The organism is Roseateles sp. P1_C1_2 (assembly GCF_056406535.1).
The window spans coordinates 1-92,143 of sequence record NZ_JBFUAB010000031.1 but is presented as its reverse complement, the minus strand read 5'-3'; the positions used below and the strand labels follow the sequence as shown (position 1 = coordinate 92,143).

Below are 92,143 nucleotides of genomic sequence, written 5' to 3'. Positions count from 1 at the left end.
GGCTCGGGCGGCGGCGCAGGCCGGGTCGCAAACCAGCCGGCTGCGCCGGCCACCGCGAGCCCGGCCAGGCCGAGGCCGGCGAACAGCGGCGTGCGGCTGCCGGCCGGTTTGGCGGCCGGTGCCGGCGCTGCGGCGGGCGCCTGGATCAGCGTCGCCATCTGGCCCGGCTTGGGCGCGTAGTGGCCGGCCAGGCCCAGGTCCTGGCGGAATTCGGCCATGGACTGGGTGCGCTGGTCGGGCAGCACCTGCAGCGCCCGGTCGACGGCCTTGACGAGGCGGTCGCTGTAGCGGCCCGGCGGGGCGGCCTGCGCGAGCGGCACGTAGTCGTCCTTGACCATGCGGCCGACGCTGGGTGGCGGCGTGCGGCCGGTGATGGCGCAGTAGACGACGGCGGCCAGCGCATAGACGTCGGTCCACGGCCCCTGCTTCATGCTGGGCACTTCGGCGTACTGCTCGATGGGGGCGTAGCCGGGCTTGAGGATGACGGTCAGCGCCTGCGTCATGTCGCCGATGACGCGGCGCGCGGCGCCGAAGTCCAGCAGCAGGGGCAGGCCGCTGCCGCCGATCAGGATGATGTTGTCGGGCGCGATGTCGCGGTGGTAGCAGCTCTCGCCGTGCAGCACCAGCAGCGCCTCGGTCAGCGGCGCCAGCATATTCATCAGCCAGTCTTCGCCGGGCGGCCCGGGCATTTCCTTGAGGGTGTCCTTCAGCGTCTTGCCCTCGATGAAGGGCATGACCATGAAGGCCGTGCCGTTGGCCTCCCAGAAGCGGTAGACCTTGACCAGGGCCGGGTGGTCGAACTGGGCCAGCAGCCGCGCCTCGTTGATGAAGCTCTTCAGGCCCATCTCGAAGGTGTCGCGGTGGCGCTCCGAGCGCACCCGCACCTGGGAGCTGTCGCCGCGCAGGGCCAGCGCGGCGGGCATGTATTCCTTCAAGGCCACCATGCGCTCCAGCGCGTGGTCGCGGGCCAGGTAGACGATGCCGAAGCCGCCCTCGCCCAGCACGCGGGTGACCTCGAACTCGGCCTGGCGGCTGCCGACGGGCAGGGCATTGCCCCCGTCCATGCGCTCGATGCGCGGCGGCGGCGGTACCGGCTCGGCGGCGGCGGGCGGGCCCGTCATGACCGTCGGCGCGTTTTCGAAAGGCGCGGGCGCAGCGGCGGCCGGGCCAGCGGTGCTGCTGGGCCGGATGATGGTCGCGTCGTTGTCTTCCGGGTCGCTGGAGGAGTTCATCGTGCAGGGGGGGCGTCCATGCGGGTGAGTGACGCCAGGCGCGATTCCGTTCCCGTCATGGGCGAACTGGCGCGCCACAGGGAACTAAGCGCTGCCCCGAGTTACTTACCGCCCGAACCCCTGCCTGCACCTTCTGCAAGCCTCTTTTCCGGACGCCCATGGACACGACCCCCTTTGATGAGCCGCTGGACCCCGCGCTGTCGCTCAGCGACCCGGCGTTGGCACCCTGGCTGGTGGGCGTCTCCGAAGACGACGTCTGCGGCCCGGACCTGGAATACGACAACGACTTCCTGGCCCTGACGCAAGCGGCCGCGGGCAAACCCGAAACCCAGTTCGCCGCGGCCGAGCCGCCGGACTGGCGCGCCGTGTTCAGCCAGGCCGAAGAACTCAACAGCCGCAGCCGTGACCTGCGCGTGGCCAATCTGTGGCTGCGCGCCCGCCTGCGCCTGGAGGGCTTCGCGACGCTGGCGCCAGGGCTGCGCCTCTTCGAGCAACTGCTGGTGCGCTGGTGGGACGAGCTCCACCCCCGCCCGGACGACGGCGACGCCTTCGCCCGCGTCAATGTGCTGGGCGAGCTGGCCAGCCTGGATGTCACCCTCGGCGACGTGCGCGCCAGCCTCGTGCTGAACGACCGCGCCATCGGCCAGATCAGCGTGCGCGACATCGAGATCGCGATGGGCGACCTGGTGCCGCGCGACGACGAGTCGGTGCCCTCGCGGGGCCAGATCGAAAGCATGCTGGCCGACGCGGTGGGCGACAACCCGCAGGTCAACACCCAGGCGACGGACGCCCTGGCCGCCCTGGACGCCCTGACCGAATGCCTGACGGCCCGCCTGGGCTACGGCGAGCTGCCCGACTTCGCACCGCTGCGCAGCATGCTGGACAGCGTGGCCGCCGTCTCGCCCAGCCCGGTCAGCATCGACGCCGACTCGGATGACCTGGCCGGCATGTTGAACGACCTGGGCATCGACGACAGCGCCGGCGGCGACGACTCGCCTGCCCCGGCCCGACGCGGTCGCGGCGGCGGCGGCGGTGGCATGGGCAGCATCGAGAGCCGCGCCGACGCCGTGCGCGCCATCGACCTCGTCTGCGCCTATCTGGAAAAGAACGAACCCACCAACCCGGCCGCGGATCTGCTGCGCCGTGCGCAACGTCTCATCGACCGCAACTTCCTGCAGCTCGTACGAGAGTTTGCCCCCGAGGCCGTTGGCGAAGTGGCCCGTATGCTGGGTGTTGACCCGGACAGCCTGCAGTAGTCGCATGAGAGGCCGCGATGTCGTCTGTATCAAGGCCCCTCCTTCAGTCTGTCGCGGCGCAACGCCTTTGAATCCCTGAATCCCGTCCGCAAGGAGCATTGAAATGAGCAAGAGCAGCCAGAAATTCATCGCCCGCAACCGGGCACCGCGGGTGCAGATCGAGTACGACGTGGAGCTCTATGGCGCCGAGAAGAAGGTGCAGCTGCCCTTCGTGATGGGCGTGATGGCCGACCTGTCCGGCAAGCCCGAGGATCCGCTGCCGCCGGTGTCGGACCGCAAGTTCCTCGAGATCGACGTCGACAACTTCGACTCGCGCATGAAGTCCATGAAGCCGCGCGTCGCATTCCAGGTCGAGAACACGCTGACCGGCGAGGGCAACCTGCCGGTGGACATCACCTTCGAGAGCATGGACGACTTCTCGCCGGCCGCCGTGGCGCGCAAGGTCGAAGGCCTGAACAAGCTGCTCGAGGCCCGCCAGCAGCTGTCCAACCTGATCACCTACATGGACGGCAAGAGCGGCGCCGGCGACCTGATCGCCAAGGTGCTGGCCGACCCGACGCTGCTGAAGACGCTGACCGACGCGCCCAAGTCGGAATAAGCCGCAGTCCCTCCCAAGACACTGAAACGACCGGAGTTTCAAACATGACCCAAGCGGAACAGTCAGCATCGGCCCTGGCGGGCGTGACCTTCGAAGGCAATGACTTCGCGGCACTGCTGAACAAGGAATTCAAGCCCAAGACCGAGGAAGCACGCGGCGCCGTCGCGCAGGCGGTGCAGACGCTGGCCCAGCAGGCGCTGTCCAACACGACGCTGCTCAGCGACGATGCCGTCAAGACCATCGAGGCCATGATCGCGGCCATCGACAGCAAGCTCACCGAGCAGGTCAACCTGATCATGCACCACGAGGACTTCCAGAAGCTGGAGTCCGCCTGGCGCGGCCTGCACTACCTCGTCAACAACACCGAGACCGACGAGCAGCTCAAGATCCGCGTGCTGAACGTGTCCAAGACGGACCTGGGCAAGACGCTGAAGCGCTACAAGGGCACGGCCTGGGACCAGTCGCCGCTGTTCAAGAAGCTCTACGAAGAGGAATACGGCCAGTTCGGCGGCGAGCCCTATGGCTGCCTGGTGGGCGACTACCACTTCGACCACACGCCGCCCGACGTCGAGCTGCTGGGCGAGCTGTCCAAGATCGCCGCTGCCGCCCACGCCCCCTTCGTGACTGGCGCGGCGCCCAGCGTCATGCAGATGGAAAGCTGGCAGGAACTCGCCAACCCGCGCGACCTGACCAAGATCTTCACGACGCCCGAATACGCCGCCTGGCGCTCGCTGCGTGAATCGGACGACGCCCGCTACCTGGCCCTGTGCATGCCGCGCTTCCTGTCGCGCGTGCCCTATGGCGCCAAAACCGCGCCGGTCGACGAATTCGCCTTCGAGGAAGACACCGAAGGCGCCGACCACAGCAAGTACACCTGGTCCAACGCCGCCTACGCGATGGCCGTCAACATCAACAGCTCGTTCAAGCAGTACGGCTGGTGCTCGCGCATCCGCGGCATCGAGTCGGGCGGCGCGGTGACGGGCCTGCCCACCCACACCTTCCCGACCGACGACGGCGGCGTGGACATGAAGTGCCCGACCGAGATCGCCATCTCGGATCGCCGCGAGGCCGAGCTGAGCAAGAACGGCTTCCTGTCGATGGTGCACCGCAAGAACAGCGACTTCGCCGCCTTCATCAGCGGCCAGTCGCTGCAAAAGCCCGCCGAGTACGACGACGCCGACGCGACCGCCAATGCCGCCCTGGCGGCCCGCCTGCCCTATCTGTTCGCCTGCAACCGTTTCGCCCACTACCTGAAGTGCATCGTGCGCGACAAGGTCGGCTCCTTCAAGTCGCGCGACGCGATGGAAGACTGGCTGAACAGCTGGATCCTGAACTACGTCGACGGCGACCCGATGAACTCGTCGGAAGAGACCAAGGCCATGCGCCCGCTCGCGGCCGCCCAGGTCGAGGTCTCGGAAGTGGAGGGCGCGCCGGGCTACTACCAGTCCAAGTTCTACCTGAAGCCGCACTACCAGCTCGAAGGCCTGACCGTGTCCCTGCGGCTGGTCTCCAAGCTGCCGTCCGAGAAGTCAGCCTAAGACAGTTGAGAGAACTCGCCGGCGCGGGAGCAGGACGGGTCATCTCTCATCACCACCAACAAACCCGCGCTTTGAACCCCTAAGGAGATATCAACATGGCAGTCAATGCATTCCTCACCTTCTTCGACAAGGCCGATGGCGAGTCCATCCAGAAGGGCAAGGAAAAGTGGATCGAGATCCAGGGCTGGGACTGGGAAGTCGAGGCCGAGACCAGCTGGACCAAGGGCGGCGGCGCCTCGGTCGGCAAGCCCAACCCCGGCAAGATGAACTGGGAACACTACTTCGACACCTCGTCGACGGTCATCATGGGCTATATCTGCACCGGCAAGGCCTTCCCCAAGGTCGAGCTGCAGATGATGAAGACCACGGGCTCGGCCACGCCCGAGACCTACTTCACGATGACGATGGAAGGCTGCTTCATCACCAAGGTGCAGATGAACGGCACCGAGGAAGGCTCCGTCCAGCAGAAGGTCGAAATGGTCTTCAAGACCGTCAAGATCGAATACAAGCCGCAGGACAACAAGTCCGGCAAGCTGGGCGCGCCCAAGACCTACAACTGGGACATCCCGGCCGGTACTGCTTCGCCGTCGGCTTAAACAGTTCTCCCCCACCGGCTTCGCCTCCATCGGGGGGCGCTGCCAGTGACCCGGCACAGCGCTTGCGCTGCGGTGAAGGCTCATATCGCTTGGCGATGTGATGCCGGAGCCCAAGCCGGTTCCAAGGCAGCCGCCGGGCCGGGCACTGCATGCCCAAAGCCCATTCGGTCTCGTCGTTGCAGCCCTCCTCTCACTGTTCATGAGCCGTTCCAACATCTTCATGCAACTCATCACCGCCGCAGGGCCGGTGGTGGGTGAAGGATTGCTCGAGGGCTGGGAAGGCTCGGTCGAGATCCTGGAGTTCGACTGGGGCATGCATGCCCTGAAGAGCACCAAGAAGAAGCCGACGACGCTCGCCGAGCGCGCCGCCGCCGCCGCCAGTGCGGCGGGTTCGTTGATCGGTCTGGGCAGCACGGTCACGATGAAGATGGAGCCGCTGAGCTTCAGGAAGCGGTTCGACGTCGGCTCATCGCTGATGCATTCCTGCCTGGACAACCACATCCCCGTGATCAGCGCATCGCTCACGCTGCTCAACATCAAGCAGCAGGGCCGGCTCATCCACCAGCCGGGTCTCGTGCTGGCGGCCACCAACGGCTACTTCGAAAGCTGCTCGCTGGAGATACGGGACGACGGCATCTCCAAGGAGGTGATCGAGAGCTGGGTGCTGAACTTCAAGAGCATCAAGCTCGCCTACATGAAGACGATGGGCAAGGACAACCTGCCCACGGCACCGTTCTTCTACACGGTCCCCTCCGGCGACCTCTAAAACCGACAGGCAAGACATGGGCGCCGACGCCGACATCTTCATGATCCTGCTGCGACCGACCCGCGTCCCGATCGTGGGCGAGTCCGTGTCCCACCTCTTCCAGGGCCAGGTGCTGATCGAGTCCATGAAATGGAATCTGCACAACGAGGAAGAGCGCAAGAACGCCGAAAAGGTGAGCAGCGCCTTCGAAGAGGCGAGAGAGCTGGCCGACACTCAAAAAAGCAGCGAGCTCAAGCGCAAGCATCTCAGTTCCGACTATGAGAAGGCGGATGACGCCGTCGACAAGGCCTACCTGAAGGCGTTGGACGCAGGCAAGGATCCCCACGAGGCTCACGCGGAATATGTCGGCCAACGCAAGAAGCTCTGGAAGGACTACGAGAAGTCGTTCGGAGCCATCGGCAAGAAGGCCGAAAAGAGCGCGGACCCGCCCTCCGAGGACGAGAAGCGCAGCGCGGCCTACGCCGCGGCGGATCGCAACCGCAATTTCGAGATCACCTTCACCAAGCGCATCGACCTCTCCAGCACGCAGATGCTGAACTCGATGAAGGCCGGCGACATCTTTCCGTCGGGCACCCTCACCATCCACAAGCGTTCGGCCACCGCGGCGGACGGCACCTCGCTGGTGTTCACCATCCAGAAGATCCGCCTGCTCGACTACAGGCTGGTGGTCTCGGTGTCGGACCTGATGACCGAGATGATGGAAGAGTGGACCTGCGAGTTCGGCGCGCTGGCCTATGTCTACAAGAATCCGCCCTCGCATTACTCGCACGGCAACGCAGTCCAGGGCGCGGCCAAGACGGCCTCGCAGGGCACCATGCGCGCCTTCACGATGAAGAACATCGGCTCGCCGATATGAAGCCCCTCGCCCGCCACGGCCACGCTGAACGCGGGCCATGCCAGTCGGTCTTGCAGACCGCGCTGCGGCATGGGCCGCAGCCCTTCGGCAGGCACATGCCGCCCGCTGGGCGCCATGTGTCCGGCCTCAGCCCCCGAGGGAACGGCGATGCTTGCGGCAGCGAGCCGCAAGCACATCGCCAGACGGGCCGGCTCGGGAGCGGCCCAGCGCACGGCCCGAAAGACGCCGCCGTGCCACGCCAGGAAGCTGGAATACCGATATGCCCCTGACCAACTACCGCGATGTCAGCACGTCCATGAGCGACGTGTCGGCCGGCTTCCAGTTCGAGTTCTTCTGCGAGAAGTGCGGCGAGGCCTCGCGTTCGGCCTTCAAGCCCTATCGCAAAGGCCAGATCACCGGCTGGCTGAGTCGCTTCGCCTTCATGTTCTACGACCTGAACAAGGCCAGCCGCGCCACCGGCGCCTTTGCCGAAGCGGGCGGCGGCAGTGCCAAGGCCGAGGCGCTGGAAGAAGCCCGGGCGGCTGCGGCGGCACTCTACGAGCGCTGCGAAGGCTGCCGCAAATGGGTGGGCCGCGAATGCTGGAACAGCAGCACGGGCAGTTGCCGTGACTGCGCGGCGAAGTCTGGCGCCGGTGCCGGCTCAAGCGCAGGCGGCTACGACGCGTCCAGCGGTGGCGGCTCGACCTGCCCCAACTGCCAGACGGCCAGCCAGGGCGGTCGCTTCTGCCACGAATGCGGCTTCGACATGGCCAGCACGCACAAGAGCTGCCCGGCCTGCGGCGTCACCCTCTCGCGCCAGGCGCGTTTTTGCACGGACTGCGGCCATGGCTTCTGACCTGACTCCCCAACAAGCCGCCGAAGAGGCGCTGCGCGCCGGTGACCCGCGTGCGGCCCTGGCCAAGCTGACCGAGGCGGTGCGCGCCAAGCCGGCCGACCCCAAGCTGCGCACCTTCATGTCCCAGCTGCTCAGCGTGCTGGGCCAGTGGGAGCGTGCCCACACCCAGCTCAATGTCGTCGCCGACATGGACGGTCTCGCCATCCCCATGCGCGAGACCGTCGGCCATGCCATCCGCTGCGAGCTGCTGCGGGCCGAGGTGTTTGCCGGCAAGCGCACGCCCGTCGTCTTCGGCCAGCCCGAGGCCTGGGTGGCCCAGCTGATCGAGTCCCTCAAGCAGCAGGGCGAAGGAAACGTCCAGCTCGCCGCCGACCTCGCCAGCAAGGCCTTCGAGGCCGCACCAACGAGCGCCGGCAGCATCGACGGCCAGCCCTTCGAGTGGCTGGCCGATGCGGATTCGCGCCTCGGCCCCGTGCTCGAGGTCTGCCTCAACGGTCACTACACCTGGGTGCCGTTCAAGCACCTGGCCAAGGTCCATTTCGATGCGCCCGAAGACCTGCGCGATTGCGTCTGGATGCCGGCGCAGCTGAGCTTCACCAACGGCGGCAACAGCGTCGCCCTGGTGCCGACGCGCTACCCCGGCTCCGAGAAGAGCGCCGACGGCCTCATCAACCTGGCGCGCAAGACGGAGTGGGCCCCGCTGCCGGGCGAGGACCGCTATGCCGGCCTCGGCCAGCGCGTGCTCACCAGCGACATCGGCGACCACGATTTGATGGCCATCCGCGAAATCACTTTCGACACCGGCGAGGCCGCGCCCACCGAGGCCAGCTGATGGCCGGGCTTGGCGCCCAGGACCGCCTCCAGCCTTCGCTGCTGGACCGGCTCACCGACAACGATCCCGGCACCAAGTCCGAGACCCTTGAAGCCCGCGTGCTCAACCGCCGCCAGCTGCGCGACGCGGTGCTGCGCGACCTGTCGTGGCTGTTCAATGCCGTCTGCGAAGAACCCGACCCGCGCTGGCACCCGGACCGCGAGCGCGTGGCGCTGTGGCAGAGCGTGCCCTACGCGCGTGACTCGGTGCTCAACTTCGGCATCCTGCCGCTGACGGGCCAGGCCTTCTCGGTGCACAACTTCCCCATCATCGAAGCCCAGGTGCGCCAGTCCATCATCCGCTTCGAGCCGCGCCTGGACCCGGCGACGGTCGAGGTCCGCATCGTCAACGACATGAGCACCGGCCTGCGCCCCACCAGCCTGCGCCTGACCATCAAGGGCCAGATGTGGAACCAGCCCGTGCCGCTGGAACTGGTGCTGAACGCCGATGTCGACGTCGACACCGGCCAGGCCGCAGTTCGGGACATGAGATGAGCCCCTCGCCCAGTCTCGGCCCGAATACGATCAGCTGAATGGACCCCCGCCTCCTCCGCTACTACAACCAGGAACTGCGCTATCTCCGCGAGATGGGCGGCGAATTCGCGCGCGAGTTCCCCAAGATCGCCGGCCGCCTGGGCATGGAAGGCCTGGAAGTGGCCGACCCCTATGTCGAGCGGCTGCTCGAAGGCGCCGCCTTCCTGGCCGCGCGCGTGCAGCTCAAGCAGGACGCCGAGTTCCCCCAGCTCGCCCAGCGCCTGCTGGACATGGTCAGCCCCAACCTCGGCGCGCCGCTGCCGTCCATGCTGGTGGCCCAGCTCACGCCGGGCAATGACCCCAACCTGATCGCCGGCTTCACGCTGCCGCGCGGCAGCGCGCTGATGGGGCCGCGCACGGCGCTGGGACCAACACGTTGCGAGTTCCGCACCGCCCAGCCCGTCACGCTGACGCCCATCAAGGTCGCCCAGGTCGAGTATTTCCTCAGCGCCACCGACATCCCGCTGAGCAGCCTGCCGCTGCGCGACCGTCCCAAGAGCGGCGTGCGGGTCAAGCTGGAACTGCCCGCCGGCATGCGTTTCGCGCAATTGCCGCTGAACAGCCTGCGCTTCTTCATGGGCGGGCTGCAGGACGTTGCACTCAAGCTGCACGAGCTGCTGACCTGCCGCTGCGTGGGCGTGCTGGCCAGCGCCGGCGGCACCGCATCGGCGCCACCGCAGCGTGTCTTCCTCGGACCCAACCATGTGCGGCCGGTCGGCCTCGCCGACGACGAAGCCATGCTGCCCGTCACGCTGCGCGGCCTGTCCGGCACGCGGCTGATGCAGGAGTACTTCGCCTTCCCGCAGCGCTTCCTGTTCGTCGACGTGGCCGGCCTGGCCCAGGCCTTCGCGCGCTGCCAGGGCAACAGCTTCGAGCTGGTCTTCCTGTTCGACCGGCATGACCCGTCCATGGAGGGCAGCGGCGAGCCGGCCAACTTCGCGCTCAACTGCGTGCCGGCGATCAACCTGTTCGATCGCCGCGCCGAACGCATCACGGTGGACGACACCAGCACCGCTTTCCAGGTCATCCCCGACCGGCTGGCGGGAACCGATTTCGAGGTCTTCGACGTCAGCGCGGTCACCGGCTTCTCCGGCGACACCGACGAGCTGAAATTCCTGCCGCTCTTCGACGTCCCGCATGCCGACCCGGCCGGCGCCGCCGGTTTCTTCAGTTGCCAGCGCGAGCCCCGTCTGACCAGCGAAAAAGGCAAGCGCGAGGGACCGCGCTCGGCCTATGTCGGCTCCGAGGTCTTCCTGTCGCTGGTGGACCTGCAGCGCGCGCCCTACCGCCGTGAACTGCGCCAGCTCAGCGCCCAGATCCGCTGCACCAACCGCGATTTGCCGCTGTTCATGCCCACCGGCGGCGGCGAGTCGGCGCTGACGCTGGAAACCCGCGCGCCCGTGCAGGGCATCAGCATCGTGGCCGGGCCGTCGCGCCCGATCAGCGCGGCGCGCGAAGGCGCACTGGCCTGGCGGCTGCTGTCGCTGCTGTCACTGAACTACCTGTCGCTGATGAACGAAGACCCCCAGCGCGGCGCCCTGGCCCTGCGTGAACTGGTGGGAGTGTTCGCGCAAGGCGCCGCGCCGGCGCTGCAGCGCCAGATCGAGGGCCTCCGCGACGTGCGCGTGATCCCCGTCGTGCGCCGCCACCCGGCGCCGGGGCCCATCGCCTTCGGCCGCGGCATGGAGGTTCAGATCACCGTGGACGAGCTCTCCTTCGAGGGCGGCAGCGCGGCCTTGCTCGGCTCGGTGCTGCACCACTATTTCAGCCGCCACGCGTCGATGAACAGCTTCGTCCAGACCTTGCTGGTGTCGCGCACGCGTGGCGACCTCAAGCGCTGGGCACCGCTGAGCGGCTCCCGGGCCCTGCTGTGAAACAAGCCGCCGACGCCGACGAAGCCGCCGCCCTGCTGCAGGCGCTGAAGGAGCGGCCCGGGCGTTTCGATCTCTTCCAGGCCCTGCGCCGCATCGAGGCGGCCCACGCCCACAAGCCGCGGCTGGGCGATGCGCTGCGCCCGGGGGACGAGGCCATCCGTTTCAGCGGCGAGCCGGCCCTGGACTTTCCGCCCGGGCCGATCTCCCGCCTCGAGGCCAACCCCCATGGGCCGCCACGCCTGGTGCAACGCGTCATCGGCCTGTTCGGCCCCAATGGCGCCCTGCCCACCCACCTGACCGAGTACGCGCGCGAGCGCCAGATGCACCACGGCGACCGCAGCTTCGCGGCCTTCGTCGACATGCTGCTGCATCGCTTCGGCCTGTTGTTCTACCGGTCCTGGGCGCGCGCCAACCCCGTCGTCAGCATGGACCGGGGCCGGGAAGCGCCCATCGTTCGCCATGTCGGCGCACTGATCGGCCTGGCCGAACCCTCGCAGCGCGAGCGCGACGCTTCGGGCGACTTCCCCAAGCTGTTCTTCGTCGGTCGGCTGGCACGCTCGGTGCGGGATGCCGACGGGCTGCAATCCTGGATCGCGCTGCGCTTCGGCGTGCCGGTGCAGGTGCAGCAATTCTGCGGCCACTGGATGGCGCTGGACCCCGACGAACGCACCCGGGTCGGCCGCCACGCCAGCCCCGGCATGGCACTGGGCCACGGCGCGATGCTGGGCAGCCGGGTCTGGGACGTGCAGCACAAGTTCCGCATCGTCATCGGCCCGCTGAAATGGCCTGACTTCGAGTCCTTCCTGCCCCAGGGCCAGCGGCTCGAAGCCCTGCAGGCCATGGTCAGGCAGTTCGTCGGCTTCGAGTTTGCGTGGGACGTGCAACTGCGGCTGAAGCCGGCCGAAGTGCCGGCCTGGCCCCTGGGCCGCCAGCCCGGCATCGGCAAACTGGGCCGCAGCGCCTGGCTCAACAGCCAACGGCCGCGGGCGCGGGCGGACCAGCTCATCATGAACGTCGAGAGCATCTGCCGCACCCCCTTGAAGCCTTCGCTGGCGCCGGCCCACCTCGATTGACACCTGGATTCCCTCAGGGGTGGAACTGAACGGCCTCGCCGTCCACCAAGCACTGAGGAGATCCTTATGACCGATATCAGCCGCCAAGCCCTGTTCGGAAAACTCAATCCGCTCGCCTACAAATCCATCGAAGGCGCCACCGTCTTCTGCAAGCTCAGGGGCAACCCTTATGTCGAGCTGGTGCACTGGATCACCCAGCTGCTGGAGAACAACGAATCCGACGTCAGCGCCATCGTGCGCCACTACGGGCTGGATGCCGCCGCGCTCGCGCGTGACGTGACGACGGCCCTGGACCGCCTGCCACGCGGCTCGACGGCCATCAGTGATTTCTCCGAGCACATCACCCACGCCATCCAGCAGGGCTGGGTCTATGCGACGCTGATGTATGGCGACGCCCAGGTGCGCAGCGGCCACCTGCTGCTGGCGCTGCTGTCCACGCGCACGCTGCGTGAAGCGCTGTTCGGCATCTCGCGCCAGTTCGAGAAGATCAAGCCCGACGACCTGGCCGACAAGCTGCAAAGCCTTATCGGCAAGACCGGCGAAGCCGGCCTGGGTGCCACCGACGGCAGCGCGCTGAACTCGGGCCAGCCCGGCTCGGCCGAGGGCGCGATGGCGCCGGCCGCCATGGGCCGCCAGGAAGCGCTGAAGAAATTCACCGTCGACCTGACCGAGAAGGCGCGCAAGGGCGAGATCGACCCGGTGACGGGCCGTGATGACGAGATCCGCCAGATCGTCGACATCCTGATGCGCCGCCGCCAGAACAACCCGCTGCTGACCGGCGAGGCCGGCGTCGGCAAGACGGCCGTCGTCGAAGGCTTTGCGCTGCGCCTGGCGCGCGGCGACGTGCCGCCGCCCATGCAGGGCGTCACGCTGCTGACGCTGGACATCGGCCTGCTGCAGGCGGGTGCGTCCATGAAGGGCGAGTTCGAGCAGCGCCTGCGCCAGGTCATCGACGAGGTGCAGCAAAGCCCCACGCCCATCATCCTGTTCATCGACGAGATCCACACGCTGGTGGGCGCTGGCGGTGCGGCTGGCACGGGCGACGCGGCCAACCTGCTCAAGCCGGCGCTTGCGCGCGGCAACCTGCGCACCGTGGGTGCCACGACCTGGGCCGAGTACAAGAAGTACATCGAGAAGGACCCGGCCCTGACCCGGCGCTTCCAGACCGTGCAGGTCGAGGAGCCCGACGAGAAGAAGGCCATCCTGATGCTTCGCGGCGTGGCCACGGTGCTGGAAAAGCACCACCAGGTCCAGCTGCTCGACGAAGCCATCGAGGCCGCCGTCAAGCTGTCGCACCGCTACATCCCGGCCCGCCAGCTGCCCGACAAGGCCGTCAGCCTGCTCGACACCGCCTGCGCCCGCGTCGCCGTCAGCCAGCATGCGATGCCGGCCGAGGTCGAGGACTGCAAGCGCCGCATCGAGTCGCTGGAGATCGAGCAGGGCATCATCGGCCGCGAGGCCCAGGTGGGCGTGCACATCGGCGACCGCGGCACCACGGTCGAGGAGTCGCTCGCCAAGGAACGCGCGCGGCTGGCCACACTGGAAGTGCGCTGGCAGCAGGAGAAGGACGTCGTCGCCAAGATCCTGGAGCTGCGCGCCAAGCTGCGTGGTGATGGGCAACCGGTCGACGAAGCCACCGCCGCGCCTGGCCGCGACGGCCTGCTGGCCGACATGCAAGCCGCCAAGGCCCAGCTCGCCGAGCTGCAGGGCGATCACCCGCTGATCCTGCCCTCGGTCGACGCCCAGGCCGTGGCCAGCGTCGTCGCCGACTGGACCGGCATCCCCGTCGGCCGCATGGTCAAGAACGAGCTGGAAGCCGTGCTGCGCCTGGGCGCCACGCTGGGCCAGCGCGTCATCGGCCAGCAGCACGGCCTGGACATGATCGCGCGCCGCATCCAGACCTCGCGTGCCAAGCTCGACAACCCCAACAAGCCCATCGGCGTCTTCATGCTGTGCGGCACCTCGGGCGTCGGCAAGACCGAAACGGCGCTGGCGCTGGCCGAGTCGCTCTACGGCGGCGAGCAGAACGTCATCACCATCAACATGAGCGAGTACCAGGAGTCGCACACCGTCTCCACGCTCAAGGGCGCACCTCCCGGCTATGTGGGCTACGGCGAGGGCGGCGTGCTGACCGAGGCCGTGCGCCGCCGGCCCTACAGCGTCGTGCTGCTGGACGAGGTCGAGAAGGCCCACTCCGACGTGCATGAACTCTTCTTCCAGGTCTTCGACAAGGGCTGGATGGAAGACGGCGAAGGCCGCATGATCGACTTCAAGAACACCATCATCCTGCTGACCAGCAACGTGGGTTCCGAGCTCATCATGAATATGTGCCGCGACCCCGAGCTGCTGCCCGACCCCGAGTCGCTGGCCAGCGCGATGACCGAGCCGCTGCAGAAGGTCTTCCCGCCCGCGCTGCTGGGCCGCATCGTCACCATCCCCTACTACCCGCTGAGCGACGAGATGCTGGCGCGCATCGTGCGCCTGCAGCTGGGCCGCATCGTCAAGCGCGTGGCCGAGAATCACCGCATCCCCTTCGAGTACAGCGACGCGGCGGTGGAGCTCATCGTCAAGCGCTGCAACAACGCCGAGTCGGGCGGCCGCATCATCGACGCCATCCTGACGAACACGGTGTTGCCCAAGGTGTCCATCGAGTACCTGTCGCGCACGGCTTCGGGCCAGCCGCTGCAGCGCGTCAGCCTGGGTGTGGCTGACGGCGACTTCAGCTATGCCTTCGACTGACACCACCATGCATGAGGAGTCGCGGGCATGAGCAATGCGTTGTCGATCAAGACGGAGCTCGACAAGGGCCTCGGTCCCCCGAAGTTCCTGGCGCTGAGCGTCGACGGCAGGGAACGCCTGAGCACCTTGCCGGAATACACCATCGAGGTGGTCGGCAACGCGTCCGTCCTCACCGGCCGTGAGTACATCGATCTGCACGACCTGATCGGCACGCTGGCCAAGGTCACGCTCGACGAGCTCGGCATCAAGCGCTACATCAACGGCCAGGTGATCCGGGCGATCCGCGGCGAGCGCCACGGGCGCTACGACGCCTACACCCTCGTGCTGCGGCCGTGGCTGTGGTTTGCCACCCGCGGCAAGAACTCGCGGGTGTTCCAGAAGAAGACGGTGAAGGTGATCGTCGACACGGTGCTCGAGCCCTACAAGGGCATCAGCAAATGGAAGCTGGAGGACAAGCTGCCGACGCTGGAGTACTGCGTGCAGTACGAGGAGAGCGATTTCGACTTCGTCAGCCGCCTCCTTGAGGATCACGGCATCTACTATTTCTTCGAGCACACCGAAGCCGCGCACACGCTCGTGCTGATCGACGACATGGGCAAGCACTACCCGCCTCCGACCGAGAGCGTGAAGAGCGTGGGCTGGTCCAACAAGTTCGATGGCCAGGACCGCATGACCCACTGGCATTCGCTGGAAGATGCTCGCGCGGCCAAGGCCATGGTGCGCGACTACGACTACCTGGCATCGGCCACCGAGATCGAGGCCAGCGCTTCGGGCTCCGCGGTCGCCAGCGGCGAGATTGGCGAGATCTATGAGTTCCCGGCCAAGGCGGTGTTCAACCAGGCCGTCGACGCCAGCGAGCCATCAGGAACGGCCGCCAAGGCCGCCGCCAAGCGGCTCATCGAGGCGGCGCAGTCGATGTACCAGCTGCATTCCGGCGAATGCAACGCCCACCACATGACTTGCGGCGCGATCTTCAAGCTCGAGGATGCGCCGCTGCCCAGCGACAACGCCGAGTACCTCATCGTGGCCTGCGAGTTCCATGCCGAATACGGTGACCACGAGGCCATCTCGGACCTCAAGGCCATCAAGGGCAATCGGGACGGCTTCGTCGGCAGCATCGAGGCGCTGAATGCCAAGTTCGGCTTGTTCCGGCCGCAACGCAGCACGCCGCGCCCGCGCATGTACGGGCCGCAGATCGCGACCGTGGTGGGCGCCTCCGGCRATGAGATCGACACCGACAAACACGGCCGCATCAAGATCCAGTTCCCCTGGGACCGCGAGGGCAAGAAGGACGCCAACAGCTCCTGCTGGGTGCGCGTGGCCACGCCCTGGGCGGGCAAGAAGATGGGCCTGTGGATGCTGCCGCGCGTCGGCCACGAGGTGGTGGTGAGCTTCATCGGCGGCGACCCGGACCGTCCCATCGTGACCGGCTCGGTGCACAACGACGCCAACCCGCCGCCCTACGATCTGCCCGACCATGCCGACGTGGCGACCTGGATCAGCCACTCCACCAAGGGCGGCGCCGCCGACGCACACAACGAATTGCGCTTCTGCGACGCCAAGGACAAGGAACATGTCTGGTTCCAGGCCCAGAAAGACAGCTACCGCCTCGTCAAGGGCGACACCTTCGACCACCTGGAGATGAACGAGACCAAGAAGGTCAAGCTCACGCGCAAGGAGGTCATCGGCGAGAACTGGTACGTCAACGTCACCAAGGACGTGATGCACGAGTTGGGCAAGGACCTGCACACCAAGGTGGCCGGTGACATCTTCACCACCGGCGGCGCCACCTGGCAGGTCATGCTGACCAAGGACTACGGCCTCAAGGTCGGTGCCGACGCCGGCATCGACGTCACCGGCAAGACCGCGCTCAAGTCCGGCGGCGACGTCAACGTGCAGAGCGACGGCAAGATCAATCTCAAGGCCACCGGCAACCTCGTCGGCGAAGCGACCGGCAAGGTGTCGCTCAAGTCCGCCGCCGACGTGCTGCTGGAAGGCCTCAACATCAAGGCCAAGGGCGGCACGGAAATCGTGCTGGAGGCCTCGATGGGCATCAAGATCGTCTGCGGCTCGTCCGTCATCACGCTGGGCCCGGCCGGCGTCACCATCGATGGCCCGCTGGTCAAGGTGAACTGCGGCGGCGGCGGCGGCTCGGCCGGCGCGGCGGAGTCGGCCGCAGCGGCTGAGCCCAAGGAAGTCGCCGAGGCCCTGTTCCAGGAGGAACTCCAGCCCGCCAAGGCCGAGGACTACGAGAAGCTGCTCGCCGATCCGCTGGTGCCCGCCAAGGAGGGGGTTGCCGTCGCGGCGACGCCCGAGGTCACCGCGCCCGACCTCTCAGCGGCCGAAGCCGCCAAGAAGGCCGCCGAAGCAGCCGCGCTGAAGGCTGCGAACGCCGCCGCCGCCAAGGCCGCCGCGCTGAAGGTGGCAGCCGCGGCCGCCCTCGCCGGCGCTGCCGCAGCGGCCGGTGCCGCGGCCGGCGGCATGGCCGCGACCGCGATCCAGAAGGAACTCGACGACCCCAACAACGAGTTCGGCCACGCCCTGGATTCGGTGACGGAAGTCCTCGACGAAGGGACCAGCCAGGTCAGCTCGGTGGACTCGCCCCTCGAGGGCGCGCTCGACGTGGCCCACCAGTGGGTGGAGGAAGAGCTTCCCGGCGTCGTTGAGGATTACGCGGCTCAGGGCCTGGACGCCGCCAAGAAGGGCATGGATGTGGTCAAGACTGCGTCCGAGAATCTCAAAGACAAGAGCGTCACGGGCATCACGGAAGTGGACCAGGCGATCGAAATTGGCAAAGCTATTTCCGACAAACTGGACGACCTCTGACTCGCATGAGCCCCGCACGGCTGCCCGCAGGGGCTCATTCCCGCTCGGCGGGCCAGCGCATGGCGCCTAGGGTCAGCCCATGAGCGCGGCCTTCAGCCTTGCCCAACTCGAAGCCTCCCTGTGGGCAGCGGACGGCGCGCGCGTGCATGCCGTCATCGACGGACGCGTGGTGCCCGACCTGCCGGCCCGGCTGGCGCAGGGCAAGGCCGACTGGGACTGCCTGCGTCGCGGCGCGCTGCCGGCCGCGCAGGCCGCCCAGGCCGCCTATATCGCCGAGCTGGCCCCCGACAGCGCGCTGCTGCGCTGGCTGATCGACGAAGCCACCACCGCTTTCACCGGCTGGGGCGTGCTGATGCGTTCCAACCGCCCGCTGCTGACCATGCGTGAACTCGCCCGCGACCTCGCCGAGGTGCGCCTGCCCAACGGCGACCGCCGGCCCTGGAGCTGGTGGGACCCGGAGCTGCTGGAGCTCTACCTGCCCAGTTGCAGCCACGACCAGCGCGACCGCGTCTTTGCGGCCGGCCAGTCGCTGGTGAGCATGACGCCCAAGGCCTGGGTCTGGTGGAGCCAGGCCGACGGCGTGCTGCAACGCGACGAACGCGCCGTCCAGCCGAACTGATGCCCTCATGCTGAACCTCACCGCACCGCAGCTGGAGTTGGTCGATCGCCTGCAGGCGACGCGCGACGCGGCCTCGCTCAACAAGGTGCTGGGCCAGGCCTGGCCGGCCGTGGCCGAGCGCCTGCAGGACCGCTGGCCCGCTTTCGTGGAGACCGCCCTGCAGCGCGCCGTGCAACTCGGCCTGAAGCAGGCCGCCGAGCAGGCGCGCTATGCCAGCCTGTGCTGCCTGTGGGGCGCGGGCTTCGAGACCAAGGCCGGCTTCGAATGGGCTGCGGCCATCTGCGCCGACACGGCGCTGGGCCCCACCCTCGTGCTGCACCAGCTCAGCCAGCGCTCGCGCGCGGAACTGGTGCGGCGCCACGCCAAGGCCGGTACGGCCACGCAAGCCCTCTCGCCCGCGGCCTTCGACCAGGCCGTCGCCGCGGTCGAAGCCGGCTTGGGCACCGTGCTGCTGGGGCGCTCCATCTATCTCGACCTGCCGCTGCCACCGATTCCCCAGGCCTGCGACCTCGGCAGCGTCAGCTTCGCCGTGCTGGAGCCCAAGCCGCTGCAGGCCTACAGCGCCGTGGAAGAGCGCTGGGAGCGCGTCGACCTGCCGCCCTGGGTGCCCAAGCCGCAGACGCTGACCGCGCCACCGCGGGAGCCGCTGCTGCTGCCGGTACTGAGCCGCGCCGTGGGCGCCGGCGCCAGCGCCCGGCTGCAGCTCGTCGTGCAGCAACTAGCGTCCTGCGGTGCCAAGCGGCATCCTGAGGTCGTGCATCACAGTGCGGCCGGCCGGCTGCAATGGCATGGGCCGGACACCGCCAAGCTGAGCCTCACGCTGCACGCCCCCGCGACGCCGCCGCCCGACCCCAAGCTCGGACCGGCCGGTATCGCCCACGGCGAGCCGCCGGATGTGCAGCACGTGGCCCTGGGCAGTTGCGGCATCCGCGACGCGGGCGCGCCGCTGGGCAGCCTGGACATCGGCCTGCAGGTGCATGCCGCCACCCAGCGCCTTTTGCAGATCCGCCATGGCGCCCTGGCGGCCCAGTCCTGGCCCGATGCCGAGCTGACGCTGGCGCCGCCCTCCAAGACCGTCTGCCGGCTGGAACTCGACGGCGAGGAGCAGCCGACGCCCGTCTGGCTCAGCGGCTGGAAGGCCCTGCAGCCACAGACGCGCTCGGGGCTGGAGAAGCTGTTCAATGCCTGGGCCCGCCAGATGGCCGACACCACCGGGAAACTGGAAGGTGAAGCCGCCCCCCTGGTCGGCAAGGCCGCCCTGACCTGGGGCTGGCAGCACGCCGAAGACAGCGAAGGCGGCCCCATCGTCATGCGCACGCAAGGCACGATCAACTTCGCCGCGCTGATGCTCGACCTGCGCCTCGCCGGTGACATCGAGTGGGCCGGCAGCCGCGCCCGCGTCGACCTGCGCGCCCAGGGCCAGACCGAATGGCGCATGGCGCTGGACCAGCGCGGCGGCGAGGCGGCGGAGGGCCAAGGCCTGGCAGACGCCAGATGCGTGTGGCGCCACCCTTTCGCGCTGAGCGTCGACGCGATCGCCACCGGCGACCCGGCCCTGCTGTCGGCCGGTGCGCTGGACGAATCGCTGCGCGGCGCCGTGGTCGGCGAATGCGGCCTGCGCGCGCGGCCCGATGGCCGCGGCCATCAATGGTTCTACCGCCTCGCGATCGAACCCGTGAACGTCATGCTGTTGCGCAACAACCCCCAGGGCGGCACGCAGCGCCAGCGCCGCGAGCTGATCCCCGCCCTGACCCTCGTCGACTGGAGTGCCGGCTGACATGAGGCCCCTCGTCCAAGAAATACTTGGCCGGTCTTGCAGACCGCGCTGCGGCTTGGGCCGCAGCTCTTCGGCAGGCACGCCGCGCCCACTGGGCGCACCGTGTCCGGCCTCAGCCCCCGCGGGGACGGCGATGCTTGCCGGGTCGACCGGCAAGCACATCGCCACAGGCGGGCCGGCTAGGGAACGGCCCGGCGCTCGGCCCGCAATACGGAGGACGCGTTGATGGACCGCCTGATGTGCCTGCATGTGCAGACCAGCGGCGAACCCGTCGAGGCGCTGGTCAATGGCGTGCCCGTGCTGAGCCTGCCGGCCGGTGCCGGCAGCCAGTCGGTCACCGTGCACGAATACCTGCAGAACGGCAGCAACCGCATCAGCCTCGCCGTCGCGCCCCCACCGGTCGCGCTGGCCGTCGCCGCGCCGAACGCGCCGGCCCAGCCGCGCCTGGCCTCGCGGGCGGCGCATGCGCGGGCCCGACTCGTGCTGCTGCGCCAGGGCAAGAGCCTGGCCGACGAAGCCGTGCGCGTGCTCGCCGAGGTGAACTGGGCGGTCGAGGAAGGCGCCAGCTTCGAGGCGCCCACTTTGCAGCACCAGGACCTGGAGCTGCCCGTCGCCTTCCCGCGCTGGCGCTGGCTGGACGCTCCCGTCCTCAACCCCAGCCCCCAGGACCGCCAGACCGTGCTCGCCACCTTGCAGCGCATCGCCTTCGACCTGTCGCGCGGCAACCCCGACAGCTTCCTCGCCGCCTGCCGGCTCAAGCTGGAGGAGGTGGACCAGGCCTACCAGCGCCCCGCCGGCCATGGCGCAGCCGCCTTGCGCGAGCAGGTGCAGGCGCTCTGGAAGGCCGGCGCGCTGGAAACGCTGCAGCCGCCCACCGTCGAGACGCTGCTGCCGCGCCTGGTGGCCGGCGGCCGGCTGCTGGAATGCCTGAACCCCATGGGTGCCCCGGTCCTGGGCAGCCAGAACGACGATGTGACGCTTGGCAACATCGCCTGGCCCTTGCGGCTGACCTTGATCGAGGGCAAGGTCTATGTCCTCAGATGACCGGCGCCCAACGCGCCTTCCTCACGCTCTCGGCCAACACCCGTTTTGCAGGGGTCGCGGCCCGGGCATGGCGCCCTGAGAATCAGTCACCATGATTCGCCTCAACGTCACCACCTTCAACGGCCTGCCCGTGAGCCAGCCGCTGTCCGCCCAGTTCGACGAACTCGGCGGCGACATCGGCCGCGCGGACACCAACCAGCTGGTGCTGCCCGACCCCGAGCGCACCATCTCGCGCGTGCATGCCCGTGTGCTCTACCGCGCCAGCAGCGGCTACGGCATCGTCGACCAGGGCAGCAACGCCATCAGCGTCAACGGCATTCAGCTCGGCAAGGGCCGCGAAGCCGCCATCAAGCCGGGCGACCACATCCAGATCGGCGGCTATGTGCTGATCGTCGAGGCCGGCAGCGCTACGGGCGCCGCGGCCGACCCCTTCGCCGACTTCTTCGGCATGGCGCCGGCGGCTGCGGCGACCCAGCCCGGCGTCCGCCGCGACGCGGGGGCCGCCGACCCGCTGGGCCTGTTCGGCGGCACGGTGCCAAAGCAGCCCGTCCCGCAGGCCCGGCCGGCACCGGCCTTCGCGCCACCGCCGCCCGCGGCGCCCGCAGCCATGGGCGGCATTCCCGCCGATTGGGACCCGTTCGCCGCCGCGCCACCGGCCAGGCAGGCCCAGGCCGCCCCATCTTCAGCCGGTGCACGCGCCCTCGGCCTGGACCTGGGCGCGGGCGCGCCGACACCGCTGATTCCCGACCTGCCCGCCAGTGGTGGCCGCGGCGGCGCGGCCGGCGATTCGCTGGACGCCCTCTTCGGCCTCGGCGCCCCGACGCCCGCCAGCAACAACCCGCTGGCCCAGTCCCTGCTCGGCGAGGCCGTGGCCCAGCCCAATATGGCCGGCCATGCCGACCCCTTGAAGGCCCTGGGCATGCTGCCCGCGGCAGCGGGCCAGGCCTTGCCGGACACGTCCTCGGAGCTGAACCGGCCCTTCATTCCGCCGAATGCGCCGGCCCCTTCTTCCTCATCCGCGACGACGACAGGGCAGCGCCCCCGCCCGCCTGCCGCTTCCATGGCGGCCCTGAACGCCCTCGACCCCTCCGGCACGCTGTCAGGGGCCGTCGTGTCCTGGAACGACAGCGCCGGCGAAGGCCGCACCATCATCCGTGCCGGCAAGAAGGCCGAGGCGCCGGAGCAGGTCACCATCGCGCCGCCGATGACCACGATCGCGGCTACGCCGGCACCGCTGATGCCGCCGCCACCGCCCCCGGTGGCGTCGCATGCGCCGGCGGCACCGGTCGCCAGCGCTGCTCCCGCCGTGCCGGCCGACCAGGCCGCCCTGCTGGCCGCCTTCCGCGAGGGCCTGGGCATTCCGACCCTACCGGCCAGCGGCCTGACGCCGGAGTTCATGCGCCTGCTGGGCCAGCTCGTGCACGAGTCGGCCCGCGGCACGGTGGACCTGCTGGTCGCCCGCGCCGCACTGAAGCGCGAGGTGCGTGCCGAGTCGACCATGATCGTCGCCAAGGAAAACAACCCGCTGAAGTTCTCGCCGACGGCCGAGGTCGCCCTGGGCCATCTGCTGGGCCCGTCGGTGCGCGGCTTCATCCCGCCGCAGCAGGCCATGCGCGATGCCTTCGACGACCTGCGCGCCCACCAGCTCGCCTTCCTGGCCGGCATGCGCGCGGCCCTCGAAGGCCTGCTGCAACGCTTCGACCCGGCCTCGCTGGAGTCGCGGCTGACGCAGAAGTCGGTGCTGTCCAGCCTGCTGCCAGCGGCGCGCAAGGCCCAGCTCTGGTCGGTGTTCCAGCAGGAGTACCAGCAGATCGCCGGCGAACTGTCGGACGACTTCCACCAGGTCTTCGGGCGCGAGTTCCTGCGCGCCTACGAAGCGCAGCTCGACGCGCTTCAAAACGAATCACGATAGAGAGGGCACTCGTGCAGATCGAGCTCGCATTGATGTCCGAACAGGGCGGCCGCGACTACAACGAGGACGCCTGCGGCCATTGGCATTCCGAGCGCTACCTCTGCTGCGTGCTGGCCGATGGCGCCGGTGGCCATGGCGGCGGCGACATCGCGTCCAAGCTCGCCGTCAGCCATGTGCTGCAGGGCTATGCCGGCCTGCCGGCCCACCACCCGCAGGCGCTGGAAGCCCTGCTCATCGACACCAACCGCGAGCTGCTCGCCCAGCGCACCGCCAACCCGCAGCTGCGCAATATGCATTCCACGGTGGTCGTGCTGTCCATCGACCTGCAGGAGCGCAATGCGCTGTGGGGGCACTGCGGCGATTCGCGCTTCTACGCCTTTCGCGACGGCCGCCTGGCCCAGCGCACGCGCGACCACAGCCTGGTGCAGTCCCTCATCGACGGTGGCCTGCTCGACGAGGCCGGCGCCCGCGTCCATCCCAAGCGCAGCGAGCTCTATTCGGCCCTCGGCACCCAGGGCGAAGACCTGCACATCAGCGTGTCGCCCCAGCCCTGGCCGCTGGTCGGCCGCGAGGCGCTGATGATGTGCACCGACGGCCTTTGGGAATGGATGACCGACGAGGAAATCGCCTCGGCCCTGTCCTTCGCGCCGGACCCTCAGGCCTGGCTGAACGACCTCGCCCAACGCGTGCGCCTGGCCGCGGCCGACAAGCCCAACCACGACAACTACACCGCCCTGGCCCTCTGGCTCGGGGCTGATTGAGGAGAAGCGTCATGCCTCAACATGTCTGCAAGGGTGCGCAGCTGATGTGCACCTTCGGCTCCAAGCCCAGCGCGCTGGAAGTGCTGCCGCTGAACAAGATGCAGACCAGCAGCCAGCCGGCGGCCAACATCATGGACAACAAGCCCATGGTGAACATCCAGCCCTTCGGCCCGTGCAAGAGCATGGCCAACCCGGCGGTCGCCTCCGCCACCRCCGCCGCCACGGCCGCGGCCCAGGGCGTGTTCACGCTGACGCCCATGCCCTGCGTGCCGGTCTTCCCCGCGCCCTGGGTGCCGGGCGCGCCGACGGTCATGCTGGCCAATATGCCGGTGCTGAACAACACCTCCAAGCTGATGTGCGCCTATGCCGGCGTCGTCAGCATCGTGTCGCCGGGGCAGGTGACCGAGATGGTGCCCTGAGCGCAGGCGTCGGGAACCGCCCCGCAATGTCGGTCACTCAGCGTCGGTCCAATTCCACCCATCGTTGAGGAGACTTTGAATGGCCGACCTGTCCATGCCCTACCCGCCCGAACTCACCAAGGCCCTGTGGGACCGCAACAAGGGCGTACTGGCCAAGCTCTTCGTCGGCAAGACCGACGTCGGCGCCGCGCTGGCGGCGGTGGAGCTGGAGTTCAAGCGCGGTGGCTATTCCGCCATCAAGCCGCACGACGGCGTGTTCGACCCGGTGGACTTCGCCGAATACAAGAAGGGCCTGCTCAGCGGCCTGACCAAGGCCGAGGCGGCCGTCAACAACAAGCTCGGCGCGCTGAAGATCATCGCCACCGCAGCGCACAGCGACTTCGCCAAGAGCAAGACGGTCCCGAAATCGGCCACCACCTACGTCAAGGGCATCCTGGACGCCATCACCGCCTTCAAGGTCGCCCTCGCGGCATTCCCTGACGACGTCAGCAAGGCGCTGGACAAGGACTTCCGCGAGCGCCTGCACAAGACCAAGGAATACGTCGCGACGATGGCCACGGCCAAGGCGGCGGCCGACCTCGCGGTCAAGATCATCAATATGGTCAAGACGGCCGAGGCCAATCCGACGGTGGCCAATGTGAACAAGGTCTTCGGCGCCGACGGCCCGCACCGCATGCTGACGACCAGCTTCAAGACCTGGGACCAGTTCGTGAAGGCCCAGTTCCCCAAGCTGGCCGCCAAGTTCTATGCGGGCAGCGCCATGTCGGACTACTTCACGCTGCCCCATCTGTCGGACATCGGCAATGAGACCAACAAGGCCGCGTCAGCCAAGCTGGAGGCCAAGGTCAAGGGCGGCGCCGACGAGAAGAAGGTCGTGACCCAGTTCCTGCTGGAATACAGCAAGTCGGTGCTGGAAGCGCAGAAGATGCTCAAGCACTTCGTCGAGATCGGCAAGGTGCTCGGCGGGGTTTAGCCCCTCGTCCGGTCTCGCCGCGCTGGACGCGGGCGCGCCCGACCGGTCCCCCGAGGGGACGGCGATGCATGCGGCGTCGAGCCGCATACACATCGCCACAGCGGGCCGGCTCGGTGAACTGGAGTCGGACACAAGCAGTCCCTGCGGACTGCTTGTGCCTACGGAAGGCCATGGGCCTCTGGCCCATGGCAGGCCCAGCGCTCGGCCCGAAACGCGATTTCCAGCCAGCCAGCACGAAAGCCGCCCTCGGGCGGTTTTGCTGCTTGCTCGCAGTCGGCTTACTTGCGCCCGATCTCCACGCGGCGGTTTTCGTCCGCCTTGGGCTTGGACGGGTTCTTGGGCTCGCTGGCGCCCACACCCTCGATGACCAGCAGCGCCGGGTCGGCCCCCTTGGCGACGAGGTAGTTGCGCACCGACTCGGCGCGCTTGATGGACAGGGCCTGGTTGGCCTGCGGGGTGCCGGAGGCATCGGCGTGGCCGATGACGCGCACCTTGCGCTCGCTGTTCTTCTTGGTCTTGAGCACGTCGGCGAAGACGTCCAGCTGCTTCTTCAGCGTGGTGGGCAGCTCGGCCGAGCCGACCTTGAAGGAGGTCGCCGGCAGCGAATACTTGATCGCGGGCTTGAAGCCCATGCACTTGAAGCCCGAAGCCTCCAGTTCCTTGCACTTGTCGTCAGGGAACAGGCCTTCGTTGATGGCATCGGCCGTGGGCACGGTCTTGCCAAGGTCCACGGCCTCGGCGGCCGATGCCGCTGGAGGCGGAATCTCGGGCGTCTGGGCCAACGCGGACACACTCAGGGTGAGACCGCACAAGGAAAGAACCAAGAGGGGGCGAAACTTCTTCATGACGGGCACTCGGTCGGCTGGCGGGATTGAGCCGCAGATTGTGTGACCGCCAGCGCCGATTGGTTCCCGATGGAGCGGGGAACCAAGCGTCGCCGCCAGTCACTCAGTGCCTGATCGCAGGCCGCCGTGGCTGCTTACCGTTGTTTTCTCTTGCTCCCTTGAGGCGATCCCATCCATGACCTGGCGTGACCGAGTGATCTGGACGGAGGGCATGTTCCTCCAGCCGCAGCACTTCCAGCAGCACGACCGCCACTGGGAGCACCAGTGGCGCCAGCGCCTGCAACAGGCCGTGGCCTATGCCTGGGGCTTCGCGGCCCTGAGCCTGGACGATGCCTCCCTGCCCCTGGGCAAGGTCGGCCTCGCCGCCGCCCAGGGCCTGCTGCCCGACGGCACGGCTTTTTCCGCCCCGGGGGGTGACGCCGCGCCCGCGGCCCTGGACATCCCGGCCGACGCCCGCAACGAGATCGTCGTGCTGGCCGTCACCCTGCAACGCCCCGGCGTCGTCGAGACCGACGCCGAAGGTGCCGCCGGCGCCATGGGGCCGCGCTTCATGGCCGCCGAGGTCAATGTCGGCGACAGCAATTCCCAGCTCGACCGCGACGCCGCCCTGCAGATCGGCCGCCTGAACCTGCGCCTGATGCTGCAGCGCGACGCCGGCGAGGGCTATGCGACGCTGGGCGTGGCCCGCGTCGTCGAGCGCCGCGCCGACAACCGCGTCGTGCTCGACCCCAGCTATGTACCGCCCCTGCTGCATGCGCCGGCCCACCCGGTGCTGGACGGCTATGTGCGCGAACTCTGCGGCCTGCTGAACCAGCGCGGCGAGGCCCTGGCCGCCCGCCTGGCCGCCCCCGGCCGTGGTGGCGTCGGCGAGATTTCCGATTTCCTGCTGCTGGAAGCCGTCAACCGCAGCCAGGCCCTGTTCAGCCACCTGCGCGCGGTGTCGGTGCTGCACCCGGAGCGGCTGTACAGCGAATGCCTGACGGTGGCCGGCGACCTCGCCACCTTCCGCGACAGCCGCCGCCCCGCGGCCTATGCCGACTATGTGCACGACGACCTGGCCGCCACGTTCAGGCCCGTCATCGACGACCTGCGCCAGTCGCTGTCCATGGTGATGGAGCAGACCGCCATCCCCATCGAGCTGCAGGACCGTGCCTACGGCGTGCGCGTCGCCCTCATCCCCGACGTCGGCCTGCAGCGCACGGCCACCTTCGTGCTGGCGGTGTCGGCGCAACTGCCCGGCGACGCCCTGCGCGCCCGCTTCCCCACCCAGGTCAAGATCGGCCCGGTCGAGCGCATCCGCGACCTCGTCAACCTGCAGCTGCCCGGCGTCACGCTGCGGCCACTGCCGGTCGCGCCGCGCCAGATCCCCTACCACGCCGGCCACAACTACTTCGAGCTGGAGACCCGCGGCAACGAGCTGTGGAAGCAGCTCGAAAGCTCGGGCGGCCTGGCCATGCACATCGCCGGCGAGTTCCCCGGCCTTGAGCTGGAGTTCTGGGCCATTCGTGCCTGACATCTTCTGATCGGCCCGCCCCATGAGCGATCCCAACAACGACGACCCCTTTGCCGCCTTCGGGCAGGACCGCACCGTCATCAAGCCCAGCGCGGGCCGGCCGGTCACGGGCCTGCATCAACCCCAGGCCCCGGCGCGGCCCGCCGCTCCGGGCGGCCAGGCGCCCGCCGGCATGCCCGCCGGCCCGGCCGGCCGGGAAGCGCCGATGGCCCTCGAAGCCCTCACCTCGGCCAGCATGAACCCGCTGGTGGCGGCCGCCATGCCGCTGCTGTCGGCTGCGCCCCGCGTGCGCCACAGCGCCCAGCACCCCAACCCCGCCGGGCTGAAGGACGCCCTGTCCGAAGGCATCCGCGCCTTCGAGGCCAAGGCCCGTGCCGAGGGCCTGCCCAACGAGCAGGTCATCGCCGGCCGCTACATCCTGTGCACCCTGCTCGATGAATCCGCCGCCAGCACGCCCTGGGGCGGCTCGGGCGCCTGGGCGGCGCAGAGCCTGCTCGTGCAGTTCCACAACGAATCCTGGGGTGGCGAGAAGGTCTTCGCGCTGATGGCCAAGCTGGCCGAGAACGTGCCGGCCAACCGCAACCTGCTGGAGCTGCTCTACGTCTGCCTGGCCTTCGGCTTCGAGGGCCGCTACCGCGTCGTCGATAACGGCCGCGCCCAGCTCGACGGCGTGCGCGCGCGCCTGGCGCAGATGCTGCGCCAGGGCAGCAACCCCGACCCGGCGCTGTCACCGCGCTGGCAGGGCGCCGAACCCGGCGAGGGCGGCCTGCGCCAGAAGCTGCCGCTGTGGGTGATCTGGGCTGCCATGGCCCTGCTGCTGCTGCTGGTCTACATCGGCCTGCGCTTCAGCATCAATGGCGCCTCGGACGCCGTCTTCGCATCGCTGCGCGGCTTCGACGTGAAGACCGCTGCCGTCGCCGCGCCAACACCGCCRCCCGCCGCGCCCCGCCTGGCCGGGCTGCTGGATCTCGACGTCAAGGCCGGCCTGGTGCAGGTCAATGACCTGGCCGACCGCTCCATCGTCATCATCAAGGGCGACGGCCTGTTCAACCCCGGCAGCGCCGAGGTGTCATCGGAACTGCGGCCGCTGGTGCTGCGCATTGGCGAGGCGCTGCAACGCATGAAGGGCCAGGTGCAGATCACCGGCCACACCGACAACCAGCCCATCCGCTCGCTGCGCTTCCCGTCCAACTGGCATCTGTCGCAGGCCCGCGCCGAGGCCTTCCGCAACCTGCTGGCCGAGCGAGTCGAGATCGGCCGATTGCGCGCCGAAGGCAAGGCCGACGCGGAAGCCGTGGCCGACAACGCCACCCCCGCCGGTCGTGCCAAGAACCGCCGAGTCGAAGTCACGCTGATGGTGCAGGACGGCCGCTGATCATGAAGAAATTCCTGTCCATCCTGTTCCACCCGATCACCCTCGGGATCTTCGGCCTGCTCGTCATCTCGGCCCTGGTCTGGTGGGTCGGCCCGCTGATCGCCTTTGGCGAGCACCGGCCGCTGGACACCAGCTTCGCGCGCTGGATCGCGCTGGCCGTCGTCTGGCTGCTGGGCGGCCTGCGCCTGGTCTGGACGCAGATGCGCCGGCGCCGCATCAATGCCGCCCTCGTCAAGGGCATGGGCGGCGGCCCCTCGGCCTCTGCCAAGGAAGAGGCGGTGCTGCAGGAGCGCTTCACGCAGGCCCTGACGTTGCTGAAGAAGGCACCGGGCACCAAGAAGGGCCTGTTCGGCGGCAACTCGCTCTATGACCTGCCCTGGTATGTCTTCGTTGGCGCGCCGGGCTCGGGCAAGACGACGGCGCTGCTGAATGCCGGCCTGAACTTCCCGCTGACGGAGAAGCTCGGCCAGGCCAGCGTGCGCGGCGTCGGCGGCACGCGCAACTGCGAATGGTGGTTCAGCGACGAGGCCGTCCTCATCGACACCGCCGGCCGCTACGCGACGCAGGACTCCGACAAGGAGACCGACGCGTCGGCCTGGAACACCTTCCTCGACCTGCTGCGCAAGGCCCGCCCGCGCCGCCCCATCAACGGCGTGCTGCTGACCATCAGCGTGCAGGACCTGCTGGCCCTGCCGCCCGAGCAGCGCAAGGAGCAGGCCTCGCGCATGCGCGGCCGCATGCAGGAGCTGCAGCAGCGCCTGGGCGTGCGCGCACCGGTCTATGTGATGGTCACCAAGTGCGACCTGCTGGCCGGCTTCAACGAGACCTTCGGCCCGATGGGCAAGGAGGACAGAGACCAGGTCTTCGGCTTCAGCTTCCCGGTGGCGATGGCGCCCGGCGAGGCCACGCTCGCCAATGTCGGCAGCGAGTTCGCGTCGCTGGAGAAGCGCCTGCGCGAGCGCCTCATCGAGCGCATGGAGGCCGAGAGCGACACGCTCAAGCGCGCCACCATCTTCGCCTTCCCGCAGCAGTTCGGCGGCCTCAAGGGCCTGCTCGGCGGCTACCTGGAAACCGTCTTCGGTGGCAGCGGTGCGCTGGATGAATCCCCGCGCCTGCGCGGCGTCTACTTCACCAGCGGCACGCAGGAAGGCACGCCCATCGACCGCGTGCTGGGCGCGCTGGCCCGCACCTTCGGCGTCGAGCGGCGCCTGACGCCACCGGCCGCCGCCAAGGGCCGCAGCTATTTCCTGAACCACCTGCTGCGCAAGGTCGTCTTCGTCGAACAAGGCCTGGTGGGCCAGAACGCCCAGGTCGAGCGCCGCAGTGCGCGCCTGCGCCTGGCCGGCCTGGTCACGCTGGGCCTCGTCACGCTGACGCTGCTCGTCGGCTGGGGTTTCAGCTACTTCGGCAACCAGCGCTACATCGCCGACATCGAGGCCAAGCTGCCGGCGCTGAAGGACACCATCACCGCCCTGCCGCCCACCAGCGGCAGCGACCCCTCCGCTCTGCCCGAAGCCCTGGCCGCCATCCGCGACGCGGCCCAGCCGCCCGGCTTCGCGCTCGACAACCCGCCGCTGTCGCTGGGTTTCGGCCTCTTCCAGGGTGACAAGCTCGATGCCGGCGCCCAGGTCTCCTACCACCGCCTGCTGCAACGCGGCCTGGCGCCGCGCGTCGCGGCGCGGCTGGAGGAGAGGCTGCGCACCGCCAACCGCGACAACCTCGAGTTCGCTTACGAGTCGCTCAAGGCCTATCTGATGCTCTACACGCCCGAGCATCTGGACAAGCCGGGCCTGCAGGCCTGGGTGGGCCTGGACTGGGACGCCAACCTCGAAGGCAGCCTCGGCGCCGAGAAGGTGGCGCTCTTGAAGAACCACCTCGACGCGCTGCTGTCGCGCGGCGCCTTCGAGGTGGCCCAGCCCATGGACAAGACGCTGGTGGCCAGCGTGCGCGAGATGCTGGGTGCCTACCCGCTCGAGTACCGCATCTTCAGCCGCCTGCGCCGCGCCCAGATCGACGGCGACCTGCCGCCCTTCACGGTGGCTGCCGCGGCCGGCCCGCAAAGCCCCAACGTCTTCGTGCGTGCCAGCGGCCTGCCGCTGACCCAGGGCATCCCGGGCATGTTCACCAAGGACGGCTACAAGAAGGCCTTCCAGACCTCGGTGGACAAGACCGCCAAGCAGCTGGCCGAGGAAGAGGAATGGGTGCTGGGCACCAACCCCGCGACGGCCAAGCGCCAGGCGGCCGACAAGACGCTGGTCGAGCGCGTGCGCCGCCTCTACCTGGAGGAATACGTCAAGGTCTGGGACAACTACCTCGCCGACGTGCGCCTCGTGAAGCTCAACGGCCTGGACCGCGGCATCGCCGTGTCGCGCCTGGTGTCGGCGGTGGACTCGCCGCTGGCCGCCTTCCTGCGCGCCGCGTCCAGGGAGACAACGCTGATCGACCCGGTCACGAACGACAACAGCATCAACAAGGAACTCAACAAGCGCGCCGACGATGCCGTCTTCGCCAAGGGCGGCGAGCTGGCCCGCCTGGCCGGCAACCAGGCCAAGGCGCCGACGTCCATCTCGCGCGACGGCCCGCTGGAGAAGATCGTCGACGACCACTTCGCCGCGCTGCGCCGCCTGGTGACCGGCACGCCGCCGCCGCTGGACGACGTGATGAAGATGTTCAACGAGGTCTATGTGCAGCTCAGCGCCGTGCAGGAAGCCTTGAAGAGCAAGTCACCGCCGCCCGCGGGGGGTGGCGGCGGCAAGCTCAAGGCCGCGGCGGGCCAGCAGCCCGAGCCGCTGCGCGGCGCACTGGAGGCGTTGGCCGAGGCATCGGACAACCAGAGCCGGCTCGTCGAGCGCCAGAGCCTGACCGGCGAACTGCAACCCGTCAGCGAGTTCTGCTCGCGCGCCATCGCCGGCCGCTATCCGGTGGCGCAAGGCTCCAAGGTCGACGTGCTGCCCGAGGACTTCGGTCAGTTCTTCGCCCCCGGCGGCATGATGGACGACTTCTTCACGCGCAAGCTCAGCCCGCTGGTGGACGTCGGCACCAACCCCTGGAGCTTCCGGCCCACGGGCGACGGCAGCAAGCCGGTCTCGCCGGCCGCCCTGGCCGACTTCCAGCGCGCCACCCGTATTCGCGAGGTCTTCTTCCGCGGCGGCGGCAAGGCCCCGGCCTTCCGCGTCGACGTGCGCGTGCTGGAGCTCAACGACGGCCTGAAGGAGCTGACGCTGGACATCGACGGCCAAGTCAGCAAGTTCACCGCCGGCAGCAACCAGGCGGTCAGCCTGCAATGGCCGGGCGCGCGGCTCTCGTCGCAGATCAAGCTCAGCGGCCAGCCCGGTGGCACACCCATCACCTTCGATGGCCCCTGGGCGCTGTTCCGCCTCTTCGACCGCTTCGAGGTGCAGGGTTCGCCCCAGCAGCCCGAGCGCTTCGTCGTCGTCATCAACCTGGATGGCCACCGCGCCCGCCTGGAAGTGACGGCCAGCAGCGTCTTCAACCCCTTCCGGCTGCGCGAGCTGCAGCAGTTCCGCTGCCCGGGGGCGCTGTGAGTGCGGTCGCGGGTTGGTATGGCAAGTTGCCTGCTCTAGGCGACTTCGCTTCGCGGCGACTGACGCCCGAGTGGATTGCGCAGTGGGACGGTTGGCTGGCCGCCGGCCTGCACCAGCTGCGCGTGGATGCACCCGACACCTGGCTGAACGATTACCTCGCCAGCCCGGCCTGGCGCTTCGCGCTGCTGCCGGGTTGCTTGCCCGAATCCGCAAATGGGGGCTCGGGCGAAGGCCTGCGCGTCGGCGTGCTCGTGCCGTCGGTGGACCGCGTAGGCCGCTACTTCCCTCTCGTCGTCGTCAGCGCGCCGCTGCCGCGACCGGTCGACGGCGCCCAGGTCGCGGCGCTCTGGCAGTGGGCGGGGCAGTTGGAAGAGATCGCCGTCCAGGCCCTGCAAGACGACTGGAGCGCCGAGGCCCTGGACGCGGCCCTCGCCAACGTGCCTCTGCCGGCTCTGCACGCTGCCGAAGCCGCCGTGCCCGCCGCGTTGGCCGGGCTGCTCAGCCAGGCCGCGTGGGACGGCCTGCAAGGCTGCTCCCTGTGGCTGCACGACAGCACCGATCCCAGCGTGCAGCCCGCCCTGCCCAGCGGCGCTGCGTTCGCTGCCCTCTTTCGACCTCACTGAGTAGCCCCATGCCCCACAGCGACTGGACCCCGAACTACGGCGATCTCGACACCACGCCGCCCAGCTGGGCGGCCAAGCGCCCGGTGCGCGTGGCACTGCTGGGCGACTTCGGTGCGGGCGCCGCGGCCGGCCGCCTGGACAGCGGCGACGACCTGGCGCGCCGCAAACCACGCAGCGTCGAGTTCGACTCCCTGGAAGACTGGCTGGGCCAGCAGGACATCACGCTGAGCCTGCCCGTCGGGGCCCATGGCGCCCCGGTCGAGATCGCCCTCGGCGATCTGGAGTCCTTCCATCCCGACACGCTGTTCCGCGAGCTGGAGCTGTTCAAGAAGCTGGGCGATCTGCGCAAGCGCCTCAACAACACGGCCACGTTCGAGAAGGCCGCGGCGGAGGTCGCCAAGCTCAGCGGCACGAAGAAGAAGGCCTCACGCGCCGGGCGTGGCGTGCGCGCCCGCGGGTCCGCACCGGCCGCCGGCGCCAGGCTGGATGACTTCGCCCGCCTGACGGGCCGCACGAGTGTTCCCGCCGACTCGGGCCATGGGGGCGGTGGCATCGATGCGCTGCTGCGCGACGTCATCGGTCCCTTCGTCGTGCCCTCGGCCAAGCCGGAGAAGGCCGGCCTGCTGAACACGCTGGACTCGGCAATAGCCGACGGCATGCGGGCCGTGCTGCACCAGCCCGACTTCCAGACCACCGAGTCGCTGTGGCGCGGCGTGGACTTCCTGCTGCGCCGGCTCGAGACCGGACCGATGCTGCAGGTGCACCTCATCGACATCAGCGCCGAGGAATTCGCCGCCGACCTGAGCGCCGATGACGACCTGAGCAACAGCGGCCTGTACCRCCTGCTGGTCGACCAGCCCAGCCAGTCCAAGGACGGCGGCTACACCTATATCGCCGGCCTCTACCAGTTCGAGGCCACGCCGCCTCACACCGAGTTGCTGGGCCGCATGGCCAAGATCGCCAGCACGGCGGGCGCGAGCTTCTTCACCGCGATGGCAGTGGACGACCTGACCCACCCCAAGAAGCCACCCCACCCGCTGGTGGCCGAGGCCCTGCAGGCGCTGAAGGCGCTGCCCGAGGCCAAGCGCCTCGTGCTGCTGGGCCCGCGCTTCCTGCTGCGCCACCCCTATGGCAAGCGCAGCGACCCGATCTCGTCCTTCGCCTTCGAAGAGTTCACGATGGCCGACGGCCTGGGCAGCATGCTGTGGGGCCACCCGGCCCTCTTGGCACTGACGGCCCTGGCCGGCCAGGGAGGCACGCCGACGGTGACCGATCTGCCCTTTCACCACTACGTCGACAGCGATGGCGACAGCACCGCCCTGCCCTGCACCGAACGCTTCATCTCCGCGACGTCGGTCGCGGCGCTGGCGCAGTGGGGCATCGGCGCGCTGGTCGCGCACAAGGGTGAGCCCGCCGTGCGCCTGGCCGGGCTGGGCGGCGTCGCGGCCGCAGGCGCGGCGTCCAAGGCGGGAGCGCGCGCCGGCATCGAGACGAGCCTGAGGTCCAAGCTCGCCGATGCCGACGCGGCACCGGCGCGGCGCGCACCGGCGGGCGACGACGACGCGGACGGCATGCCGGACCTGGGCGGCAGCGACGACACGCCCCTCAGCGGCTCGGACAGCGACGACCTCGACGCGCTGCTCGCCAGCCTCGGCGGCAGTGACAGCGGCGACGCCGCCGACACGCCGCCCGCCGATGAACCGTCGAGCGACGACGCCGACATGGACCCCGATCTCGCCGAACTGTTGAAGGCCTTGGGCTGAGCCAGGCCTCTGCTGAGATTCAGCGGCGCCGCGACGAGCGCGGAGCGGCCAGGATTTCACTCGGTCTCGGAACCCTGGCAGACCTTTTGTCACCAAGGACGGACGCCGCCTGATGCTCGATCTGCGGCGGCGAGCTGTTCCCTGACCACGCTGGCCCAACTGGCGTGGATTGCTCTCAAACCGTACCAATGAGGAGAAATCCATGCCACTCAAAACCGTCGAGCAATACGCCGATGAAGTCGTCAAGATGGGCTTCGCGGGCATCAAGAAAGACAACGAGCTCTTCAACGCGGTCAGCAAGGGGCTGGCGTCCGGGCTTTGCAAGGACCAGTTCAATTACCTGAACGACAAGAAGCGCGACGCCGAGCATCTGTACCTGAAGTACATCAAGCCCAACGACGTCAACGTCTCCAAGAAGCTCCAGGAAGCCGCGGCCGAAAGCTGCACGGGGCCCAAGGCCGACAAGACCAAGGCGGCCAAGGCCATCAAGGACGTCGATGCCGAGGTCAACAAGCTGTTCGACCAGAACCTGAAGCAGAACATCATCAAGCACGCCTCCTTCAAGGTCTGGGTCGACATGAAGAATGCGCCTGAGGCCAAGAAGATGGCGGCGAAGAACGCCCAGGTGGCCGGCAAGAAGCTCGGCATCACCAACACGGTCCTGCTGGCCAAGGGCATGGAGGCCATGATCCTCGGTGACAAGCCGGCCGCGCTGGCGGCGTTCAACAAGCTTGCCGCCGAGGAAAAGCTCAAGCACAAGGCCGAGGTGATCATGAAGTCCCTCGAGGCGGCCGGCCTGGCCTGATGCCCGACGTGCCGCTCATGGCACTGGACAGTTCACCGGCGCCCTCGTGGCGCCGGTGCGCTTTTTGCCCCCCCGCATCGGGGGCGGCGATGTCGCATCGGACGTCGTCGCGGCGTCTGATGAGGTGACGGACGTGGATCTCGATGCGCTGCTGAAGTTGCTGGGCTGATACAGCCGAGACAACCAGGCTTCGCTGGCGGATTTCTTGATCAGCGGCAAACCGGGCCTAGGCCCTGAAAGGATCATCCGATGGACACCCTGCTCACAGAAGCCAACTGGAAGACCAAAGGCCTGCCGCTGCGCAGCATCAAGGAAAAGCTCACCCAGAAGAAGACCGGCATCTCCGAGGCCCTGCGCGCACTGGCCGAGGCCGACAAGGCGGTGCGGGCCGAGTTGCTGAACATCACCCTCGTGAAGAAGCTGGATGCAGTGCTCAGCGTGACCGAAACGTCGCTGAAGAAGCTCAAGGCCGAGGACAAGAAGCTGCTCGCCCTGTGCAGCGACATGGTCAAGGCGATTGCAGGCTACCGCAGCGCCCACAACGCCGAGGTCGGCAAGATCGAGCGCGCCACCATCGGCGGCCTGCCGGGTGGCCTCAAGATGATGCAGAAGCAGGCCGAGAAGGAGTTCTCAACGGAGAACCAGATATTCGTGGAAGGCGCCCGGAAGGTCTCGAGCGACGCGCTGAAGATCATGACCTTCATCGCCGGCGCCAAGATCAACGAGCTCAACATCTCCAACGAGGGGCGCTGGAAGACCCTGGCCGACGAGCGAGCCGCCTGGGAGAAGCAGGTCAAGCTCGCGCTTGAGATCTCAATGAGGGATATCGTCAAAAACCAGATTGACACGGTCAACAGGCTCAAGAACGCCTGCCGTCTCTGACCTTTCCAAGAGCAAAAAAATGAAATCCGGATTCAAGCCCAAGCTGTGGACCAAGAAGGAGTGGCTGGACGCCGCGCCCTCCGACAAGACCAAGGGCAGCGGCATCGAGGTCGCGCTGGACGAGTGGCAGAAGCACTGCAAGGGCAAGTTCACCGCCATGACGCCCGAGCAGGCGGCCAAGGCCGCGATCGCCGCTCTCAAGCTCTCCGAGGCGCTGACCAAGGCCAGCAGGAAGTGCGACCCCAAGGCGCAGAAGGAAACGCTGATGGGCATCCATGAGTACAAGAAGCGGGCAGACGACTTCTACGAGTTTGCCAAGCTTGCGACGGGGGCCTTGGTCRAGCGCATCAAGTACACCAAGTCCATGAACACCTTCAAGGCCGTGGAGAAAGACGCTGCAGCGCTGGCGGTGTTTGGCAAGTTCGCCCAGAAGCCGACGGTGGGCATCTGGGCCGTCGTGGACGGCTTGCGCTTGTTTGAGCAGAAGAAGTACGAGCAGGCGGTGAAGGCCTACAGCAGCGATGGTGTGGGCGAAGGCGACTGGAACATCGAGCCCAGGAACAACAAGATCCTGCACGACACCTTCGTGGCGAAGGTGAGGCATGAGCAAGGCGACATCCTCGGGGCCATCAACGGCAGCATGGTCCGGATGAAGCTGCTCCTGAACGCAGGCCACTTCACCGACAACGGCCTTTGGGGGATGCCCGAGTGGAAGGAACTGCTGAACCAGAAGTTCCCGATCAAGGAATACTCCCTGGGCTGAGCTCCGCGGTCTACTTGCGCACGTTGTCCAGATCCGGCGGCGGCGTGTAGCCCAGGTCGCGCGCGCGCGACTCGAACTGCGAGGCCAGCAGCGGCTGGCCGGTGCTGCGGAAATGCAGGGCCAGCTCATAGCTGGCAATGCCATTGCCCAGGGCCACGGCGAACTGCATCCAGCCCTCGTAGCGCGACTGCGTGGCCGACGCGCCGCCGCCGTAGCCGCTGCCAAAGCTGGCACCACTGCCGCCGCCACGGAAGCGCCAGCCCATGCGGGCCGCCGCGTCCTTGTCGCCGCGGCCACAGCGCAGCAGATCCTGGCGCTGCTCGGCAGGCATGTCGTCACTGAAGGCGAAGGCCGCGCGATACAGGCGCACATCGTTGCGCTGCAAGGCCTTGAGGGCGCTGCGGGCGCCGTCCCGGGCCACCTGCACGCCGGGCGCAAAGGGGCTCTCGGGCTTGGCCTTCAGGAAGGCCTCGGCCACCTGCAGCACCTCGGCCGGCCAGGCCAGCTTCTCCAGCCTCTTCAGCTCGGCTTCCTCGTCGATGTCGGGCACGGCCGGCGCGGGCGCGCCGGCGCGCTTGGGCTCCACGTTCAAGCGCACGCGGGTGTGGTCGGCGATGAAGGGGTCCTGGGCCAGCTGGCGGATGGCGGCCACGGGATGGTTGAGCATGGTCTCGCGCACATCGCTGCGCACCAGCTGCATCAGCTCGGGGAAGGTCGTCTGGTCGGACACGCTGCCCATCAGCTTGACGAGGGACCCCGTGTAGAAGGTGTTCTGCGTCTCGACGGCTGGCGCGATGGCCGGCTTGCCGGCGCCGGTGGAGAACGTGATGAGGCAGCCCGGGGGCGCCTCGACCTGGTTCAGGCCCACCAGCTCACCGGCGCGCAGGCCGGTGCGGCAGGCGTCGACGACGGCGATGACCATGCCGTCGCGGCGCGGTGGCAGGCGGCGCACCACGTCGGTCAGCAGCTGCACGCTGCCGGTCTGCAGCAGCTCGCCCTTGGCGGAAGGGTTGAGGCCGGCAGGCAGCAGCAGGTTGGACGCATCGACCTGCACGCCATGACCGCTGAAGTAGAAGAACACGGTCGCATCCGCCGGGCTGGCGGCGGCTTCGGCGATGAAGACTTCCAGCGCGCGGCGCGCCGCCGGCAGGTCCAGGTCTAGGGCCGACGTGACCTTGAAGCCGCGCCGCTCCAGCACGGCCTCCAGGTCGCGCAGGTTCTTCGGGATGGGCGGCAGGTCGAAGGGCTGCGGATAGTTGCGGTTGCCCAGCAGCAGGGCCAGGCGGATCTCGGTGCTCGGCAGCGGCTCGGCAGCGACTGCCTCGGCCATCGGCAGCAAGGGCGCAGCCAGGCCGCCAAGCAGCGAACCGCACAGATGGCGGCGGGGCAGGGAGACGGTGGAGTCGGGAGGGGTCATGGCGCCAACTACTTGCAGCTGAGGACGGGCCGGGATGCGGGATCGCATTGCTCGGGCGGTTTCGCGCCTTCGCTGCCCTGGGTGGACGGCCGGCCGGGGCCGACCTCGGCGATGACGCCGGAACGCAGGCGCACCGTCACGTTCTCAGTGCGCACAGTCTCCTGGAAGCGGGCACGGCGGGCGTCCTCGGCGTCGCCGTTGATGGAGGACAGGGCTCCGGAGGCCGCCGGCGTCAGCGGCAAGACTCCGTTATAGACCACCGGGATCTCCGTTGCCTGACTGGCCCCATCGTGGAAGAAGCGATAGGCCGGCCCGCCCGTGCTCGGCTGGCTGCCGACCTTGGGGCCCACGAGCACGACGGCGGTGGACCCTTGCGCGCCAGCCTTGGGCAGCACGGCCACATAGCCGGCGTTGGGGCCCGTCGTGCGGTTGCCGGTTTCGGTGCTGCCGACCTGGATCTGGATGGGCTGGCCGTTGACGGAACCGAAGCTGCCGGGCGTGCCGAAGGCGCCGGGCGCCAGCTCCAGCGTCATGCCGGGGGCCGACAAGGCCTTGCCGAGCACGATCTCGTCGAAGGGCATGCGGGCGACGAGCTTGGCGTCGCCGGCGGTGGCGAGCTGGTCGGCGCGGATGTAGACGAGGTCGGCCTCGATGCCGCTGCCGCCCACCATCACCTGCTGGCCGGACACGCGCACCTCGGACTGCACGGCCTGCGCGCCCTTCGCGTTCGGCACCCAGGCCGTGTTGAAGCCGGTGCCGCTGAGCACCGAGAGCTGGCCCTTGAAGCTGTTGCCGTCCTGGGCCAGGCGCACCGAGCCGCCGCCGCTGGCCTGCACCTCCAGCCTGGCGCCCTCGGCCACGCTGATGGTGCTGGCGCTGCCCTGCTGCACGGTGGCCTCGGCGATGGCCAGCGGCCGGCCGGCGACCGGCACCTGGGCCGTGCCCAGCAGCGTGGCCTTGGCGTCATCCGGCGCGGCCTTGGCCACCAGGGCCAGGCTGCCGCCGCTGAGCTGCAGCTTGCCATTCAAGGCCAGGCGATCGGCCTCGATGCGGCCGCCGCTCGACAGCGTCACGTCGCCGAGCTGCAGGCTCTCCTTGACCGTCACCAGCGCCTGGCCGCCGTTCAGGCCCAACGGGGCGCCGGCGAACTGGTTGTTGCTGCGGCTGGCGTCGATCAGCGTGCCGGACAGCGTCAGGCCGGCGCCACTGGCCAGCGTCAGGCTGCCGGTGTAGACCTGCTCGGCCTTGGTGGTCAGGTTGCCGGCCAGCTTCACGCTGCCGGCCGCCTGCAGCGAGGCGATGGTCTCGTTGCCGCCCAGCTGCAGCTGGGCGCCGGCGGCGACCTGCACCGCGCTGGCATCGGAGAGGCGCTCGGCCGCCGTCGTGATGAGGCTGCCGCCCAGCACCTGGGTGGCGCCGCTGTAGTTGTTGGCGGCGCTGTTCAGCGTCACCTGGCCCTGGGTGATGACGAGGCTGCCGCGGCCGCTGATGGCCTGGTCCAGCGTCAGTGCATCGCTGCGTGACAGTCGCAGCTCGCCCTGGTTCTGGATCTCGCCCGAACCCAGGGCGCCGTTGCCGCTCAGCTGCACGACGCCGGCTTCGATGGCGGTGGCGCCGCTGTTGCTGTGCGCGGCCGTCAGCGTCAAGGTGCCAGCGCCCTGCTTGATGAGGCCGCCACTGCCGCTCACCGCCCCGTCGAAGCGGCTGTCGGCGCCGTCGGCACCGGCGGCCAGGCTGGCGCCATTCAGCACCAGGGCACCGTTGCCATTCAGCGAAGCGATGGTCTGGCGGGCATTGGCCTGCACCTGGCCCGGAGCCTCGATGACGAGGGCGCTGGCACCGGCCAGTGCCTGCGCCATGTCCAGCACCAGCGCGCCGCCCTGCACCCGCGTGCTACCGGTGAAGAGGTTGGCGCCGCCCAGCGTCAGGCTGCCGTTGCCCGCCTTGGTGAGGCCACCGCTGCCGGCCATGACGCCGTCRAAGCGGCTGCTGCGGCCACTCGCACCGACGGCCAGCGTGTGGGTGTTGAGCTGCACCTGGCCGCTGCCGCTGAGCGCGCCGAGGTCGATGTTCGTCAGCAGCTCCAGCGTCGCGCCGCCGGCCACGTCGACACCGGCTGTGGTCGGCACGACGGGCGCGGTCGCCGCGCCGGCGGCCAGGGGCCGCACGCCGCTGCCGTCGAGCTGCAGCGTGCCGGCAGTGACGCCCAGGTCGCCAGCCAGCGTGTTGTGACCGGCCAGCGTGAAGACGCCCGCGCCCAGCTTGGCCAGGCCGCCGCTGCCGGTGATGTTGCCGTCCCAGCGCGTGCTGCTGCCATTGCTGCCGACGCCGAGCAGGGGCGCCTGCACGTCCACGGTGCCGGCGCCAGCCAGCGAACCGAGGTTGAGGCTCTGCTGCACCGTCAGCGTCGCGCCGCTGTCCACGCTCACGGCTGTGACGCCGTTCAGCGCCGTCGCACTGGCGAGGACGAGCTCGCCGGCGGCCACGCGCGTGGCGCCGGTGTGGCTGCTGTCGCCGTTCAGCGTGAAGCGGCCGCTGCCGAGCTTGGTCAGGCCGCCACTGCCGACGAGGCTGCCGCCGAAGCTGGTGCTGCGGCCATCGGCACCGGTGGCGAAGGTGAAGTTGCCGAGTTCGACACGGCCCGCACCGGCCAGCGAGCCGGCGGTCTGGTCGGCGCCCAGGGCCAGCACCGCACCGGCCGTGAGCTGCACGGCACTGGCTGAAGACAGCGCACCGGCGCCGTTCGCGCGCAGCGTGCCGGTGCTGATGTCGGTGACGCCGCTGTAGTGGTTGCTGCCGGTCAGCGTCAGCGTACCGCTGCCGCCCAAGCCCAGGCCGAAGCCGGCGCCGCCGTCGCTGATGGCGCCGCTGACGGTCAGCCCGCCCGCGCCGGGCAGGAAGCGGGTGAAGGCCTGCAGCGTCAGCGCGCCGGCCAGCGTGCCGCTGCCCGAGCTGTTCAGCACGCTGCCGCCCAGGGCCAGCAGATCGGCGCTCATCGCGGCACCGTCGCGCAGGTCCAGCTGGCCCGCCGCGCCCAGTTGCACGGCGCCCGTGCCGGCCTGGGCCGCGGGGCCCTGCAGCACGACGGTGCCCGATTCGATGCGGGTGCCGCCGCTGTAGCTCTGCGCCGTCGTCATCGTCAGGCTGCCGCTGCCGTTCATGACGAGCTCGCCAGGGCCCGACAGCGGCCCCAGCAGGCTGATGGTGCCGGCGCCGCCGAGTTCGAGCCGCGTGGACACGCTGCTGGCGTTGATGGCGTAGTCGCCCAGGCTGGCCAGGCTGGCGGTGCCGGCGCTGGCGATCGTGAAGCTGGGCAGCTGGTTGTCGGGGCGGGTCAGCGTGATGTCGCCGCTGCCGGCCTTCAGCGTCGTCAGGCCCGACACGATCAGCGCGCCGCTCTGCTTGATGGCAGCGCCCGTCGCGGCGGTATCGGCCATCAGCCCGCCATAGTTGCCACCGCCGAGGTCCAGCGTGCCGGCGGCGGTGATGTCGAGCTGGGCCGCATCGCCGCTGACCTGGATGCCATCGTGGCGCGTGGCATCGCCATCGCGCAGTTGCACGCGGCCGAAGCTGCCGCCGCCTTGCGCCTTCAGCTCGACGCGATTGAAGTCGTTGCCCGCGCCCTTGCTGGCCATGTCGACGGGCACGGCCGTGCCGCCATTGGCGATCAGCGTCATCAGGCCGCTGACCTCCAGCGGCCCGGTCAGCACGATGCCCTTGGCCGCGCCAGCGGTCAGCGTCGTGCTGTGGCCGCCGCCCAGCGTCAGCACGCCGCCGCTGTTGAGCGTCAGCGTCTTCACATCGCCGCTGAAGCTCAGGTCCAGCGCGCTGCTGATGTTGGCGCCGGTGAAGCTGCCGCCGTTCACGCCGCGCATGGTGATGCCACCCAACAGCTGGTTGCCCGACTGGTCCAGCACCAGCGTCGCCTGGCCGCCGTCGGCGACGAAGTTGGCGATGCCGTTGACCGTCATCACCGCGGACTGGCTGATCTTGCTGCCGCGCGTGGTGGCCGTGAGCTCGCCGCTCGCCGTGCCGCCGCCCAGGTCGAGATCGCCGCCGGCGCTGACCTTGAGGTCGCGCACCGCGAAGCTGCCCAGGTGCAGCGCGCCGCCGTTGGCCAGCGTCGCGTCGCGGCCCACCAGGCTGACCGTGCCGGTGAAGGCGTTGCCCGCCTCGGCGAGATCGATGTTGGCGCTGCCGGCGTTCAGCGTGGACACGCCGGCCACGCTCAGGCCGCCGGACGCCTGCGTGATGCCGGCGCCGCTGGCATTGAGGTCGCCGCCCACCGACCCCGTGCCCAGGCGCAAGCCACGGCCGGAGGAAGCCGACAGCCCCGCCACATTGAGGCTGCCCAGGTTCAGCGCCGCACCGCTGGCGATGACGGTGGCGCCACCCCGCAGGTCCACGCTGCCGGCGAAGCTGTTGCCGGCCGAGCCCAGCGAGATGGGGGCACTGCCGGCGTTCAGGCTGGTCGTGCCGGTCACCGACAGCGCGCCCGACTGGCTGATGGCACCGCTGCTGACGGCCGTCAGCGCGCCGCCAACGGCGCCGCTGCCGAGGTCCAGCGTGCCCGTGACGCTCAGCGTCAGGCCCGCGGTGGACAGCGTGCCCAGGCGCAGATTGCCGGCGTTCGTGATCGAGCTGGTACCACCACTCAGGTTGACGCTGCCGTTCAGGTGATTCGCCTGCGTCATCGTGATGCCGGTGCTGGCCTGCAGCGTCGCATTGCCCGCGACGGTCAGGCCACCGGCGATCTGCGTGATGGAGCCGCCCAGGGCCTTGGCGGTCAGGGCACCGCTGAGGGTGCCGCTGCCCAGCACGATGCTGCCGTTGCTGGTGGCGTCCAGGCTGTTGAAGCTCAGCGTGCCGAAGTTCAGGCTGGGCTGATTGAAGATGGTCACCACATTGCCGGTCAGGCTCAGGGCGCCGAGAAGCTGGTTGCCGCTGTTGGACAGCGTGATGTTGCCGCTGCCCGAAGTGAAGGCCGCCGCACCGTTCACATGCAGGGCGCCGGTCTGGCTGATGGCGCCATTGCCGCTGTGGGCGACGAGATTGCCGGCCACATTGCCCTGGCCCAGGTTCAGCGGACCGGAGGCGTTCACGGTCAGCTGGCTGACCGCCATATTGCCCAGGGTCAGGCCGGCCGAGGTCCGCACCTGCGCAACCCCGCCCTTCAGCGTGACGACGCCGCCCAGCTGGTTGCCGGCATGGCTGAGATCGATGTCGCCCGTGCCCGCGTCGACCTTCAGGGCGCCGCTCATGCTGAGGGCCGAGCTCTGGCTCACATTGCCGCTGGCCTTCAGGTCCAACGAGGTGACTGCGACGCTGCCGAGCGCCAGGTTGCCGTTGCCGCTGAGCGCGGTGACCCCGCCGGTCAGGCTGACCGCGCCGCCCCAGCTGTTGCTGACGTTGGCCAGCGTGATGGCCGCGCCGCCGGCATTGAAGTTGGCGGTGCCGCTCACGCTCACCGAGCCGGCGACCTGGTTGATCAGGCCGGTGCTTTGCGCGCTCAGGTTGCCGTTGATGCTGACCGCGCCCAAGGACAGCGCGCCCAGGGTGCGCAGTTGCGTCGTGCCGCCGGTCAGCTCGACCGTGCCGCCCAACTGGTTGCTGCTGTTGCTGAGGTCGATGGTCGCGCTGCCGGCATTCACCTTCAGGGCGCCGCTCATGACGAGGGCCGAACTCTGGCTCACCGCGCCGTTGGACTGAAGCTCCAGCGAATTGACATTGACGCTGCCCAGCGCGACGGCACCGGCGCCGCGCAGCTTGGCCGTGCCGCCGGTCAGGCCGACCGCGCCGCCCCAGTTGTTGGTCGATTCGTCCAGCGTGATGGCCGCGCCGCCGGCACTGAAACTCGCGTTGCCGCTGACGTTCAGGCCCGCCGCGGTCTGCGTGATCGCCCCGCCGCTGTGGACGACCAGGCTACCCGTGATGTTGGCCAGGCCCAGGCCGACGCCATGCAGGGTGGTCAGCTGCGTGTCACCGCCGCGCAGCGTCACATCGCCCCGCAGGTCGTTGCTTGCCCCCATCAGCGTGATGGTCTGGCCACCGGCGTTGAAGTTGCTCGCGCCCAGCACGGTGATGCTGCCGAGGCTCTGGTTGATCGTGCCGCCGGTGCTCTGCACGTCGAGGCTGCCGCTGGCGCTGATGTCATGGCCCAGCGTGACCGACTGGCCGCGCAGCGTGACGTTGCCGCCGTGCAGCGTACCGAAGGTCGCGAACGGTCCGCTGCGGCTGGACAGCGTCAAGGCGGCGGTGCCGGTGTCGATGTCGCCCGTGCCGCTGGGCAGGTAGAGCACGCCGCCGGCATCCAGCACCAGGGCCTGGTTGGGCAGCACCTGGTTCAGCGAGAAGAGACGCAGGTCGTGCAACGTCGTCAAGGTGACGGCCGTGCCCGTGACCGTGACATCGCTCTGCAGGTCGTTGTTCGGATCGCCGAGGGTGATGACCGCGCTGCCCGCGTTCAGCGTCGTCGTGCCGGCCACGGTCAGCGCGCCGGTCTGGGTGATGGCGCCCTGAGTGGTGATGCTGAGATTGCCCGTGCTCGATGTACCAAGCGTCAGGGCGCTGTTGCCGAACAGCGTGCTGTCGGCGCCCATGAGGCTGACCGCATTGCCGAAGTGATTGGCCGGCTGGTTCAGCAGGATGGTCGAGCTGCCGGCCGAGACCGTGGTCGTGCCGGCGACGCTGAGGCGGCCGCCGGTCTGGGCCACACCGCCCGAGTTGGTCGTCAGCTTGAGCCAGCCGCTGGCGGTGACGTCGTGGCCCAGGCTGAGACCGGTGTCGGCCGTCAGCGAGATGTTCTTGCCGTTCAGCGTGCCGAGCACGCTGAAGCTGCCACCGCTGGCCAGCGTCAGGTCGGCACTGCCGGTGTCGAGGTTGACGGAGGCGCCGAGGTTGAGGTTGCCCTGGGCCTGCAGGCTCAGGGCCTGGTTGGCCGCCAGCGTCAGGCCGGTGATGCTGAGGTTGCCCGCCGAGCTCAGGTCCAGCGATTGGCCAGTGATCTGGACGCCACCGATCCAGACGTTGCTGGCGGCGCTCAGGTTGACGGCTCCGCCGACATGGATGTCGGTGGTGCCGTTGACGGTCAGCCCCCCGGTCTGGCCCAGTGAGCCGCTCGTGCTGCTGACCAGCAACTGGCCCCCGACGCTGCCGGGCCCCAGCGTCACATCGCCACTCGTGGTGCTGATGTCCAGCTTGCCGACAGGGCTCAGGTTGCCCAGCGTGACGCTGCCGGTGCCCGAACTGAGCAGGGCATCGCCGCCCACTGCGAGCAGGGTCGCCCCCTGCACGATGTTGCCGCCCGCCGTGGTGGCCGCATCGACCGAAGCGACGCTGCCATGGCCCAGATCGAGTTGACCGCTTGCCGTGCGCGCCTTCAGCGTGCCGGTATTCAGCGTGCCCAGCGTCAGCGGGTTGCTGCCGCCATTGCGCAGGTCGGTGGCACCGGCCGTGATGTCCAGCGTGCCGCCCAGGTTGTTGCCGCCGTTGTTCAGCGTGACATTGCCGCCGGTGTTGAGGTCGGCACCACCCGTGACGCTCAAAGCGCCGGTCTGGCTCAGCGAGCCGCTGGTGCTGCTGAACTTGAACTGGCCGCCGACACCAATCGCGCCCAGCACGGCATTGCCGCTGCTGCTGGTGATGTCCAGATTGCCCGTGGTGCTGAGATTGCCCAGCGTGACGCTGCCCGCACCCGAACTGAGCAGGGCGACGCCACCCACCGCGAGGGCGGTCGCGCCCTGCACGATGTGGCCGCCCGCCGTGGTGGCGGCGTCCAGCGACGCGACGCTGCCCTGGCCCAGCGTGAGTTGGCCGCTGGCCGTGCGGGCCTTCAGCGCACCGGTGTTCAGCGTGCCCAGCGTCAGGTTGTTGCCGCCGCCGTTGCGCAGGTCAACGGTGCCCGCCGTGATGTCGAGGGAGCCACCCAGGTTGTTGCCGGCGTTGTTCAGCGTGACGTTGCCGCCGGTGCTGAGGTCGGCGCCAGCCGTCACGCTCAAGGCGCCGGTCTGGACCAGCGAGCCGCTGGTGCTGGCGAACTTGAGCTGGCCGCCCACGCTGCCCGCCAGCGACACATCACCACTGCTGGTGCTGAGGTCCAGCTTGCCCGTCGGGTTCAGGTTGCCCAGCGTGATGGCGCCTGCGCCCGAGCTGAGGATGGCATCGCCCCCGACCGCCAGGCTGGTGGCGCCCTGCGCGATGTTGCCGCCCGCCGTGGTGGCGGCGTCCAGCGACGCGACGCTGCCCTGGCCCAGCGTGAGCAGGCCGCTGCCGGTGCGGACCTTGAGGGCGCCGGTATTCAGCGTGCCCAGTGCCAGCGGGTTGCTGCCGCCATTGCGCAGATCGGTGGTGCCGGCCGTGATGTCCAGCGTACCGCCCAGGTTGTTGCCGGCGTTGTTCAGCGTGACCGTGCCGCCGGTGTTGATGTCGGCACCGCCCGTCACGCTCAGGGCGCTGGTCTGGCTCAGCGCGCCGCTGGTGCTGGCGAACTTGAGCTGGCCGCCGACGCTGACCACGCCCAGCGCGGCGTTGCCGCTGCTGCTGGCAATGTCCAGCTTGCCCGTGGTGCTGAGGTTGCCCAGCGTGACGCTGCCCGCCCCCGAGCTGAGGAGAGCGACGCCACCGACTGCCAAGCTGGTGGCGCCCTGCACGATGTTGCCGTTTGCCGTGGTGGCCGCGTCCAACGAAGCGACGCTGCCCTGGCCCAGCGTGAGCTGGCCGCTGGCCGTGCGGGCCTTCAGCGCGCCGGTGTTCAGCGTGCCCAGCACCAGGTCGTTGCCGCCGCCGTTGCGCAGATCGGTGGTGCCGGCCGTGATGTCGAGGGTGCCCCCCAGGTTGTTGCCGGCGTTGTTCAGCGTGACGTTGCCGCCGGTGCTGAGGTCGGCGCCAGCCGTCACGCTCAAGGCGCCGGTCTGGACCAGCGAGCCGCTGGTGCTGGCGAACTTGAGCTGGCCGCCCACGCTGCCGGCCAGCGACACATTGCCACTGCTGGTGCTGAGGTCCAGCTTGCCGACGGAACTCAGGTTGCCCAACGTGATGCTGCCGGCACCTGAACTCAGGACGGCATCAGCGCCGACCGCCAGGCTGGTGGCGCCCTGCGCGATGTTGCCGCCCGTCGTGGTGGCGGCATCCAGCGACGCGACGCTGCCCTGGCCCAGCGTGAGCAGGCCGCTGCCCGTGCGCGCCTTCAGCGTGCCGGTATTCAGCGTGCCCAGCGTCAGCGGGTTGGCGCCGCCATTGCGCAGATCGGTCGCGCCGGCGCTGATGTCGAGCGTGCCGCCCAGGTTGTTGCTGGCGTTGTTCAGCGTGACCGTGCCGCCGGTGTTGATGTCGACACCGCCCGTGACGCTCAAGGCACTCGTCTGGCTCAGCGCGCCGCTGGTGCTGGCGAACTTGAGCTGGCCGCCGACGCTGACCACGCCCAGCGAGGCGTTGCCACTGCTGGTGCTGATGTCCAGCTTGCCCGTGGGGCTGAGGTTGCCGAGGGTGACGTTGCCGACGCCCGAGCTGAGGGTGGCGGCGCCGCCGACCGTGAGGCTGGTGGCGCCTTGCGTGATGTTGCCGCCGCCGGTCGTCACGCTCAGCGCGCCGCTCAGGCTGCCGGAAGGCAGCGAGACATTGCCGCTGCCGCCGCTGGCATCGATGGTCAGCTTGCCGCTCTGCACCGTGCTCAGCGAGACGGTGCCCGAGCTGGTCACCGTCATGTCGCCACTGGTCACGGCGCCCAGCGAGACCGCGCCGGTGGCATTCACGTCCAGCTTGCCACCGTGGGTGTTGATGGTGCCCGCCGTGGTGTCGACGCTGGCCGCCTGCAGGCTGACGTCGAGCACCGTGCCGGTCGCGCGGATCTTGCCGTTGCTGGTGAAGCTGATCGCGTTCTGGGCGATCAGACTGAAGCTCGTGGCGGCGGTGGCGTGGATGTCACCATCGATGGAGATATTGCCGGCCTGGCTGCCATTGCTGCCGGTCTGCACGATGACGTTGCCGATGGCCAGCGCGTTGTTGAGCACGGTGACATCCAGCACCGCGCTGTTGTTGGCGGGCTCGAAGGGCGAAGGCCCCGTCACGTCGCCGCCGCCGCCGGCGGTGTCGGTGATGGTCAGGTTGTAGGGGTCGAGCAGCCACTGGCCGGCACGGCCGCGCGGCGCACTGACATCCACGCCGCCGCGCGGCATGTTGAGCAGCTCACGGCCCGAGGTCTCGACAAAGCCGCCGTTGCCGCCCAGTCGGCCACCGCGGGCCCAGACCTGGCCCAGCATGTCGGTGCGCTGGTCGGCCCAGATGGCGACGCGGCCGCCGTCGCCTTGTTCGGTGGCATCGGCACGCAACTCGGCGCCGGCGCCGACGAAGGTGCGCTGTGCGTTGTGCGCCGTGCCCTCGCCATGGAAGCCACCGCCGACCTGGATGTCGCCGCCGCCGAGGCGACCCGATGCGTCCAGCCGGGCGCCGTCCAGCAGGCCCACGCGCTGGCCCAGCGCCGTGATGCTGCCGCCCTGGTCGCCGCTGGCGTCCAGGCGGCCCTTCACCAGGGTGTCGCCCGCCGTGCCGCCGTCGATGACGATGCGCCCACCCTGCTGGCTGAAGCCGCGGGCCTGCACGATGCCGTCCATGTTCAGCACCTGGCCGGCCGCGCCGGCGCGGGCCTGGGCGCGCAGTTCGGCGCTGCTCTCGGCCTGCACGCGGCCGTTGAACTTCAGTGCGACGTCGCGGTCGTCGTCGTTGCGCAGATTGAAGAGAACGAGGCCATCACCTTCGACGTCCACCTGCACCGTGCTGGCCGCACCCAGGCCGACGCGCCGCGCCGCGACGCTGCCGCCGACATGGAGTTGGGGTGCCACCAGGGCGACCGTGCCACCGGGCGCATTGATGCTGCCATCGGCCTGCAGCGCGCCGGCAACCGGGCCGGCCGAGAAGCGGTAGCTGCCGGCCAGGAAGTGGGTGTCGGAAAGGTCCAGCGTGGACGCGACCAGGCCGCCGGCGTCCACCTGCGAGCCGCGGCCGAAGACGATGCCGCGCGGGTTGACGAGGAAGACGCGGCCGTTGGCCTGCATCTGGCCGAGGATGAGCGACGGGTCGCCGCCGACGACGCGGTTGAGCAGCACCGCGTTGACGCTGGGCTGCTGGATGCGCAGCGTCTCGCCCGCGGCGATGGAGAAGCTCTGCCAGTTGACGATGGCCTTGTCGCTGCCCTGCTGGATGAGCCCGGGGCTGAGTGCGACCTGGCCCTGCACGATCTGCGCGCCCTGTGGCAGCGCATGGGCCGCCGGATAGGCGGCCGCGAGGCATAGGGCAAGGGCCAAGGGTTGCAGACGGCGCAAGACCCCCGCGGGCCGCTCCCTAGCCGGCCCGCTCTGGCGACGTGCTTGCGGCTCGACGCCGCAAGCATCGGCGTCCCCTCGGGGGACCGACAGGACTCGCTCGCGTTCAGCGATGCGAGGTTGGGCGAGGGGCTGCATCATTTCAGAAGCTCCAAGACCCTTGCGCGTAGAAGCGCAGCTTGCGGGCCTGGCTCTCGCTGCTGGCATGGCCGTGCGTGGGCGTCGCCAGGCTCATGCGAAAGGAGTACTCGCTGCCACGCGCCCAGACCATCGACAAGCCGGCGCCGCCCAGCCAGATGCGGTTCACATAGCCGGGCTCGCGCACGACGAGGTTGGGGTCGTGGCGGTACTGGATGAAGGCGCCGTCGTAGAAGGCCGCCAGCACCAGCTCGCTGGCCCATTTGCCGAACAGGCTGAACGGCGGCAGCCAGCGCAGCTCCAGGCTGGCGACGGCGCCGCTGTCGCCCGTGCCCTCGCCTGGCGCATAGGCACGCACGCCATTCGGGCCGCCGGCGCGGAACTGCTCGGTGGAATCGAGATTGGACAGCGCCCACTGCCCGCGCACCGTGAGGTAGGCCAGCAGCCGGTTGCTGAGGACGTTTTGCAGCCGCGAGGCCGTGAAGCCGATCTTGCGAAAGCTGGCCGCATCGTCACCGCCGCTGGGCGCGCCGGCGGGGAAGTTGAGCCGGCCCTGGGCCAGGTTGAACTCGAAGGTATTGACGCTGCCGGTCAGCAGGCTGTCACGGAAGTCGCCGCTGATGCCGAGGCTGGCATCGTCGACGCGCTTCCTCGTCGACAGCGCCGCGACGTTGTCGACATAGCGCTTGGCGTCGACGGCGCCCAGCGCAAAGAGGTTGAGGTTGCGCGAGCGCACCCAGGGGTAGAGGGCGAAGACGTTGAGCGTCGTGCCGGTACCGTCCAGGCCGAGGGGGAATTCCTTCTTGTCGAGCTGGTAGCGCACCGCCGACAGCGAGACGCCAGCCTTGAAGCCGTCGGCGCCGATGGGGCTGGTGTAGCCCAGCAGCGCAAACATCAGGCCCCGGCTGACGGAGCTGAGCGCCGAGGCCGAGAGGCCGTCGCCGCGGCCCAGCGGGCTGGCCATGATGACCTGGGCGCCGAGGCGCTGCAGGCCGATGAAATGCGAGCCGTTGAGGTCGCCATCGACGCTGCCGCTGTAGCGCGCCTCGGCGCGCGGCGTGAACTCCAGGACGGCGGTGCCCGGCGTCGAGCCGGCCTTGACCTCGGCCCGTGTGACGATCCCGCGCAGGTCGTTGATGAGGAAGACGGTGCGCTCGACGGCGTCCACCGTCAGCACGTCGCCCGGCTTCAGCCGCGCGAGATAGGCCTGGACGATCTCGCGGTCGACCGGCAGGCCCTCGCTCCAGTTCAGCACCACGCGGTCCAGCCGCCCCTCGAGCACGGCGATGCGCACCGTCTGGCCGTCGAAGACCTGCTCGGGGATGTAGGCATAGCCGAGGTAGTAGCCGAGGTCGCGCTGCAGGAAGCGCGTCACCTCGTTGGCGGCGTTGACGAGGTCCTCGAAGCCACGCTCCTTGCCGACGAAGGCCGCCGTCAACCGCGGCAGGGCCTCGCGCAGGGCAGCCGGGGCATCGGGCGCCAGACTGTAGGCGGGGACGTCGATCTTCAGTTCGTCGTCGGGCTTGCCGAGTTCGCGCGCCACCGGCGGGCGCTCGGGTGGCAGTTCGGCATTGCGAGTCACTTCCAGGGGCCGGGCCAGCTCAGCCGGCGTCGGCACGACCGGCGGCGTGCCGGCCGCCCAGGCCGACGACCCGGCCAGCAGCTGCAAGGCCAGCAGGCTGAGGCGCAGGGACGAGCGTCGGCGGAGGCGGGAATCGGGCAGCAAGGTCGGGTCCGGAGCAGGGGGCGGCGGGCATGACCTGGCGGTCGCACCGTTGGTGAGTCACGGCGGCAGCGTTTGAGTTCCGCGCGAGTCCCGCAAATGAGCGGATGCCGTCCGACAGCGGGGTCAAGCCGGCCTGGGCACACTGGGCCCCATGTCGAGTCGCGCTGACCTGATCACCCGCCGCTCCGAAGGCCTGTACTGCGAGGCGGGCGGCTTCTACATCGACCCCTGGCGGCCGGTGGACCGCGCCGTCATCACCCATGCCCATGCCGACCATTGCCGCGACGGGCACGGCGCCTATCTGGCGCATCGCGACGCCGAGGGGCTGATGCGCTCGCGGGTCGGCCCTGACATGGCCTTCCAGGGCCTGAGCTACGGCGAGCCGTTACAACTGGGCGAGGTGACACTCAGCCTGCATCCGGCCGGCCATGTGCTGGGCTCGGCCCAGGTGCGGGTGGAACACCGCGGCGAGGTCTGGGTGGTGTCGGGCGACTATTTCGTCAGCGGCGCAGGCGACGCCAACACCACCTGCGCGCCCTTCGAGCCAGTGCGCTGCGATGTCTTCATCACCGAGGCCACCTTTGCGCTGCCCATCTACCGCTGGGCGCCGCAGACCGAGGTGCTGGCCGAAATGCGCGCCTGGTGGGCCGATTGCGCGGCCCAAGGCAAGCACGCCCTGCTGATGGGCTACAGCCTGGGCAAGGCGCAGCGGCTGGTGGCAGGGCTGGCGACGGCCGACGCGCCAGGGCCGGTGCTGGTGCATGCGGCCGTCGCCCGGCTGAACGAGGCCTACCGCACAGCCGGCGTCGCTCTGGCCGAAGTGGAGACCGTGACGCCGGAAACCAACTTCAAGGCCCTGCGCGGCGCCCTTGTCATTGCGCCGCCGGCCGTGCAGGACAGCCGCTGGGCCAAGGCCCTGGGCCCGCACAGCGATGCCTTCGCCAGCGGCTGGATGCGGCTGCGCGGCGCGCGCCGACGCCGCAGCGTGGACCGCGGCTTTGTCTTCAGCGACCACGCCGACTGGCCGGGGCTGCTGTCCGCCATCACCGCGACCGGCGCCCAGCGCGTCATCGTCACGCATGGCGACGAAGGCGCCCTGGTGCGCTATCTGGGCGAGCTGGGCTTGCAGGCCGAGACCTTCGCCACCGAATTTGGCGACGAGGGCGAGACATGAAGCGCTTCGTGGCCTTGTATCTCGCACTGGACGCCAGCACGTCCACGCTGGCCAAGGTGGCGGCGCTGAAGCGCTACCTGGCCGAGGCACCGCCGCGCGACGCGGCCTGGGCCGTCTACCTGCTGGCCGGCGGCACGCCACGGCGCGCAGTGCCGACCGCCGAGTTGCGCGCCCTGGCCTGCGAGGCGGCCGCCCTGCCGGAGTGGCTGTTCGAGGCGGGATATGCCGTGACCGGTGACCTGGCCGAAGCGATTGCCTATGTGCTGCCCGACCCCGAGGACAGGCTCGACGAGCCATTGAGCGAGTGGATGGAGGGCCGCATCCTGCCGCTGCGCACGCTGGATGCAGAGGGCCGGCGCGAGGGGGTGCTGGCGGCCTGGCGCGGGCTGTCGGCGGACGAGCGCTTCATGTTCGTCAAGCTCGTCGGCGGGGGCTTTCGCGTCGGCGTCAGCAAGTTGCTGGTGCAGCGCGCGCTGGCCGAGTGGTCGGGGCAGGACGCCGCTGGCATCGCCCAGCGCATGATGGGCTACACCCACATCGACACGCCACCGACGGCCGAGCGCTTCCAGGCGCTGTTGACGGCGGACACGAGCGGCGCGCGCGGCGGCCAGCCCTACCCTTTCTTCCTGGCGCATGCACTGGCGGCCGAGCCAGCGACGCTGGGCGAGCGCGGCGACTGGCTCGCGGAGTGGAAGTACGACGGCATCCGCGCCCAGGTCGTCAAGCGCGATGGCCAGGTCTGGATCTGGTCGCGCGGCGAGGAATTGATCACCGAGCGCTTCCCCGAAGCGGTGGCCGCGGCGAGCACCTGGCCGGACGGCACCGTCGTCGACGGCGAGTTGCTGGCCTGGTTGCCGGACGAGGCCGAACCGGCGCCGTTCGCGTTGCTGCAAAAGCGCATAGCCCGCACCAAGCTGTCGAAGGCCATCCTCGCGGAGGCACCGGTGCGGCTGCTGGCCTATGACCTGCTCGAAAGCGAGGGCGTGGACCGGCGCCAGGAGCCCATGCACATCCGCCGCGCGCGACTGGAGCAGTTGGGCATTGCGACGTCGCCGCTGGTCGACGCGACGGACTGGCCCGGCCTTGCTGCTGCGCGCGAAGGCTCGCGAGAGCGGCGCGTCGAAGGCCTGATGCTCAAGCACCGCGAGTCGGCCTATGGCATCGGCCGCACCGCCGGTGCCTGGTGGAAATGGAAGGTCGCGCCGCTGAGCGTCGACGCCGTGCTGATCTACGCCCAGGCCGGCCATGGGCGACGGGCCAATCTCTACACCGACTACAGCTTTGCCGTCTGGAACCGCGCGCCGCGCGATGCTGCGGAGGCGGAAGCTGCATTGGACGCGACGGGCGGCGAGCTGATGCTGGTGCCGTTTGCGAAGGCGTATTCGGGGCTGACGGACGAGGAGATCAAGCGGGTCGATCGCGAGATCCGCAAGACGACGGTGGAGAAATTCGGGCCGGTGCGGCGCGTGCGGCCGACCATGGTGTTCGAGCTGGGTTTCGAGGGCATACAGGCCAGCACGCGGCACAAGAGCGGCATCGCGGTGAGGTTTCCGCGGATGCTGCGCATCAGGGATGACAAGCCGCTGTGGGAGGCGGATACGCTGGAGTCGCTACGGACGTTGATGGAGGTGGTGAGTTGAACGGGGTTGCTTTGACGGCTGTCCTTTCGACCCGGTGCAATGCCGCGGGAATCCGCCCCGCGAGGGCGGGTAACTTTTCTCTGACGCGCCAGAGAAAAGTCACCAAAAGAGGAGCGCTCAATGCAATCCGCACTCGAGCGGGATCAGGCGCTCGCGACGCTCGAACTGGAGCGCGCCCCGACGCGAGCCGCTGCGCTCTCGCCCACCACTTGTGCCGAGCACCAGCGATCGGATCTTCACGCCGCTTAAGTCGCGGCTGCACGCCGACGCCCGACAAATACCGAACAGCCGCGTCGCTCGGGCGACGCTGCATTTGGTTTTCTGGTGAGCCCGGCGTGCAGGCGCGCGTCGGACGGGCAGCTGGTGCGATGGATGTTGGTCGTGACAAGTCAGACGCGAGAGCGCAGCGGCTCGCTTCCTATCGCAATGCCGCCGGCTGTTTTCGCGCGCCGCTGATGGCGTCGTCGCGGTGGTGTGCGGTTCAGCGCCTCTTCTTTGGTGACTTTCTTCTGGCGCCGCAGAAGAAAGTTACCCCGCCGCCGGGCGGGACTCCCGGCACGGCACTGGCCCATCAAGCCACCGCTCCGGATGCCTAACCCCACCACCACCGAGTGGCTCCAAACCAAAGGATGGAAAGCCTTCCCCTTCCAGAAGACTGTCTGGAAGGAGATGAAGCAAGGCCACTCCGGCCTCCTCCACGCCACCACCGGCTCCGGCAAGACGCTGGCCGTCTGGCTCGGTGCGCTGCATGCGCTTGGCGATGCCGAGGCGCCGTTGACAGTCCTGTGGGTGACGCCCATGCGAGCCCTCAGCCACGACACCCTGCTGGCCCTGCAAGGCGCCGCATCGGCACTCGCGCCGGATTGGACGTTGGCCGCACGCACGGGCGACACATCGACGAGTGAGCGCGCCTCGCAGCAACGCCGCTGGCCGACCGCCCTCGTCACCACGCCCGAATCGCTCAGCCTGATGCTGTCCCGCGCCGATGCGCCGGACGTGCTCAAGCGCGTGCGCCTGGTCGTCGTCGATGAGTGGCATGAGCTGCTCGGCAGCAAGCGTGGCGTGCAGCTGCAACTCGCCCTCGCCAGGCTCAGACACTGGAACCCGGCCCTGATGACCTGGGGCCTGTCCGCCACGCTGGCCAATCTCGACGAAGCGCGCGACGTGCTGGCGCCCGATGCCGTGCTGGTGCGTGGCGCCATGGACAAGAAGATAGATATCGCCACCCTGCTGCCCAAGCGCATCGAGCGCTTCGCCTGGGGCGGCCATATGGGCCTGACCATGCTGCCGGCCGTCGTCGCGCAGATCGACCAGGCCGCCAGCAGCCTGGTGTTCACCAACACGCGCTCCCAGGCCGAACGCTGGTTCCAGGCGCTGCTGGACGCCCGGCCGGACTGGGCCGGGGCCATCGCCCTGCACCATGGGTCCATCGATGCCGAGCTGCGCCGCTGGGTGGAGGCGGCCATGAAGGCCGGCCAGCTCAAGGCGGTCGTCTGCACGGCGAGTCTCGACCTGGGCGTGGACTTCCTGCCGGTGGACCAGGTGCTGCAGATCGGTTCGGCCAAAGGTGTGGCCCGCTTGCTGCAACGCGCTGGCCGCAGCGGGCACGCGCCCGGGCGTCGATCGAAGGTCACCATGGTGCCGACGCACAGCCTGGAGATCGTCGAGGCGTCCGCGTTGCGTGCCGCCGTGCAGGCCGGCCGCATCGAGCCGCGTCATGCGCCGGCGGCACCGCTGGACGTGTTGGTCCAGCACCTGGTGACGGTGGCGCTGGGCGGCGGCTTCCGGCCCGAGGAGTTGCTGGCCGAGGTACGCACGGCGCCCAGCTTTCGCGGCCTGAGCGACGAGGCCTGGCAATGGGCGCTGGCCTTTGTCCGCCACGGCGGCGAGAGCCTGCGCGCCTACCCGGACTTCCAGCGCGTCGTGCCCGACGAGGAAGGCGTTTGGCGCGTGCCCGATGTGCGGCTGGCGCGGCGCCACCGCAGCAATATCGGCACCATCGTGTCGGACGCCATGATGAGCGTGCAGTTCCTGACCGGCGGCCGCATCGCAACGGTGGAGGAGAGCTTCATTGCGCGGCTCAAGCCCGGCGATGTCTTCCTGCTGGGTGGCCGCGCGCTGGAGTTGGTTCGCGTCGAAGGCCTGACCGCCTATGTGCGAGTGGGCAAGCCAGGTCGCGCCTTGCTGCCGCGCTGGAACGGCGGACAGTTCCCGATCTCCGACACGCTGGCCGATGCAATGCTGGCGCGCTTCGACGAAGCGGCGCAGGGTCGCTATGCCGACAAGGAAATGCGCTTCGTCGCGCCGCTGCTGAAGCTGCAAGCCGAGTGGTCGGCTCTGCCCGGGCCGCAGCGGCTGCTGGCCGAGGTGCAGACTTCGGCGGACGGCCATCACCTCTTCCTCTACCCCTTTGCCGGCCGCACGGTGCACCTGGGCCTGGCCTGGCTGCTGGCCTGGCGCGTGGGCCGCGACACACCCGCCACCTTCACCGTCGCCATCAACGAGTACGGCATGGAGCTGCTCAGCGCCACCGAGATCGACTGGGCCGCGCGCCTGCCGCAATTGCTCGCTGCGGTGGACCGCGACACCTTGCGCCAGGAGGTGCTGGCCAGCATCAATGCCAGCGAGCTGGCGCGCCGGCGCTTCCGACAGATCGCGCGCATCTCGGGCCTGATCTTCCAGAGCCACCCCGGCGAGGTGCGCAGCCAGCGCCAGTTGCAGGCATCCAGCTCGCTCTACTTCGATGTCTTCCGCCAGCACGACCCGGGCAACCGGCTGCTGCACCAGGCCGAGGAGGAACTGCTGTCGGCCGAGCTGGACGAGGATTCATTGGCGCGCACGCTGGACCGGCTGGCTTCGTTGCCGCTGGACCTGCAGCGCCCAGCGCGGACCTCGCCGCTGGCCTTCCCGCTGTTGGTGGAGATGCTGCGCGAGCGCGTGACGACGGAGTCGCTGGCGCAGAGGCTCACGCGCATGCTGGCGGAGCTGGAGGTGGCAGCCGGTGGCGGCGCGGCGCCGCAGGACGTGGGGGAGCGGCTGGCCTTCGGGCAGGAGAGTGACAAGGCCGCCAAATCCGGCAAACGCGGTGGTGGTCGTCGGAGGCGGCGATGAGCCTGAGCATCGAGGCCGCTGGCGAGACCCTGTGGCTGCTGCCGGATGGTGCCGTCTGGTGGCCCGCCGCGCGCACGCTGTTCGCCGCCGACCTGCATCTGGGCAAGGGCGCCGCCTTCCGCGCCCAGGGGCAGGCGGTGCCGGCCGGCACCAGCGCGCGAACCTTGGCGAAGCTCGAGGCGCTGATGGCGTCGTACGCTGCCGAGCGGCTCATGGTGCTTGGTGATTTCTGGCACAGCGCCGAGGGGCTGACACCCGCCCTGCTGGCTGACGTTGACGGCTTCGCACGCCGCGTGCCAACCACCCTCGTGCTGGGCAACCACGACCGACACATTCATCCGGCCGAGCTGCCGCTCCAGACAGTCAGCACGGCATTGGCGTTAGGCCCACTGACTGCCGCACATGAACCGCCGCCACCCGCGACGCCGGGCTTCACGCTGGCGGGACATTGGCATCCCGCCGTCGTCATCGCCAGCCGTGCAGGCGACCGCCTGCGGCGGCCCTGCTTCGCCCACTACCCGCACGCGCTGGTGCTGCCGGCCTTTGGCGGCCTGACCGGCGCGCTGACCCTGCGGCGCGCCGAACTCGCACGCCATGGCGCGCAGATCGCGGTGCTTGGCGACGGCGAACTGCACTGGCTGCCGCTGCGCCGCTGATGCGAGCCCTTGTCAGACCTTGTGCTGGGGCGGGCCCTTGGGCGCTTCACGCGCGGTGCCGTCATCCTGGCGCGCCGGCGCCTTGGCCTGCCGGGTCAAGGTCTGACCTTGGGTCGATTTGGTGGTGGCGAAGTCGCTGACCTTGTGTTCGACCGCGCCGCCGCGGTTACCGTGGGTCTTGGGCATGGGGACGTCCTTTCATGGAAGCGCCGTCCACTGTGCGCTCGCGGTCGCTGACATGCCGTCGGGCCGGGCGAGCCGCTGGCGTAGGCGGAGGCCGACGCCCCAAAGAAAAAGCCCGCTCGAAGCGGGCTTTGCAGATCAGCAGAAGCTGAACTTATTCGACGGCTTCGCCAGCGGTCTCGCCTTCGGCGCGATCCACCAGTTCAACGAAAGCCATGGGCGCGTTGTCGCCGACGCGGAAGCCCATCTTCAGGATGCGGGTGTAGCCGCCCGGGCGATTCGCGAAACGCGGGCCCAGTTCGTTGAAGAGCTTGCCGACGATGTCGCGGTCGCGCAGGCGGTCGAAAGCCAGGCGGCGGTTGGCCAGCGTGGGTTCCTTGGCGAGCGTGATGAGGGGCTCAACAACGCGGCGCAGTTCCTTGGCCTTGGGGACCGTGGTCTTGATGGCTTCGTGCTGCAGCAGCGAAACGCACATATTGCGCAGCATGGCAGCGCGGTGGGCGCTGGTGCGGTTGAGTTTACGGAGGCCGTTACGGTGACGCATGGTGCTATTCCTTTTTCACTTTGTTAATGCCAGCAGCCGGATCAGGTACTGCTGGTTGCACGATCAAACGCGCCAGAGCGCGTTTGTCATCCGATGACGGCCTTCAGGCCGTCTTTTCTGTTCGAGCGAAGCGGATTAACGCTTGTCCAGGCCTTGCGGGGGCCAGTTTTCCAGGCGGGCGCCGAGGGTGAGACCGCGGGAAGCCAGAACTTCCTTGATCTCGTTGAGCGACTTGCGACCCAGATTCGGGGTCTTCAGCAGCTCGGTCTCGGTACGCTGGATCAGGTCGCCGATGTAGTAGATGTTTTCGGCCTTCAGGCAGTTGGCCGAACGCACGGTGAGCTCGAGCTCGTCGACCGGGCGCAGCAGGATCGGATCGAAGCTGCTGGAACGCTGGGCCGGCTGGTCGAAGGCGTCGACCAGGTCGGTGCCTTGCAGCTGGGCGAACACGGCCAGCTGTTCAACCAGGATCTTGGCCGAAGCACGGATCGCTTCCTCGGGCGAGATAGCGCCGTTGGTTTCGATTTCCATGACCAGCTTGTCCAGGTCGGTACGCTGCTCGACGCGGGCGTTTTCGACGGCGTAGCTGACGCGCTTGACGGGCGAGAACGAGGCGTCGAGGACGATGCGGCCAATGCTCTTGGTCGGCTCGTCGCCGAAGCGGCGCATCGTGCCGGGCACATAGCCGCGGCCCTTTTCAACCTTGATCTGCATGTCCAGCTTGCCGCCTTGCGACAGGTGGGCGATGACGTGCTCGGGGTTGATGATCTCGACGTCGTGCGGAGTCTGGATGTCGGCCGCGGTGACGGGGCCTTCGCCTTCCTTGCGCAGGACCAGGGTCACTTCTTCACGGTTGTGCAGGCGGAAGACGACGCCCTTGAGGTTCAGCATGATGTGAACCACGTCCTCTTGCACGCCGTCGATGGCCGAGTACTCGTGGAGCACGCCGGCAATCGTCACTTCCGTCGGCGCATAACCCACCATCGACGAGAGCAGCACACGGCGCAGGGCATTGCCCAGGGTGTGACCGTAGCCGCGTTCGAACGGCTCCAGCGTGACCTTGGCGCGATGACCGCCCAGGGGCTCCACGTTGATGGACTTGGGTTTGAGCAAGTTGGTTTGCATGAGGTCTTTCTTTCAATACCCTCGGTTCGTTACACCGATAAGGCTGAGGACCAGCCGGGCAGAGCCTACGAAGGGCAAAAGCCCGGACGAGGAAACGCCGACCGCGCCCTTGCGGGCGTGGTCGGCGGGGGAAATCATTAACGCGAGTACAACTCGACGATCAGCGATTCGTTGATCTCGGCGCCGAACTCATCGCGGTCGGGAGCCTTCTTGAACACGCCTTCGAGCTTGGTGCCGTCAACAGCCACCCAGGCCGGCAGGCCGATGGAATCGGCGAGCTTGAACGACTCGGTGACGCGCAGCTGCTTCTTGGCCTTTTCGCGCACGGCGACGGTGTCACCGGCCTTGACCAGGTAGGAAGCGATGTTGACGACTTCGCCGTTCACCGTCACACCCTTGTGCGAAACCAGCTGACGGGCTTCTGCGCGGGTGGAGCCGAAGCCCATGCGGTAGACGACGTTGTCCAGGCGCGATTCCAGCAGTTGCAGCAGGTTCACGCCGGTCGAGCCCTTGCGGCGCTCGGCTTCGGCGAAGTAGCGGCGGAACTGACGCTCCAGCACGCCGTACATGCGCTTGACCTTCTGCTTTTCGCGCAGCTGCAGACCGAAGTCGGAAGTGCGCTGGCCGGAGGTGCGGCCATGCTGGCCGGGCTTGCTGTCGAACTTGACCTTGTCGCTGATGGCGCGGCGGGCGCTCTTCAGGTAGAGGTCGGTGCCTTCACGGCGGGAAAGTTTGCCCTTGGGGCCGAGGTAACGTGCCACTTTGCGTGTCCTTGTTCAATCTGACGCCAGGCCTCATGGAGAGGTTTCCTGACGCGAGTCCAGCCGGTGTTTTTATGGGCTTGGACGGTGGGCTTGTGAGTCGTCGCTGAATCAGCTCGACTCAAGACTGAAGCCGGCGCGGCACAAAGTGCCCGCCGGCTCCGGGAAAACGCGCGATTATCGCACTGTCATCCGCTTCTGCAATATCCCTGTCACCTGAGGGTGAATAGGTGGGCTGCAGCGATTAGATGCGACGGCGCTTCTGCGGACGGCAGCCGTTGTGCGGCACCGGCGTCACGTCAGAGATCGAGTTGATGCGGATGCCGAGCGCAGCCAGAGCGCGCACCGACGATTCGCGACCCGGGCCGGGGCCCTTGATCTTGACGTCGAGGTTCTTGATGCCCTGCTCTTGCGCAGCGCGACCAGCCACTTCAGCCGCCACCTGGGCTGCGAAAGGCGTCGACTTGCGCGAGCCCTTGAAGCCTTGGCCACCCGACGAAGCCCAGGACAGGGCGCCGCCTTGGCGGTCGGTGATCGTGATGATCGTGTTGTTGAACGAAGCGTGGACGTGCGCAATGCCGTCAGCAACGTTCTTGCGAACCTTCTTGCGAACGCGCTGAGCCGCCGAATTGTTGGGAGCCTTTGCCATATTGACCTTCTTTCAGTTCGGGCAGCTTACTTCTTGCCGGTCGCAGCCGACTTGCGCGGACCCTTGCGGGTGCGGGCATTCGTACGGGTGCGTTGACCGCGCATCGGCAGGCCACGGCGGTGACGGAAGCCGCGGTAGCAACCGAGGTCCATCAGACGCTTGATGTTGATGGACTGCTCACGGCGCAGGTCACCTTCGATGGTCAGCTTGTTGACTTCATCGCGGATCTTTTCGAGATCGCTATCGGTCAGGTCCTTGACCTTCTTGTCGAACGGAATGCCGCTGTTCGTGCAGATCTTCTGGGCGGTCGTACGGCCAATGCCGTAGATCGAGGTCAGACCGATCTCAGTGTGCTTTTGCGGCGGAATGTTGATACCAGCAATACGTGCCATGGTTGTCCTCTAGTCCTGTCGTGCGTGCTTGAGGGCTTAGCCCTGGCGCTGCTTGTGGCGCGGGTCGGTGCAGATCACACGCACCACGCCCTTGCGGCGGATGATCTTGCAATTGCGGCACATCTGCTTAACGGATGCCGAAACTTTCATGGTCTGCTCCTTGGCCTAACTTCTTTTGCGCTCACACGCGTCCGGGGGTTCAAACAGCTCACTTCGCCCGGAACACGATGCGAGCACGACTCAAATCGTAGGGTGTCAATTCCACAGTCACTTTGTCGCCGGGAAGGATACGGATGTAGTGCATCCGCATCTTGCCGGAGATGTGCCCGAGGACGACATGCCCGTTCTCCAACTTGACTCTGAACGTAGCGTTGGGGAGGTTCTCAAGAATCTCGCCCTGCATCTGAATGACGTCGTCTTTCGCCATGCCGTACGTTCAGGAGTGTGGTTGGAATCAATCTTGGTTAACGATCAGCTCCTCGCCCTCAGCTGGGCTTGAAGCTGGCCTTCTTCAGCAGTGATTCGTACTGCTGACTCATGATGTAACTCTGAACCTGAGCCCAGAAGTCCATCGTCACGACGACGATGATCAACAGGGAGGTGCCACCGAAGTAGAACGGAACGTTGTACTTCAGCGTCAGGAACTCGGGCAGCAGACAGACCAGCGTGATGTAAATCGCACCAGCCAGCGTCAGCCGCGAAAGGATCTTGTCGATGTGCTTGGCGGTTTGCTCACCCGGGCGGATACCCGGAATGAACGCACCACTCTTCTTCAGGTTGTCTGCAGTCTCACGGCTGTTGAACACCAGGGCCGTGTAGAAGAAGCAGAAGAAAATGATGGCTGTCGCATACAGCAGCACATAGATCGGCTGACCCGGGCTGATCATGCCCGCCAGGTCCTTCAACCAGCGCAGGCCGTCACCCGTCGCGAACCAGCTCACCACCGTGGTCGGCAGCAGGATGATCGACGACGCGAAGATCGGTGGGATCACGCCCGACATGTTCAGCTTCAGCGGCAGGTGCGACGACTGGCCGCCGTAGACCTTGTTGCCGACCTGGCGCTTCGCATAGTTCACGAGGATCTTGCGTTGGCCACGTTCGACGAAGACCACGGCATAGGTCACCAGCACGACCAGCGAGATCACGACCAGCGCAGAACCGTAACCCATCGCACCGGTACGCACCAGCTCGAACAGGCCACCGATCGCACCCGGCAGACCCGCGGCGATACCGCCGAAGATCAGGATCGAGATGCCATTGCCCAGGCCGCGCTCGGTGATCTGCTCACCCAGCCACATCAGGAACATCGTGCCGGCCACCAGGCTGGACACCGCGGTCAGGCGGAAGCCGAAACCAGGGTTCAGCACGAGGCCGGCAGAGCCCTCCAGCGCCAGCGCGATCGACAGGCTCTGGAACAGAGCCAGCCCCAGCGTCGCATAACGCGTGTACTGGGTGATCTTGCGGCGGCCGGCTTCGCCTTCCTTCTTCAGCTGCTCCAGCGTCGGCACGACGTAGGTCATCAGCTGCAGAACGATGGATGCCGAGATGTAAGGCGTGATGCCCAACGCGAACACGGTGAAGCGCGACAGCGCGCCGCCCGAGAACATGTTGAACAGGCTCAGGATGCCACCCGCCTGACCCTTGAAGAATTGGGCCAGCTGGTTCGGGTCGATACCGGGCACGGGGATATGCGCCCCGATGCGGTAGACGACCAGAGCCAGCAGCAGGAACACAAGCCGACGACGCAGGTCGCCGAACTTGCCGCTCTTGGCCAGCTGATTCGCGTTGGTAGCCACGCTGAGTCAGTTCCTTGTGGACTGGATTTAAGCGACCGAGCCGCCCGCCGCCTCGATGGCCGCCTTGGCGCCCTTCGTGACGTTCACGCCCTTCAGCGTGACCTTGCGCTCGATGGCGCCGGACAGGATGACCTTGACCGACTTGGCCAGCTGGGGCACCAGGCCGACAGCCTTCAGCGTCGACACGTCGATCTCTTCACCGGCCAGACCTTGCAGGTCCGACAGGTTGATCTCGACGCTGTACTTCAGCGTCAGCGACTTGAAGCCACGCTTGGGCAGGCGACGCTGCAGCGGCATCTGGCCGCCTTCGAAGCCGACCTTGTGGTAGCCACCAGCGCGGGACTTCTGGCCCTTGTGGCCGCGACCTGCGGTCTTGCCCAGGCCCGAGCCGATGCCACGGCCGACACGGCGCTTGGCATGCTTGGAGCCCTCTGCGGGCTTGATCGTGTTGAGTTCCATCGTCTTGTCCTTTGCGTGCGGTGCTTAGAGCACCTGCACCAGATAGGCGATCTTGTTGATCATGCCGCGCACTGCGGGCGTGTCTTCCAGGGTGCTTTGGCTGTTCAGCCGACGCAGACCCAGGCCGACCACGGTGGCACGGTGCGAGGCGCGGCAGCCGATGGGGCTACGCACCAGCTTGACCGTCACGGTTTTCTTGTCAGACATGTTGTGCTCCGCGATCAGTTGAAGATTTCTTCAACCGTCTTGCCGCGCTTGGCAGCGACAGAGGCCGGCGTCGTCGAACGCTTCAGAGCGTCCAGCGTGGCGCGAACCATGTTGTAAGGGTTGGTCGAACCGTGGCTCTTGGTCACGATGTCGGTCACGCCCATCACTTCGAAGACAGCGCGCATCGGGCCGCCGGCGATGACGCCGGTACCGGCAGGAGCCGGAGCCATGATGACGTGAGCTGCACCGTGCTCACCCACCACGTTGTGGTGGATGGTGCCGTTCTTCAGGCTGACCTTGACCATGTTGCGGCGAGCCGACTCCATGGCCTTCTGCACGGCGACCGGCACTTCCTTGGCCTTGCCCTTGCCCATGCCGATGCGGCCATCGCCATCACCGACCACGGTCAGAGCGGCGAAGGACAGCGTACGGCCACCCTTCACAACCTTGGTCACGCGGTTGACCGCGATCATCTTTTCCTTCAGGCCGTCGTCGTTGCCTTCAGCCTGCGCGCCGCGGGGTTGAAACTTTGCCATTTCTTATTCCTTGATGCGTCAGAACTGCAGGCCGGCTTCGCGGGCTGCTTCGGCCAGGGCCTTGACACGGCCGTGATAGGCGAAGCCCGAGCGGTCGAAAGCGACCTTCTCGACGCCAGCAGCCTTGGCCTTCTCGGCGATCAGCTTGCCGACCAGCGTAGCCGCAGCGACGTTGCCGCCGTTGCTGTTCAGCTGTTCGCGGACCGACTTCTCGGCCGTGGAGGCTGCAGCCAGCACCTTGCCGCCATCTTCCGAGACGACTTGGGCGTAGATGTGCAGATTGGAGCGGAACACCGTCAGACGGGCCACGCGCTGGATCGCAATGCGAACGCGGGTCTGGCGCGRACGACGCAGGCGTTGTTCTTTCTTGGTCATCATGGCGCTGCTCCTTACTTCTTCTTGGTCTCTTTGATGGTGACCTTCTCATCCGAATAACGGATGCCCTTGCCCTTGTAGGGCTCGGGGGGGCGGAAGGCACGCACCTCAGCGGCGATTTGGCCGACGACCTGGCGGTCAGCACCCTTGATGACGATTTCCGTCTGGGTGGGGCACTCGACCTTGATGCCGGCCGGCATGTCCTTCACCACAGGGTGAGAGAAGCCGATCTGCAGGTTGAGCTTCTGGCCCTGGGCTTGGGCACGGAAGCCCACGCCGACCAGGTTCAGCTTGCGCTCAAAGCCCTTGCTGACGCCGTTGACCATATTGGCCAGCAGCGCGCGCATCGTGCCGCTCATCGCATCGGCTTCAGCCGATTCGTTGGCGGGCACGAAGCTCAGCTTGCCGGCTTCGTTCTTGACGGTGACGAGCTTGTTCGCGGGACGCACCAGCGTACCCAGCGAGCCCTTGACGCTGATCGAGTCAGCGGCGACGGTCACATCCACGCCTTGCGGGAGGTTGACCGGCATTTTTCCAACGCGGGACATTGTTTCGACTCCTTCGCTTAGGCGACGTAGCAGAGGACCTCGCCACCGATACCGGCAGCGCGGGCCTTGCGGTCCGTCATGACACCTTGCGGGGTCGTCACAATCGCCACGCCCAGGCCATTCATGACCTGAGGAATGTCGTGGCGGCCCTTGTAGATGCGCAGGCCGGGGCGGCTGACGCGCTCGATACGTTCGATGACCGGACGGCCAGCGTAGTACTTCAGCGCGATTTCCAGCTCCGGGCGGGCAGCTTCGCCGCGAACGGCGAAGTCGTCGATATAGCCTTCGTCCTTCAGGACTTTGGCAATCGCCACCTTCAGCTTGGACGACGGCATGGCAACGCTCGTCTTTTCGACGATCTGCGCGTTGCGGATGCGGGTCAGCATATCGGCGATGGGATCACTCATGCTCATTTGCGATTACTCCTATCAGCCGATTACCAGCTGGCCTTGACGACACCGGGGATGTCGCCCTTGAAGGCCAGTTCACGAATCTTGTTACGGGCCAGGCCGAACTTGCGGAAGGTGCCACGCGGACGACCAGTCAGCTCGCAGCGATTGCGCAGACGGGTCGGGTAGGCGTTACGGGGCAGCTTCTGCAGCTCGAGGCGAGCGACATAGCGCTCTTCATCCGACTTCTTGCTGTCGTTGATGATGGCCTTCAGTTCTGCGTACTTCTTCGCGAACTTGGCGACGAGTGCTTCGCGCTTCAGTTCACGTTGCTTGATGGAAGTTTTAGCCACAGATCACCTCAGTTCTTGAACGGGAACTTGAACGCAGCCAGGAGAGCCTTGGCTTCGTCGTCCGTCTTGGCAGTCGTCGTGATGCTGATGTTCAGACCACGCAGAGCATCCACCTTGTCGTATTCGATTTCGGGGAAGATGATCTGTTCTTTGACGCCGATGTTGTAGTTGCCACGGCCGTCGAACGAGCGACCGGAGATACCCCGGAAGTCGCGAACGCGCGGCAGGGCGATCGTCACGAAGCGGTCCAGGAATTCATACATCTGGACGCCGCGCAGGGTCACCATCGCGCCGATGGGCACGTTGTCGCGGATCTTGAAGCCGGCGATGGCCTTCTTCGACTTGGTGACCACGGGCTTCTGGCCAGCGATCTTGGTCAGGTCGCCAACGGCGTGGTCCATGACCTTCTTGTCGGCGACGGCCTCGCTCACGCCCATGTTGAGCGTGATCTTGGTGATGCGGGGCACCTCCATGACCGACTTGTAGCCGAACTTCTCGACCAGGCCGGGCACGATTTTTTCGCGGTAATGCGTTTGCAGACGAGCCATGACGGACCTCTTAAGCCTTGATCTCTTCGCCGGTCGACTTGAACACGCGCACCCGCTTGCCGTCGACGAGCTTGACGCCCACACGATCGGCCTTGCCGGAGGCGGCGTTGAAGATCGCCACGTTGGATTGATGGATAGGCATGGTCTTGTCGACGACGCCGCCGGTGGTGCCCTTCATGGGGTTGGGCTTGACGTGCTTCTTGACGACATTGATGCCGTCAACGACCACGTGGTCGACGTCGGTGCGGGCGGACACGGTGCCGCGCTTACCCTTGTCGCGGCCGGTCAGCACAATGACCTGGTCGCCGGTACGAATCTTGTTCATGGCTTACCTCAGACAGTGGGGGCTCAAAGCACCTCAGGTGCCAGCGACACGATCTTCATGAAGCGCTCGGTACGCAGTTCACGCGTCACCGGGCCGAAGATGCGGGTGCCGATCGGCTCCAGCTTGGCATTGAGCAGCACGGCGGCGTTGCCGTCGAACTTGACGAGCGAGCCGTCCTGGCGGCGCACGCCCTTGGCGGTACGAACCACCACGGCGCTGTAGACCTCGCCCTTCTTCACGCGACCACGCGGGGCAGCTTCTTTGATGCTGACCTTGATGATGTCGCCAATGTGCGCATAGCGGCGCTTGGAGCCGCCCAGCACCTTGATGCACTGAACGGACTTGGCGCCAGTGTTGTCCGCGACATCAAGCCGCGATTGCATTTGGATCATGTCTGTCCCCAACTTGCCCCGAGTTGCAGCGAGCTGCGCGTCGGTCAGTCTTGGGCCCGTAAGTCAGTCAGCTTGGGCGTTGCGCCTGGGCTGCCCAACGGTTGAGGGCGGATCCGAAGCCAGCGTGGGCTCTTGCGTAGCAGGAGCACTGGCGTTCGGCGAAGCTGCGCATTATGCAGTGAGAACCCTTGGGCCGTCAATGCCTGTCGCAGAAGTTTTTGCTGAGGCCGGTTTGCCAGCCCCAGCGCGACCTTCAGATCAGCCGGCCTTGGCCTGGCTCAACATCGTGGCCGCATCGCTGACCTCGAACTTGCCGGGGCCTTCGATGTTCAGCGTCTTGACGACGCCATCCTTGACCAGCATCGAATAGCGCTGCGAGCGCACGCCCATGCCCTTGGCCGTCAGGTCCAGCGTCAGGCCGGTGGCCTGGGCGAACTGGGCGCTGCCGTCGGCCATCATGCGCACCTTGCCAGCCGTCTTCTGATCGCGGCCCCAGGCGCCCATGACGAAGGCGTCGTTGACCGACACGCACCAGATCTCGTCGACGCCGGCAGCCTTGAGCGCCTCAGCGGATTCGACATAGCCAGGCACATGCTTGGCCGAGCAGGTCGGCGTGTAGGCGCCCGGCAGGGCAAAGATGGCGACGGTCTTGCCGGCCGTGGCCTTCTCGATGTCGAAGCTGTTGGGGCCGAGCGTGCAGCCCTCGCCTTCCACTTCGATGAATTCCTGCAGGCTGCCTGCGGGCAGCTTGTCGCCAACCTTGATCATGGTGTCGCTCCTGATTGAGTGTTCTGAAAATGAAAAACCGGCGCGCCAGTTACCCAGCGTGCCGGTTGTGCAGCGGTCATGCGACCGGTGCTTCTTTAGACGATCTCGGCCTTCTCGACCAGGCGGGTCACAACCCAGCTCTTGGTCTTGGAGATCGGACGGCCTTCGCTGATCTCGACGACGTCACCCATCTTGTACTCGCCCTTTTCGTCGTGGGCGTGGTACTTGCGGGAACGGGCCACGATCTTGCCGTAGAGCTCGTGCTTGGCGCGACGCTCGACCAGGACGGTGACCGTCTTGGCGCGCTTGTCGCTGACCACGCGACCGACGAGGGTGCGCGTGTTCTTGGCTTGGACTTGGGCCTCAGTCATTTCGTGGCCTCCTTCTTCTTTTGTGCCAGAACGGTCTTGGCACGCGCGATGTCGCGGCGGGTCTTGCCCAGCTGGCTGTGGTTGGTCAGCTGCTGGGTGGCCTTTTGCATGCGCAGGCCGAAGTGGGCCTTCAGCAGGTCGGTCACTTCCTTCTCGAGGGCAGCGACGTCCTTGGTGCGGAGTTCAGTTGCTTTCATGGTGTCTTCCTCAGGTACCGACCTGGCGGGCCACGAAGGTGCAACGCAGCGGCAGCTTGGCAGCGGCCAGCGTGAACGCCTCGCGAGCCAGTTCTTCCGGCACGCCGTTAACCTCGTAGATCACCTTGCCGGGCTGGATTTCAGCGACGTAGTACTCGGGGTTGCCCTTGCCGTTACCCATCCGAACTTCGGCGGGCTTTTGCGAGATGGGCTTGTCCGGGAACACGCGGATGAAGATCCGACCGCCGCGCTTGATGTGACGCGAGATCGCGCGGCGAGCCGCTTCGATTTGGCGGGCCGTCAGACGGCCGCGCTCGGTGGCCTTGAGGCCGAAATCACCGAAAGACACCGCGGCGCCTCGGGTCGCAACACCAGTGTTGCGGCCCTTCTGCTCCTTGCGGTATTTACGACGAGCGGGTTGCAGCATGCTTATTCTCCTTTGGCCTCACCGCCGGCTGCGGGGACCTTGCGGACCACGCGCTTGGCAGCGGGCTTGGCTGCGTCACCCGTCGGGGCGGCGGCAGCGGGCTGATCTGCTCCGTCACGCGGGCCACGGTCGCCACCCGGGCGGCCACGGCCACCAGGAGCGCCCGGACGAGCGTTACGGCGCGGGCGACGATCGTCTTCGGCGCCTGCGGGGGTGTTGATGACCGGAGCCTCGCCATTGGCAAGACGGTCACCGCGGTAGACCCACACCTTGACGCCGATGACGCCGTAGGTGGTCTTGGCTTCGGAGAAGCCATAGTCGATGTCGGCCTTCAGGGTGTGCAGGGGCACACGACCTTCGCGATACCACTCAGTACGAGCGATTTCGATGCCGTTCAGGCGACCAGCGCTCATGATCTTGATGCCCTGGGCACCCAGACGCATCGCGTTCTGCATCGCGCGCTTCATGGCGCGGCGGAACATGATGCGCTTTTCGAGCTGCTGGGTGATCGAGTCGGCGATCAGCTGGGCATCGACTTCAGGCTTGCGCACTTCTTCGATGTTGACGGCGACGGGCACGCCCAGACGCTTGGTCAGCTCAGCCTTCAGCGCTTCGATGTCTTCGCCCTTCTTGCCGATCACGACGCCCGGACGAGCCGAGTAGATCGTGATGCGGGCGTTCTTGGCGGGGCGCTCGATCAGGATGCGCGAGACGGCAGCGTTCTTGAGCTTGGTCTTCAGGTAGTCACGAACTTGCAGATCTTCGGCCAGCATCGTGGCGAAGTTCTGGTTGTTCGCGTACCAGCGCGAAGCCCAATTGCGGGTGACAGGCAGGCGGAAGCCGGTCGGATGGATTTTCTGTCCCATGTTCTTCCTAACGCCTTAGTTGCCGACAGCCACGAAGATGTGGCAGGTGGGCTTGCTGATGCGATTGCCGCGGCCCTTGGCGCGAGCGGAGAAACGCTTCAGCGTGGCACCCTGCTCGACGTAGATCGAGGTGACCTTGAGTTCATCAATGTCAGCGCCGTCGTTGTGCTCGGCGTTGGCGATGGCGCTTTCCAGCGCCTTCTTGATGATCACGGCCGCCTTCTTCTGGGTGAATTCCAGGATGTTCAGCGCTTGGTCCACCTTCTTGCCGCGGATCAGGTCAGCCACGAGGCGACCCTTGTCACACGAGAGGCGAACGCCACGAACGATTGCTTTGGTTTCCATCGTTGGCATCCTTACTTCTTCCCGGCCTTCTTGTCGGCCGGGTGGCCCTTGAAGGTGCGGGTCAGTGCGAATTCACCCAGCTTGTGGCCGACCATCTGGTCAGACACATAGACCGGCACGTGTTGCTTGCCGTTGTGCACGGCGATCGTCAGACCGATGAACTCGGGCAGGATCGTCGAGCGGCGCGACCAGGTCTTGATGGGCTTCTTGTCTTTGATGGCAACTGCCTTGTCGACCTTGGCCATCAGATGGTGGTCAACGAAGGGGCCCTTCTTCAGCGAACGAGTCATGGCCTAGCCCTTACTTCTTGCGACGCGAGACGATGAACGTCTGCGTGCGCTTGTTGTTGCGAGTGCGGTAACCCTTCGTCAGGGTGTTCCACGGCGACACAGGGACCTGGCCCTCGCCAGTGCGGCCTTCGCCACCACCGTGCGGGTGATCCACCGGGTTCATCGCCACACCGCGAACGGTCGGACGGATACCCTTCCAGCGGATCGCGCCAGCCTTGCCGTATTGACGCAGGCTGTGCTCTTCGTTGCTCACTTCACCGATGGTGGCGCGGCAGTCGATGTGCACGCGGCGAACTTCGCCGGAGCGCAGACGGATCTGGGCGTAGACGCCTTCACGAGCCATCAGGACGGCAGAGGTGCCGGCCGAACGGATCATCTGGGCGCCCTTGCCAGGCTGCAGCTCGATGCAATGGATCGTCGAGCCCACCGGGATGTTGCGGATCGGCAGCGTGTTGCCAGCCTTGATCGGGGCTTCCGCGCCGCTCAGGATGGTCGAACCCACTTCCAGACCACGCGGGGCGATCACGTAGCGGCGCTCACCGTCGGCGTACACCACCAGCGCAATGTGGGCGGTGCGGTTCGGGTCGTACTCGATGGTCTCGACCTTGGCCGGAATGCCGTCCTTGTTGCGCTTGAAGTCGACCACGCGGTAGTGGTGCTTGTGACCACCGCCCTTGTGGCGAATCGTGATGTGACCGTTGTTGTTGCGGCCCGAATTCTGGATTTGCGGCTCAAGCAAAGCTGCATGGGGCGCGCCCTTGTGCAGGTGCTTGTGCACCACCTTGACGACGCCACGGCGACCGGGCGAGGTAGGTTTGACTTTGACGATGGCCATTTACGCGGCCTCCCCGGAGAAATTGAGCTCTTGACCAGCCTTGAGGGCCACGTAGGCCTTCTTGACGTGGTCACGGCGGCCGGCACGGCCACCAAAGCGCTTCGTCTTGCCCTTGACCTGGACAACGTTCACCGACTCGACCTCGACCTTGAACATCAGTTCAACAGCGGCCTTGATTTCGGGCTTGGTGGCGTCGCGCAGGACCTTGAACAGGACCTGGTTGTGCTTCTCGGCAACTTGCGTGGCCTTCTCGGACACGATGGGCGCGAGCAGCACGGAGGCCAGACGGCCTTCGGAATACTTGGGGGCGCTCATGCCAGCATCTCCTTGAGTTGCTCGACCGCAGCCTTGGTCACCAGCACCTTCTTGTAGAAGACCAGCGACAGGGGGTCGGCGTAGCGCGGCTCGACAACCAGCACGTTGGCCAGGTTGCGCGAAGCCAGCAGCAGGTTGTCATCCACGACGTCGGAGATGACCAGCACCGAGTCCAGGCCCATGGCCTTGAACTTGGCGGCCAGCAGCTTGGTCTTGGGGGCTTCGACCGAGATCGAGTCCACCACGGCCAGGCGGCCTTCGCGGGCCAGCTGCGACAGGATCGCAGCCATGCCGGCGCGGTACATCTTCTTGTTCAGCTTGTGCGAGAAGTTCTCGTCAGGCATGTTCGGGAAGATGCGACCGCCCCCGCGCCACAGCGGCGACGAGGTCATACCGGCGCGAGCGCGGCCGGTGCCCTTCTGGCGGAAAGGCTTCTTGGTCGAGTGATGGACCTGTTCACGGTCCTTCTGGGCACGGGTGCCTTGGCGGGCGTTGGCCTGGAAGGCCACGACCACCTGGTGCACCAGGGCTTCGTTGTAGTCGCGAGCGAAGATGGTGTCAGGCGCGTCCACCTTGGCGGTGGCCTGACCCTGCTCGTTCAGGAGCTCGAGCTGCATCAGTTGGCTCCCTTCTTGACTTTGACCTTGACGGCCGGGCGAACGACGATGTGGCCGTTCTTGGAACCCGGGACCGCACCGCGGACCAGCAGCAGTTGACGAGCTTCGTCAACGCGCACGATGTCCAGGTTCTGGGTGGTGACGGTTTCGTCGCCCATGTGGCCGGTCATCTTCTTGCCCGGGAACACACGGCCCGGGTCTTGCGCCATCGAGATCGAGCCCGGCACGTTGTGCGAACGGCTGTTACCGTGCGACGCGCGCTGCGAGCTGAAGTTGTGGCGCTTGATGGTGCCTGCGAAGCCCTTGCCGATGGACGTGCCCTGCACGTCGACCAGCTGGCCGGCGGCGAACAACGTCACCGGAACGGTCGCGCCAGCTTGGTACTGGGCTGCGACGTCGGCTTCGACGCGGAATTCCTTGAGGATTTCACCGGCTTCGACACCTGCCTTGGCAAGGTGGCCGGCTTCGGGCTTGGTGACGCGCGAAGCTTTGCGCGTACCGAACGCCACTTGGATGGCGCTATAGCCGTCGGTCTCTTGGGTCTTGACCTGGGTCACGCGGTTGTTGGACACGTCCAGCACCGTCACAGGGATGGCATCGCCATCGTCCGTGAAGATGCGCATCATGCCCACCTTGCGGCCCAGCAAACCGAGACGGTTGCTCAGACTCATGTTTTTCTCCAGCCCCGTCGGCTTGCGCCTCGGAAGCTATTGCGAACACCCGACATCGATTGGCCGGGCTGACCTGTGCAGCGCCTTCAAGAAGAGAACCTCTTGCGAAGCGCTGCGCGAATATCCGAGCAGGCATAGGCCAACCCGGAAAAGCTGGCGAGTATAGCCTGCGGGATAGTCCCGATGCAAGCGTTTGCCCTCGCCGGCGCAAAGAACAAGGCCCCGACCCTGTTGAGACAGGGTCGGGGCCTTGGGTTCACAAGCCCGAAGGCCTGGAATTACTGCAGCTTGATTTCGACGTCGACGCCGGCGGGCAGGTCGAGCTTCATCAACGCGTCAACCGTCTTGTCGGTCGGGTCGACGATGTCCATCAGGCGCTGGTGGGTGCGGATCTCGAACTGGTCGCGGCTCGTCTTGTTGACGTGGGGCGAACGCAGGATGTCGAAACGCTCCATGCGCGTCGGCAGGGGCACGGGGCCCTTGACGATGGCGCCGGTGCGCTTGGCGGTCTCGACGATTTCGAGGGCCGACTGGTCGATCAGCTTGTAATCAAACGCCTTCAGGCGGATGCGGATCTTTTGCTTTTGCATGACAGTTCCTTAAAGAGCAGGTGGTGAGCACCGGGCGGCAGCCGCCCAGCGCACGTCACGCATGGATTAAGCGAGGATCGTGGCGACGACGCCCGAGCCGACGGTACGACCGCCTTCACGGATGGCGAAGCGCAGGCCGGTTTCCATCGCGATCGGAGCGATCAGCTTGACCGTGATGCCGACGTTGTCGCCCGGCATGACCATTTCCTTGTCCTTCGGCAGCTCCACGGCACCGGTCACGTCCGTCGTGCGGAAGTAGAACTGGGGACGGTAGTTGTTGAAGAACGGGGTGTGGCGGCCGCCCTCTTCCTTGGACAGAACATAGATTTCTGCCGTGAAGTGGGTGTGGGGCTTGATCGAGCCGGGCTTGGCCAGCACTTGGCCGCGCTCGACGTCTTCACGCTTGGTGCCGCGCAGCAGGATGCCGACGTTGTCGCCCGCTTGACCTTGGTCCAGCAGCTTGCGGAACATTTCGACGCCCGTGACCGTGGTCTTCTGGACTTCGCGGATGCCCACGATTTCGATTTCTTCGCCGACCTTGATGATGCCGCGCTCGACGCGACCGGTCACGACGGTGCCGCGGCCAGAGATCGAGAACACGTCTTCAACCGGCAGCAGGAAGGCGCCGTCAACAGCACGGTCCGGCTGGGGGATGTAGGTGTCCAGCGCATCGGCCAGGCGCATGATGGCTTGCTCGCCCAGGTCGCCCGTGTCGCCTTCCAGCGCCAGCTTGGCCGAACCCTTGATGATGGGGGTGTCGTCGCCGGGGAAGTCGTACTTGGACAGGAGCTCGCGCACTTCCATTTCGACCAGCTCGAGCAGCTCGGCGTCGTCGACCATGTCGCACTTGTTCAGGAAGACGATGATGAACTTCACGCCGACCTGGCGAGCCAGCAGGATGTGCTCGCGGGTCTGGGGCATCGGGCCGTCAGCGGCCGAGCACACCAGGATCGCGCCGTCCATCTGGGCGGCACCGGTGATCATGTTCTTGACGTAGTCGGCGTGGCCGGGGCAGTCAACGTGCGCGTAGTGGCGGTTGGCCGTCTCGTACTCGACGTGCGCGGTGTTGATCGTGATGCCGCGGGCCTTTTCTTCCGGCGCCGCGTCGATCTGGTCGTAGGCCTTGGCCTCGCCGCCGAACTTCTTGGACAGCACCGTTGCGATCGCCGCGGTCAGCGTCGTCTTGCCGTGGTCGACGTGACCAATCGTGCCCACGTTCACGTGAGGCTTCGTACGTTCAAACTTGCCTTTTGCCATTTTCTTGACTCCAGAGAAAGAGCATTGCCAGTCGGTTGGTTTTGCGTTTCCTCGTGAACCGGAAATCCCCGGTGACTGGCAACCCAGGGCGGTTCACGAGAAGACGGCGGCGCAGGCTCGAGCCCTTGCCGGCTTGATCAGTGAGGTCGGAGCTGCTTCGCAGGTCCAACCCCAAGGCTTTACTTGGTACGCGCGGTGATGATCGCGTCGGCCACGTTCTTCGGAGCTTCGCTGTAGTGCTTGAACTCCATCGTGTACGTGGCACGGCCTTGCGACATCGAGCGCAGGGTCGTCGAGTAGCCGAACATTTCCGACAGCGGGACTTCGGCCTTGATGGCCTTGCCGCCGCCGACCATGTCGTCCATGCCCTGCACCATGCCGCGACGGCTGGACAGGTCACCCATCACGTTGCCGGCGTAGTCTTCAGGCGTCTCGACTTCCACGGCCATCATCGGCTCCAGGATCACCGGCGAAGCCTTGCGGCAGCCTTCCTTGAAGCCCAGGGATGCGGCCATCTTGAACGCGTTTTCGTTCGAGTCCACGTCGTGGTAGGAACCGAAGGTCAGCGTGACCTTCACGTCGACCACCGGGAAGCCCGCCAGCACGCCGTTCGGCAGGGAATCGATGATGCCCTTTTCCACCGCGGGGATGTACTCGCGCGGCACCACGCCGCCCTTGATGGCGTCGACGAACTCAAAGCCCTTGCCCGGCTCTTGCGGCTCGACGGTCAGCACGACGTGACCGTACTGGCCCTTGCCGCCCGACTGGCGAACAAACTTGCCTTCGACGTCGGTGGCGGTCTTGCGGATGGTTTCGCGGTAGGCCACCTGCGGCTTGCCGACGTTGGCTTCCACGCCGAACTCGCGCTTCATGCGGTCGACAATGATTTCCAGGTGCAACTCGCCCATGCCGGAGATGATGGTCTGGCCCGACTCTTCATCGGTGCGCAGACGGAAGGACGGGTCTTCCTTGGCCAGACGGCCCAGGGCGATACCCATCTTTTCCTGGTCGGCCTTGGTCTTGGGCTCGACGGCCTGCGAGATCACCGGCTCGGGGAAGACCATCTTCTCCAGCGTGATGATGCTGTCGGGGTCGCACAGGGTTTCGCCCGTGGTGACGTCCTTCAGGCCCACGCAGGCGGCGATGTCGCCGGCCAGAATTTCCGAGATTTCTTCACGCTGGTTGGCGTGCATCTGCAGGATCCGGCCGATACGTTCCTTCTTGCCGCGGATCGGGTTGTAGACCGAGTCGCCCGACTTCAGCACGCCGGAGTAGACGCGCACGAAGGTCAGCTGGCCGACGTAGGGGTCGGTCATCAGCTTGAAGGCCAGCGCAGCGAACTTCTCTTCGTCGATACGCTCGCGCACGACCGGCTGGTCGTCTTCGTCGGTGCCGGGCACCGGCGGGATGTCAGCCGGCGAGGGCATGAAATCGATGATGCCGTCGAGCATGCGCTGCACGCCCTTGTTCTTGAAGGCGGTGCCGCAGAACATCGGCTGGATTTCAGCGGCGATGGTGCGCTTGCGGATGGCCGAGACGATTTCTTCTTCGTCCAGATCACCCGACTCCAGGTACTTGTTCATCAGCTCTTCGCTGGATTCAGCGGCGGCTTCGATGAGGTTTTCGCGCCATTTGACGGCGTCAGCCTGCAGGTCAGCCGGAATGTCTTCGTAGCTGAACTTCATGCCTTGCGAGGCTTCGTCCCAAATGATCGCCTTCATCTTGATGAGGTCGATCACGCCGGTGAACTTGTCTTCGGCGCCGATGGGAATGACGACGGGCACGGGGTTGGCCTTGAGGCGCAGCTTCATCTGGTCGTAGACCTTGAAGAAGTTCGCGCCGGTGCGGTCCATCTTGTTGACGAACGCGAGGCGGGGCACCTTGTACTTGTTGGCCTGGCGCCAGACGGTTTCCGACTGGGGCTGCACGCCACCCACGGCGCAATAGACCATGCAGGCGCCGTCCAGCACGCGCATGGAGCGCTCGACTTCAATCGTGAAGTCGACGTGCCCGGGGGTGTCGATGATGTTGATGCGGTGCTCGGGGCGAGCCAGGTCCATGCCCTTCCAGAAGCAGGTCGTGGCAGCGGACGTGATCGTGATGCCGCGCTCTTGCTCTTGCTCCATCCAGTCCATCGTGGCGGCGCCATCGTGCACTTCACCGATCTTGTGGTTCACACCGGTGTAGTAGAGGATGCGTTCGGTGGTGGTGGTCTTGCCGGCATCGATGTGCGCGGAGATACCGATGTTGCGGTAGCGCTCGATGGGGGTTTTGCGGGCCATGGTTTGCTCCAGAAGGCATGAGCCGCCAGCGGGTTGGTAGAAACCCGAGGCGGCTGAAAGACAGTGAGTTTAGAAGCGGAAGTGCGAGAAAGCCTTGTTGGCTTCTGCCATGCGGTGAACTTCGTCGCGCTTCTTCATCGCGCCGCCACGGCCTTCTGCAGCCTCCAGCAGTTCATTGGCCAGGCGTTGAGCCATCGACTTCTCACCGCGCTTGCGAGCGGATTCCTTCAACCAGCGCATGGCGAGGGCCATCCGGCGGACGGGGCGAACTTCCACGGGAACTTGGTAGTTCGCACCACCGACACGGCGGGACTTCACTTCGACCATGGGCTTCACGTTGTTCAGGGCAACCATGAACACTTCCAGCGGGTCCTTGCCGATCTTCTTCTCGACCTGCTCCAGGGCACCGTAGATGATGCGCTCAGCGACGGCCTTCTTGCCCGATTCCATGATGACGTTCATGAACTTGGACAGATCGACGGAACCGAACTTGGGGTCCGGCAGGATTTCGCGCTTGGGTACTTCGCGACGACGTGGCATGGGATTCTTCCTTCTGCTTCAGTTGGAGGCGGCTTTGTTGGCCTGACTCCGCTGGACAACCACCGACATCTGGGGTCATCCACTTACTCGGCCACTGAGACATTTCAGGGGCCGCAACAACGTTGGATCAGTCAGTAGCGACTGAACCGAACAAACGATTTACTTCTTCGGACGCTTCGCGCCGTACTTGGAACGCGATTGCTTGCGATCCTTGACGCCTTGCAGGTCGAGCGAGCCACGGACGATGTGGTAACGCACGCCGGGCAAGTCCTTCACACGGCCGCCGCGCACGAGCACGACACTGTGTTCTTGCAGGTTGTGGCCTTCACCGCCGATGTACGAGATGACCTCGAAACCGTTGGTCAGGCGCACCTTGGCGACCTTACGCAGAGCCGAGTTCGGCTTCTTGGGCGTGGTGGTGTAGACGCGGGTGCAGACACCGCGGCGCTGCGGGCAGTTCTGCATCGCAGGCGACTTGGACTTGGTGACCTCGGCCTCTCGACCGTGGCGCACCAGTTGATTGATGGTTGGCATTACGACTTGTTCCCGTTTGAAGTCAGTGAACCTCGCATTCGGTAGCGCAGCCCGGTGCACTTGCGTGCGCCCACGGAGATACGCCGCCCAAATGGCGAAGAGCCGAGGATTGTAGACCGCTGTGGAAATCGGCACAAGGGTCTGCCCGTAGACCCGGCTTCGGCCGGGTAAGCTGACGGCATGGATGCCCCCGCCCTGCCCTCCACGAACAAACCGGCCATCGTCATCGACACCCAGGTCGTGATGGACTGGCTGGTGTTCCGCGACGCCCGTGTGCAGGCGCTGACTTCCGCCGTGACCTCGGGCGCATTGCGCTGGCTGGTGGCACCAGCGATGCGCGACGAGATCCGCCACGTGTTGGGCCGGGGTATCGCCGCTGCCTACACGCCGGATCTCGCCTTCATAGAGACGCAGTTCGACACGCATGCCGAAGCCATCGAGACCATCGAGCCGCAACCCCTAGCCGGTCGCCTGGTCTGCCGCGACCCCGATGACCAGAAGTTCATCGACCTGGCGCTGGCAACGCAGGCCCGCTGGCTGATCTCGCGCGACAAGGCTTTGCTGGCACTGGCCAAGCGCGCTCGACCGCGAGGCCTTGCGATCCTGAAGCCTGAACAATGGGCGCCGGACTGACAAAGAAAAAGCCGCCCGCGGCCTGAGCCGGGGCGGCTTTGCGGGGCGTGAGCCCCGTGGCTTGTTCAGCCTTACTCGGCGGAATGGTCGCCAGCGTCCACGCCAGCCATCTGTGCGGCAGCCAGCTCTTCAGCCTCCTGCAGCGCGATGGCACGGCGCTCGGCGTCGTCCATGGCTTCCTTGACGCGGCGCGCCTCGTGGAAGGCCATGCCGGTGCCGGCCGGGATCAGGCGGCCGACGATGACGTTTTCCTTCAGGCCACGCAGCTCGTCGCGCTTGCCCATGATGGCAGCCTCGGTGAGCACGCGGGTCGTTTCCTGGAAGGAAGCGGCCGAGATGAAGGAGTCCGTCGACAGCGAGGCCTTGGTAATGCCCAGCAGCACGTCGGCATGGGTGGCCGTCGTCTTGCCTTCCTTGCGCATGCGGTCGTTGGTATCCAGCAGCTCGGAACGTTCGACCTGTTCGTTGAGGATGTAGGTCGTGTCGCCCGGGTTGGTGATGACCACGCGGCGCAGCATCTGGCGAACGATCACCTCGATGTGCTTGTCGTTGATCTTCACGCCCTGGAGTCGGTACACGTCCTGCACCTCGTCGACGATGTAGCGCGCCAGTTCCTCGATGCCCAGCAGGCGCAGGATGTCCTGCGGGTCCGCTGCGCCGTCGACGATCAGTTCGCCACGGTTGACCACCTGGCCTTCGTGCACCAGGATGTTCTTTTCCTTGGGCACCAGTTCCTCGTGGGCCTTGCCGTCCGGATCGGTGATCTGCAGGCGAATCTTGCCCTTGGTCTCCTTGCCGAACGACACGGTACCGGTCTGCTCGGCCAGCACGCCGACGTCCTTGGGCGAGCGGGCTTCGAAGAGCTCGGCGACACGCGGCAGACCGCCGGTAATGTCACGGGTCTTCTGGCCTTCGACCGGGATACGGGCGAGCACTTCACCGGGCAGCAGTTCCTGACCGTCGCGGATCTGGATCAGCGAGCCGACCTGGAAGCCGATGGCCACCGAGTGGTCGGTACCGGGGATCTTGACCTCGTGGCCGCCAGCGTCCAGCAGCTTGACCTGCGGACGGATGACCTTGGCAGCACCACGGCGCTTCGGGTCGATGACCACCAGCGTCGACAGGCCGGTCACTTCGTCCACCTGCTTGGCGACGGTCACGCCTTCCTCGACGTTCTCGAACTTCGCCTTGCCGGCGAATTCCGTGATGATCGGGCGGGTCAGCGGGTCCCAGTTCGCGAGCACCAGGCCGGCCTTGATGGTCTGGCTGGCCTTGATGTTCAGGATCGCGCCGTAAGGCACCTTGTGACGCTCACGCTCGCGGCCGTGCGGGTCGGAGATGACGATCTCGCCGGAGCGGGAAATCACGACCAACTCACCCTTGCCGTTGGTGACGTAGCGCATCGTGGCGTTGAAGCCGATGATGCCGTCCGACTTGGCTTCGACGCTCGAGGCGACAGCAGCGCGCGACGCGGCACCGCCGATGTGGAAAGTCCGCATCGTCAGCTGCGTGCCCGGCTCACCGATGGACTGCGCGGCGATGACGCCCACAGCTTCACCGGTGTTGACCAGGCCGCCACGGCCGAGGTCACGGCCATAGCACTTGGCGCACAGGCCGAAGCGCGTGGCGCAGGTCAGCGGCGTGCGGACCTTGATCTCGTCGACGCCGGCAGCCTCCAGCACGTCGAGCGTGTCTTCGTCCAGCATGTGGCTGGCGCCCAGCAGCGAAGCCTGGGTCTCGGGGTGCACGACATCGATGGCGGTGACGCGGCCGAGGACACGGTCACGCAGCGATTCGATGACTTCACCACCTTCGACCAGGGCGCGCATCGCCATGCCGTTGTCGGTGCCGCAGTCTTCCTCGATGACGACCAGATCCTGGGTCACGTCGACCAGACGACGCGTCAGGTAGCCGGAGTTCGCGGTCTTCAGCGCCGTGTCCGCCAGGCCCTTACGAGCACCGTGGGTGGAGATGAAGTACTGCAGAACGTTCAGACCTTCACGGAAGTTCGCCGTGATGGGCGTCTCGATGATGGAGCCGTCAGGCTTGGCCATCAGGCCCCGCATGCCGGCCAGCTGGCGAATCTGGGCCGCGCTACCGCGGGCACCCGAGTCGGCCATCATGTAGATCGAGTTGAAGGACTCTTGATCGACGGTCTTGCCGTGGCGATCAACCGTCTTCTCGACCTTCAGGTGGTCCATCATCTTCTTGCCGATTTCGTCACCGGCCTTGCCCCAGATGTCCACGACCTTGTTGTAGCGCTCGCCGGCCGTCACGAGACCCGAGACGTACTGCTGCTCGATCTCCTTGACTTCCTTCTCGGCGCGCTCGATCAGCGTGTGCTTCTGAGCGGGCACCAGCATGTCGTCGATGGCGATGGAGATGCCGGCGCGCGTGGCGAGCTTGAAGCCGCTTTGCAGCAGCTTGTCGGCCAGCACGACGGTTTCCTTCAGGCCGCACTTGCGGAAGGAGGTGTTGATCAGCTTGCTGATCTCCTTCTTCTTCAGTGCCTTGTTGATGTTGCTGAAAGGCAGGCCCTTGGGCAGGATCTCGGACAGCAGAGCGCGGCCGACGGTGGTGTCCGTCAGCTTGGTCTCGGCCACGAACTCGCCCGTGTCCTTGTCCTTGGTCCACTCGACCAGACGCACGCTGATCTTGGCGGTGATCTCGACGGCGCCGTTTTCCAGGGCGCGGATCATCTCGGGAATGTCCGAGAAGATCATGCCCTCGCCCTTGCCGTTGGTGCGTTCGCGGGTCGCGTAGTACAGACCCAGCACCACGTCTTGCGACGGCACGATCGACGGCTCGCCGGAAGCCGGGAACAGCACGTTGTTGGAAGCCAGCATCAGCGTGCGGGCTTCCATCTGCGCTTCGATGGACAGCGGCACGTGGACGGCCATCTGGTCACCGTCGAAGTCGGCGTTGAAGGCCGAGCAGACGAGCGGGTGCAGTTGGATGGCCTTGCCTTCGATCAGCACGGGCTCGAAAGCCTGGATGCCGAGGCGGTGCAGCGTCGGGGCGCGGTTCAGCAGGACCGGGTGTTCCTTGATGACTTCTTCCAGGATGTCCCAGACCACCGGTGTGCCGGACTCGACTTCCTTCTTGGCAGCCTTGATCGTCGTCGCGATGCCCATGGCTTCGAGGCGCGAGAAGATGAAGGGCTTGAAGAGCTCGAGCGCCATCAGCTTGGGCAGGCCGCACTGATGCAGCTTGAGCGTCGGGCCGACCACGATGACCGAACGGCCCGAGTAGTCGACGCGCTTGCCCAGCAAGTTCTGACGGAAGCGACCGCTCTTGCCCTTGATCATGTCGGCCAGCGACTTGAGGGCACGCTTGTTCGCGCCGGTCATCGCCTTGCCGCGGCGGCCGTTGTCCAGCAGCGAGTCGACGGCTTCCTGCAGCATGCGCTTTTCGTTGCGCACGATGATTTCAGGGGCCTTCAGCTCGAGCAGACGGGCCAGGCGGTTGTTGCGGTTGATGACGCGACGGTAGAGGTCGTTCAGGTCGGAGGTCGCGAAGCGGCCGCCGTCCAGCGGCACCAGCGGACGCAGGTCCGGCGGCAGCACGGGCAGCACGTCCAGCACCATCCAGTTCGGCTTGATGCCGGACTTCTTGAAGGCCTCCATGACCTTCAGGCGCTTGGAGTTCTTCTTGACCTTGAGCTCGGAGCCGGTCATGTCGTTGCGGAGCTTGTCGATCTCGATGTCGAGATCCATTTCCTCCAGCAGCTTCTTGATGCCCTCGGCGCCCATCAGCGCGATGAACTCGTCACCGTACTCGATGCGCTTGGCGTCGTAGTCGTCCTCGCTCATGATCGAGAACTTCTTCAGCGGCGTCATGCCGCTGTCGACGACCACATACGCTTCGAAGTACAGCACGCGTTCGATGTCGCGCAGCGTCATGTCGAGCACCAGGCCCAGACGCGACGGCAGCGACTTCAGGAACCAGATGTGCGCGCAAGGCGCAGCCAGGTCGATGTGGCCCATGCGGTCACGGCGAACCTTGGTCTGGGTGACTTCAACGCCGCACTTCTCGCAGATGACGCCACGGTGCTTGAGGCGCTTGTACTTGCCGCACAGGCACTCGTAGTCCTTGATCGGGCCAAAGATCTTGGCGCAGAACAGGCCGTCGCGTTCCGGCTTGAAGGTGCGGTAGTTGATGGTCTCGGGCTTCTTCACCTCGCCGAACGACCAGCTGCGGATCTTCTCCGGAGATGCCAGGCCGATCTTGATGGCATCGAAATGCTCATCGGGGGTGAATTGCTTGAAAAGGTCGAGTAGTCCCTTCATGCATCTGCTCCTTAATTGCGTTCCAGTTCAATGTCGATGCCCAAGGAGCGGATTTCCTTGACCAGCACATTGAACGATTCGGGCATGCCCGCTTCGATGGCGTGTTCGCCCTTGACGATGCTTTCGTAGACCTTGGTCCGGCCGTTCACGTCGTCGGACTTGACCGTCAGCATTTCCTGCAGGATGTACGAGGCGCCGTAGGCTTCCAGCGCCCAGACTTCCATTTCGCCGAAACGCTGGCCGCCGAACTGCGCCTTGCCGCCCAGCGGTTGCTGCGTGACGAGGGAGTACGGGCCGGTCGAACGGGCGTGCATCTTGTCGTCCACCAAGTGGTGCAGCTTCAGCACGTGCATGTAGCCGACGGTGACCGGGCGCTCGAACTGCTCGCCGGTACGGCCGTCGCACAGCCAGGCCTGGGTGCGCGTGGCAGTCAGACCCTTCTTGGCGGCGATGTCGTCCGGGTAGGCCAGCTTCAGCATGCCGCGGATTTCCTCTTCCTTGGCGCCGTCGAAGACCGGCGTCGCGAAGGGCACGCCCTTGGCGAGGTTGGAGGCCATCTCCAGCACTTCGGTGTCCGTCAGGTCGTCGATGTTCTCGGTCTTGCCACCGCTCTGGTTGTAGAGCTCGTCGAACAGCTTGCGCAGCTCAGCCACCTTGGTGTGCTGCTGCAGCATGTCGCCGATGCGCTGGCCGATGCCCTTGCCGGCCCAGCCCAGATGCACTTCCAGCACCTGACCCACGTTCATCCGCGACGGGACGCCCAGCGGGTTCAGCACGATGTCGGCAGGGGTGCCGTCGGCCATGTAGGGCATGTCTTCGATCGGGGTGACCTTGGACACGACACCCTTGTTGCCGTGACGGCCGGCCATCTTGTCGCCAGGCTGCAGGCGACGCTTGACGGCCAGGTAGACCTTGACCATCTTCAGCACGCCGGCGGGCAGCTCGTCGCCCTGCGTCAGCTTCTTGCGCTTTTCTTCAAAAGCCAGGTCGAAGCTGTGGCGGGTCTGATCGAGCGAGTTCTTGATCGACTCGAGCTGGTTGGCGATCTCTTCCTCGGCCGGACGGATGTCGAACCAGTGGAAGCGCTCGACCGAGGCCAGGTAGTCCTTGTCGATCTTGGTGCCCTTGGCGATCTTCTGCGGGCCGCCATTGGCGACCTTGCCATTGAGCAGCTTCTCGATACGGTCGAAGGCGTCGCTTTCGACGATGCGCAGCTGGTCGTTCAGGTCCAGGCGGTAGCGCTTCAGCTCGTCGTCGATGATCTGCTGGGCGCGCTTGTCGCGCTGGATGCCTTCACGGGTGAAGACCTGCACGTCGATGACGGTGCCTTGCGTGCCTTGGTCGACGCGCAGCGACGTGTCCTTCACGTCCGAAGCCTTCTCGCCGAAGATGGCGCGCAGCAGCTTCTCTTCCGGCGTCAGCGTCGTCTCGCCCTTGGGCGTGACCTTGCCGACCAGCACGTCGCCCGGGTTCACCTCGGCACCGATGTAGACGATGCCCGACTCGTCCAGACGGCCGAGTTGTTGCTCCGACAGATTCGGGATGTCGCGGGTGATTTCCTCGGCGCCCAGCTTGGTGTCACGCGCGTTGACCACCAGTTCCTCGATGTGGATCGAGGTGTAGCGGTCTTCGGCGATGACGCGTTCGCTGATCAGGATCGAGTCTTCGAAGTTGTAGCCGTTCCAGGGCATGAACGCGACCAGCATGTTCTGGCCCAGGGCCAGTTCACCGATGTCGGTGGAAGCGCCGTCGGCAATGATGTCCTCGGCCGCCACCTTGTCGCCACGGCGCACGATGGGGCGCTGGTGGATGTTGGTGTTCTGGTTGGAACGCTGGTACTTGATCAGGTTGTAGATGTCGACACCGACCTCACCGGCCACGGTCTCGTCATCGTTGACGCGGATCACGATGCGGTTCGTGTCGACATAGTCGACCACGCCGCCGCGGCGAGCCGCGACCACCGTGCCCGAGTCCTTCGCGGCGACGCGCTCGACGCCCGTACCCACGAAAGCCTTCTCGGGACGCAGCACCGGCACGGCCTGGCGCTGCATGTTGGCGCCCATCAGTGCGCGGTTCGCATCGTCGTGCTCCAGGAAGGGCACGAGCGAGGCCGCGACCGACACGATCTGCGTCGGCGCCACGTCCATGTACTGGATGCGCTCGGGCGACGTCAGCACCGATTCGCCGTTTTCACGGGCAGACACCAGTTCGTCGGTCAGCTCACCGCCCGCGTTCAGCGTCGCGTTGGCCTGGGCGATGACGTACTTGCCTTCCTCGATGGCAGACAGGTAGTCGATCTGGTCGGTGACGTGGCCGTCGACGACGCGGCGGTACGGCGTTTCCAGGAAGCCATACTCGTTGAGCTGTGCATACAGCGCCAGCGAGTTGATCAGGCCGATGTTCGGGCCTTCCGGCGTTTCGATCGGGCAGACGCGGCCGTAGTGGGTCGGGTGCACGTCGCGGACTTCGAAGCCGGCGCGCTCGCGAGTCAAACCACCCGGGCCAAGAGCGGAAACACGACGCTTGTGCGTGATTTCCGACAGCGGGTTGGTCTGGTCCATGAACTGCGACAGCTGCGACGCACCGAAGAACTCCTTCAGCGCCGCGGAGATCGGCTTGGAGTTGATCAGGTCGTGCGGCATCAGGGCTTCGGTCTCGGCCTGGCCCAGACGTTCCTTGACGGCCTTCTCGATGCGGGCGAGGCCCGAGCGGTACTGGTTTTCGGCCAGTTCGCCCACGCAACGCACGCGGCGATTGCCCAGATGGTCGATGTCGTCCACTTCGCCGCGGCCATTGCGCAGCTCGACGAGGATCTTGACGACGTCAAGGATGTCCTCGTTGGACAGGTTCATATTGCCTTCGGGCGTGTCACGGCCGACACGCGCGTTGAACTTCATGCGGCCGACACGGCTCAGGTCGTAGGTGTCGGTGCTGTAGAACAGGCGGTTGAACAGGGCCTCGACGGCATCTTCCGTCGGCGGCTCGCCGGGGCGCATCATGCGGTAGATGGCGACGCGGGCGGCCAGCTGCGTCTCGGTCTCGTCAGACGCCAGCGTCTGCGAGATGTAGGCGCCTTCGTCCAGCTCGTTCGTGAACAGGGCCTGCACTTCCTTGACGCCGGCCTGGCGCAGCTTCTTCAGCAGCGCGTCGGTCAGTTCGTCATTGGCCTTGGCGATGATCTCGCCGGTGTCGGCGTCGATCATGTTCTTGGCCAGCACGCGGCCGACCAGGAAGTCTTCCGGCACCGAGATGTGCTGCGTGCCGGACTGCTCCAGCTGGCGCACGTGACGAGCGGTGATGCGCTTGTCCTTCTCGACGATGACGGCACCCGACTTGTCGACGATGTCGAAGCGGGCGACTTCACCCTTCAGGCGGTCGGCGACGAATTCGAGCTGCGCGCCAACGTCCATCAGGCGGAAGTTGTCGAACACGAAGAAGTGGGCCAGGATCTGCTCGGGGTTCAGGCCGATGGCCTTGAGCAGGATGGTGACCGGCATCTTGCGGCGGCGGTCGACACGGAAGTACAGGATGTCCTTCGGGTCGAACTCGAAGTCCAGCCAGGAGCCGCGGTAGGGAATGATGCGGGCGCTGAACAGCAGCTTGCCCGACGAATGCGTCTTGCCCTTGTCGTGCTCGAAGAACACGCCCGGCGAACGGTGCAGCTGCGACACGATGACGCGCTCGGTACCGTTGACGATGAAGGAGCCGTAGTCGGTCATCAGGGGCACTTCGCCCATGTAGACCTCTTGCTCCTTGATTTCCTTGACCGTCTTCGCCTGGGGCGACTCACGGTCATAGATGATCATCTGCAGGCGCGCACGCACGGCGGCTGCGTAGGTCAACCCCCGCTGCTGGCACTCACGGGTGTCGAACGGCGGCTTGGCGATGTTGAACTCGAGGAACTTCATCTCGACGAAACCGTTGTGCGAAACAATCGGGAACGCCGAGAGGAAGGCCGCCTGCAGCCCTTYGGGCTTGCGTTTGGCGGCGGGCACGTCCTTTTGCAGGAAGGCCACGTAGCTGTCCTTCTGCATGGTGAGCAGATAGGGAACGTTGAGAACGCTCTCGCGCTTGCCGAAGCTCTTGCGGATCCGCTTGCGCTCGGTATAGCTGTAGGGGGTTGCTTGCGCCATAAACACTCCGTGTCGAGCCCACCCCTGGCCGTGGGGCGAGCCGCGTCGGCGACTGGCTGGCTCACCCACCCAGAACGGGCGGATGACGAGCTTGGTGGTTGGCCACTACCAACCGCTGGCGGACAACTCTGGCGTTGCACCAAAGTCCGACCAAACTGGTTCTCTGCAGTCGGATCAGAGAACACATGAAAGAACCGCGCATCATACCGCGCGCGATTCTTTCAGCTGTTCTCTACGGGGACAAACCCGTAAAGACGAAAAAGGGGAAGCCCAAAGGCAACCCCTTTTCTAGTCGGTGGGGTCGGAGCTGCTGCGCAGGTCCAACCCCAGGACATTACTTGAGCTCGGCCTTGGCGCCGGCTTCGACCAGCTTCTTGACTGCAGCTTCGCCGTCGGCCTTGGAAACGCCTTCCTTGACGTTCTTCGGGGCGCCGTCGACCAGGTCCTTGGCTTCCTTCAGACCCAGGCCCGTGATTTCGCGGACGGCCTTGATGACGGAGACCTTCTGTGCGCCGGCTTCAGTCAGCACGACGTTGAATTCGGTCTTCTCTTCAACAGCAGCAGCAGCACCGCCGCCAGCGCCACCGGCGGCCGGAGCAGCCATCGAAGCGGCGGACACGCCGAACTTCTCTTCAATTGCCTTGACCAGGTCGTTCAGTTCCAGAACGGACATGCTGTCCAGGGCGGTCAGGAAAGCGTCTTTATCGAATGCCATGATTAATTCCTAAAAAACAGATGGTTTGCGTGTGAACGCGTTGTTCGTCGATCAGGCCGCGGCCGGGGCTTCGGCGGGGGCTTCAGCAGCCACAGCACCTTCACCACGCTTTGCAGCCAGGGCAGCCAGCACGGCCGCGGCGCGTTGCACCGGCGACAGCAGCAGGCCTGCGATTTGCGACAGCAGCACTTCCTTGCTCGGAACGGATGCCAGCGCCTTCACGCCGTTCACGTCCAGAGCCTTGCCACCGTACGCACCGCCCTTGATGACGAGCTTGTCGTTGGTCTTGGCAAAGTCAGCGATGACTTTGGCAGCCGCGACAGCGTCTTCAGAAAAGCCGTAGATCAGCGGGCCGACCATGCTCTCCGAAGCAGCCTCGAACGGGGTGCCGGCGACAGCACGACGCGCCAGGGTGTTCTTCAGCACGTGAAGATACACACCTTGGGCACGCGCATTGACGCGCAGCTTGTTCAGGGCTTCAACGGTGAGGCCACGGTACTCGGCCAACGCCAGCGTCTGCGACTTGGCAGCTTGCGCTGCGACGTCGGAGACGACGACTGCCTTCTCGTTGCGATTGAGACTCAAGGTCTACTCCTCACATTTGCTCTCTCGGCCTTGCGGCTTCGGGAGCGCCAGGGATTCAGCGACCATCTGTCAGGAAAGAATTCCTTTCAGCGGGACCGCCATCTGCGTTGGTTCCCGACTCGCGCCGGGATTTAAGGGGTCTCCACCAACGGTCTTGGATGACGCGCCACGCCGGAGAACCGGCGCGACGCCCCACCAATCTTGTTGCACGGGGCCAGACTCGCCCCGTGCAGATTCAGTGACCAGGCCACGAAGGCCTGGTCTGTGCTCAGGCGGCGTTGGCCTGAGCGTTGATCGACGCGATTTCGACGCGGGCGCCGACACCCATCGTCGAGGACACGGCGACCTTGCGCAGGTAGATGCCCTTGCTCGACGCCGGCTTGCTCTTGTTCAGAGCCTCGATCAGCGCGCGCAGGTTGCCTTCCAGCTTGTCGGTGTCGAACGAGCGACGGCCGAGGGTGCCGTGGATGATGCCGGCCTTGTCGACGCGGAACTGGACCTGGCCAGCCTTGGCGTTCTTGACGGCGGTGGCGACGTCCGGGGTCACGGTGCCGACCTTGGGGTTAGGCATCAGGCCGCGCGGGCCCAGGATCTGACCCAGGGTACCGACGACACGCATCGTGTCGGGCGAGGCGATGACCACGTCGAAGGGCATGTCGCCCGCCTTGACGCGCTCGGCCAGGTCTTCCATGCCGACGACGTCGGCGCCGGCGGCGCGGGCTTCGTCAGCCTTGGCACCTTGGGCGAACACGGCGACGCGCTTGGTCTTGCCGGTGCCGTTGGGCAGCACGACGGCGCCACGAACGACCTGGTCCGACTTCTTGGCATCGATGCCGAGTTGCACGGCGACGTCGATGGACTCATCGAACTTGGCGCTGGCCAGGCTCTTGACCAGGTCCAGGGCTTCGGTCAGCGCGTACAGCTTGGTCGACTCGACCTTGCCAGCCAGCGCCTTTTGCTTCTTGGTGAGCTTGGCCATGTCAGACCCCTTCCACGATGATGCCCATCGAGCGGGCAGAGCCGGCGATGGTGCGGACAGCGGCGTCGATGTCGGCGGCCGTCAGGTCCTTGGTCTTGATCTTCGCGATCTCTTCCAGCTGGGCGCGGGTCAGCTTGCCGACCTTGTCCAGATGGGGGCGCTGCGAGCCCTTCTCGATCTTGGCTGCCTTCTTGATCAGCACGGTCGCCGGGGGCGACTTGATGATGAAGGTGAAGCTCTTGTCTGCGAACGCGGTGATGACCACCGGCAGCTTCATGCCGGGCTCGAAGCCACCAGCCGAAGTCTGGGCGTTGAACGCCTTGCAGAATTCCATGATGTTCAGGCCACGCTGACCCAGCGCAGGACCCACCGGGGGCGAGGGGTTAGCCTTGCCGGCCGGAATTTGCAGCTTGATGAAGCCGACAATCTTCTTTGCCATGTTTTCTCCAATCCAGTGCCCGGGCGGCAAAGCCTGGACACCTGAGTGCTAGCGCATCGGACTCGGACCGAAGTCCTTACCTTTGCTCCTCTTGTCCGCCTCTCGTTGCAGACTGATCACGGGTCGACGTTAGGGGACGCCGACCAAACCCAGGAGTTTACCCGGAGACTCGGGTCAGACCTTTTCGACCTGCGAGAAGTCCAGTTCAACAGGCGTCGCGCGGCCGAAGATCGTGACCGAAACACGCACCTTGGACTTGTCGTAGTTGACCTCTTCGACCGAGCCATTGAAGTCGGTGAAAGGGCCTTCCTTGACGCGCACGACCTCGCCGACCGTCCACTCGACCTTGGGCCGGGGCTTCTCGACGCCTTCCTGCATCTGGTTGACGATCTTCATGACCTCGGCTTCCGAGATCGGGGCCGGGCGGTTCTTGGCGCCACCGACGAAACCCGTCACCTTGGACGTGTGCTTCACCAGATGCCAGGACTCGTCGTCCATCGACATCTCGACCAGCACATAGCCCGGGAAGAAACGACGCTCGGTGACGGCCTTCTTGCCGTTCTTGAGCTCGACGACTTCTTCGGTCGGCACCAGGATGCGACCGAACTTGTCCTGCATGCCGGCGCGGTCGATGCGCTCACGCAGATTGCGTTCGACGGCCTTCTCCATGCCCGAATAGGCATGAACGACATACCAGCGCTTGGGCAGGCCCGTCGGGGCTTCGGTCGTGACGACTTGTTCTTCAGACATCAGGATTCCTTGCGATCAGCGCTTCCAGCCCAGGATCAGGTCGTACAGCACCCATTCCAACGTCTTGTCCGTCATCCACAGGAACAACGCCATGACGACGACGAAGGCAAACACGTAGCCCGTCATCTGGGTTGCTTCCTTGCGGGTCGGCCAGACCACCTTTTTCACTTCACGCGTCGAGTCGCGGCCATAGGCGATCAGCGCCTTGCCCTGCTCAGACGTGAAGAACGCAGCCACAGCGGCAGCCAGCAGCACGACCAGCGAGGCCCACTGCACCAGCGCACCTTGCTTGGACAGGCCGTAATAGGCCGCCAGCGCGCCGATCAGCAACAGCACCGCCACGGCCAACTTGGCCTTGTCAGCGCCGGTGGTCACCGTCTCGACTTGGGGAGAATTCGCCATCACTTCACTTTCACGCGTCGCTGCGGGAGCGACTTTTCAGACACTGCCTTGGCTTGTAGCCATCAGCAGCAAGGCCCGCCGAGATCTCTCTCGCGGGCCGATGCTTGTTTAGCCAGGGAACCAACCGCCGTGATCAGTGGCGGGTGGCAGGGGCAGAGGGTCTCGAACCCCCAACCTTCGGTTTTGGAGACCGACGCTCTGCCAATTGAGCTATGCCCCTGTGGCCTTGAAAAACTTAAGCGAGGATCGTGGCGACGACGCCCGAGCCGACGGTACGACCGCCTTCACGGATGGCGAAGCGCAGGCCGGTTTCCATCGCGATCGGAGCGATCAGCTTGACCG

General features: G+C 66.9%; 82 protein-coding genes and 1 tRNA gene. 33 read left to right on the top strand and 50 right to left on the bottom strand.

Annotated features, from left to right (window positions below):
- A partial coding sequence (locus tag AC1D2H_RS26815) for a serine/threonine protein kinase (RefSeq protein WP_478012978.1) occupies positions 1 to 1,232 on the bottom strand: 1,232 nt, incomplete at its 3' end.
- Between the two features lie 158 nt (positions 1,233 to 1,390).
- Between AC1D2H_RS26815 and tssA the strand changes: the two genes are divergently transcribed.
- From tssA to AC1D2H_RS26715, 20 genes are all read left to right on the top strand, one after another.
- Positions 1,391 to 2,488, top strand: a complete 1,098-nt coding sequence (gene tssA / locus AC1D2H_RS26810; RefSeq protein ID WP_477937755.1) for a type VI secretion system protein TssA — start codon at positions 1,391 to 1,393, stop codon at positions 2,486 to 2,488.
- Between the two features lie 103 nt (positions 2,489 to 2,591).
- Positions 2,592 to 3,086 (top strand): type VI secretion system contractile sheath small subunit, encoded by a 495-nt coding sequence (gene tssB, locus AC1D2H_RS26805; protein ID WP_477937753.1) that lies wholly within the window; start codon positions 2,592 to 2,594, stop codon positions 3,084 to 3,086.
- A 44-nt stretch (positions 3,087 to 3,130) separates the two neighbouring features.
- Positions 3,131 to 4,624, top strand: a complete 1,494-nt coding sequence (tssC, locus tag AC1D2H_RS26800) for a type VI secretion system contractile sheath large subunit (RefSeq protein ID WP_477937750.1) — start codon at positions 3,131 to 3,133, stop codon at positions 4,622 to 4,624.
- 95 nt (positions 4,625 to 4,719) lie between these two features.
- On the top strand, positions 4,720 to 5,220 hold the full coding sequence (locus AC1D2H_RS26795) for an Hcp family type VI secretion system effector (protein WP_477937748.1): 501 nt from the start codon (positions 4,720 to 4,722) through the stop codon (positions 5,218 to 5,220).
- Between the two features lie 199 nt (positions 5,221 to 5,419).
- Complete coding sequence (locus AC1D2H_RS26790; RefSeq protein ID WP_477937746.1) at positions 5,420 to 5,986, top strand: hypothetical protein; 567 nt, start codon at positions 5,420 to 5,422, stop codon at positions 5,984 to 5,986.
- Positions 5,987 to 6,002: 16 nt separating this feature from the next.
- Positions 6,003 to 6,842 carry an Hcp family type VI secretion system effector gene (locus AC1D2H_RS26785; RefSeq protein WP_477937744.1) on the top strand — a complete coding sequence of 280 codons (840 nt, stop codon included), beginning with the start codon at positions 6,003 to 6,005 and terminating at the stop codon, positions 6,840 to 6,842.
- 259 nt (positions 6,843 to 7,101) lie between these two features.
- Positions 7,102 to 7,677, top strand: a complete 576-nt coding sequence (locus tag AC1D2H_RS26780) for a double zinc ribbon domain-containing protein (RefSeq protein ID WP_477937742.1) — start codon at positions 7,102 to 7,104, stop codon at positions 7,675 to 7,677.
- On the top strand, positions 7,667 to 8,509 hold the full coding sequence (locus tag AC1D2H_RS26775; RefSeq protein WP_477937740.1) for a type VI secretion system accessory protein TagJ: 843 nt from the start codon (positions 7,667 to 7,669) through the stop codon (positions 8,507 to 8,509). The genes AC1D2H_RS26780 and AC1D2H_RS26775 overlap by 11 nt, the downstream gene beginning before the upstream one ends.
- Positions 8,509 to 9,042 carry a type VI secretion system baseplate subunit TssE gene (tssE, locus tag AC1D2H_RS26770; protein ID WP_477937738.1) on the top strand — a complete coding sequence of 178 codons (534 nt, stop codon included), beginning with the start codon at positions 8,509 to 8,511 and terminating at the stop codon, positions 9,040 to 9,042. The genes AC1D2H_RS26775 and tssE overlap by 1 nt, the downstream gene beginning before the upstream one ends.
- A gap of 38 nt (positions 9,043 to 9,080) precedes the next feature.
- On the top strand, positions 9,081 to 10,955 hold the full coding sequence (gene tssF, locus AC1D2H_RS26765) for a type VI secretion system baseplate subunit TssF (protein ID WP_478012977.1): 1,875 nt from the start codon (positions 9,081 to 9,083) through the stop codon (positions 10,953 to 10,955).
- Positions 10,952 to 12,028, top strand: a complete 1,077-nt coding sequence (tssG, locus tag AC1D2H_RS26760; protein WP_477937734.1) for a type VI secretion system baseplate subunit TssG — start codon at positions 10,952 to 10,954, stop codon at positions 12,026 to 12,028. The genes tssF and tssG overlap by 4 nt, the downstream gene beginning before the upstream one ends.
- Before the next feature lie 66 nt (positions 12,029 to 12,094).
- A complete protein-coding gene (gene tssH / locus AC1D2H_RS26755) occupies positions 12,095 to 14,767 on the top strand; it encodes a type VI secretion system ATPase TssH (RefSeq protein ID WP_478012976.1) in 2,673 nt (890 codons plus the stop codon).
- Positions 14,768 to 14,794: 27 nt separating this feature from the next.
- The gene (locus AC1D2H_RS26750) at positions 14,795 to 17,593 is read left to right on the top strand and encodes a type VI secretion system Vgr family protein (RefSeq protein WP_478012975.1); all 2,799 of its coding nucleotides are present in this window, start codon (positions 14,795 to 14,797) and stop codon (positions 17,591 to 17,593) included.
- Between the two features lie 79 nt (positions 17,594 to 17,672).
- Positions 17,673 to 18,212, top strand: a complete 540-nt coding sequence (locus tag AC1D2H_RS26745) for a DUF4123 domain-containing protein (protein ID WP_478012974.1) — start codon at positions 17,673 to 17,675, stop codon at positions 18,210 to 18,212.
- A 7-nt stretch (positions 18,213 to 18,219) separates the two neighbouring features.
- Positions 18,220 to 19,989 (top strand): hypothetical protein, encoded by a 1,770-nt coding sequence (locus AC1D2H_RS26740; protein WP_478012973.1) that lies wholly within the window; start codon positions 18,220 to 18,222, stop codon positions 19,987 to 19,989.
- Positions 19,990 to 20,214: 225 nt separating this feature from the next.
- Positions 20,215 to 21,033, top strand: coding sequence for a hypothetical protein (locus AC1D2H_RS26735; RefSeq protein WP_477937940.1), 819 nt, complete (start codon positions 20,215 to 20,217; stop codon positions 21,031 to 21,033).
- Positions 21,034 to 21,124: 91 nt separating this feature from the next.
- Complete coding sequence (gene tagH / locus AC1D2H_RS26730) at positions 21,125 to 22,945, top strand: type VI secretion system-associated FHA domain protein TagH (protein WP_478012972.1); 1,821 nt, start codon at positions 21,125 to 21,127, stop codon at positions 22,943 to 22,945.
- Positions 22,946 to 22,956: 11 nt separating this feature from the next.
- Positions 22,957 to 23,706, top strand: a complete 750-nt coding sequence (locus AC1D2H_RS26725; protein ID WP_478012971.1) for a PP2C family protein-serine/threonine phosphatase — start codon at positions 22,957 to 22,959, stop codon at positions 23,704 to 23,706.
- An 11-nt stretch (positions 23,707 to 23,717) separates the two neighbouring features.
- Complete coding sequence (locus AC1D2H_RS26720; protein ID WP_478012970.1) at positions 23,718 to 24,125, top strand: DUF4280 domain-containing protein; 408 nt, start codon at positions 23,718 to 23,720, stop codon at positions 24,123 to 24,125.
- 79 nt (positions 24,126 to 24,204) lie between these two features.
- The gene (locus AC1D2H_RS26715; RefSeq protein WP_477936113.1) at positions 24,205 to 25,098 is read left to right on the top strand and encodes a hypothetical protein; all 894 of its coding nucleotides are present in this window, start codon (positions 24,205 to 24,207) and stop codon (positions 25,096 to 25,098) included.
- Positions 25,099 to 25,376: 278 nt separating this feature from the next.
- Here AC1D2H_RS26715 and AC1D2H_RS26710 read toward each other — a convergent pair whose 3' ends face one another.
- Positions 25,377 to 25,943, bottom strand: a complete 567-nt coding sequence (locus AC1D2H_RS26710) for an OmpA family protein (RefSeq protein ID WP_478012969.1) — start codon at positions 25,941 to 25,943, stop codon at positions 25,377 to 25,379.
- 175 nt (positions 25,944 to 26,118) lie between these two features.
- Here AC1D2H_RS26710 and tssK point away from each other — a divergent pair, with 175 nt between their 5' ends.
- The 8 genes from tssK (at position 26,119) to AC1D2H_RS26670 (ending at position 37,212) form a co-directional block, all read left to right on the top strand.
- The gene (gene tssK, locus AC1D2H_RS26705) at positions 26,119 to 27,456 is read left to right on the top strand and encodes a type VI secretion system baseplate subunit TssK (protein WP_477936109.1); all 1,338 of its coding nucleotides are present in this window, start codon (positions 26,119 to 26,121) and stop codon (positions 27,454 to 27,456) included.
- 22 nt (positions 27,457 to 27,478) lie between these two features.
- A complete protein-coding gene (locus tag AC1D2H_RS26700; protein WP_478012968.1) occupies positions 27,479 to 28,831 on the top strand; it encodes a DotU family type VI secretion system protein in 1,353 nt (450 codons plus the stop codon).
- Positions 28,832 to 28,833: 2 nt separating this feature from the next.
- Positions 28,834 to 32,376, top strand: coding sequence for a type VI secretion system membrane subunit TssM (gene tssM, locus AC1D2H_RS26695; protein WP_478012967.1), 3,543 nt, complete (start codon positions 28,834 to 28,836; stop codon positions 32,374 to 32,376).
- Positions 32,373 to 32,999, top strand: a complete 627-nt coding sequence (gene tagF, locus AC1D2H_RS26690) for a type VI secretion system-associated protein TagF (RefSeq protein WP_477936103.1) — start codon at positions 32,373 to 32,375, stop codon at positions 32,997 to 32,999. The genes tssM and tagF overlap by 4 nt, the downstream gene beginning before the upstream one ends.
- An 8-nt stretch (positions 33,000 to 33,007) precedes the next feature.
- Positions 33,008 to 34,762, top strand: a complete 1,755-nt coding sequence (locus tag AC1D2H_RS26685) for a type VI secretion system contractile sheath domain-containing protein (RefSeq protein ID WP_478012966.1) — start codon at positions 33,008 to 33,010, stop codon at positions 34,760 to 34,762.
- A gap of 202 nt (positions 34,763 to 34,964) precedes the next feature.
- Positions 34,965 to 35,567: a hypothetical protein gene (locus AC1D2H_RS26680; protein ID WP_478012965.1), complete on the top strand. Its 603-nt coding sequence runs from the start codon at positions 34,965 to 34,967 to the stop codon at positions 35,565 to 35,567.
- A 249-nt stretch (positions 35,568 to 35,816) separates the two neighbouring features.
- Positions 35,817 to 36,449 (top strand): hypothetical protein, encoded by a 633-nt coding sequence (locus tag AC1D2H_RS26675; RefSeq protein ID WP_478012964.1) that lies wholly within the window; start codon positions 35,817 to 35,819, stop codon positions 36,447 to 36,449.
- Between the two features lie 19 nt (positions 36,450 to 36,468).
- A complete protein-coding gene (locus AC1D2H_RS26670; protein ID WP_478012963.1) occupies positions 36,469 to 37,212 on the top strand; it encodes a hypothetical protein in 744 nt (247 codons plus the stop codon).
- A 10-nt stretch (positions 37,213 to 37,222) separates the two neighbouring features.
- Here AC1D2H_RS26670 and AC1D2H_RS26665 read toward each other — a convergent pair whose 3' ends face one another.
- From AC1D2H_RS26665 to AC1D2H_RS26655, 3 genes are all read right to left on the bottom strand, one after another.
- Positions 37,223 to 38,629 carry a caspase family protein gene (locus AC1D2H_RS26665; protein ID WP_478012962.1) on the bottom strand — a complete coding sequence of 469 codons (1,407 nt, stop codon included), beginning with the start codon at positions 38,627 to 38,629 and terminating at the stop codon, positions 37,223 to 37,225.
- 8 nt (positions 38,630 to 38,637) lie between these two features.
- Entirely contained in the window at positions 38,638 to 49,926 is an 11,289-nt protein-coding gene (locus tag AC1D2H_RS26660; protein ID WP_478012961.1) for a two-partner secretion domain-containing protein, read from the bottom strand.
- A 160-nt stretch (positions 49,927 to 50,086) separates the two neighbouring features.
- On the bottom strand, positions 50,087 to 51,808 hold the full coding sequence (locus AC1D2H_RS26655) for a ShlB/FhaC/HecB family hemolysin secretion/activation protein (RefSeq protein ID WP_478012960.1): 1,722 nt from the start codon (positions 51,806 to 51,808) through the stop codon (positions 50,087 to 50,089).
- Positions 51,809 to 51,959: 151 nt separating this feature from the next.
- On the opposite strand from AC1D2H_RS26655, the gene AC1D2H_RS26650 reads away from it, so the two are divergent.
- The 4 genes from AC1D2H_RS26650 to pdeM all read left to right on the top strand — a co-directional run bounded on the left by AC1D2H_RS26650 (position 51,960) and on the right by pdeM (position 58,389).
- Positions 51,960 to 52,982, top strand: coding sequence for a ligase-associated DNA damage response exonuclease (locus AC1D2H_RS26650; RefSeq protein WP_478012959.1), 1,023 nt, complete (start codon positions 51,960 to 51,962; stop codon positions 52,980 to 52,982).
- A complete protein-coding gene (locus tag AC1D2H_RS26645) occupies positions 52,979 to 54,622 on the top strand; it encodes an ATP-dependent DNA ligase (RefSeq protein WP_478012958.1) in 1,644 nt (547 codons plus the stop codon). Before AC1D2H_RS26650 ends, AC1D2H_RS26645 begins: the two co-directional genes overlap by 4 nt.
- 588 nt (positions 54,623 to 55,210) lie before the next feature.
- Complete coding sequence (locus tag AC1D2H_RS26640) at positions 55,211 to 57,733, top strand: ligase-associated DNA damage response DEXH box helicase (RefSeq protein ID WP_478012957.1); 2,523 nt, start codon at positions 55,211 to 55,213, stop codon at positions 57,731 to 57,733.
- Positions 57,730 to 58,389, top strand: a complete 660-nt coding sequence (pdeM, locus tag AC1D2H_RS26635) for a ligase-associated DNA damage response endonuclease PdeM (RefSeq protein WP_478012956.1) — start codon at positions 57,730 to 57,732, stop codon at positions 58,387 to 58,389. Before AC1D2H_RS26640 ends, pdeM begins: the two co-directional genes overlap by 4 nt.
- 12 nt (positions 58,390 to 58,401) lie before the next feature.
- Here pdeM and AC1D2H_RS26630 read toward each other — a convergent pair whose 3' ends face one another.
- The 35 genes from AC1D2H_RS26630 to rpsL all read right to left on the bottom strand — a co-directional run bounded on the left by AC1D2H_RS26630 (position 58,402) and on the right by rpsL (position 78,876).
- Positions 58,402 to 58,575: a hypothetical protein gene (locus AC1D2H_RS26630; RefSeq protein WP_477936082.1), complete on the bottom strand. Its 174-nt coding sequence runs from the start codon at positions 58,573 to 58,575 to the stop codon at positions 58,402 to 58,404.
- A 151-nt stretch (positions 58,576 to 58,726) separates the two neighbouring features.
- The gene (rplQ, locus tag AC1D2H_RS26625; RefSeq protein ID WP_477936080.1) at positions 58,727 to 59,116 is read right to left on the bottom strand and encodes a 50S ribosomal protein L17; all 390 of its coding nucleotides are present in this window, start codon (positions 59,114 to 59,116) and stop codon (positions 58,727 to 58,729) included.
- Between the two features lie 135 nt (positions 59,117 to 59,251).
- The gene (locus AC1D2H_RS26620; RefSeq protein WP_056194188.1) at positions 59,252 to 60,241 is read right to left on the bottom strand and encodes a DNA-directed RNA polymerase subunit alpha; all 990 of its coding nucleotides are present in this window, start codon (positions 60,239 to 60,241) and stop codon (positions 59,252 to 59,254) included.
- Positions 60,242 to 60,378: 137 nt separating this feature from the next.
- A complete protein-coding gene (gene rpsD, locus AC1D2H_RS26615; protein WP_477936078.1) occupies positions 60,379 to 61,002 on the bottom strand; it encodes a 30S ribosomal protein S4 in 624 nt (207 codons plus the stop codon).
- Positions 61,003 to 61,246: 244 nt separating this feature from the next.
- On the bottom strand, positions 61,247 to 61,651 hold the full coding sequence (gene rpsK, locus AC1D2H_RS26610) for a 30S ribosomal protein S11 (protein WP_056194196.1): 405 nt from the start codon (positions 61,649 to 61,651) through the stop codon (positions 61,247 to 61,249).
- A 26-nt stretch (positions 61,652 to 61,677) separates the two neighbouring features.
- Positions 61,678 to 62,043 carry a 30S ribosomal protein S13 gene (gene rpsM, locus AC1D2H_RS26605; RefSeq protein ID WP_119046648.1) on the bottom strand — a complete coding sequence of 122 codons (366 nt, stop codon included), beginning with the start codon at positions 62,041 to 62,043 and terminating at the stop codon, positions 61,678 to 61,680.
- 36 nt (positions 62,044 to 62,079) lie between these two features.
- On the bottom strand, positions 62,080 to 62,193 hold the full coding sequence (gene rpmJ, locus AC1D2H_RS26600; protein WP_056194202.1) for a 50S ribosomal protein L36: 114 nt from the start codon (positions 62,191 to 62,193) through the stop codon (positions 62,080 to 62,082).
- A 58-nt stretch (positions 62,194 to 62,251) separates the two neighbouring features.
- Entirely contained in the window at positions 62,252 to 62,470 is a 219-nt protein-coding gene (gene infA / locus AC1D2H_RS26595; RefSeq protein ID WP_009855680.1) for a translation initiation factor IF-1, read from the bottom strand.
- Between the two features lie 58 nt (positions 62,471 to 62,528).
- A complete protein-coding gene (secY, locus tag AC1D2H_RS26590; RefSeq protein WP_477936076.1) occupies positions 62,529 to 63,839 on the bottom strand; it encodes a preprotein translocase subunit SecY in 1,311 nt (436 codons plus the stop codon).
- A gap of 27 nt (positions 63,840 to 63,866) precedes the next feature.
- Positions 63,867 to 64,298, bottom strand: coding sequence for a 50S ribosomal protein L15 (gene rplO, locus AC1D2H_RS26585; protein WP_477936074.1), 432 nt, complete (start codon positions 64,296 to 64,298; stop codon positions 63,867 to 63,869).
- Positions 64,299 to 64,322: 24 nt separating this feature from the next.
- Positions 64,323 to 64,505 (bottom strand): 50S ribosomal protein L30, encoded by a 183-nt coding sequence (gene rpmD / locus AC1D2H_RS26580; protein ID WP_056194210.1) that lies wholly within the window; start codon positions 64,503 to 64,505, stop codon positions 64,323 to 64,325.
- 14 nt (positions 64,506 to 64,519) lie between these two features.
- The gene (gene rpsE, locus AC1D2H_RS26575) at positions 64,520 to 65,041 is read right to left on the bottom strand and encodes a 30S ribosomal protein S5 (protein WP_056194212.1); all 522 of its coding nucleotides are present in this window, start codon (positions 65,039 to 65,041) and stop codon (positions 64,520 to 64,522) included.
- A gap of 18 nt (positions 65,042 to 65,059) precedes the next feature.
- Positions 65,060 to 65,419: a 50S ribosomal protein L18 gene (gene rplR / locus AC1D2H_RS26570; protein ID WP_478012955.1), complete on the bottom strand. Its 360-nt coding sequence runs from the start codon at positions 65,417 to 65,419 to the stop codon at positions 65,060 to 65,062.
- A gap of 11 nt (positions 65,420 to 65,430) precedes the next feature.
- A complete protein-coding gene (gene rplF / locus AC1D2H_RS26565) occupies positions 65,431 to 65,964 on the bottom strand; it encodes a 50S ribosomal protein L6 (protein ID WP_477936070.1) in 534 nt (177 codons plus the stop codon).
- Positions 65,965 to 65,981: 17 nt separating this feature from the next.
- Positions 65,982 to 66,377, bottom strand: a complete 396-nt coding sequence (gene rpsH, locus AC1D2H_RS26560; RefSeq protein ID WP_056194221.1) for a 30S ribosomal protein S8 — start codon at positions 66,375 to 66,377, stop codon at positions 65,982 to 65,984.
- Between the two features lie 23 nt (positions 66,378 to 66,400).
- A complete protein-coding gene (rpsN, locus tag AC1D2H_RS26555) occupies positions 66,401 to 66,706 on the bottom strand; it encodes a 30S ribosomal protein S14 (protein WP_477936068.1) in 306 nt (101 codons plus the stop codon).
- Positions 66,707 to 66,714: 8 nt separating this feature from the next.
- Positions 66,715 to 67,254 (bottom strand): 50S ribosomal protein L5, encoded by a 540-nt coding sequence (gene rplE, locus AC1D2H_RS26550; protein WP_056877729.1) that lies wholly within the window; start codon positions 67,252 to 67,254, stop codon positions 66,715 to 66,717.
- Positions 67,255 to 67,264: 10 nt separating this feature from the next.
- Positions 67,265 to 67,579 carry a 50S ribosomal protein L24 gene (gene rplX, locus AC1D2H_RS26545; protein WP_056264780.1) on the bottom strand — a complete coding sequence of 105 codons (315 nt, stop codon included), beginning with the start codon at positions 67,577 to 67,579 and terminating at the stop codon, positions 67,265 to 67,267.
- Between the two features lie 23 nt (positions 67,580 to 67,602).
- The gene (gene rplN / locus AC1D2H_RS26540) at positions 67,603 to 67,971 is read right to left on the bottom strand and encodes a 50S ribosomal protein L14 (RefSeq protein WP_056194233.1); all 369 of its coding nucleotides are present in this window, start codon (positions 67,969 to 67,971) and stop codon (positions 67,603 to 67,605) included.
- Positions 67,972 to 68,229: 258 nt separating this feature from the next.
- Positions 68,230 to 68,739 (bottom strand): redoxin family protein, encoded by a 510-nt coding sequence (locus AC1D2H_RS26535; RefSeq protein WP_477936066.1) that lies wholly within the window; start codon positions 68,737 to 68,739, stop codon positions 68,230 to 68,232.
- A 95-nt stretch (positions 68,740 to 68,834) separates the two neighbouring features.
- Positions 68,835 to 69,110, bottom strand: coding sequence for a 30S ribosomal protein S17 (gene rpsQ / locus AC1D2H_RS26530; protein ID WP_056194239.1), 276 nt, complete (start codon positions 69,108 to 69,110; stop codon positions 68,835 to 68,837).
- Positions 69,107 to 69,307, bottom strand: coding sequence for a 50S ribosomal protein L29 (gene rpmC, locus AC1D2H_RS26525; protein ID WP_056194241.1), 201 nt, complete (start codon positions 69,305 to 69,307; stop codon positions 69,107 to 69,109). The genes rpsQ and rpmC overlap by 4 nt, the downstream gene beginning before the upstream one ends.
- 10 nt (positions 69,308 to 69,317) lie before the next feature.
- Positions 69,318 to 69,734: a 50S ribosomal protein L16 gene (gene rplP / locus AC1D2H_RS26520; RefSeq protein ID WP_119046639.1), complete on the bottom strand. Its 417-nt coding sequence runs from the start codon at positions 69,732 to 69,734 to the stop codon at positions 69,318 to 69,320.
- 2 nt (positions 69,735 to 69,736) lie between these two features.
- Entirely contained in the window at positions 69,737 to 70,600 is an 864-nt protein-coding gene (gene rpsC, locus AC1D2H_RS26515) for a 30S ribosomal protein S3 (RefSeq protein ID WP_477936063.1), read from the bottom strand.
- A 15-nt stretch (positions 70,601 to 70,615) separates the two neighbouring features.
- The gene (gene rplV, locus AC1D2H_RS26510; RefSeq protein ID WP_233374577.1) at positions 70,616 to 70,945 is read right to left on the bottom strand and encodes a 50S ribosomal protein L22; all 330 of its coding nucleotides are present in this window, start codon (positions 70,943 to 70,945) and stop codon (positions 70,616 to 70,618) included.
- Positions 70,946 to 70,956: 11 nt separating this feature from the next.
- The gene (rpsS, locus tag AC1D2H_RS26505) at positions 70,957 to 71,235 is read right to left on the bottom strand and encodes a 30S ribosomal protein S19 (RefSeq protein ID WP_056194250.1); all 279 of its coding nucleotides are present in this window, start codon (positions 71,233 to 71,235) and stop codon (positions 70,957 to 70,959) included.
- 10 nt (positions 71,236 to 71,245) lie between these two features.
- Positions 71,246 to 72,070, bottom strand: coding sequence for a 50S ribosomal protein L2 (gene rplB, locus AC1D2H_RS26500; protein WP_477936061.1), 825 nt, complete (start codon positions 72,068 to 72,070; stop codon positions 71,246 to 71,248).
- On the bottom strand, positions 72,071 to 72,385 hold the full coding sequence (gene rplW, locus AC1D2H_RS26495) for a 50S ribosomal protein L23 (RefSeq protein WP_056194256.1): 315 nt from the start codon (positions 72,383 to 72,385) through the stop codon (positions 72,071 to 72,073). It lies immediately after the preceding gene.
- Positions 72,382 to 73,002 (bottom strand): 50S ribosomal protein L4, encoded by a 621-nt coding sequence (gene rplD, locus AC1D2H_RS26490; RefSeq protein ID WP_119046635.1) that lies wholly within the window; start codon positions 73,000 to 73,002, stop codon positions 72,382 to 72,384. The genes rplW and rplD overlap by 4 nt, the downstream gene beginning before the upstream one ends.
- A complete protein-coding gene (gene rplC / locus AC1D2H_RS26485) occupies positions 73,002 to 73,673 on the bottom strand; it encodes a 50S ribosomal protein L3 (RefSeq protein ID WP_439467392.1) in 672 nt (223 codons plus the stop codon). The genes rplD and rplC overlap by 1 nt, the downstream gene beginning before the upstream one ends.
- Positions 73,674 to 73,951: 278 nt before the next feature.
- The gene (rpsJ, locus tag AC1D2H_RS26480; protein ID WP_056194266.1) at positions 73,952 to 74,263 is read right to left on the bottom strand and encodes a 30S ribosomal protein S10; all 312 of its coding nucleotides are present in this window, start codon (positions 74,261 to 74,263) and stop codon (positions 73,952 to 73,954) included.
- A gap of 66 nt (positions 74,264 to 74,329) precedes the next feature.
- Positions 74,330 to 75,520, bottom strand: a complete 1,191-nt coding sequence (tuf, locus tag AC1D2H_RS26475; RefSeq protein ID WP_163939673.1) for an elongation factor Tu — start codon at positions 75,518 to 75,520, stop codon at positions 74,330 to 74,332.
- 179 nt (positions 75,521 to 75,699) lie between these two features.
- On the bottom strand, positions 75,700 to 77,802 hold the full coding sequence (gene fusA, locus AC1D2H_RS26470) for an elongation factor G (RefSeq protein ID WP_478012954.1): 2,103 nt from the start codon (positions 77,800 to 77,802) through the stop codon (positions 75,700 to 75,702).
- A 69-nt stretch (positions 77,803 to 77,871) separates the two neighbouring features.
- Positions 77,872 to 78,342: a 30S ribosomal protein S7 gene (gene rpsG / locus AC1D2H_RS26465; RefSeq protein WP_056194782.1), complete on the bottom strand. Its 471-nt coding sequence runs from the start codon at positions 78,340 to 78,342 to the stop codon at positions 77,872 to 77,874.
- Between the two features lie 159 nt (positions 78,343 to 78,501).
- A complete protein-coding gene (gene rpsL, locus AC1D2H_RS26460; RefSeq protein WP_056194784.1) occupies positions 78,502 to 78,876 on the bottom strand; it encodes a 30S ribosomal protein S12 in 375 nt (124 codons plus the stop codon).
- Positions 78,877 to 79,056: 180 nt separating this feature from the next.
- Between rpsL and AC1D2H_RS26455 the strand changes: the two genes are divergently transcribed.
- Positions 79,057 to 79,509 carry a putative toxin-antitoxin system toxin component, PIN family gene (locus AC1D2H_RS26455; RefSeq protein WP_477937711.1) on the top strand — a complete coding sequence of 151 codons (453 nt, stop codon included), beginning with the start codon at positions 79,057 to 79,059 and terminating at the stop codon, positions 79,507 to 79,509.
- A gap of 71 nt (positions 79,510 to 79,580) precedes the next feature.
- Here AC1D2H_RS26455 and rpoC read toward each other — a convergent pair whose 3' ends face one another.
- From rpoC to AC1D2H_RS26405, 10 genes are all read right to left on the bottom strand, one after another.
- Positions 79,581 to 83,798 (bottom strand): DNA-directed RNA polymerase subunit beta', encoded by a 4,218-nt coding sequence (gene rpoC, locus AC1D2H_RS26450; RefSeq protein WP_477937713.1) that lies wholly within the window; start codon positions 83,796 to 83,798, stop codon positions 79,581 to 79,583.
- Between the two features lie 11 nt (positions 83,799 to 83,809).
- On the bottom strand, positions 83,810 to 87,931 hold the full coding sequence (rpoB, locus tag AC1D2H_RS26445) for a DNA-directed RNA polymerase subunit beta (protein ID WP_478012953.1): 4,122 nt from the start codon (positions 87,929 to 87,931) through the stop codon (positions 83,810 to 83,812).
- A gap of 334 nt (positions 87,932 to 88,265) precedes the next feature.
- Entirely contained in the window at positions 88,266 to 88,646 is a 381-nt protein-coding gene (gene rplL, locus AC1D2H_RS26440) for a 50S ribosomal protein L7/L12 (protein WP_477937717.1), read from the bottom strand.
- A gap of 51 nt (positions 88,647 to 88,697) precedes the next feature.
- The gene (gene rplJ / locus AC1D2H_RS26435) at positions 88,698 to 89,231 is read right to left on the bottom strand and encodes a 50S ribosomal protein L10 (RefSeq protein ID WP_478012952.1); all 534 of its coding nucleotides are present in this window, start codon (positions 89,229 to 89,231) and stop codon (positions 88,698 to 88,700) included.
- A gap of 268 nt (positions 89,232 to 89,499) precedes the next feature.
- Positions 89,500 to 90,210, bottom strand: a complete 711-nt coding sequence (gene rplA / locus AC1D2H_RS26430) for a 50S ribosomal protein L1 (RefSeq protein ID WP_056194799.1) — start codon at positions 90,208 to 90,210, stop codon at positions 89,500 to 89,502.
- Between the two features lies 1 nt (position 90,211).
- Positions 90,212 to 90,649, bottom strand: coding sequence for a 50S ribosomal protein L11 (gene rplK, locus AC1D2H_RS26425; RefSeq protein ID WP_477937723.1), 438 nt, complete (start codon positions 90,647 to 90,649; stop codon positions 90,212 to 90,214).
- Positions 90,650 to 90,823: 174 nt separating this feature from the next.
- Positions 90,824 to 91,399 (bottom strand): transcription termination/antitermination protein NusG, encoded by a 576-nt coding sequence (gene nusG, locus AC1D2H_RS26420; protein WP_477937724.1) that lies wholly within the window; start codon positions 91,397 to 91,399, stop codon positions 90,824 to 90,826.
- A gap of 15 nt (positions 91,400 to 91,414) precedes the next feature.
- On the bottom strand, positions 91,415 to 91,801 hold the full coding sequence (gene secE / locus AC1D2H_RS26415) for a preprotein translocase subunit SecE (protein ID WP_477937726.1): 387 nt from the start codon (positions 91,799 to 91,801) through the stop codon (positions 91,415 to 91,417).
- A 144-nt stretch (positions 91,802 to 91,945) separates the two neighbouring features.
- A tRNA-Trp gene (locus AC1D2H_RS26410) sits at positions 91,946 to 92,021 on the bottom strand.
- A gap of 15 nt (positions 92,022 to 92,036) precedes the next feature.
- A partial coding sequence (locus AC1D2H_RS26405; RefSeq protein WP_478012979.1) for an EF-Tu C-terminal domain-related protein occupies positions 92,037 to 92,143 on the bottom strand: 107 nt, incomplete at its 5' end.

What these genes read in the sequence shown, in the direction of transcription:
- tssA (WP_477937755.1), top strand. Translation starts at nt 1,391, where the DNA reads ATGGACACGACCCCCTTTGATGAGCCGCTGGACCCCGCGCTGTCGCTC.
- tssB (WP_477937753.1), top strand. Translation starts at nt 2,592, where the DNA reads ATGAGCAAGAGCAGCCAGAAATTCATCGCCCGCAACCGGGCACCGCGG.
- tssC (WP_477937750.1), top strand. Translation starts at nt 3,131, where the DNA reads ATGACCCAAGCGGAACAGTCAGCATCGGCCCTGGCGGGCGTGACCTTC.
- AC1D2H_RS26795 (WP_477937748.1), top strand. Translation starts at nt 4,720, where the DNA reads ATGGCAGTCAATGCATTCCTCACCTTCTTCGACAAGGCCGATGGCGAG.
- AC1D2H_RS26790 (WP_477937746.1), top strand. Translation starts at nt 5,420, where the DNA reads ATGAGCCGTTCCAACATCTTCATGCAACTCATCACCGCCGCAGGGCCG.
- AC1D2H_RS26785 (WP_477937744.1), top strand. Translation starts at nt 6,003, where the DNA reads ATGGGCGCCGACGCCGACATCTTCATGATCCTGCTGCGACCGACCCGC.
- AC1D2H_RS26780 (WP_477937742.1), top strand. Translation starts at nt 7,102, where the DNA reads ATGCCCCTGACCAACTACCGCGATGTCAGCACGTCCATGAGCGACGTG.
- AC1D2H_RS26775 (WP_477937740.1), top strand. Translation starts at nt 7,667, where the DNA reads ATGGCTTCTGACCTGACTCCCCAACAAGCCGCCGAAGAGGCGCTGCGC.
- tssE (WP_477937738.1), top strand. Translation starts at nt 8,509, where the DNA reads ATGGCCGGGCTTGGCGCCCAGGACCGCCTCCAGCCTTCGCTGCTGGAC.
- tssF (WP_478012977.1), top strand. Translation starts at nt 9,081, where the DNA reads ATGGACCCCCGCCTCCTCCGCTACTACAACCAGGAACTGCGCTATCTC.
- tssH (WP_478012976.1), top strand. Translation starts at nt 12,095, where the DNA reads ATGACCGATATCAGCCGCCAAGCCCTGTTCGGAAAACTCAATCCGCTC.
- AC1D2H_RS26745 (WP_478012974.1), top strand. Translation starts at nt 17,673, where the DNA reads ATGAGCGCGGCCTTCAGCCTTGCCCAACTCGAAGCCTCCCTGTGGGCA.
- AC1D2H_RS26740 (WP_478012973.1), top strand. Translation starts at nt 18,220, where the DNA reads ATGCTGAACCTCACCGCACCGCAGCTGGAGTTGGTCGATCGCCTGCAG.
- AC1D2H_RS26735 (WP_477937940.1), top strand. Translation starts at nt 20,215, where the DNA reads ATGGACCGCCTGATGTGCCTGCATGTGCAGACCAGCGGCGAACCCGTC.
- tagH (WP_478012972.1), top strand. Translation starts at nt 21,125, where the DNA reads ATGATTCGCCTCAACGTCACCACCTTCAACGGCCTGCCCGTGAGCCAG.
- AC1D2H_RS26715 (WP_477936113.1), top strand. Translation starts at nt 24,205, where the DNA reads ATGGCCGACCTGTCCATGCCCTACCCGCCCGAACTCACCAAGGCCCTG.
- AC1D2H_RS26710 (WP_478012969.1), bottom strand. Translation starts at nt 25,943, where the DNA reads ATGAAGAAGTTTCGCCCCCTCTTGGTTCTTTCCTTGTGCGGTCTCACC.
- tssK (WP_477936109.1), top strand. Translation starts at nt 26,119, where the DNA reads ATGACCTGGCGTGACCGAGTGATCTGGACGGAGGGCATGTTCCTCCAG.
- tssM (WP_478012967.1), top strand. Translation starts at nt 28,834, where the DNA reads ATGAAGAAATTCCTGTCCATCCTGTTCCACCCGATCACCCTCGGGATC.
- AC1D2H_RS26680 (WP_478012965.1), top strand. Translation starts at nt 34,965, where the DNA reads ATGCCACTCAAAACCGTCGAGCAATACGCCGATGAAGTCGTCAAGATG.
- AC1D2H_RS26675 (WP_478012964.1), top strand. Translation starts at nt 35,817, where the DNA reads ATGGACACCCTGCTCACAGAAGCCAACTGGAAGACCAAAGGCCTGCCG.
- AC1D2H_RS26665 (WP_478012962.1), bottom strand. Translation starts at nt 38,629, where the DNA reads ATGACCCCTCCCGACTCCACCGTCTCCCTGCCCCGCCGCCATCTGTGC.
- AC1D2H_RS26650 (WP_478012959.1), top strand. Translation starts at nt 51,960, where the DNA reads ATGTCGAGTCGCGCTGACCTGATCACCCGCCGCTCCGAAGGCCTGTAC.
- AC1D2H_RS26645 (WP_478012958.1), top strand. Translation starts at nt 52,979, where the DNA reads ATGAAGCGCTTCGTGGCCTTGTATCTCGCACTGGACGCCAGCACGTCC.
- AC1D2H_RS26640 (WP_478012957.1), top strand. Translation starts at nt 55,211, where the DNA reads ATGCCTAACCCCACCACCACCGAGTGGCTCCAAACCAAAGGATGGAAA.
- pdeM (WP_478012956.1), top strand. Translation starts at nt 57,730, where the DNA reads ATGAGCCTGAGCATCGAGGCCGCTGGCGAGACCCTGTGGCTGCTGCCG.
- AC1D2H_RS26630 (WP_477936082.1), bottom strand. Translation starts at nt 58,575, where the DNA reads ATGCCCAAGACCCACGGTAACCGCGGCGGCGCGGTCGAACACAAGGTC.
- rplQ (WP_477936080.1), bottom strand. Translation starts at nt 59,116, where the DNA reads ATGCGTCACCGTAACGGCCTCCGTAAACTCAACCGCACCAGCGCCCAC.
- AC1D2H_RS26620 (WP_056194188.1), bottom strand. Translation starts at nt 60,241, where the DNA reads ATGCAAACCAACTTGCTCAAACCCAAGTCCATCAACGTGGAGCCCCTG.
- rpsK (WP_056194196.1), bottom strand. Translation starts at nt 61,651, where the DNA reads ATGGCAAAGGCTCCCAACAATTCGGCGGCTCAGCGCGTTCGCAAGAAG.
- rpsM (WP_119046648.1), bottom strand. Translation starts at nt 62,043, where the DNA reads ATGGCACGTATTGCTGGTATCAACATTCCGCCGCAAAAGCACACTGAG.
- rpmJ (WP_056194202.1), bottom strand. Translation starts at nt 62,193, where the DNA reads ATGAAAGTTTCGGCATCCGTTAAGCAGATGTGCCGCAATTGCAAGATC.
- infA (WP_009855680.1), bottom strand. Translation starts at nt 62,470, where the DNA reads ATGGCGAAAGACGACGTCATTCAGATGCAGGGCGAGATTCTTGAGAAC.
- rplO (WP_477936074.1), bottom strand. Translation starts at nt 64,298, where the DNA reads ATGGAACTCAACACGATCAAGCCCGCAGAGGGCTCCAAGCATGCCAAG.
- rpmD (WP_056194210.1), bottom strand. Translation starts at nt 64,505, where the DNA reads ATGTCTGACAAGAAAACCGTGACGGTCAAGCTGGTGCGTAGCCCCATC.
- rpsE (WP_056194212.1), bottom strand. Translation starts at nt 65,041, where the DNA reads ATGGCAAAGTTTCAACCCCGCGGCGCGCAGGCTGAAGGCAACGACGAC.
- rplF (WP_477936070.1), bottom strand. Translation starts at nt 65,964, where the DNA reads ATGTCCCGCGTTGGAAAAATGCCGGTCAACCTCCCGCAAGGCGTGGAT.
- rpsH (WP_056194221.1), bottom strand. Translation starts at nt 66,377, where the DNA reads ATGAGCATGAGTGATCCCATCGCCGATATGCTGACCCGCATCCGCAAC.
- rplE (WP_056877729.1), bottom strand. Translation starts at nt 67,254, where the DNA reads ATGGCTCGTCTGCAAACGCATTACCGCGAAAAAATCGTGCCCGGCCTG.
- rplX (WP_056264780.1), bottom strand. Translation starts at nt 67,579, where the DNA reads ATGAACAAGATTCGTACCGGCGACCAGGTCATTGTGCTGACCGGCCGC.
- rplN (WP_056194233.1), bottom strand. Translation starts at nt 67,971, where the DNA reads ATGATCCAAATGCAATCGCGGCTTGATGTCGCGGACAACACTGGCGCC.
- AC1D2H_RS26535 (WP_477936066.1), bottom strand. Translation starts at nt 68,739, where the DNA reads ATGATCAAGGTTGGCGACAAGCTGCCCGCAGGCAGCCTGCAGGAATTC.
- rpsQ (WP_056194239.1), bottom strand. Translation starts at nt 69,110, where the DNA reads ATGACTGAGGCCCAAGTCCAAGCCAAGAACACGCGCACCCTCGTCGGT.
- rpmC (WP_056194241.1), bottom strand. Translation starts at nt 69,307, where the DNA reads ATGAAAGCAACTGAACTCCGCACCAAGGACGTCGCTGCCCTCGAGAAG.
- rplP (WP_119046639.1), bottom strand. Translation starts at nt 69,734, where the DNA reads ATGCTGCAACCCGCTCGTCGTAAATACCGCAAGGAGCAGAAGGGCCGC.
- rpsC (WP_477936063.1), bottom strand. Translation starts at nt 70,600, where the DNA reads ATGGGACAGAAAATCCATCCGACCGGCTTCCGCCTGCCTGTCACCCGC.
- rplV (WP_233374577.1), bottom strand. Translation starts at nt 70,945, where the DNA reads ATGGAAACCAAAGCAATCGTTCGTGGCGTTCGCCTCTCGTGTGACAAG.
- rpsS (WP_056194250.1), bottom strand. Translation starts at nt 71,235, where the DNA reads ATGACTCGTTCGCTGAAGAAGGGCCCCTTCGTTGACCACCATCTGATG.
- rplB (WP_477936061.1), bottom strand. Translation starts at nt 72,070, where the DNA reads ATGGCCATCGTCAAAGTCAAACCTACCTCGCCCGGTCGCCGTGGCGTC.
- rplW (WP_056194256.1), bottom strand. Translation starts at nt 72,385, where the DNA reads ATGAGCGCCCCCAAGTATTCCGAAGGCCGTCTGGCCTCCGTGCTGCTC.
- rplD (WP_119046635.1), bottom strand. Translation starts at nt 73,002, where the DNA reads ATGCAGCTCGAGCTCCTGAACGAGCAGGGTCAGGCCACCGCCAAGGTG.
- rplC (WP_439467392.1), bottom strand. Translation starts at nt 73,673, where the DNA reads ATGAGTCTGAGCAACCGTCTCGGTTTGCTGGGCCGCAAGGTGGGCATG.
- rpsJ (WP_056194266.1), bottom strand. Translation starts at nt 74,263, where the DNA reads ATGCAAAAGCAAAAGATCCGCATCCGCCTGAAGGCGTTTGATTACAAG.
- tuf (WP_163939673.1), bottom strand. Translation starts at nt 75,520, where the DNA reads ATGGCAAAAGGCAAGTTTGAACGTACGAAGCCTCACGTGAACGTGGGC.
- fusA (WP_478012954.1), bottom strand. Translation starts at nt 77,802, where the DNA reads ATGGCCCGCAAAACCCCCATCGAGCGCTACCGCAACATCGGTATCTCC.
- rpsG (WP_056194782.1), bottom strand. Translation starts at nt 78,342, where the DNA reads ATGCCACGTCGTCGCGAAGTACCCAAGCGCGAAATCCTGCCGGACCCC.
- rpsL (WP_056194784.1), bottom strand. Translation starts at nt 78,876, where the DNA reads ATGCCAACCATCAATCAACTGGTGCGCCACGGTCGAGAGGCCGAGGTC.
- AC1D2H_RS26455 (WP_477937711.1), top strand. Translation starts at nt 79,057, where the DNA reads ATGGATGCCCCCGCCCTGCCCTCCACGAACAAACCGGCCATCGTCATC.
- rpoC (WP_477937713.1), bottom strand. Translation starts at nt 83,798, where the DNA reads ATGAAGGGACTACTCGACCTTTTCAAGCAATTCACCCCCGATGAGCAT.
- rplL (WP_477937717.1), bottom strand. Translation starts at nt 88,646, where the DNA reads ATGGCATTCGATAAAGACGCTTTCCTGACCGCCCTGGACAGCATGTCC.
- rplA (WP_056194799.1), bottom strand. Translation starts at nt 90,210, where the DNA reads ATGGCCAAGCTCACCAAGAAGCAAAAGGCGCTGGCTGGCAAGGTCGAG.
- rplK (WP_477937723.1), bottom strand. Translation starts at nt 90,649, where the DNA reads ATGGCAAAGAAGATTGTCGGCTTCATCAAGCTGCAAATTCCGGCCGGC.
- nusG (WP_477937724.1), bottom strand. Translation starts at nt 91,399, where the DNA reads ATGTCTGAAGAACAAGTCGTCACGACCGAAGCCCCGACGGGCCTGCCC.
- secE (WP_477937726.1), bottom strand. Translation starts at nt 91,801, where the DNA reads ATGGCGAATTCTCCCCAAGTCGAGACGGTGACCACCGGCGCTGACAAG.